Origin of the sequence: Fictibacillus sp. UD, from assembly GCF_043558025.1 — a bacterium.
GTDB lineage: Bacteria > Bacillota > Bacilli > Bacillales > Fictibacillaceae > Fictibacillus.
Window position 1 is genome coordinate 57,430 of sequence record NZ_JARUHH010000002.1, and the last position, 114,392, is coordinate 171,821.

The 114,392-nt window shown below is 39.8% G+C and carries 125 protein-coding genes, 1 pseudogene, 1 riboswitch and 1 other annotated feature (2 of these 128 only partly in view); of the genes and pseudogenes, 45 read left to right on the top strand and 81 right to left on the bottom strand.

Going from position 1 to position 114,392, the window contains the following annotated elements; all coding sequences use genetic code 11:
• Positions 1 to 825, top strand: partial view of an ABC transporter ATP-binding protein gene (locus P8610_RS03810; protein ID WP_394603147.1) — the 3' portion only. The gene continues 144 nt to the left of window position 1, outside the view; the window shows 825 of its 969 coding nt (coding positions 145-969); its start codon lies off the left edge, out of view; its stop codon occupies positions 823 to 825.
• Positions 826 to 910: 85 nt separating this feature from the next.
• On the opposite strand, the gene P8610_RS03815 is transcribed toward P8610_RS03810, so the two are convergent.
• From P8610_RS03815 to P8610_RS03835, 5 genes are all read right to left on the bottom strand, one after another.
• Entirely contained in the window at positions 911 to 1,033 is a 123-nt protein-coding gene (locus P8610_RS03815) for a hypothetical protein (RefSeq protein WP_289496055.1), read from the bottom strand.
• A gap of 176 nt (positions 1,034 to 1,209) precedes the next feature.
• Positions 1,210 to 2,067: a patatin-like phospholipase family protein gene (locus tag P8610_RS03820; RefSeq protein WP_394603148.1), complete on the bottom strand. Its 858-nt coding sequence runs from the start codon at positions 2,065 to 2,067 to the stop codon at positions 1,210 to 1,212.
• 305 nt (positions 2,068 to 2,372) lie between these two features.
• Entirely contained in the window at positions 2,373 to 3,974 is a 1,602-nt protein-coding gene (locus P8610_RS03825; RefSeq protein WP_394603149.1) for an SH3 domain-containing protein, read from the bottom strand.
• Between the two features lie 289 nt (positions 3,975 to 4,263).
• Positions 4,264 to 5,040, bottom strand: coding sequence for a Cof-type HAD-IIB family hydrolase (locus P8610_RS03830; RefSeq protein ID WP_394603150.1), 777 nt, complete (start codon positions 5,038 to 5,040; stop codon positions 4,264 to 4,266).
• 73 nt (positions 5,041 to 5,113) lie between these two features.
• The gene (locus P8610_RS03835; protein ID WP_394603151.1) at positions 5,114 to 6,052 is read right to left on the bottom strand and encodes an EamA family transporter; all 939 of its coding nucleotides are present in this window, start codon (positions 6,050 to 6,052) and stop codon (positions 5,114 to 5,116) included.
• A 336-nt stretch (positions 6,053 to 6,388) separates the two neighbouring features.
• On the opposite strand from P8610_RS03835, the gene P8610_RS03840 reads away from it, so the two are divergent.
• Positions 6,389 to 6,592, top strand: a complete 204-nt coding sequence (locus tag P8610_RS03840; RefSeq protein WP_289496060.1) for an alpha/beta-type small acid-soluble spore protein — start codon at positions 6,389 to 6,391, stop codon at positions 6,590 to 6,592.
• Between the two features lie 235 nt (positions 6,593 to 6,827).
• Here the strand turns inward: P8610_RS03840 and P8610_RS03845 are convergent, their stop codons facing one another.
• Both P8610_RS03845 and P8610_RS03850 read right to left on the bottom strand, forming a co-directional pair.
• Positions 6,828 to 9,254, bottom strand: a complete 2,427-nt coding sequence (locus tag P8610_RS03845) for a DUF6359 domain-containing protein (RefSeq protein WP_394603152.1) — start codon at positions 9,252 to 9,254, stop codon at positions 6,828 to 6,830.
• Positions 9,255 to 9,469: 215 nt separating this feature from the next.
• Entirely contained in the window at positions 9,470 to 10,108 is a 639-nt protein-coding gene (locus P8610_RS03850; RefSeq protein ID WP_394603153.1) for an SOS response-associated peptidase, read from the bottom strand.
• Between the two features lie 72 nt (positions 10,109 to 10,180).
• Here P8610_RS03850 and P8610_RS03855 point away from each other — a divergent pair, with 72 nt between their 5' ends.
• Positions 10,181 to 10,411 (top strand): hypothetical protein, encoded by a 231-nt coding sequence (locus P8610_RS03855; RefSeq protein ID WP_394603154.1) that lies wholly within the window; start codon positions 10,181 to 10,183, stop codon positions 10,409 to 10,411.
• On the opposite strand, the gene P8610_RS03860 is transcribed toward P8610_RS03855, so the two are convergent.
• From P8610_RS03860 to P8610_RS03885, 6 genes are all read right to left on the bottom strand, one after another.
• The gene (locus tag P8610_RS03860; RefSeq protein ID WP_394603155.1) at positions 10,371 to 11,504 is read right to left on the bottom strand and encodes a GerAB/ArcD/ProY family transporter; all 1,134 of its coding nucleotides are present in this window, start codon (positions 11,502 to 11,504) and stop codon (positions 10,371 to 10,373) included. The genes P8610_RS03855 and P8610_RS03860 overlap by 41 nt on opposite strands.
• Positions 11,501 to 12,721 (bottom strand): Ger(x)C family spore germination protein, encoded by a 1,221-nt coding sequence (locus P8610_RS03865; protein WP_394603156.1) that lies wholly within the window; start codon positions 12,719 to 12,721, stop codon positions 11,501 to 11,503. Before P8610_RS03865 ends, P8610_RS03860 begins: the two co-directional genes overlap by 4 nt.
• On the bottom strand, positions 12,718 to 14,364 hold the full coding sequence (locus tag P8610_RS03870; RefSeq protein ID WP_394603157.1) for a spore germination protein: 1,647 nt from the start codon (positions 14,362 to 14,364) through the stop codon (positions 12,718 to 12,720). Before P8610_RS03870 ends, P8610_RS03865 begins: the two co-directional genes overlap by 4 nt.
• A 383-nt stretch (positions 14,365 to 14,747) precedes the next feature.
• Positions 14,748 to 15,266, bottom strand: a complete 519-nt coding sequence (locus tag P8610_RS03875; RefSeq protein ID WP_289496069.1) for an acyl-CoA thioesterase — start codon at positions 15,264 to 15,266, stop codon at positions 14,748 to 14,750.
• Positions 15,267 to 15,377: 111 nt separating this feature from the next.
• A complete protein-coding gene (gnd, locus tag P8610_RS03880) occupies positions 15,378 to 16,274 on the bottom strand; it encodes a phosphogluconate dehydrogenase (NAD(+)-dependent, decarboxylating) (RefSeq protein ID WP_066236997.1) in 897 nt (298 codons plus the stop codon).
• A gap of 309 nt (positions 16,275 to 16,583) precedes the next feature.
• Positions 16,584 to 17,426: a DegV family protein gene (locus P8610_RS03885; protein WP_394603158.1), complete on the bottom strand. Its 843-nt coding sequence runs from the start codon at positions 17,424 to 17,426 to the stop codon at positions 16,584 to 16,586.
• Positions 17,427 to 17,651: 225 nt separating this feature from the next.
• Between P8610_RS03885 and P8610_RS03890 the strand changes: the two genes are divergently transcribed.
• From P8610_RS03890 to P8610_RS03905, 4 genes are all read left to right on the top strand, one after another.
• A complete protein-coding gene (locus P8610_RS03890; RefSeq protein WP_394603159.1) occupies positions 17,652 to 18,095 on the top strand; it encodes a MarR family winged helix-turn-helix transcriptional regulator in 444 nt (147 codons plus the stop codon).
• A gap of 500 nt (positions 18,096 to 18,595) precedes the next feature.
• A complete protein-coding gene (locus P8610_RS03895; protein WP_394603160.1) occupies positions 18,596 to 19,549 on the top strand; it encodes a helix-turn-helix transcriptional regulator in 954 nt (317 codons plus the stop codon).
• A 63-nt stretch (positions 19,550 to 19,612) separates the two neighbouring features.
• The gene (locus P8610_RS03900; protein ID WP_394603597.1) at positions 19,613 to 19,804 is read left to right on the top strand and encodes a cold-shock protein; all 192 of its coding nucleotides are present in this window, start codon (positions 19,613 to 19,615) and stop codon (positions 19,802 to 19,804) included.
• Positions 19,805 to 19,952: 148 nt separating this feature from the next.
• Complete coding sequence (locus P8610_RS03905) at positions 19,953 to 20,540, top strand: YtxH domain-containing protein (protein WP_394603161.1); 588 nt, start codon at positions 19,953 to 19,955, stop codon at positions 20,538 to 20,540.
• Between the two features lie 48 nt (positions 20,541 to 20,588).
• Here the strand turns inward: P8610_RS03905 and P8610_RS03910 are convergent, their stop codons facing one another.
• From P8610_RS03910 to P8610_RS03920, 3 genes are all read right to left on the bottom strand, one after another.
• Positions 20,589 to 22,460 (bottom strand): heavy metal translocating P-type ATPase, encoded by a 1,872-nt coding sequence (locus tag P8610_RS03910; protein ID WP_394603162.1) that lies wholly within the window; start codon positions 22,458 to 22,460, stop codon positions 20,589 to 20,591.
• A 202-nt stretch (positions 22,461 to 22,662) separates the two neighbouring features.
• The gene (locus P8610_RS03915; RefSeq protein WP_289496078.1) at positions 22,663 to 23,469 is read right to left on the bottom strand and encodes an ABC transporter permease; all 807 of its coding nucleotides are present in this window, start codon (positions 23,467 to 23,469) and stop codon (positions 22,663 to 22,665) included.
• Positions 23,466 to 24,353, bottom strand: a complete 888-nt coding sequence (locus P8610_RS03920) for an ABC transporter ATP-binding protein (RefSeq protein ID WP_394603163.1) — start codon at positions 24,351 to 24,353, stop codon at positions 23,466 to 23,468. Before P8610_RS03920 ends, P8610_RS03915 begins: the two co-directional genes overlap by 4 nt.
• A 144-nt stretch (positions 24,354 to 24,497) precedes the next feature.
• Between P8610_RS03920 and P8610_RS03925 the strand changes: the two genes are divergently transcribed.
• The 4 genes from P8610_RS03925 (at position 24,498) to P8610_RS03940 (ending at position 27,515) form a co-directional block, all read left to right on the top strand.
• A complete protein-coding gene (locus P8610_RS03925; RefSeq protein WP_394603164.1) occupies positions 24,498 to 25,082 on the top strand; it encodes a TetR/AcrR family transcriptional regulator in 585 nt (194 codons plus the stop codon).
• Between the two features lie 44 nt (positions 25,083 to 25,126).
• Positions 25,127 to 25,573 carry an NUDIX hydrolase gene (locus tag P8610_RS03930; RefSeq protein WP_394603165.1) on the top strand — a complete coding sequence of 149 codons (447 nt, stop codon included), beginning with the start codon at positions 25,127 to 25,129 and terminating at the stop codon, positions 25,571 to 25,573.
• Positions 25,574 to 25,886: 313 nt separating this feature from the next.
• Positions 25,887 to 26,504, top strand: coding sequence for a DUF47 domain-containing protein (locus tag P8610_RS03935; protein WP_394603166.1), 618 nt, complete (start codon positions 25,887 to 25,889; stop codon positions 26,502 to 26,504).
• A 12-nt stretch (positions 26,505 to 26,516) separates the two neighbouring features.
• Positions 26,517 to 27,515: an inorganic phosphate transporter gene (locus P8610_RS03940; protein ID WP_394603167.1), complete on the top strand. Its 999-nt coding sequence runs from the start codon at positions 26,517 to 26,519 to the stop codon at positions 27,513 to 27,515.
• Positions 27,516 to 27,655: 140 nt separating this feature from the next.
• On the opposite strand, the gene P8610_RS03945 is transcribed toward P8610_RS03940, so the two are convergent.
• Both P8610_RS03945 and proS read right to left on the bottom strand, forming a co-directional pair.
• Complete coding sequence (locus P8610_RS03945; protein WP_394603168.1) at positions 27,656 to 28,909, bottom strand: dicarboxylate/amino acid:cation symporter; 1,254 nt, start codon at positions 28,907 to 28,909, stop codon at positions 27,656 to 27,658.
• 122 nt (positions 28,910 to 29,031) lie between these two features.
• On the bottom strand, positions 29,032 to 30,462 hold the full coding sequence (proS, locus tag P8610_RS03950) for a proline--tRNA ligase (protein WP_394603169.1): 1,431 nt from the start codon (positions 30,460 to 30,462) through the stop codon (positions 29,032 to 29,034).
• A gap of 47 nt (positions 30,463 to 30,509) precedes the next feature.
• Positions 30,510 to 30,723 (bottom strand) — a binding site (T-box leader).
• Positions 30,724 to 30,935: 212 nt separating this feature from the next.
• On the opposite strand from proS, the gene P8610_RS03955 reads away from it, so the two are divergent.
• Positions 30,936 to 32,339 (top strand): LysM peptidoglycan-binding domain-containing protein, encoded by a 1,404-nt coding sequence (locus tag P8610_RS03955; protein WP_394603170.1) that lies wholly within the window; start codon positions 30,936 to 30,938, stop codon positions 32,337 to 32,339.
• Between the two features lie 133 nt (positions 32,340 to 32,472).
• Here P8610_RS03955 and P8610_RS03960 read toward each other — a convergent pair whose 3' ends face one another.
• The 5 genes from P8610_RS03960 to P8610_RS03980 form a co-directional block, all read right to left on the bottom strand.
• Entirely contained in the window at positions 32,473 to 33,441 is a 969-nt protein-coding gene (locus P8610_RS03960) for a sugar phosphate isomerase/epimerase family protein (protein WP_394603171.1), read from the bottom strand.
• A gap of 1 nt (position 33,442) precedes the next feature.
• Positions 33,443 to 34,498 carry a Gfo/Idh/MocA family protein gene (locus P8610_RS03965; RefSeq protein WP_394603172.1) on the bottom strand — a complete coding sequence of 352 codons (1,056 nt, stop codon included), beginning with the start codon at positions 34,496 to 34,498 and terminating at the stop codon, positions 33,443 to 33,445.
• Positions 34,495 to 35,529 (bottom strand): Gfo/Idh/MocA family protein, encoded by a 1,035-nt coding sequence (locus tag P8610_RS03970; RefSeq protein WP_394603173.1) that lies wholly within the window; start codon positions 35,527 to 35,529, stop codon positions 34,495 to 34,497. Before P8610_RS03970 ends, P8610_RS03965 begins: the two co-directional genes overlap by 4 nt.
• 339 nt (positions 35,530 to 35,868) lie before the next feature.
• The gene (locus P8610_RS03975; RefSeq protein WP_394603174.1) at positions 35,869 to 36,591 is read right to left on the bottom strand and encodes a ThuA domain-containing protein; all 723 of its coding nucleotides are present in this window, start codon (positions 36,589 to 36,591) and stop codon (positions 35,869 to 35,871) included.
• Positions 36,592 to 36,681: 90 nt separating this feature from the next.
• Positions 36,682 to 37,698, bottom strand: a complete 1,017-nt coding sequence (locus P8610_RS03980) for a LacI family DNA-binding transcriptional regulator (RefSeq protein ID WP_394603175.1) — start codon at positions 37,696 to 37,698, stop codon at positions 36,682 to 36,684.
• A 154-nt stretch (positions 37,699 to 37,852) separates the two neighbouring features.
• Between P8610_RS03980 and P8610_RS03985 the strand changes: the two genes are divergently transcribed.
• Both P8610_RS03985 and P8610_RS03990 read left to right on the top strand, forming a co-directional pair.
• Positions 37,853 to 38,941, top strand: a complete 1,089-nt coding sequence (locus tag P8610_RS03985) for an AI-2E family transporter (RefSeq protein WP_394603176.1) — start codon at positions 37,853 to 37,855, stop codon at positions 38,939 to 38,941.
• A gap of 19 nt (positions 38,942 to 38,960) precedes the next feature.
• Positions 38,961 to 39,815, top strand: a complete 855-nt coding sequence (locus P8610_RS03990) for a DUF1206 domain-containing protein (protein WP_394603177.1) — start codon at positions 38,961 to 38,963, stop codon at positions 39,813 to 39,815.
• Between the two features lie 119 nt (positions 39,816 to 39,934).
• On the opposite strand, the gene P8610_RS03995 is transcribed toward P8610_RS03990, so the two are convergent.
• The 9 genes from P8610_RS03995 to thiD all read right to left on the bottom strand — a co-directional run bounded on the left by P8610_RS03995 (position 39,935) and on the right by thiD (position 46,219).
• Positions 39,935 to 41,173: an MFS transporter gene (locus P8610_RS03995; RefSeq protein ID WP_394603178.1), complete on the bottom strand. Its 1,239-nt coding sequence runs from the start codon at positions 41,171 to 41,173 to the stop codon at positions 39,935 to 39,937.
• A gap of 261 nt (positions 41,174 to 41,434) precedes the next feature.
• Positions 41,435 to 42,016: an ATP-dependent Clp endopeptidase proteolytic subunit ClpP gene (clpP, locus tag P8610_RS04000; protein WP_394603179.1), complete on the bottom strand. Its 582-nt coding sequence runs from the start codon at positions 42,014 to 42,016 to the stop codon at positions 41,435 to 41,437.
• A 16-nt stretch (positions 42,017 to 42,032) separates the two neighbouring features.
• On the bottom strand, positions 42,033 to 42,245 hold the full coding sequence (locus P8610_RS04005) for a hypothetical protein (RefSeq protein ID WP_394603180.1): 213 nt from the start codon (positions 42,243 to 42,245) through the stop codon (positions 42,033 to 42,035).
• Entirely contained in the window at positions 42,242 to 42,826 is a 585-nt protein-coding gene (locus P8610_RS04010; protein ID WP_394603181.1) for a winged helix-turn-helix domain-containing protein, read from the bottom strand. The genes P8610_RS04005 and P8610_RS04010 overlap by 4 nt, the downstream gene beginning before the upstream one ends.
• 189 nt (positions 42,827 to 43,015) lie before the next feature.
• Entirely contained in the window at positions 43,016 to 43,258 is a 243-nt protein-coding gene (locus P8610_RS04015; RefSeq protein WP_394603182.1) for a hypothetical protein, read from the bottom strand.
• A gap of 69 nt (positions 43,259 to 43,327) precedes the next feature.
• Positions 43,328 to 43,840 (bottom strand): energy coupling factor transporter S component ThiW, encoded by a 513-nt coding sequence (thiW, locus tag P8610_RS04020; RefSeq protein WP_394603598.1) that lies wholly within the window; start codon positions 43,838 to 43,840, stop codon positions 43,328 to 43,330.
• A gap of 6 nt (positions 43,841 to 43,846) precedes the next feature.
• On the bottom strand, positions 43,847 to 44,521 hold the full coding sequence (gene thiE, locus P8610_RS04025; protein WP_394603183.1) for a thiamine phosphate synthase: 675 nt from the start codon (positions 44,519 to 44,521) through the stop codon (positions 43,847 to 43,849).
• The gene (thiM, locus tag P8610_RS04030) at positions 44,518 to 45,420 is read right to left on the bottom strand and encodes a hydroxyethylthiazole kinase (protein ID WP_394603184.1); all 903 of its coding nucleotides are present in this window, start codon (positions 45,418 to 45,420) and stop codon (positions 44,518 to 44,520) included. Before thiM ends, thiE begins: the two co-directional genes overlap by 4 nt.
• Positions 45,407 to 46,219, bottom strand: a complete 813-nt coding sequence (gene thiD / locus P8610_RS04035) for a bifunctional hydroxymethylpyrimidine kinase/phosphomethylpyrimidine kinase (RefSeq protein ID WP_394603600.1) — start codon at positions 46,217 to 46,219, stop codon at positions 45,407 to 45,409. The genes thiM and thiD overlap by 14 nt, the downstream gene beginning before the upstream one ends.
• Before the next feature lie 108 nt (positions 46,220 to 46,327).
• A riboswitch (TPP riboswitch) is annotated at positions 46,328 to 46,435 on the bottom strand.
• A gap of 372 nt (positions 46,436 to 46,807) precedes the next feature.
• On the opposite strand from thiD, the gene P8610_RS04040 reads away from it, so the two are divergent.
• Positions 46,808 to 47,038: an IDEAL domain-containing protein gene (locus tag P8610_RS04040; RefSeq protein WP_289496102.1), complete on the top strand. Its 231-nt coding sequence runs from the start codon at positions 46,808 to 46,810 to the stop codon at positions 47,036 to 47,038.
• 138 nt (positions 47,039 to 47,176) lie between these two features.
• Here the strand turns inward: P8610_RS04040 and P8610_RS04045 are convergent, their stop codons facing one another.
• The gene (locus tag P8610_RS04045; RefSeq protein WP_394603185.1) at positions 47,177 to 48,091 is read right to left on the bottom strand and encodes a DUF4349 domain-containing protein; all 915 of its coding nucleotides are present in this window, start codon (positions 48,089 to 48,091) and stop codon (positions 47,177 to 47,179) included.
• Positions 48,092 to 48,285: 194 nt separating this feature from the next.
• On the opposite strand from P8610_RS04045, the gene P8610_RS04050 reads away from it, so the two are divergent.
• Together P8610_RS04050 and P8610_RS04055 are read left to right on the top strand one after the other, a co-directional pair.
• A complete protein-coding gene (locus P8610_RS04050; protein ID WP_394603186.1) occupies positions 48,286 to 49,323 on the top strand; it encodes a YecA family protein in 1,038 nt (345 codons plus the stop codon).
• 134 nt (positions 49,324 to 49,457) lie between these two features.
• The gene (locus P8610_RS04055) at positions 49,458 to 50,456 is read left to right on the top strand and encodes an alpha/beta hydrolase family protein (protein WP_394603187.1); all 999 of its coding nucleotides are present in this window, start codon (positions 49,458 to 49,460) and stop codon (positions 50,454 to 50,456) included.
• A gap of 50 nt (positions 50,457 to 50,506) precedes the next feature.
• Here P8610_RS04055 and P8610_RS04060 read toward each other — a convergent pair whose 3' ends face one another.
• The 7 genes from P8610_RS04060 to P8610_RS04090 all read right to left on the bottom strand — a co-directional run bounded on the left by P8610_RS04060 (position 50,507) and on the right by P8610_RS04090 (position 56,651).
• Positions 50,507 to 51,826 (bottom strand): APC family permease, encoded by a 1,320-nt coding sequence (locus tag P8610_RS04060; RefSeq protein WP_394603188.1) that lies wholly within the window; start codon positions 51,824 to 51,826, stop codon positions 50,507 to 50,509.
• 238 nt (positions 51,827 to 52,064) lie between these two features.
• A complete protein-coding gene (locus P8610_RS04065; protein ID WP_394603189.1) occupies positions 52,065 to 52,199 on the bottom strand; it encodes a hypothetical protein in 135 nt (44 codons plus the stop codon).
• Positions 52,200 to 52,406: 207 nt separating this feature from the next.
• Entirely contained in the window at positions 52,407 to 53,195 is a 789-nt protein-coding gene (locus P8610_RS04070) for a DeoR/GlpR family DNA-binding transcription regulator (RefSeq protein WP_394603190.1), read from the bottom strand.
• Positions 53,196 to 53,550: 355 nt separating this feature from the next.
• Complete coding sequence (locus P8610_RS04075; RefSeq protein WP_289496109.1) at positions 53,551 to 53,874, bottom strand: nucleoside triphosphate pyrophosphohydrolase; 324 nt, start codon at positions 53,872 to 53,874, stop codon at positions 53,551 to 53,553.
• 66 nt (positions 53,875 to 53,940) lie between these two features.
• Positions 53,941 to 54,975: a YkvI family membrane protein gene (locus P8610_RS04080; protein WP_394603191.1), complete on the bottom strand. Its 1,035-nt coding sequence runs from the start codon at positions 54,973 to 54,975 to the stop codon at positions 53,941 to 53,943.
• Positions 54,976 to 55,079: 104 nt separating this feature from the next.
• Positions 55,080 to 56,189 (bottom strand): GGDEF domain-containing protein, encoded by a 1,110-nt coding sequence (locus P8610_RS04085; protein ID WP_394603192.1) that lies wholly within the window; start codon positions 56,187 to 56,189, stop codon positions 55,080 to 55,082.
• 180 nt (positions 56,190 to 56,369) lie between these two features.
• Complete coding sequence (locus P8610_RS04090; protein ID WP_289496112.1) at positions 56,370 to 56,651, bottom strand: hypothetical protein; 282 nt, start codon at positions 56,649 to 56,651, stop codon at positions 56,370 to 56,372.
• A gap of 206 nt (positions 56,652 to 56,857) precedes the next feature.
• On the opposite strand from P8610_RS04090, the gene P8610_RS04095 reads away from it, so the two are divergent.
• Positions 56,858 to 57,268, top strand: coding sequence for a phage holin family protein (locus P8610_RS04095; protein ID WP_394603193.1), 411 nt, complete (start codon positions 56,858 to 56,860; stop codon positions 57,266 to 57,268).
• Positions 57,269 to 57,274: 6 nt separating this feature from the next.
• On the opposite strand, the gene P8610_RS04100 is transcribed toward P8610_RS04095, so the two are convergent.
• Both P8610_RS04100 and P8610_RS04105 read right to left on the bottom strand, forming a co-directional pair.
• Positions 57,275 to 57,532, bottom strand: a complete 258-nt coding sequence (locus P8610_RS04100; protein ID WP_289496114.1) for a flagellar biosynthesis anti-sigma factor FlgM — start codon at positions 57,530 to 57,532, stop codon at positions 57,275 to 57,277.
• Positions 57,529 to 57,786: a hypothetical protein gene (locus P8610_RS04105; protein ID WP_289496116.1), complete on the bottom strand. Its 258-nt coding sequence runs from the start codon at positions 57,784 to 57,786 to the stop codon at positions 57,529 to 57,531. Before P8610_RS04105 ends, P8610_RS04100 begins: the two co-directional genes overlap by 4 nt.
• 563 nt (positions 57,787 to 58,349) lie before the next feature.
• On the opposite strand from P8610_RS04105, the gene P8610_RS04110 reads away from it, so the two are divergent.
• Positions 58,350 to 59,639, top strand: coding sequence for a purine/pyrimidine permease (locus tag P8610_RS04110; RefSeq protein WP_394603194.1), 1,290 nt, complete (start codon positions 58,350 to 58,352; stop codon positions 59,637 to 59,639).
• Between the two features lie 42 nt (positions 59,640 to 59,681).
• Here the strand turns inward: P8610_RS04110 and P8610_RS04115 are convergent, their stop codons facing one another.
• Both P8610_RS04115 and P8610_RS04120 read right to left on the bottom strand, forming a co-directional pair.
• Positions 59,682 to 60,563, bottom strand: coding sequence for an alpha/beta fold hydrolase (locus P8610_RS04115; RefSeq protein ID WP_394603195.1), 882 nt, complete (start codon positions 60,561 to 60,563; stop codon positions 59,682 to 59,684).
• Positions 60,564 to 60,959: a hypothetical protein gene (locus P8610_RS04120; RefSeq protein WP_394603196.1), complete on the bottom strand. Its 396-nt coding sequence runs from the start codon at positions 60,957 to 60,959 to the stop codon at positions 60,564 to 60,566.
• A gap of 115 nt (positions 60,960 to 61,074) precedes the next feature.
• Between P8610_RS04120 and P8610_RS04125 the strand changes: the two genes are divergently transcribed.
• Positions 61,075 to 61,623, top strand: coding sequence for a DUF402 domain-containing protein (locus P8610_RS04125; RefSeq protein ID WP_394603197.1), 549 nt, complete (start codon positions 61,075 to 61,077; stop codon positions 61,621 to 61,623).
• A 330-nt stretch (positions 61,624 to 61,953) separates the two neighbouring features.
• Here the strand turns inward: P8610_RS04125 and P8610_RS04130 are convergent, their stop codons facing one another.
• From P8610_RS04130 to P8610_RS04140, 3 genes are all read right to left on the bottom strand, one after another.
• Positions 61,954 to 62,469: a GrpB family protein gene (locus P8610_RS04130; RefSeq protein ID WP_394603198.1), complete on the bottom strand. Its 516-nt coding sequence runs from the start codon at positions 62,467 to 62,469 to the stop codon at positions 61,954 to 61,956.
• Between the two features lie 375 nt (positions 62,470 to 62,844).
• The gene (locus P8610_RS04135) at positions 62,845 to 63,078 is read right to left on the bottom strand and encodes a hypothetical protein (RefSeq protein ID WP_394603199.1); all 234 of its coding nucleotides are present in this window, start codon (positions 63,076 to 63,078) and stop codon (positions 62,845 to 62,847) included.
• Positions 63,079 to 63,195: 117 nt separating this feature from the next.
• Complete coding sequence (locus tag P8610_RS04140; RefSeq protein ID WP_394603200.1) at positions 63,196 to 63,771, bottom strand: isochorismatase family protein; 576 nt, start codon at positions 63,769 to 63,771, stop codon at positions 63,196 to 63,198.
• A gap of 144 nt (positions 63,772 to 63,915) precedes the next feature.
• Here P8610_RS04140 and P8610_RS04145 point away from each other — a divergent pair, with 144 nt between their 5' ends.
• On the top strand, positions 63,916 to 64,545 hold the full coding sequence (locus tag P8610_RS04145; RefSeq protein WP_394603201.1) for a LysE family transporter: 630 nt from the start codon (positions 63,916 to 63,918) through the stop codon (positions 64,543 to 64,545).
• Positions 64,546 to 64,598: 53 nt separating this feature from the next.
• Here the strand turns inward: P8610_RS04145 and P8610_RS04150 are convergent, their stop codons facing one another.
• Entirely contained in the window at positions 64,599 to 65,327 is a 729-nt protein-coding gene (locus P8610_RS04150) for a TraR/DksA C4-type zinc finger protein (protein WP_394603202.1), read from the bottom strand.
• A gap of 333 nt (positions 65,328 to 65,660) precedes the next feature.
• On the opposite strand from P8610_RS04150, the gene P8610_RS04155 reads away from it, so the two are divergent.
• From P8610_RS04155 to P8610_RS04165, 3 genes are all read left to right on the top strand, one after another.
• A complete protein-coding gene (locus tag P8610_RS04155; protein ID WP_394603203.1) occupies positions 65,661 to 67,157 on the top strand; it encodes an HD domain-containing phosphohydrolase in 1,497 nt (498 codons plus the stop codon).
• 15 nt (positions 67,158 to 67,172) lie between these two features.
• Positions 67,173 to 67,733, top strand: coding sequence for a GNAT family N-acetyltransferase (locus P8610_RS04160; protein WP_289496132.1), 561 nt, complete (start codon positions 67,173 to 67,175; stop codon positions 67,731 to 67,733).
• 407 nt (positions 67,734 to 68,140) lie between these two features.
• Positions 68,141 to 68,503 (top strand): hypothetical protein, encoded by a 363-nt coding sequence (locus P8610_RS04165; protein ID WP_289496134.1) that lies wholly within the window; start codon positions 68,141 to 68,143, stop codon positions 68,501 to 68,503.
• Positions 68,504 to 68,540: 37 nt separating this feature from the next.
• Here the strand turns inward: P8610_RS04165 and P8610_RS04170 are convergent, their stop codons facing one another.
• Complete coding sequence (locus P8610_RS04170; RefSeq protein ID WP_394603204.1) at positions 68,541 to 68,957, bottom strand: hypothetical protein; 417 nt, start codon at positions 68,955 to 68,957, stop codon at positions 68,541 to 68,543.
• A gap of 196 nt (positions 68,958 to 69,153) precedes the next feature.
• On the opposite strand from P8610_RS04170, the pseudogene P8610_RS04175 reads away from it, so the two are divergent.
• From P8610_RS04175 to P8610_RS04185, 3 genes and pseudogenes are all read left to right on the top strand, one after another.
• Positions 69,154 to 69,697, top strand: a pseudogene (locus P8610_RS04175) (site-2 protease family protein); the annotation flags it as partial.
• Positions 69,698 to 70,597: 900 nt separating this feature from the next.
• Positions 70,598 to 71,617, top strand: coding sequence for an NlpC/P60 family protein (locus P8610_RS04180; protein ID WP_394603205.1), 1,020 nt, complete (start codon positions 70,598 to 70,600; stop codon positions 71,615 to 71,617).
• A 109-nt stretch (positions 71,618 to 71,726) separates the two neighbouring features.
• Positions 71,727 to 71,969 (top strand): hypothetical protein, encoded by a 243-nt coding sequence (locus P8610_RS04185; protein WP_394603206.1) that lies wholly within the window; start codon positions 71,727 to 71,729, stop codon positions 71,967 to 71,969.
• Here the strand turns inward: P8610_RS04185 and P8610_RS04190 are convergent.
• Positions 71,877 to 73,556: a hypothetical protein gene (locus tag P8610_RS04190; RefSeq protein ID WP_394603207.1), complete on the bottom strand. Its 1,680-nt coding sequence runs from the start codon at positions 73,554 to 73,556 to the stop codon at positions 71,877 to 71,879. The two genes, P8610_RS04185 and P8610_RS04190, sit on opposite strands and share 93 nt — an antisense overlap.
• A 357-nt stretch (positions 73,557 to 73,913) precedes the next feature.
• Here P8610_RS04190 and P8610_RS04195 point away from each other — a divergent pair, with 357 nt between their 5' ends.
• Complete coding sequence (locus P8610_RS04195; protein ID WP_394603208.1) at positions 73,914 to 74,171, top strand: hypothetical protein; 258 nt, start codon at positions 73,914 to 73,916, stop codon at positions 74,169 to 74,171.
• A gap of 5 nt (positions 74,172 to 74,176) precedes the next feature.
• Positions 74,177 to 74,602, top strand: coding sequence for a PH domain-containing protein (locus P8610_RS04200; protein ID WP_394603209.1), 426 nt, complete (start codon positions 74,177 to 74,179; stop codon positions 74,600 to 74,602).
• Between the two features lie 42 nt (positions 74,603 to 74,644).
• Here P8610_RS04200 and P8610_RS04205 read toward each other — a convergent pair whose 3' ends face one another.
• The 4 genes from P8610_RS04205 to P8610_RS04220 form a co-directional block, all read right to left on the bottom strand.
• A complete protein-coding gene (locus P8610_RS04205; RefSeq protein WP_394603210.1) occupies positions 74,645 to 75,553 on the bottom strand; it encodes a YitT family protein in 909 nt (302 codons plus the stop codon).
• 27 nt (positions 75,554 to 75,580) lie between these two features.
• Positions 75,581 to 76,141, bottom strand: a complete 561-nt coding sequence (locus P8610_RS04210) for a tyrosine-type recombinase/integrase (protein WP_394603211.1) — start codon at positions 76,139 to 76,141, stop codon at positions 75,581 to 75,583.
• A 476-nt stretch (positions 76,142 to 76,617) separates the two neighbouring features.
• Positions 76,618 to 77,379, bottom strand: a complete 762-nt coding sequence (locus P8610_RS04215) for a Nif3-like dinuclear metal center hexameric protein (protein WP_394603212.1) — start codon at positions 77,377 to 77,379, stop codon at positions 76,618 to 76,620.
• A 101-nt stretch (positions 77,380 to 77,480) separates the two neighbouring features.
• Positions 77,481 to 77,717 carry a hypothetical protein gene (locus P8610_RS04220; protein ID WP_289496144.1) on the bottom strand — a complete coding sequence of 79 codons (237 nt, stop codon included), beginning with the start codon at positions 77,715 to 77,717 and terminating at the stop codon, positions 77,481 to 77,483.
• Between the two features lie 155 nt (positions 77,718 to 77,872).
• Between P8610_RS04220 and P8610_RS04225 the strand changes: the two genes are divergently transcribed.
• Positions 77,873 to 78,022, top strand: coding sequence for a hypothetical protein (locus tag P8610_RS04225; RefSeq protein WP_289496145.1), 150 nt, complete (start codon positions 77,873 to 77,875; stop codon positions 78,020 to 78,022).
• Positions 78,023 to 78,035: 13 nt separating this feature from the next.
• Positions 78,036 to 78,389, top strand: a complete 354-nt coding sequence (locus P8610_RS04230; protein ID WP_289496146.1) for a DUF2512 family protein — start codon at positions 78,036 to 78,038, stop codon at positions 78,387 to 78,389.
• Between the two features lie 46 nt (positions 78,390 to 78,435).
• Here the strand turns inward: P8610_RS04230 and P8610_RS04235 are convergent, their stop codons facing one another.
• Positions 78,436 to 78,984 (bottom strand): class I SAM-dependent methyltransferase, encoded by a 549-nt coding sequence (locus P8610_RS04235; protein WP_394603213.1) that lies wholly within the window; start codon positions 78,982 to 78,984, stop codon positions 78,436 to 78,438.
• A gap of 306 nt (positions 78,985 to 79,290) precedes the next feature.
• On the opposite strand from P8610_RS04235, the gene P8610_RS04240 reads away from it, so the two are divergent.
• Positions 79,291 to 80,697: an alanine/glycine:cation symporter family protein gene (locus P8610_RS04240; protein WP_394603214.1), complete on the top strand. Its 1,407-nt coding sequence runs from the start codon at positions 79,291 to 79,293 to the stop codon at positions 80,695 to 80,697.
• A 503-nt stretch (positions 80,698 to 81,200) separates the two neighbouring features.
• Here the strand turns inward: P8610_RS04240 and P8610_RS04245 are convergent.
• On the bottom strand, positions 81,201 to 81,365 hold the full coding sequence (locus tag P8610_RS04245) for a Fur-regulated basic protein FbpA (RefSeq protein ID WP_231868358.1): 165 nt from the start codon (positions 81,363 to 81,365) through the stop codon (positions 81,201 to 81,203).
• Positions 81,366 to 81,614: 249 nt separating this feature from the next.
• On the opposite strand from P8610_RS04245, the gene P8610_RS04250 reads away from it, so the two are divergent.
• Positions 81,615 to 83,105: a potassium/proton antiporter gene (locus tag P8610_RS04250; RefSeq protein WP_394603215.1), complete on the top strand. Its 1,491-nt coding sequence runs from the start codon at positions 81,615 to 81,617 to the stop codon at positions 83,103 to 83,105.
• Positions 83,106 to 83,438: 333 nt separating this feature from the next.
• Here the strand turns inward: P8610_RS04250 and P8610_RS04255 are convergent, their stop codons facing one another.
• From P8610_RS04255 to P8610_RS04300, 10 genes are all read right to left on the bottom strand, one after another.
• Positions 83,439 to 84,284 carry a mechanosensitive ion channel family protein gene (locus P8610_RS04255; RefSeq protein ID WP_394603216.1) on the bottom strand — a complete coding sequence of 282 codons (846 nt, stop codon included), beginning with the start codon at positions 84,282 to 84,284 and terminating at the stop codon, positions 83,439 to 83,441.
• Between the two features lie 81 nt (positions 84,285 to 84,365).
• The gene (gene bioB, locus P8610_RS04260; RefSeq protein ID WP_394603217.1) at positions 84,366 to 85,352 is read right to left on the bottom strand and encodes a biotin synthase BioB; all 987 of its coding nucleotides are present in this window, start codon (positions 85,350 to 85,352) and stop codon (positions 84,366 to 84,368) included.
• Positions 85,353 to 85,367: 15 nt separating this feature from the next.
• The gene (locus P8610_RS04265) at positions 85,368 to 85,970 is read right to left on the bottom strand and encodes a biotin transporter BioY (RefSeq protein WP_289496153.1); all 603 of its coding nucleotides are present in this window, start codon (positions 85,968 to 85,970) and stop codon (positions 85,368 to 85,370) included.
• A gap of 319 nt (positions 85,971 to 86,289) precedes the next feature.
• Positions 86,290 to 87,114 carry a carbohydrate ABC transporter permease gene (locus P8610_RS04270; protein WP_394603218.1) on the bottom strand — a complete coding sequence of 275 codons (825 nt, stop codon included), beginning with the start codon at positions 87,112 to 87,114 and terminating at the stop codon, positions 86,290 to 86,292.
• Between the two features lie 12 nt (positions 87,115 to 87,126).
• Positions 87,127 to 88,017, bottom strand: a complete 891-nt coding sequence (locus tag P8610_RS04275; protein ID WP_289497657.1) for a carbohydrate ABC transporter permease — start codon at positions 88,015 to 88,017, stop codon at positions 87,127 to 87,129.
• 29 nt (positions 88,018 to 88,046) lie between these two features.
• Positions 88,047 to 89,300, bottom strand: a complete 1,254-nt coding sequence (locus P8610_RS04280) for an ABC transporter substrate-binding protein (protein WP_394603219.1) — start codon at positions 89,298 to 89,300, stop codon at positions 88,047 to 88,049.
• Between the two features lie 43 nt (positions 89,301 to 89,343).
• Positions 89,344 to 91,434 carry an amylo-alpha-1,6-glucosidase gene (locus tag P8610_RS04285; RefSeq protein ID WP_394603220.1) on the bottom strand — a complete coding sequence of 697 codons (2,091 nt, stop codon included), beginning with the start codon at positions 91,432 to 91,434 and terminating at the stop codon, positions 89,344 to 89,346.
• 83 nt (positions 91,435 to 91,517) lie between these two features.
• Positions 91,518 to 92,534, bottom strand: a complete 1,017-nt coding sequence (locus P8610_RS04290) for a LacI family DNA-binding transcriptional regulator (RefSeq protein ID WP_394603221.1) — start codon at positions 92,532 to 92,534, stop codon at positions 91,518 to 91,520.
• A 295-nt stretch (positions 92,535 to 92,829) separates the two neighbouring features.
• Positions 92,830 to 94,842 carry an HYR domain-containing protein gene (locus P8610_RS04295; RefSeq protein WP_394603222.1) on the bottom strand — a complete coding sequence of 671 codons (2,013 nt, stop codon included), beginning with the start codon at positions 94,840 to 94,842 and terminating at the stop codon, positions 92,830 to 92,832.
• Between the two features lie 158 nt (positions 94,843 to 95,000).
• Positions 95,001 to 95,339 carry a LapA family protein gene (locus tag P8610_RS04300; RefSeq protein WP_394603223.1) on the bottom strand — a complete coding sequence of 113 codons (339 nt, stop codon included), beginning with the start codon at positions 95,337 to 95,339 and terminating at the stop codon, positions 95,001 to 95,003.
• Positions 95,340 to 95,465: 126 nt separating this feature from the next.
• On the opposite strand from P8610_RS04300, the gene P8610_RS04305 reads away from it, so the two are divergent.
• Positions 95,466 to 96,146 carry a haloacid dehalogenase type II gene (locus P8610_RS04305; RefSeq protein ID WP_394603224.1) on the top strand — a complete coding sequence of 227 codons (681 nt, stop codon included), beginning with the start codon at positions 95,466 to 95,468 and terminating at the stop codon, positions 96,144 to 96,146.
• A 9-nt stretch (positions 96,147 to 96,155) separates the two neighbouring features.
• Here P8610_RS04305 and P8610_RS04310 read toward each other — a convergent pair whose 3' ends face one another.
• The 3 genes from P8610_RS04310 to P8610_RS04320 are packed head-to-tail and all read right to left on the bottom strand — an operon-like array spanning position 96,156 to position 97,555.
• Complete coding sequence (locus tag P8610_RS04310; protein ID WP_394603225.1) at positions 96,156 to 96,341, bottom strand: hypothetical protein; 186 nt, start codon at positions 96,339 to 96,341, stop codon at positions 96,156 to 96,158.
• Between the two features lie 29 nt (positions 96,342 to 96,370).
• On the bottom strand, positions 96,371 to 96,934 hold the full coding sequence (locus P8610_RS04315; RefSeq protein WP_394603226.1) for a hypothetical protein: 564 nt from the start codon (positions 96,932 to 96,934) through the stop codon (positions 96,371 to 96,373).
• A gap of 9 nt (positions 96,935 to 96,943) precedes the next feature.
• Complete coding sequence (locus P8610_RS04320; protein WP_394603227.1) at positions 96,944 to 97,555, bottom strand: hypothetical protein; 612 nt, start codon at positions 97,553 to 97,555, stop codon at positions 96,944 to 96,946.
• A gap of 88 nt (positions 97,556 to 97,643) precedes the next feature.
• Between P8610_RS04320 and P8610_RS04325 the strand changes: the two genes are divergently transcribed.
• Complete coding sequence (locus P8610_RS04325; RefSeq protein ID WP_394603228.1) at positions 97,644 to 98,066, top strand: hypothetical protein; 423 nt, start codon at positions 97,644 to 97,646, stop codon at positions 98,064 to 98,066.
• 267 nt (positions 98,067 to 98,333) lie between these two features.
• Here P8610_RS04325 and P8610_RS04330 read toward each other — a convergent pair whose 3' ends face one another.
• Both P8610_RS04330 and P8610_RS04335 read right to left on the bottom strand, forming a co-directional pair.
• A complete protein-coding gene (locus P8610_RS04330) occupies positions 98,334 to 99,254 on the bottom strand; it encodes a CobW family GTP-binding protein (RefSeq protein WP_394603229.1) in 921 nt (306 codons plus the stop codon).
• A gap of 63 nt (positions 99,255 to 99,317) precedes the next feature.
• Positions 99,318 to 99,893: a thioredoxin family protein gene (locus P8610_RS04335; RefSeq protein ID WP_289496167.1), complete on the bottom strand. Its 576-nt coding sequence runs from the start codon at positions 99,891 to 99,893 to the stop codon at positions 99,318 to 99,320.
• A 418-nt stretch (positions 99,894 to 100,311) separates the two neighbouring features.
• Here P8610_RS04335 and P8610_RS04340 point away from each other — a divergent pair, with 418 nt between their 5' ends.
• A complete protein-coding gene (locus tag P8610_RS04340) occupies positions 100,312 to 100,824 on the top strand; it encodes a cupin domain-containing protein (protein ID WP_394603230.1) in 513 nt (170 codons plus the stop codon).
• Positions 100,825 to 100,869: 45 nt separating this feature from the next.
• On the opposite strand, the gene P8610_RS04345 is transcribed toward P8610_RS04340, so the two are convergent.
• From P8610_RS04345 to P8610_RS04360, 4 genes are all read right to left on the bottom strand, one after another.
• Complete coding sequence (locus P8610_RS04345) at positions 100,870 to 101,982, bottom strand: MBL fold metallo-hydrolase (RefSeq protein WP_394603231.1); 1,113 nt, start codon at positions 101,980 to 101,982, stop codon at positions 100,870 to 100,872.
• A 310-nt stretch (positions 101,983 to 102,292) separates the two neighbouring features.
• Positions 102,293 to 102,463 (bottom strand): hypothetical protein, encoded by a 171-nt coding sequence (locus tag P8610_RS04350; protein WP_289496169.1) that lies wholly within the window; start codon positions 102,461 to 102,463, stop codon positions 102,293 to 102,295.
• A 40-nt stretch (positions 102,464 to 102,503) separates the two neighbouring features.
• Entirely contained in the window at positions 102,504 to 103,505 is a 1,002-nt protein-coding gene (locus tag P8610_RS04355; protein WP_394603232.1) for a S8 family peptidase, read from the bottom strand.
• 365 nt (positions 103,506 to 103,870) lie between these two features.
• A complete protein-coding gene (locus P8610_RS04360) occupies positions 103,871 to 105,031 on the bottom strand; it encodes a S8 family peptidase (RefSeq protein ID WP_394603233.1) in 1,161 nt (386 codons plus the stop codon).
• A 306-nt stretch (positions 105,032 to 105,337) separates the two neighbouring features.
• On the opposite strand from P8610_RS04360, the gene P8610_RS04365 reads away from it, so the two are divergent.
• A complete protein-coding gene (locus P8610_RS04365; RefSeq protein WP_289496173.1) occupies positions 105,338 to 105,832 on the top strand; it encodes a peroxiredoxin family protein in 495 nt (164 codons plus the stop codon).
• A 148-nt stretch (positions 105,833 to 105,980) separates the two neighbouring features.
• Here P8610_RS04365 and P8610_RS04370 read toward each other — a convergent pair whose 3' ends face one another.
• Positions 105,981 to 106,430 (bottom strand): PaaI family thioesterase, encoded by a 450-nt coding sequence (locus P8610_RS04370; protein WP_394603234.1) that lies wholly within the window; start codon positions 106,428 to 106,430, stop codon positions 105,981 to 105,983.
• A gap of 144 nt (positions 106,431 to 106,574) precedes the next feature.
• Between P8610_RS04370 and P8610_RS04375 the strand changes: the two genes are divergently transcribed.
• Positions 106,575 to 107,006 carry a DUF4395 domain-containing protein gene (locus P8610_RS04375; RefSeq protein WP_394603235.1) on the top strand — a complete coding sequence of 144 codons (432 nt, stop codon included), beginning with the start codon at positions 106,575 to 106,577 and terminating at the stop codon, positions 107,004 to 107,006.
• A 55-nt stretch (positions 107,007 to 107,061) separates the two neighbouring features.
• Here the strand turns inward: P8610_RS04375 and P8610_RS04380 are convergent, their stop codons facing one another.
• Both P8610_RS04380 and P8610_RS04385 read right to left on the bottom strand, forming a co-directional pair.
• A complete protein-coding gene (locus P8610_RS04380) occupies positions 107,062 to 107,931 on the bottom strand; it encodes an STAS domain-containing protein (protein WP_394603236.1) in 870 nt (289 codons plus the stop codon).
• Positions 107,932 to 108,041: 110 nt separating this feature from the next.
• Positions 108,042 to 108,806 (bottom strand): class I SAM-dependent methyltransferase, encoded by a 765-nt coding sequence (locus tag P8610_RS04385; protein WP_394603237.1) that lies wholly within the window; start codon positions 108,804 to 108,806, stop codon positions 108,042 to 108,044.
• A gap of 262 nt (positions 108,807 to 109,068) precedes the next feature.
• Here P8610_RS04385 and P8610_RS04390 point away from each other — a divergent pair, with 262 nt between their 5' ends.
• The 5 genes from P8610_RS04390 to P8610_RS04410 all read left to right on the top strand — a co-directional run bounded on the left by P8610_RS04390 (position 109,069) and on the right by P8610_RS04410 (position 112,692).
• Positions 109,069 to 109,512: a universal stress protein gene (locus tag P8610_RS04390; RefSeq protein WP_394603238.1), complete on the top strand. Its 444-nt coding sequence runs from the start codon at positions 109,069 to 109,071 to the stop codon at positions 109,510 to 109,512.
• Positions 109,513 to 109,551: 39 nt separating this feature from the next.
• The gene (locus P8610_RS04395) at positions 109,552 to 110,058 is read left to right on the top strand and encodes a DoxX family protein (protein ID WP_394603239.1); all 507 of its coding nucleotides are present in this window, start codon (positions 109,552 to 109,554) and stop codon (positions 110,056 to 110,058) included.
• A 151-nt stretch (positions 110,059 to 110,209) separates the two neighbouring features.
• Positions 110,210 to 110,938, top strand: coding sequence for an ABC transporter ATP-binding protein (locus tag P8610_RS04400; RefSeq protein ID WP_394603240.1), 729 nt, complete (start codon positions 110,210 to 110,212; stop codon positions 110,936 to 110,938).
• Positions 110,928 to 111,965: an ABC transporter permease gene (locus tag P8610_RS04405; RefSeq protein WP_394603241.1), complete on the top strand. Its 1,038-nt coding sequence runs from the start codon at positions 110,928 to 110,930 to the stop codon at positions 111,963 to 111,965. The genes P8610_RS04400 and P8610_RS04405 overlap by 11 nt, the downstream gene beginning before the upstream one ends.
• A gap of 70 nt (positions 111,966 to 112,035) precedes the next feature.
• Positions 112,036 to 112,692: a TetR/AcrR family transcriptional regulator gene (locus P8610_RS04410; protein ID WP_394603242.1), complete on the top strand. Its 657-nt coding sequence runs from the start codon at positions 112,036 to 112,038 to the stop codon at positions 112,690 to 112,692.
• A gap of 39 nt (positions 112,693 to 112,731) precedes the next feature.
• Here P8610_RS04410 and P8610_RS04415 read toward each other — a convergent pair whose 3' ends face one another.
• Entirely contained in the window at positions 112,732 to 112,872 is a 141-nt protein-coding gene (locus P8610_RS04415) for a hypothetical protein (RefSeq protein WP_394603243.1), read from the bottom strand.
• Positions 112,873 to 112,976: 104 nt separating this feature from the next.
• Here P8610_RS04415 and P8610_RS04420 point away from each other — a divergent pair, with 104 nt between their 5' ends.
• Positions 112,977 to 113,108 carry a hypothetical protein gene (locus tag P8610_RS04420; RefSeq protein WP_394603244.1) on the top strand — a complete coding sequence of 44 codons (132 nt, stop codon included), beginning with the start codon at positions 112,977 to 112,979 and terminating at the stop codon, positions 113,106 to 113,108.
• 93 nt (positions 113,109 to 113,201) lie between these two features.
• On the opposite strand, the gene P8610_RS04425 is transcribed toward P8610_RS04420, so the two are convergent.
• Positions 113,202 to 113,489, bottom strand: coding sequence for a hypothetical protein (locus P8610_RS04425; RefSeq protein WP_289496185.1), 288 nt, complete (start codon positions 113,487 to 113,489; stop codon positions 113,202 to 113,204).
• Positions 113,486 to 113,917, bottom strand: coding sequence for a VOC family protein (locus P8610_RS04430; RefSeq protein ID WP_394603245.1), 432 nt, complete (start codon positions 113,915 to 113,917; stop codon positions 113,486 to 113,488). The genes P8610_RS04425 and P8610_RS04430 overlap by 4 nt, the downstream gene beginning before the upstream one ends.
• A gap of 141 nt (positions 113,918 to 114,058) precedes the next feature.
• Here P8610_RS04430 and P8610_RS04435 point away from each other — a divergent pair, with 141 nt between their 5' ends.
• A protein-coding gene (locus P8610_RS04435) for a glyoxalase superfamily protein (RefSeq protein ID WP_394603246.1) crosses the window boundary here: on the top strand, positions 114,059 to 114,392 show its 5' portion. It continues 59 nt past the right edge of the window; only the first 334 of its 393 coding nucleotides appear in the window; it begins with the start codon at positions 114,059 to 114,061; its stop codon lies off the right edge, out of view.

Consider the following 114,392-nt stretch of genomic DNA (forward strand, 5'->3'; position numbering starts at 1 on the left):
GAATTTGTGGGCTATATCGGTCCTAACGGTGCGGGAAAATCTACTACGATTAAGATGCTATCTGGCATCCTTCACCCTACTAGCGGAGAAATTAAAGTCGGTGGTCTGAGCCCGCAAAAAAGAAGAAAAGAAGTTGCCAAGAAAATAGGGATCGTCTTTGGCCAGCGTACACAGCTTTGGTGGGACCTTCCTTTAAGGGACTCTTTTGATATTTTAAAAGAAATGTACAAAGTACCTGACGGAAAGTATGAGCAGTTTTTAAAATTATACGATGATATGCTTCAAATCGGAAAGTTCATGGATACTCCAGTTCGCAAGCTTTCTTTAGGTCAGCGGATGCGCGGTGATCTTGCAGCGGCGATGATACATGACCCAGATATACTTTTTTTAGATGAGCCTACGATCGGTCTCGATGTAAACGCCAAAACAAGTATTCGAGCTTTCTTGAAAGAACTGAACCAAAATGAGAAAAAAACAATCCTGTTAACGACGCATGATATGGATGATATTGAACAGCTGTGCAGCAGGGTGATCGTGATTAACCACGGACAAATTGTTCTTGATGGAACATTAGAAGACCTGCGAAAAAATATTGGATTGCCAAGTGTAATGGAGATCCAATATCGTGTTAAGCCAAATATTAAGGAAATATCGTTAAACGGCATTGAAAAAATGAAGTGGGAAGAAGAAAAGTTAGTGATTGATTATGACCGCTCGATCCTCTCCTCCCCTCTTCTGCTTCGAAACGTAACAAAATGGGGAGAACCAGTCGATATCCAGATGAAAGAGCCGGATATCGAGGAAGTGATTCAAAAGATTTACTAGCTTAAGAAAGCTTGCTGCAACTGACCCATTTGTACGAGTCGGTTGCGGCAAGCTTTTAATATGGCAGTTTTCGTAAACTTTGTAATTATTGAAAGTGGTTGATTTCCGTTCCAGGTGCTCGCTTTCCGCGGGGCAGGCGGTGAGCCACATTTGTACGTTTCACGTATAAGTGTCTCACCTGCCCGCCTGTCCCGCAGGAGTCTCCCACCTTGCACTCCAATCAACGGTCACAGTAGAAAATAATAATGAAGTTGAAAGCAACACCCTTTTTGAAAATTATTCTGCAGATAATCTGTCCGTTTCAATAGATAATCTGTCGGATTGATTCATTAATCTGTCCGATTGAAAAGATAATCTGTCCAATCTAGTCCGTTCATTAAAACTTTAGTTTGCTAGCCAGTTTTTTAGTTGTTCAAGCTGGTTTAGTGCATCTAGTCTGCCTTGTTCATAAAGGACTCCGAGTCGTTTTGGGTCCCGCTCCACTCGTTTTACTTTCATCTTCTCTAGCGGACGCAGCACGAATAGGTTCCCTTTTTCCTCTTCATCCTCTATAAAATCCAGAGTTTCATTATATTTTAAATAACGGCCTCGTAAGCTTTCATCAAGTCCTGTATAGTCAGGGTAAAACCGTTTTGTCACCCAAGTCATTTTCGGCTTTTTCTTACGATATCCATGGTTTTGCGTAAGTACGACTACTCCTTTTTTCACCCCGTCATCTAAAGCTTTATGAACAGGGATGGGATCGGCTATGCCGCCGTCCATCATATGCCCACCCGCAAGTTCAACCACTGGAGCAATAAAAGGGATCGATGACGAAGCACGCAAAACTTTAGAGATATCCATTTCTTCATAATCTTCCCTGCTTAAATATACAGGTTTTCCTGTTCTAACGTCTGTAACAACCACAACAAAACGCTCTTCTGACTGCTTAAACGCTTGATAATCAAAAGGCACCAACCGGTTAGGAAGCTCATCAAAAATAAAATCCATACCGAACAATCCTTTTTTCTTAAACAGCCAATTTTTATATGAAATGTATTCTGGGTGTGAGCTGAATTCCAGGTTAACCGTTCGATTTCTTCCATGTTGTCTGGAAAGATAAGAGACAGCATTACAGGCTCCTGCAGAAGCTCCTATTACATATGGAAAGTAAAGATTGTTCTCCATGAAAACATCAAGTACACCCGCGGTATAAACACCGCGCATTCCTCCACCTTCAAGAATAAGTCCAGAGTTCTCCAAATTTGTCACCACCTATTGTTAACTAACTTTACTATTTATGATTTTAATTATATGTAAAAAGCGGGTAGGAAATCCAGTAAAGTGTTTTTGTTGCAGAGACCGCCAATACAGCTAACGTGAAATTAATCTAATTAACGTGAATATATGACGATTAACGTGAAATTATTATTAGCAGTACGCATCATAAGGACAGATTCTACTTTTGTACTCTCTAATAAAACAACTAATAACAGCAGTATATCGGTTTCCGCAAAAAAGCGGTATTTCAAAAGTTCATCGCTTTTGAAAACACCGCCACTGCTTCATTATTGAAAATATTTAGCCAGTCCGCTCGTAATTCCTGCAGCTGCTTTTGATTGAAAGGAATTGGTCTTGATCGTCATTTCGTCGGATGGATTTGATAAAAAGCCTAATTCCACCAAAACGGCAGGCTGTTTGTTCTCACGAAGAACGTGAAAATTTCCAAATCGTACATTTCCGCCTTTAAGTCCTGTGTTCGCTTGAAGCAATCCTGTGTGAACAGAGTCTGCTAATTTAATATCTTTTTGGCCGTAATAAAAGGTTAAAAGGCCTGTTGCTGATTTATCAGCAGCCGAATTATAATGCAAACTTACAAATGCATCTGCAAAATGATAATGGCTAATCTCTACACGTTTGTTTAATGAGATATAGCTGCTGTCACTGCGTGTCAGTATTACGACGGCACCTGCCTTGCTTAGCTCTGTTGCTAACAATCTCGCACTCATCAGTGTAAGATCAGCTTCTAATGTTTTAGACGATTTTCCGACAGCTCCAGGATCATACCCGCCATGACCGGGATCAATAACAATCCTTTTTCCTTTTAATCCTCCAATGGAAGGTTTAGGTACGGGATTTTGATTAGGAGAAGAGGATGTTTGCTGAACAGCTACTAACCATCCAGCAACCCAGGCACTATTACCGTTTGGCAGCTTTAACTGTACCCAATCATTCTTAGATTGAATATAAGCAAATTCGTCCCCTTGATTAACTTTACCAACAATTAAATATGACGTTGAAGGTCCTTGCCTGATATTCACACCATCCGCCATAACAACCACCTTTTTCAAAACAGATGCTGGAGGTGCTGCTGGTGGTTTTGGTTTTGGACTCGATACTACCGGTGAGCTTCCGCTATTAATTGATATATATTGACTCGATACCCATCCTTTTTTTCCGTCAGATGTTTGAATGGACATCCAGCTGCCAGATTCGGATATGATTCGAACAGTTGTGCCATTCTTTAAAGAACCAATAATAGGAGCGTTCAAATTTCCTGAGGTACGGAAATTTAAATATGTAGCGGTAACCGTTCCTGATTTTCCTGTATTCACTGGTTTTGGATCTGCAGGTTTTGGATTTTGAACTGCTGGTGCTTGTCCTGATTGAATCAACAGATAAGCGTTACTAACCCACCCTTTTAAAGAACCATATGTAATGTTCGACCACTTACCCTCTTCTTTAACAACGGTGACAATGGTTCCGTTTTTAAGTGAACCTAGCGCTTTATATTGTGTACCAGCCCCACTTCGAACATATAAGGAAGTCGCAGTTACTTTTGCTTTCTTTGATAAACTTGTTCCGTTTTGAGATTGAGTATTTCGTGATGGAACATTACTTATGTTCAAAAACTCAGCACTTACCCAAGCTCTCCCACCATTGAACGCAATGTTTGCCCACCCTTTTTCAGTCTTAAATACCTTAACAGCAGCACCTTTTTTTAATGAGCCGATTTGTTTGGCAGATGTAGAAGGTTCTGAGCGAACATTTAAGCTTGTCGCATTCACTGTAGCGGTTTTCGTTTCTGCAGATGCAGGACTAACGTGATACGTAGCCATCATGAGGATCGCAATAAGAAATATCTGATAAAACTTCTGATTTACTTTCACCCGTTTCAACTCCTGTTAGAACGTTCTTTACTTGCTGTAAATCTTATATCGTCAATCCTCTAACTTTCATAAACCTTTTTCGCTATAACAAAGCAAATCCCTTCCACATTTCCCTATTTTTATTACTTTTTCAACATTTTCCCTTAAAATCAGACAAACAAAAAACCCTAAGCCAATGGCTAGGGTAATTTAACTTTAAATTATGCTTGCTACAAAATGCCCCGCGGAAAGCGAGTATCTGTAACGGAGATCAACTTTTTTCAAAAACAGCAAGAAATACTAGATCGTTTTAAATTAATCCAAAATGCTTCAATCCGTGATAGATCCCGTCCTCATCAACTGACTTTGTAACATAATCGGCTGCTTCTTTTGCTTCTTTCATACCGTTACCCATCGCGATTCCGGTTCCTGCTGCCGTTAACATCTCAATATCGTTCAACGCATCACCAAACGCATATACATTCTCAGGTTTCATGTTCATTTGCTTCATGAAAGCCTCAATTCCTTTAGCTTTTGAACCGCCTGTTGGCAGGATATCTAATGCATTTTCGTGCCAGCGGATAAAATCAAACGTTCCTTTGTATCCGTCACGGTATACGTGTTCGTGTTGTTCCTGGCAGAATAATAATACTTGATAGACTTCATTTTCTTTATAAAAACCAGGATGATAAACAGGATAGCTTGGCATTAGATTGAACGTACAGTTCTTAATAATCTCATGATTATCCGCATTACTCGTGGCTCTTTCATGATCCAAATAAACAAGTGGATGACCCGCATGTTCTGCTTCTGCTTCAATCTTTAGTATCGATTCTCTTGATAGAGGCGTTTTATGAATCACTTCATCTTTAAATACTACGTAAGATCCGTTAAAACTTACAAATGAATCTACTTCTAATTCTTCACGAATTGGTTCAAACATAAATGGTCCGCGGCCTGTCGCAATGGCAACATGCACTCCATTCTTCTTTAGCTGTCTGATACTCTCTTTCGTGCTGTCAGGAATTTTCTTCTCATCGTTAACAAGCGTTCCATCTATATCAAAAAACACTATTTTGTCATTCATTTCGCATCGTCTCCTGTTGTAAGTTCTACCCTACAATAGTGGTACGATTCCGTATAAATGTCAAATCATGCGTTTACTTATTAACAGTTCCGCCAATTTTCAATATTCCTTTTTCAGGCATGGAGAGTAAGAAGACGGTTAGAATGATCAGCATGCCTCCTGCTGTTTGAAAGTTTCCAAAAGCCGTTCCCAACCAAACGACCGAAACAATGGTTGCCACTAATGGTTCTGCACTTCCAAGCAAACTCGTCTCTGTTGAAGTAATGTATTTTAAGCTGTCTAAGTATAGATAAAACGGCAAAAGGGTTCCGAATACCACAACAAATGAAAGCATCCAAAATAAAGACAATGACCAATCAATAAAACCTGCCTGCCACGGCTGCGTAAAAATTGAAACAGTCAATCCTCCCAATAGCATCGCCCACCCTACGATGGTTGCAGACGCGTATCTCTTTAACAGCCGAACAGGATAAACGGTATAAACAGCAACGGAAACCCCTGACAACACACCCCAGAAGATCGCTTCTTTGGAAACCGTGATCTCGTCTAAACTTCCGTTTGTTAACAGCAAAAAGGTTCCTGAAAGTGCCATGAGTACGGCAATCCATTCTTTTCGTTTTGGCCATTTTAAAAATTTTAAAGCAAAATAGATTGTGATGAACACTGGCCCTAGAAATTGAAGAAGAGTTGCTGTCGGTGCGTTACCTGCCTCGATACTTAAAAAGAACGTAAGCTGAGCGCCTAACATTCCTGTTAATGAAAAAATAATCAAATCGATTCTGTCTCTTTTGTTTCTCCAAACTTCAAAAACATTATGATGAAGTGAAACAAGGATTAAAAGAAGTGCACCTGCCATCATCATTCGAACAGACACTAGCCATGTCGCTGTTACGGCTGAATGGGAGAAGATCCATTCTGCTGCGTTACCGGAGAAACCCCAAAGCGAAGCACCGGCTAATGCCAGTCCTATTCCTTTCCATCGGGAAAAATCTTTATTTTCTTGATTTCCCATTACACCACCCGCTCTCTTATGTGCATGCATATTCTCTTTTTTCTATAAAAGTCCTTCTTCATTATAAAACGAAATTCAGCAATTCCTATATCTTTTATGTATCCGCTAGTTTAAAGCCTTTACATAAGAAAAGCACTGAACTGGAATCCAGCTCAATGCTTTTCTCGAAAATAAAAATAGGGGGATGATTTATCATACGGCATGGCAGTGTTTTTGTGTCGGTTTATTAAAAAATATGCGAATACCTACTATTTCTCTCATCTATAAAAATATTTTTCTGCACTCGCATAATTTTGTAAAAGATATCCAAACTAGTAATACAAGGAGGTGATACATATGGCACGTAACAATTCTAATGAATTATCAGTAGCTGGAGCACAAGCAGCTTTGGATCAAATGAAGTATGAAATCGCTTCTGAGTTTGGTGTACAACTAGGACCTGACACAACATCCCGTGCGAATGGATCTGTTGGTGGTGAAATCACTAAACGTCTTGTCCAAATGGCAGAACAGCAACTAGGTGGCGGATACCGTCGCTAATAACAGGAATTCTTTATATGTGGGCTGAACTCTTAGGAGTCAGCCCTTTTCATATTTTAGGATATTTACGGTACGTGAACTTTTTACACGTTCACCAGTTAGCCTGCAATTTACACCGATAAACAAGCTGCTTTCAATTAAAAACAGCTTAATTGTAACGATAAGCCTTAATATAGAGAAAGCTGGCTTAGTTATGTGCTAATCACATAACCTACAAGCCAGCTTTCTTGTATATTTATCTTACTTTATCTAGCTTCACTTGAATCAAAACAGGATCATGGTCGCTCGCACGTCCGTGCTCTTCCATGAACTGTGAGTTGATATGAACGATATCTACCTTAGTTTTCTTAGCCATGTTGTTCGTTACTAAAATATGATCAAGTACTTGGGCGTTACCTTGATAAGAGTATGTGAAACGCTCATTAAACGGTACTTTCTCAATCATGTTTGTCAGTTCTTCACCTTTTAATATTTCAAGTGATTTGGTGAATTCAAAATCGTTGAAGTCCCCAAGAAGAACTACTTTTGCGTTCTTATCTTCTTCTTTAACGTCTTTTACAAATCCATTTACGATTTTAGAGATTTGAAGTCGCTGCTCTTCACTTCCCAAGAATGGAGGCTGGTTCTTACCGAATAACGGTTGATCCCCGCCTTTAGAGTTAAAGTGGTTCGCAACAACTATTACACTCTCTCCATTAAAATCGAATTGTGCTGCTACCGGCTTACGGCTGTCTTCAAAAGCAGGATTCATTGGATCAATGCGGCCTGGGTTAAGAGTTAGTTTGCCGTCTTTGTAATCTACAGCTTCTGTTGAAGTCCCTTTTGTACCTTCCGCAAGTGAAACGCGTTCAGGATTGTAGATGAATCCTACACGGATGTTACCGCCTGGCTGTCCGCCGTCTTGATTGTTTTCAGGTGCAATATCTGTGTAAACATATTCAGGTCCGCCTTGAGCCGTAATTTCAGCAATTAAACGGTCAGCGCTTTCTTTTGCATCAGTAGTCCCATCATTTGTAGACCCATTCCCATCTTGCATCTCTACAAGTCCTACAATATCAGGAGACTTTAGGTTGTGAACAATCGAGTCTGCAATTCTGCTAACTTTTTCATCTGAAGTTCCCTTTTCATTTGCTGTAAAATTCTCAACGTTGAAGCTCGCAATTGTCAGCTCTTTATGTTTTTCATGAATGCGTGTTACTTCCGGTTTTGTATTACCTTCAACGAACGCTGGAAGGTCTTCCACATCCGTTAATACTTTATAGTTGCTAAAGCCATAGCTTACAACACCAGTAATAGCACCTTCAAAATAGTCACCTGATTTAGCAACGAAATCTTCATCACCCATATCTACGAAAATACGTTCAGGGTTGTAATCAAATTCAGTAATGTTTAATCCCCCAGCAGAATTAAGTCTGCTGTATTCTCCGCGATCTGGAAGAACAACGAGTTCACCATATTTTTGAGGTGCAATCACAGCAGGGTTATTAATTTCTACAAGCATACCTTCTAGGCTTTCATAAAAGTCGATGCCATCTTCTTGAGGATCAAATTCTTTGAAGTTATCGTTATCGATTACTTTTGTAGGCTGTTGCAGGCCGAACATTCCGATTACTAAAGCACTTGGAAGTACATGGTGTTCTTCTAAAATTGAGATACTTCCGTTTTGAGCATTAATTTCAGTCATTGCTAGATCAGTTTTCAATTTATCTGAGTAACCTTCTAAAACCCATTCTTTAACTTGGCCATTTACAGAAACGACATTGCCTACCGTTTGTCCATGATCTGGCTTATATACAAGGATTCCTTCAGATGTATTAGAATCGTTATCTGGTTCTAAATCTTGCATGTAGAAATTTCTGTCATCAACTACTTTTGTTACGATACCTTCTACACCTTCAACTGCTTTATCTGCAACAGGTGAATTGTGACCAGCACCTTGGATATCATGAATGCGAAGTCCTGAAAGTGCTACTTGATATTTAAACTCAGCAATACTGCTGTTCTTAAGACCTTCTTTTACAGCAATCGCTTTGATTGTTACGTCATCATTAATTACAATTGGTGCCGTGAAAAGAGTGCTATCTGTAGTTGGGTTTGATCCATCTACTGTGTAATAAATTGCTGCATCAGGTGTTGCAGTTGAAAGAGAAACACTAGTTCCTTTTGAAACAATTACCCCTGTAAGTGAAGAAGTTACATCTTCTACTTGTGGTTCAGTAGGTGTTCCGTCTACAAATGTAAAATATTTAGCGTTCTTATGTCCAGGTACAGAGAAGTATTCTAATAAGTCACCTGTTATTTGAACTTTTTTCCCCAGGTTATCCGGGTTACTTTTAAGATTTAACGCTGTTCTTAAAGCTGTGGGCAATTGAACAGGCATAATCTTTGCCTTATCTGTTTCATTAGGAGAATCTGCAATTACTAAATTAGTCTCTTGTGTAAAAGGACCTGTAAATTGATAAGAAATGGATGTGCCACTTCCACCTTTTACAGTACCAACAATATAACCCTCAACAGTCTGATCAGTTTGTTTCTGATTAGCAATCGCCTCACCAACCGTAAGAACGTCAGCTGCCGAAGCGGTTTGCTGCAGTGGTAAAATCATGCTAAGTACCATCGCTAACATGATACCTATATTTGTGAATTTTTTCGTCATTTTCATGAACACATCGGTCCACCTACCTAACTTTTAGTATGTAAAACTTCGTCAATTCATGAAAAATATAACACAATTCTGTCGAGGTTAATGTTAGTTTTATGTTAAAACAGTTAGAAAGACTTACAATAAATTTACAAACTAGTTCTGATTTACCACTTACATTATAAAAAAATAGCCAACATCCTCTCGTGGATCGTCAACCATTGAAAAGAGTCGGCTTATCTTGTATTCAGATTTAATTCTGATGAAACTTGTTCGACAAATAGCTCAGGATTATTATAATGCAAAATGGATAGCAACTTACCTTTTTCCGTGTAACGATCTAGCCACACATCTCCTTCATCAGCCTCAAGAATAACGGGCATACGATGGTGGTATTTCTCCATAGAAGAATTGGACGATTTAGTTAGAATGGAACACGTAATCCTTTCCTCTTCTTTTCCATCTACCTCACCAGCCCACCTTGACCATATACCAGCAAAAGCAAAGGGCTTTTTTTGCACTAATGAAAACTGATAAGGCTGTTTTTTATTTCCTTCTTTTACCCATTCGTAAAACCCGCTTGCTGGTATCAAGCATCTTCTTTTGTAAAAAGATTCTTTAAAGCTTGGTTTCTCATCAACCGTTTCACTTCTAGCATTGATAAGTTTATACCCGATTTTCGGGTCATCTGCCCATTTCGGCACAAGTCCCCATTTCATGTAGCCTGCCCGGTTGCCATTACTTGCTTTTACGATCGTAAGGATATTTTGGCTAGGCGCAATATTGTAGCGTTCATCATAATCAAATTCATTCATTAAGTTAAAAGCATCAATAATCACATCTTTGTCGTAATAGAGCATATATCTACCGCACAAAACCCAGCACCTCATTTCATGATTGGATAAGGAAAGCAATCCAGTGAAAACTAAATACAGGAGGCGATATTTTTGAAAAATCCTGTAATCATTTACATTATACTGCTTTTCAGCATGATCTCATTAACGTTAAGCATCGACTGGTATATGGGCATGACACCGATCAACGTGCTCAGAACTTCTATTTTTTCATTCTTTCGCTATGTAGATAAAGTGGAATACACCCTTGTTGTGATACTTATTATTTTGCCAATCTTAACCTTTATTTTGTCGAAGTGGATGGAGAAGAAGCAAAATGCTTAAGCTTCTTCCGTCTCATCAAAAAAACAAGTATGAAAAGAGCTGGTAAAACAACTTGAAAAGGTACATGTATATAATGCGGGACTACTTTTAACCCTTCTGTAATATGTTCCACATAATTTGCTGCAATAATGATGGAAGAAAGAATGAGAACGATTCCAATGGGTCCGATTAGCTTTTTTTCATCCTTCACATCAAATACATCCTGTGCGGCCTTAACTGCTACATAAAAAAAGACGGATATCTTAAAAAATCCTCCAATAATTAAGGTGAACACGACCAATGCATCTAACCTCTGAATAAACTCTCCTAGATTGATTTTCGCTACAGCTGCAAGTAACGGGAAATAGACATGAGTTGCAACATGTCCGCCGAGGATCGCAATGTCCATCGCAACTGTCGCACTTAAGATAACTCCGCTTATCGCCATGGCCACTAGGCCTACCGTTAATGCCTTGCTTTTCTTAGTTGTTTTCAAATATGGAAACAGCATCGTAAAAACAACCATTTCTCCAAAAGGAAACGTAGGTGTTACAGGGAATGCGGCCTTTAAGACAGGCATAAAACCTTTTCCTAGAAAGGGAAGCAAGTAATTGTACTCCATCAAATCTGCTGATAATACAAGGATTGCCAATGTAGCTCCTAGAAGGACCACAAGAGAAAAAATAATTTCCCCTGTTCTTACAAGTACCTCAAAGCCTAATTTCAAAACGTAAACGATTGTTGCAATCATTAAAGTATTTACAACAATTATTGGTGTCTGGACAAACACCGCAGATAATAGCAGACTCCCAAAGTCACGCAGTACCCTTGAAGCCAAGTACATAAAATACATCAAATAACAGAAGCCAAATATTTTTCCTACATGCTTTCCAAATAAGACTTGAAGATACTGCGTTAATGACATTTCTGGAAATTGATTGTACAAAAAGAAATAACCTAAGAAGAGAACCATCCCGCACAGCATGCCGAGCAGGATGGCAAACCAGGCATCTCTTCCTGCATCCATTCCGAGACCTACAAGGATGGCACTGCCTAGTTCAAACAAAACGATGATGATAAAATATTGCTGAATATCTATCTTATACGTTTTCATTTTGGATCCTCTTTCTTTTCTTCAAATAAAAACGGTGATGTTCGTATTCCAGATCTTCTTATACGCGAGTCAACATGTACGTTTACTTTTAACTCCGGAAAAATTCGTCGGTACTCTTTTTTATAAACATTACGCCATTTCTTTGGATTTTCTCGATATAATAATTCTCCAAACCCTAGTACATCGCTGTTAAAGCTTTGGGCAGCTTCAATCGTTTTCTTAATTTCTTTTTCGATAGCAGCGTTAAAGTTTTTCTCGATTTTAAGTATCTCAGATGGCTTCTCTAGATTCACTGCACAATTCGCCTCAGCGATGTTTGCTTCTGGATAAACAGTTATGTTTATGGAAGGTTCGTTACTTTTCGTATTTGCTGACAGCTCCGTGTTAGAGCGTACAACCTCGATTGAATATCCCACTTTATTCCCCTTACACGGGACCGTAATAGCAGAACTGGTAAGCTTCCCTCTAACCCAGAGAATACCTCTTGCTTCAGGACCGTCAATCCATCCCTTTAACTTACCGTCCTTAAATACTCCCATTCCTGATAACTGAATTCGGGCCGGATCTCCCACCTCATAGTTTTGTGCGGTTACCGCCAATTCTTTATCACCGTTTAGCCGAATTCCATTAATAAGAGGCTCTCCGCCTTCATTAATAATCGATTGAAGTACTTCGTTAATATCTTGCTGCAAATTTTCTCCCCAGTTTTTTTCTGAAATTTGAAGAATCGTTGCTACCTCGTCAGACGTTACTTTGTCGATCGCAGTAAAAGTACGCAGAATTTTTGACGGTGTTGTGCCTCTGGCTATCAGAACTTGAATCGTAGACCGTACTTCGGGATCACGTGAGATCATATCCAGCGCTTGATAAATACTGTCTTTTGCTAGTTTTTCGCTAAACACAAGCATCCTTGCATGCGCAAAAAACAAGCGTCTTGAAGTTTGCTTTGAAGCTTTTCTTGTTGCTTCCATCAAGTTACGGCCTTTTGCTTCATATACCGTAAAAACAGGCTGTTTCCCTCCTCCTGCTCCCGTAATCCCAGGGGCTACTTCTGTAGGATTCACTACTTGATACGAAACGATGAGATCACCTTTTTTATCAATATTAATTCCGATGCCCATAACGATTGAGAGTTCGTCCAGCTCATTTTGGTCCCAGCACCCTGTTAAAAAAAGAAGACAGATTATTAGAGAAAGACTGCATTTAAGATAATTCATCTTGTTGTCTCCTCTTCTCTTTTTTTCTTTACTTGGTAAGTCTGGGTACGTGTTTGATTTTTCTTTGACAGCTTTTCTGGCCGTTTAAACAGCTTTGTACCTGGAAAGCGAAAGAGGCTGTCTTTAAGGTCCTCTGTTTGTATGGGTGCAAACGGGCTTAAATAAGGATAACCAAAAGATCTTAAGCTTGTTAAATGAGCGATAATAACGATTAAAGCAAGTGTAAGTCCATAAAAACCAAATACAGATGAAATAATCATTAATGGAAATCGCAATAACCTGGCAGAAGTTGCAACTGCAAAGGAAGGAATGGCAAAACTGGCCACTGCAGTAATTCCTACTACAATTACCATTGCAGGGGACACAAGCCCTGCCTGCACGGCTGCTTGTCCTAAAACGAGAGCTCCTACAATTGATACAGCTACACCAACAGCACGCGGCATCCTAATTCCAGCCTCACGCAATATTTCAAACGTGATTTCCATGACTAATGCCTCTGCGATCGCTGGAAACGGTACACCTTCACGCTGAGCAGCAATACCAAAAAGAAGGGTGGACGGAATCATCGCTTGATGGAATGTTGTCAGCGCAATGTAGATAGATGGTGCGATCAGCGAAATGATGAATACCAAAAATCTTAATAAACGCAGAAAGGTACTGATGTCATATCTCATGTAATAGTCTTCGGATGACTGAAAGAATTGAATGAATTGAGTGGGTGCTATTAATGAAAATGGTGTCCCATTCACCATGATTCCTACACGGCCTTCAAGTAGATTACCGATGACCACATCAGGTCTTTCCGTATTCATAAACTGAGGAAAGACGGTCACGGTCTCGTCTTGTATGAATTCTTCCAGCTGGCCAGATTCTAGCAATCCATCTGTTTTTACCTCTTTAATTCTTTCTTTTATCTCTTTAATTAACTTTGGGTTCACGATGTTATCCAAATAAACTATCGCTACATCCGTATGTGTCACATCACCGATTCTGTATTTATCCACCCTTAAATCTGGGGATCGGACTCTTCTTCTGATTAAAGAAATGTTTGTTTTTAGAGATTCCGTAAACGAATCTTTGGGCCCGCGAATCACAACCTCTGATGTAGGCTCTTCAATCCCTCTTACCTGGCCGCCGTTCGTGCCCATCTTGAGACCTTTTGTATTTCCTTCTACTAAAAGAACACTTAAACCAGAAAGAAGTGCGTCCAATATTTCCTCTTCTGTCTCTACATCCAAAACTCTTCCTAGTGCAACCGCATTTTGTTTGATATAGTGCAGTGCATGACCAACGGGTACTGGAGAGGATTGCTTTTCAGAAGTTAAGGACATTAAAGGAGCTAGTATAAATTCGTTTAAGAGCTGAGAGTCATTCATCTCTTCTAAGAACAAGAGAGTAGCTGTAATTTTTCGTTCGAGTTCAAACTCAAACTCTCTTACGATTAAATCCATCGGGTTACCCAGACGCCTTTTTACGCTGTCAACCGTAACGTGTAAGATCGGACTCAGCTTTCCTTCTTTTAATTCTTGTTTTTGGTCCTGGGGCTGAATTCCTTCTGAACTAGTTTTTGATTGGAGAGAAGATGCTTCGCCAAGCTTTTTTTCAGCAATCATATCTGATAATTTCTTATATGTTTTAATCATTGGGCGTTTTCTTCTGTTCCGCATAACCAACCGCCTTTTTACCATTCTTTTCATAGCATTTACGGAACTCCCAATGGTTATGTAATAAACATAAGGAAACTTGGCTGACGTCTAGTCCTTTCGCGTAAGTAATAGTTGTGCTTGGATGAATGGCTCGAACTGGCTGCAACGTCGAAAATCCACGTGCTTATACTTTCTAAAAAAATGCAAAAAAGCCCCAAAATCGTTTTCATCGATCAAAACGATTTGGAGCTCTAACAAATAACAGTTTAATTGCCAGGGTTCTGTATCCCTGGCTGGAAAAAGGTTATATTTATTATAGCATCTTATTTTCAAAATGCGAATCTTAACATCTGTAATTTTTTAAAAATAAATCTTTATACTCACATCGGATCCCAAGGCTTTTTGACACCAAACTCTTTTGCTAATTTTTTGCTTTCTTCACGCCTTTTTTTTCTTGCAACTGCACGTTCAGGAGCATGTTCGTTAAGCCATTTTTCTTCTGGTGTTTCCGGGATTGCTTTTGGCACGGGTGATGGCTTTCCTTCCTCATCTAATGCAACAAATGTTAAGAAGGATACCGCACATACTTTGCGTTCACCAGACAATAAATTTTCTGCAATTACCTTAACGAACACTTCCATTGAGGTGGTTTTTGTCCACGTCACAAACGACTCCAAACAAACGGAATGCCCCTCTTTAATCGGCTGTAAAAAGTCAACAGAATCAGTTGATGCGGTCACGACATTTTTCCGAGCATGACGAATAGCTGAAATGGCTGCGACATCATCAATGTATGCCATCAGTTTCCCGCCAAACAGCGTTCCATGATTATTTGTATCCGGTGGAAGCACGACAGACGATTTTACGGTTCGAGATTCTCGAACATACTTTTGTTCCATAATGATAGCTCCTATCCGTATCTCTTTTTTCTAGTATATGTTGGAACACAATAAAATAATGAAAGACCTCCGCTTAGGAATGCAAGCAAAGAGGTCTTAATGAGCCAGCTATTATTTTTTCACTACTGCGTGTCCGCCAAATTCGTTACGAAGTGCCGCAACTACTTTTCCGTGGAACGTATCGTCTTCTAAAGAACGGAAACGCATGAATTGGGATAGTGCGATAACTGGTGCTGACGCTTGGTAATCAAGTGCTGCTTCAACGGTCCAGATTCCTTCTCCTGAAGAGTTCATTACACCGCGGATATCTTCAAGTTTAGGCTGTTTGCTGAATGCATTTTCCATAAGTTCAATCAGCCAGCTACGGATAACGGATCCGTTGTTCCATACTCTTGAAACAGCCTCATAGTCATAATCGAAATCACTTTTATCAAGAATCTCGAATCCTTCACCGATCGCTTGCATCATACCGTACTCAATTCCGTTATGAACCATCTTCAAGAAGTGACCAGATCCAGCACGGCCTGTGATTAGGAATCCTTTTTCCACACAAATCTTTTCGTATAGAGGAGCAAGGTAATTTACTGCATCATCATCTCCACCCATCATCGCACAAAGACCGTAGCGAGCACCGTCTGTACCGCCGCTCGTACCTACATCTACAAAGTGAATGCCTGAAGCTTTAAGCTCTTCGTAGCGGCGAAGTGTATGCTTGTACATAGAGTTACCAGCATCTACGATAATATCGCCTTCTGTTAGATGCGGTTTCAGTTCATTGATAACTCCATCAACAATTTCACCAGCTGGTACTAAAAGAATTACTGCTTTTCTTCCTGAGAATGAATTTGCTAGCTCTTCTACTGATTGTACGCCTTTAACGCCTTGTTCAGAGATCTCTTTAACTGTGTCTTTGTTAACATCTGTAGCGAAAACTGTATATCCTTTGTCATTCATGTTTAGCGCCATATTAAAGCCCATTTTACCAAGGCCTATTAAACCGATTTCCATTGCTCATATCACTCCATTTTATGTATTTATATCTGTTTTGTATTATTCCACAAAATAAAGGCTCTTAACCTCTACTTGTTACACTGACTATTACCTTATCTAAAAATGAACAAAAAAACAATTATTTCAGTTCAGTTTTTAACTTAATAGCACATAAAAATTCTTAAACCGTAAACATCTGATGAGTGGATTGGTGGAAAATGCATGATTAGGCAAAAGTGTATGGAAGCAGAAGAGCTTGAAAGCAGCAAAAATGTCCATTTGAAATGGACATTTTTGCTGCTTTTGTATTTGTGTGGGGTCAGACCCCTATTCTTCAAACCAAAGAATGCCTAGCGTTCCTGCTCCTACATGCACACCGACTGCCGGGCTCAGCTGTCCTAAGTTGAATGTGATGTTTGGATATTTTTCTTTTAATAGATGAAGCCAGTCTTCTGCCTTCTCAGAAGATCCGCTGTATACCACACTTACTCCATAAGCACCTTTTTGTTCAGCAGCTTCTTCAAACAGAGCGAGTACACGTGACTCTGCTCTCTTAAGTGTCCTGATCTTTTCAAAAGGAACGAGTGAACCATCGTCAAATGTAAGGATTGGTTTGATCTGAAGAAGATTTCCCACTAGGAAACTTGTTCCTGATAACCTTCCTCCCTTTCTTAACTGTTCAAGACTTCCAATACATACATAGCCTTTGACGTGATTGGCTGTTTCTCGAAGCACTGAAGCTATTTCTTCTGGTTCCAAACCTTCTTCCTCAAGCTTCATCCCTTTTAATAGAAGCTGTTTCATTGATTCCGATATTATTTTAGAGTCCACAATGTGTACTGGAAAATCGGCCATTTCCGCACCAAGTCTAGAGCCGTTGATTGTTCCGCTAAATTTCTCGGAAACGTGTATGGCTATTGCGCAATCATAATCTTGTTTAAGAACTTCGTAAAAATCGGAGAACTCCCCCACCGTAGGCTGGCTTGTTTTAGGCAATTCTGTGACGGTTTCTAATTTTGAATAAAACTCATCCGGTGTGATATCTACACCATCTTTGTAAATTTTGTTCTCCATAATAATTGAAACCGGGATAATATGAATACCTAACTTCTTAGCTTCTTCTTGGGTAATACAGCTTGTACTATCTGTAACCCATGCAATACGTGCCATCTTGCATCCCCCTTTATCTCTCTATTTTTTATTAGATAGAAAGAAAAGAAATTCCTCTTTTCTCTAGAAAAAATATTTTTATTTCTAAATTAAATCTATATTTCAATAGTTTAAATACTAGCACAGGGGTACACATTAAAAACTAGATACTTTATACTACATTTAATGGAACTTATCGGAAATTTATATTAAAATAGGAGTAATGTAAGCTAAGGAGGCAGTACTGTGAAAGTGGTAGCAGATAGTAGAAATGTATTAATGGATGTAGAGCGCATCGAGAAAGCATTTGTAGAAATCATGGATGTGTTAAAACCTGAGATTTGGGAAGAAGAAGAGATTACCTCCACTCAATTCCAAATACTAAAGACACTTTCCGCCCGCGAGAAATGGACGGTTTCTGAGATTGCTGATGCTATGAAAGTACGCGCAAGTGCTACTACCGTTATCATTGACCGTCTGGTAAAACGGGGATTAGTGGATCGTTATCGCTCAGATCTGGATCGAAGAATTGTATATGTGCAGCTAAATGAAATCGGTTTAGTAGCATTTACTGCGATTCAGGAAAAAAGAAACGGAGTACTATTGAAGTACATGTCACAGCTGACTCAAAAGCAGCTTGATGATATGGTTCATTGTATTGAACACCTTTCTTCAATCGTTAAGAACTAAATTAAAAATCCCTCTAAAACAATATACGCAGCTTAGTTTTACTACCTTTCATACTTAAGAATTAACACGTATTCTATTTAGAATAACGTGTTTTTTTATTTGATTACATTGAAATAAGCTATTTAATAGAGTTCATTCCTGCTACATGACTCGTTTTCCGCAGGAGGTGCGGTGTCCTTATTCACCGCTTGCGTTATAAGAGAAATGGATGTGAAAAGCGCCCATGGCCTTCTTGAATCATTTTAGTTTATGAACGATAGGACTAATTCCTTGATAACCCACCTTTTACTGCCGCTCTGCGCACACCCCGGAGGAATGTAAGCATCCTGAAGGGAGAAATCAACTGATCCCCTCTTCTTTTTTTAAATAAGAGTAACCTTTCAAGAAAAGCAATATTTTTTTTGACTTTATTTGGATAAACCTTAACATTTCAGTAAAAATGTACGATATAACAGACAAGACTAGTACTAAAGTTTGAATACAAAAAATAGGGGTCAAACATGTCAAAGATAAAAAGGTTGGAAAGACTTTTACTTTCCATAAACTCAAAGAAGCATTTCACATTAAAAGAATTAGCTGAAGAGTTCCAAGTATCCACGAGAACCATACAGCGTGATCTATTAAACCTTATTGAAATGGGATTGCCCATCGTTTCAGAATTTGGACCGCATGGCGGTTATCGGATTGAAAACGATCGGATCCTTCCACCAATTGGATTTACTGAATTGGAGGCATCAGCCATCCTCTACAGCTTACAAGCATACAAACAGACAGCATTTCCGTTTCAGCTGCAAAGTAAATCCATTGAAAATAAATTAAATCACTATTTGCCCGACGATGCAAAGGAAAACTGGGAGCAGATTCATAAGCGACTTTCCATTCAACTTCCATTGCCTCCTCAAAATTCACTTGCACCCATTTTATTAGAAGCAGCTGTTAAACAAAAAATCGTTACGATACTCTATAAGATGAACGACCAAAAGATGTATTGCAACATTCAGCTGATTGGTATTTATAGCGAAAATGGTGAATGGTATTGTCCTGCTTATTGTTACTCACTAATGGATTTTCATATTTTCAAACTTATAGACATTCAAAACGCTGTAATTAACTATGAGCCTATGGAAGTAAAAGACTTCTCAAATGTGACGATTCACAACTGGGCTTCCGCAATTTCACCAAGAAGCTATTTAAAACTAGAAGCTGAAATTGCTCCAGGTGGGTTACCTTACTGCAAGTCTCACACTATTTTGAATCAATTTTTAAATAAGATTAATGAAAACACTGAAGGTCTTACCGGGAATATTTTAGTCACATACATAGAAAAAATTGCTGAATATTTGTGGCCTTTAAAAACGAATATCATCATTCACTCCCCTAAGGAAATTAAAGAACTTCATGCACAGTGGGCGAAAGAAATTCATGCTCAAAATAAAGCTATTTTAAATATGTAATCAAAATGATACATATTTTTCCTCTTTTAGGCGTATACTATAAGTAGAACAGAAAAGGGGGATATCTATGGCTTTTTTTCAAAACAACCTGCAGAGCCGATTCCAGACGTAGAAACAAAGGTATGGGCATGTACGAGTGACGGTTGCTCATGCTGGATGCGCGCTGACTATTCTTTGCAAAAAGAACCGCAATGCCCCATTTGTCAATCAGCAATGAATGAGGAAATTCGTATGCTTCCTGAACTCAAAAGCTAATGAAATAAATAGAAATCAGCCGGGTGTAATTTGCCCGGCTTTTTCTATGTTTATACTTGCAAATGCTATACCTGCTAACAATAAAGGGTTTAGTTCTTCTTCCATCCGGGTACGATTTGTATACAGACTAAAAGGAGGATTTGATACTATGCGTAACGATACAACGACAACAACGACTACAGCGGAGCCCGTTTTCACACACTCGGATTTCCAAACACGTGACAATTACGATACAAACGTTAGCAAGAAAGGGAATTCTTCTGGATTTACTACAGGACTTGTAGTTGGGAGTCTAGTTGGAGCGGCTGCAGCACTTTTATATGCTCCTAAAAAAGGAAATGAATTTAGAAACGACCTGCGTGATTCATCTATTAAGCTAAAGGAACGCACTCAGCAATTAAGAGATGAAACAAAGCTTAAAGCACAACTTGGAAAGATGGACGCAAAAGACACGGTTGCATCCATTAAAGAAAAATCCGGAAACCTCTCTTTTTCTGCACGTCAAAAATTGCAAGAAGCGAAGAGTACGGTAAGCGAAGCGAAAAGTGAAACAAAATCTGCAATTGATGAGGCAAAAAGAGAAGCGGAAAAAGACAGTTTCCAAACTAATTCACAAACACAAACAAAAGCTGTCGTAACTCCAAGCACGATGAATTCAACCGATACTCAGCAAAAAACAGGAACGGATTCGACTTACGAAAAGAAACAAAGTGATGTTAACCGAAACTCATTTTAAATAAATTAACAAGCAAAAAAAAGCCGCGACATGATGTCCGGCTTTTTTTTATCCCTTTAATAACCTCAAGCCATTTAAAATGACTAAAATTGTACTTCCTTCATGTCCGATCACTCCAAACGGCAGGGTAAGAAATTCTAGATAGTTGGCACAAAGCAGTACGAAAATGACACCGATCGAAAATGCAATATTTTGCTTAATAATTTTAGATAGTCGTTCTGATAGTTTCATTGCATAAAGAAGTTTGCTAAGATCGTTTTTCATTAACACCACATCTGCCGTTTCAATGGCTGCATCACTTCCCATGCCCATCGCTACACCAACATCAGCGACAGCAAGTGCTGGAGCATCATTTACCCCATCACCGATCATCGCTACAATGTTTTGGCGTTCTTTCCAATTTTTCACGGTATTAACTTTATCTTCAGGCATACAAGAATAACCGACTTGATCTACCTTTGCCAGTCTGCCAATTGCTTCTGCCCCCCGTTTTGAATCTCCTGTCAGCATAAGGGTTAAAATCTGTTTCTCCTGAAGAGCTTGTATGGCTTCCACTGTTTCTTCCCTTATTGTGTCTCCAATTAAAAAATAGGCTGCAAGCTCATCGTCTGCAGTAACATATACAACTGTATGACCCGCTTCCCCTTCCTCCTCTACTACTTCAGACAAAAGTTTGCATTCTTGTTTTTCAGAGATCCCGGTCCAGCTCCGACTGCCAATTCTCCAAGTGACTCTCTCAATTACAGCACTTACACCATTCCCGGGAAAATCTTCGAAAAGAGACAATTCCTGTGGAGACCTTTTTGTCTCTGATTGAAGATTTTCCATAATTGCCTTTGCAAGCGGATGCGTACTATTTTTCTCGATGGCATATATGATAGAAATCAAGTCTTCTCTTTCATATGCATCGTGCACATATTCAGCTAGTTTTACAGAAGGACAGCCTTTTGTTAATGTCCCGGTCTTGTCAAAGGCGACCACGTTAACAAGGCTTAACTTTTCTAGAAAAACGCCACTTTTAAAAAGAATTCCGTGCTTAGCCGCATTTGATAAAGAGGCAAGAAGTGCAGGCATGGTGGACGCGACTAGTGCACAAGGAGACGCAACAACTAAAAGAACACACGCTCGGTATAACGATTCCGAATAACTCCATATCCCAGTTGATCCAGGCACTAAAACGGTTAGCGCAGCAGCTAACAGTACAAAAAGAACATATTTCGTTTCAAATTCTTCTATTTTTCTTTGAACAGGAGGCGCTTCACTTTGCGCCTTATTCACAAGATCTATCATTCTTTGAAATATAGAATCTTTCATGTGCTTTGTAACCTGGACCTCCAGAAGACCCGATTGATTAAGAGTTCCCGCAAGAACTGCTGATGATATTCCAACCTCTTTTGGTATCGGTTCTCCTGTCAGAGCTGATTCATTAACAAATGAGCTGCCTTTTAAAACAATGCCATCTGCAGCTATGCGTTCACCAGGCTTAACCTTTATCATATTGCCTGGTTCTAAGGATGAAGCATTCACCCTAAATTCTTTATCACCAGAAATGAGCCAAGCTTCTTCAGGCTGTAGGGAAATAAGTGCTCTAATCTCTCTGTCACTTTTTTGCAAAGTGTACATCTCTAACGCTCCAGAATAGGCAAAAATAAGAATAAGGACAGCTCCTTCACCCCAATAACCAATTGCAGCCGAACCGATCGCAGCAAACATCATCAAAAGCTCTACATTTAACTGCTTTTTCTTGAGACTTGCCTGTATTCCCTCCACCGCTTTTGCGTACCCGCCAACAACAAAAGCTAACAGATAAAAAAGAACATAAAAAGGGGAGTCTGTATACTTTTCCATCATCCAGGCCGAAAGTATGAATACCCCAGCTGTCGTTGCCATAATAAGTTGAGTCCGTGCAGAGAGTTCCACTGAACATCCCTCCCGTGTATTTGATAATAACTATCATCCTCAAGTACCCTTAAAAAGCAGAAATGCTGCCGTCTTTTACGACAGCAGCCTGAAAACTATCCAATATTCGGTTCCTAGCTCTAACAGTGTATGTTTAACTTTTTTTAATGTGACAGGATTTAATTACTTTATTATACACGGAACCTCACGAATTTAGAATCACTTACAACGGCAGATTTCTTCGCTTGAATAAAATGATGCTTATTGCAAACAAAAGAAGCGTTGTTACGGTAAGGATGGAACCCGTCAGTAAAGCATCTGTTTCGTTGTTAATCATTTTAATGGGATCATACAACTTAAAGATTGAAAAGTTTAACAGCCATTCTGTTTTCTCACTTAACTTGCCCGCCATGTTAAACATGTAGAAAACAAGTGTGATACCTGCTGATATTCCGAGCGCCCTCTTTTCATCGTTACATACAGATGAAATAAGGAAGCAATAAGCTGCAATGCAGGAAAAAATGAGGAAGGTTAACACATTTAGTTTAATGAATGACGCAACGTCCAGTTCATAACCGCTGATCAGCCACTCGCTGGCTGCAATGCCGCTTAAAGTAGTAAAAGCCACGATTAAGCCAAGTCCCGTAATCATGACAGCCGCTTGTGTTACAGCAATCTTAAGCCTTGAATTTGGCGTTGCGAGTAAATACGCCATAGATCCTTGATCTACAAGGCGTGCCATTAATCGGGTGGAAGTTAAAATCACATATACCATCAAAATGATCAAGAACAACATGCCGTAAAATTCACCCGCTATATAGTCAGACAACGAGTTAATGCCATTCTCCATTCCGATCAGCTTTCGCATTCCCTCTGGCAATGCGGCAATCATGTCGTTAAATCCCTTCATATCTGCGATGGATGGATAGATCCATATAATTAGTACGATATAAGCTACGGCACCATATATAAAACCACCAAGCATCTTCAGATGGCTCTTCATCATAGAAAGGTATAGAGGCCAGCTCATCTTGCCACTTCCCTTCTGTCATAATAATGCATAAAGATATCTTCTAAATCCTGTGGCCTTGTATCCAAATGTTGCACTTCACATTGACTTAACAATTGGATAAATTCCTGGTCATTTCCCTGTACGGTGATGTGGACGGTTCTGTTCCCTCTTACTTCCGTTAAAAGTGAGGATTGAACCATTTTTTCTATATCCTCATCGGTTTTAACTTTCACTTCAAACACTCTCCGTTGAACGGTTCTTAGCGAATGCATGTCTTCTAACGCAACTAATTTGCCATCCTTTATAATTCCTGCCGAATCACATGTACGTTCAATTTCCTGAAAACTATGTGATGACATGAGAATGGTTTTGTCTTTCTTTTTTTCTTCCAAAATCAAATCAATGAATACACGCTGCATTAGAGGGTCAAGTCCTGAAGTAGGTTCATCAAGTATGAGCACTTCAGGCTCATGCATGAATGCAGCGATAATTCCTACCTTTTGCTTCATCCCTTTAGACATCTTACGGATAGGAGTTTTTACATCCAACTGAAACCGTTCAATCAGTTCATCTCTTCTTTTTGTTTCTTTCGACTTTCTCATTTGTTGAATAAGAGTCAGAAAGCCCAAACCTGTCATTCCTTCTAAGAACACAATCTCTCCGGGAAGGTAGCCTGTTTGCTCCTGTATACGGGCAGAGTCCTTCCAGCAGTCCATCCCATGGATTGAAGCATGACCGCTATCTGGTTTCATAAACCCCATCAAGTGACGAATTGTTGTTGATTTCCCAGCACCGTTCGGTCCAATATATCCAAAAACTTCACCTTTTTTTACTTCAAAATGCAGATCAAACAATCCTTTTTCTGGTGTGAATGCCTTTGTAAGTCCCTCTACTTTAATCATTGTCCCACCCTCTTTTTGAAATATTTTTACGATTATATTTCAAAATCATCATATCTCTTTTCTCTTTTCATAGCAATACTTTTTGAAATATCTTATTTGTTATTTTTCAAAATATGTTTTATTCTAATAAAGAGGTGAAGGAAATTGAACGGATATGAACGTCGCAAAGAACAAAAGAAAGCAGATATCAAACAAGCTGCTTTTTCCCTCTTCCAGCAACTAGGCTTTAAAGATATAAAAATCGAAGACATCGCTAAGCAAGCCGGTGTATCACAGGTGACCATCTATAATCACTTCGGAAGCAAGGAAACGTTGTTTCGGGAAGTTGTTAAAGACTTTACTGAACAGCAATATGAGTTCCATAAGAATCTATTTAATAAAGACCTTTCCTTTCAAGAAAAAATGAAAGCAAGCATTCTTCATAAAACAAACGAGGTGCTGAACATCCATCCTGAAGTAATTCAAGAGATGATGTTAAACGATGAAGAGTTAAGAACTTACCTGTCTGAATTTCAAGCCAAATATGCCATTCCGTTAATTATAGGGTTAATAAAAGAAGCGCAGCAGAACGGAGAGATCAATCCGAAATTGTCTGAGCAGTCGATTATGCTTTATATTCAGCTTTTCAATAACGATATGCTGATTTCAATGATCACGGGCGAAAACGGTAAAAAGCTGGCCACTGATATTTTTCAAATGTTTTTCTATGGATTGTCTATGCCAAAATGATTAAAGAAACAACCATATAAACAAGCATGTTAAGGAGATGAATCATGTTTATTGTTAATGTAGAAGCCGCAGTTTACAAAGAGGATAAATGGTTAATCATTCAACGCAGTTTAAAAGAAGAACATGCCGCTGGTGCACTTTCTCTAGTAGGCGGTCAAGTCGAGGATGAAGGAAACTCTTCTGATATCCTAGAGCGAACAGCCATTCGAGAAGTATATGAAGAAGTAGGTGTCACAATATATAAACCTCTTCACTACGTCCATAGTACTTCCTTTATCTCGGATTCAGGTAAGAAAGTTGTAGATATCGTCATGCTGGCTAAATACGAATCAGGTGAAGCTCACCCCAAAAGTAAAGATGAGGTCGAGAATATACTTTGGCTGACAACTGAAGAAATTCTTACTCACCCATCTACCGGACCGATCGTAAGGGAAAGCATTACACGAGCACAAATGGTTAAAGACCGCTTAATTACGTCAACTGCATATTGAGGACTTAAGAACGGGTCATTAATTTCCGTTCTTTTTTCCTGGCTGGATAGATTCTGGATTGTTGAACGAATGAGGAAGCAGTTTAAAGCCACCTTTTCAATAGGAATATCCAAACAAAATTAGCAATACCCCTTTTGTAAATTGTTTGTAAATTTTTGATTACAAAACCTACAAATTCGACAAAAACTATCAATTTTTTTCGACTTTATATATAATGTTTTGGATGGGTAAAAAGCTTACATAGAGAAAAGCTGCCATTATAAAAAAGAGAAACAAAGAAAAAGGATTAAAGACATTTCTTTTGGAGGGTACTATGTTTACAAAGAAAAAGGATAAGTTCATGGTCATGCTAACGGATATTGCCAGCAACTTAAAAGAATCTGCTGGTTACTTCCACGACTTCAAAATCAAGAACAGTGATGACTTGCGTGAGTTTGCAGATCATCTGAAACAACTTGAATCAAAAGGTGACTCTTACGTTCATACGGTAATCATGGAACTGAACAAAGTATTTATTACACCTATTGAGAGAGAAGATATCTTGTCACTTGCAATGAGCATGGATGATATTTTAGATGGAATTGAGCAATCATCTGCTTTGTTTGACATTTATGCGATCACAAACCCTGATCAATACATGGTTAAGTTTGTTGAGTACATCCAGCTAAGCGCTGATGAAATTCTACTGACAGTTAACCTTTTATCCGAGAAAAAACTTCTTGAAATGCGTGAACATGCTATTAAAATTAAAGATTACGAATCAAAATGTGACGATTTATATCGTGAAGCACAGCGTGAATTGTTTGCAACTCAAACAGATCCAATTAAAGTGATTAAGTACAAAGAAATGTATGAAGTGCTTGAAGGCATTGCCGACAGCTGCCAGAACGTTGCGAATACAATCGAATCTATCATTATGAAAAACGCGTAACGGGTGGCTGGTATGGATACAGTATTACTCATTACCATTCTTGTTGTAATCGGTGCGCTTACCTTTGATTTTATCAATGGGTTTCATGATACAGCGAATGCGATTGCAACATCCGTTTCAACAAAAGCTTTAACACCTAGAAGAGCCATTATACTGGCTGCTGTCATGAACTTTGTCGGAGCCATGACGTTTACTGGTGTTGCCAAAACAATCACAAAAGATATCGTGGATCCCTTTACACTTCAAAACGGGTCAGTGGTTATACTAGCAGCTCTTATTGCAGCAATTGCCTGGAACTTAATTACGTGGTACTACGGTATTCCAAGTTCCTCATCACATGCCATTATTGGATCCATCGCAGGTGCTGCGATCGCAGCTGCAGGATTTGGGGCTTTGCATTATTCTGGATTTCTTAAAATTATTTACGGTTTACTACTTTCACCGATTTTAGCATTTGCAGTTGGATTTATCTTTTATAATATTATTAAGATGTTGTTTAAAAATAGTAACTTAACGAAAACAAACAATGGTTTCCGTAAAGTTCAAGTTGTTACAGCTGCATTCCAAGCCTATTCACATGGAACAAACGATGCGCAAAAAGCGATGGGAATCATCACGATGGCTTTAATCGCAAACGGCTACACAGACAGTACGGACATTCAATTATGGGTACAAGTTTCCTGTGCGCTTGCAATGGGGCTTGGAACATCCGTAGGTGGATGGAAGATTATTAAAACAGTTGGCGGGAAGATAATGAAGATTCGTCCTGTTAACGGTGTTTCTGCGGATTTAACAGGTGCTTCTGTCATACTTGGAGCGTCTGTTTTAGGAATCCCTGTTAGTACAACACACGTAATTACATCTTCTATTTTAGGTGTAGGTGCATCTCACCGCTTAAAAGGTGTTAAATGGGGTACTGCAAAAACAATGTTGATCACGTGGTGTATTACATTGCCAATCTCTGCTTTATTAGCCGCTTTATCTTATTTTGTTTTAAATTTATTCCTTTAATGTACAAAGCCTGGGCTTATCCCGGGCTTTTTTTATGTTATACGTAAAACTTCTAAATATGTTTCAACATATTTATGTAACGAGTATCATTGATCAAAAAAACTCCCTAACTATAGTGTAAGTTAGAGAGTCTTCCATTTTTATGCACCTTTTTGCTGAGTTAATGGAGCTGTCTTTTTTAGGAGCCAGTTCTTCCCTTCAACTAAACGTGCTGTCATCATACTTGCTACATTATCCCCTGTTGCGTTCAGCAATGTGGCCGGCGGGTCAATGATAGCTGAGATCGCAGCAATGATTGGAAGAGCTTCTGGAGGAAAACCAAACAGGGACAAAATCAGCATTTCTGCGATTAAACCACCTTGAGGAATTGCTCCCATAACCATCCCTACTAAAAGAGCAACACCACCAACAAGCAGATACGTGTTGAGGCCTGAGAAATCCATACCGAAAATCCCAAAAAGGAACGTGATTTTTAGAACTCCACCGATAACCGAACCATCTTTGTGAAGTGTTGCACCAAGCGGGATTGTCGTTTCGCTGATATCATCTGGCACTCCCATTTTCTTTGTTGCTTCTAAGTTAACAGGGATGCTTGCAGCTGAACTGCATGTTGCAAGACTTGTAACAGATGGCGAAAGCATGTTTTTCCAGAATGTACGAATCCCAAGCTTTCCATGAGCCATAAACGCATAAAGCGTAAAGAAACCAAAGAAATACAGAATAGAGAAAGGATAGTAGAACAATACCGCTTTAAAATAAGAACCAAGCAGTGTTGGACCAAACTCTCCAACTAATGCTGCGAAATAAGCACCTAACCCTATTGGTGCATAGTACATGACGTACTTCACCATCTGCAGAGTAACTTCGCTTCCCGCAGATAAAAAGTTTGCGAGTGGTTTTGCTTTCTCTCCGACTTTTGACGTTGCCAGTCCTAGTAAAACGGAAAAAAGAATAAGTGCTAACATATTTGCACGGCTTAAAAGGTCGACGAAGTCTGGTACCGTTACCGTACTTACAAGTTGATCACCGATTGATACTTGTTCGCTTGATGAATCAGGTTTTACAAGGTCGATTTTAACTCCTTCTGAAGGCGGAAAAATCTTAATTCCAGCCATACTGATGATTGCTGCAACCGTACCTGTAAACAAAAAGACGATCAGCATAGAGCTAATGATTTTACCAAATCGTTTTGCTCCAGCCATGTTCGCCACACTCGATGAAATGGAAAAGAAAACGAGTGGAACAACAATCATGAACATAACGTTTAGAAATAAATCCCCAAACGGCTTTAGAACCGCTGCATCCTTGCCCATTGTTGAACCGACAATGCTTCCGACAATAATAGCCAAAAGTAAAATAATAGGCGAGCGGTACGCTTTCCACGTATTTTTCATATTACATTCTCTCCTTAAATAGATTCATAGCCACTTTATCTATTTTATACGGAAAAAATATTTTTCATAGAGTTTAATCAAAAAAAGATTGGGGACAGACCCCGGGTCTGTCCCCAAACAATTTAATAAGCTTTAGCCCAATAAACGAGGTGCTTACCTTCTTGTTCACAACATACACACTTTTCTGAGACCTTCTCTTGTTCAAATGGCATACATCTCGATGTTGCGCCTGTTTCATCTTTAATATAGTTTTCACACGCTTCATCTCCGCACCACATGGCTTTAATGAATCCGCCTTTATGGGCAAGACTATCTTTAAAATCATCAAATGATGTCACTGTAGTTGTTTGATTTTCTCTATGTGTTTTTGCTTTTTCAAACAAACTATTTTGAATATCGTTAAGAATCTGCTGAACTTGAGTTTCTAGATCTTGCAGCAAAACGGTCTGTTTTTCTCCCGTATCACGGCGAACTAAAATAACCTGCTGCTGTTCAATGTCCCGTGGTCCAACTTCTAAACGAAGAGGAATCCCTTTCATTTCATATTCGTTAAATTTCCAGCCAGGTTTCTTATCGCTGACATCGATTCCTGTTCGGAAGTTTTTTGAAAGCTTATCTTTTAGGTCGTAAGCAAAATCGAGGACGCCTTCTTTATGCTGAGCAATTGGTACAATCATAAGTTGAGTTGGAGCAATTTTCGGAGGAACGACCAGTCCTCTGTCATCACCATGAACCATGATCATTGCCCCGATAATTCTAGTCGTAAAGCCCCAAGATGTCTGCTGCACAGTTTGGAGTTTGCCTTCTCTGTTCGTAAATTCAATGCCAAAAGCTTTTGCAAACCCGTCTCCCAAATGATGTGAAGTTCCAGACTGTAAGGCTTTTCCGTCATGCATGAGACTTTCAATCGTGTAGGTATATTTTGCTCCAGCAAACTTTTCTTTTTCTGTCTTCTGACCTTTAATGACCGGAATGGCGAGATATTCTTCACATAGTTCAGCGTATACGTTAAGCATGCGTACCGTTTCTTCATGTGCCTCTTCATCTGTTTCGTGGCACGTATGACCTTCTTGCCAGAGAAATTCGAGTGTTCGAAGGAAAGGTCTTGTTGTCTTTTCCCACCTCACAACGTTTGACCACTGGTTGTATAGCTTTGGAAGATCACGATACGAATGGATAATGTTTTTAAAATGCTCCGCAAAAAGGACTTCTGATGTCGGGCGGACACATAAGCGTTCTGTCAGCTTTTCTTCCCCGCCATGCGTTACCCAAGCAACTTCAGGTGCAAACCCTTCTATATGATCTTTTTCCTTTTGAAGCAGGCTTTCTGGTATAAATAGCGGCATGTATACATTCTCATGGCCTGTTTGTTTGATTTGACTGTCGAGCTCCTTTTGGATGTTTTCCCAGATCGCATAGCCGTAAGGTCTGAGAATCATGGATCCGCGAACACTTGAGTAATCAATAAGTTCAGCTTTTGTTACAACATCGGTATACCACTGTGCAAAATCGTCTTTCATGCTGGTTACGTCTTTTACAAAATCCTTTGTCATTGTTTATGCTCCTTCCTATTTTAGGAAACAAAAAAGCCATACTTATCGTTAGGGACCAAAGATTTGGCGGTACCACCCTAATTCAAAGCATAGCTTTACACTCTTTCATGATAACGGTTTCAAACCGCTGCTATCTTAATCGCGTTTAAGATCCAGAACTCTGAGGCAGGTTCGATTGGATGTCAGTAGGAACTTTTCACCATTCAGTTCCCTCTCTTTAAAAGACAAAATCAATGTACTAATCCTCTTCCATGTTTCACTGTTGATATGTTTTTTTGAAATTATATGTGATATTGGCATGAACTGTCAAATATTATTTTTTAGGTTATTAATATGGGGGATCGTTGGTGCTTTTTCACTGTATAACGTTGATGTAGAATGGGGGTCAGACCCGGGTCTGACCCCCATTCTATTTTTCATATTTCACTTTAAGATTAAATACATTAGTTACAGAGCATAAGGAGGCGAATTTTATGGATATTCATGTGGTTCAACGAGGTGATTCTCTTTGGAAGATTTCTCAGCGCTATGGCGTTTCAATAACAACAATAGTAAGAACAAATGCTATTGAAAATCAAAATGTGCTTGTCATTGGCCAGGCACTCGTAATTCCTAACGAATTTCCTACTTATAGAATTCAATCAGGTGATACTCTCTTTGATATAGCTAGTCGCTACGGAACATCTGTTGAAAGTTTAATAGGTTGGAACAACATCCCTCTTGCTTCTGTTATTTATGTAGGTCAAGTGATAGATATTCCGATCCATGTTGTCAAACAAGGCGAGTCACTATATATGATTGCTAATCGATACGGAACATCTGTTGCTGATCTGCAAAAAGAAAATCGCATTGCAAACCCGAACCTCGTCTACGTGGGTACAAGACTTTCCATACCTTACATTCGGCCTGTAAAAGAAGTAAATTCCTATGTGACTAACATGGGAGAGGCAAATCAGACAGAAGTTAGAAATGTAGGTTCATATTTAACCTACATCACACCGTTCAGCTATTCTGTTACACGAACGGGCGGATTAACATCTCTGCAGGATGAAGGAATTATCTCTGCAGCCAGAGTCAACAGAGTTGCCCCTCTTATGGGGGTTTCTAATATAGAAGGAGATATGTTTAACTCCGATTTAATTAAAACCATTTTAGACAGTGATTCACTTCAGGAAACCGTACTTAACAACATATTGAATACGATGCGAGCAAAAGGTTATCGAGGAGTTAACTTTGATTTCGAATATGTTTATCCTGAAAATAAAGAAGACTATAATAACTTTTTACGCCGTGCGGTAGCAAAATACAAACCACTAGGCTATTCCGTGTCTTCTGCTTTGGCACCCAAATACAAAGAAGATCAGCCTGGTTTATTGTATGAAGCTCATGACTATAAAGCACATGGTGAGATTGTTGATTTTGTGGTTGTCATGACGTATGAGTGGGGATGGTCAGGCGGCCGTGCGATGGCGATCGCACCACTTGATGAAGTGAAAAAAGTATTGGATTATACGGTTACGGTAATCCCTCGCGAAAAAATCATGATGGGTGTACCAACGTACGGACGTGACTGGACCCTTCCTTTTGTTCAAGGAACACAAGCCAAAACATTAAGTCCTGTTGCAGCTGTTAATCTAGCAGCGAAAATGAATGCCTCCATTGAGTTCGATGAAGGTGATGCTTCCCCTTGGTTTAAATACCGTGACGATCAAGGCAAAGAACATGAAGTATGGTTTGAAGACGCAAGAAGTATGCAGGCGAAGTATCAAACAGCGATTGATTATAACCTGCGGGGAGTAAGCTTTTGGGTGCTCGGTATTCCCTTCCCTCAAAACTGGCCGGTAATACGAGATAGCATGCGGGTAAGAAAGATTTAGCTTTCGTTTTTAACAAAAAAGCCAGAAATCTGCTAATCAGATTTCTGGTTTTCTTTAATCAAAGGGGTGTGCACCCCACAAATACAAATCAAGGTGAATTGTATTTGTTTGGGGTCAGACCCCTACTTTTGTACTACACCCACCACATTTCGGCAGGCTGTTCCGCGATTAGAATCGACTGCAGGTTCTTCACCGCACGCGCGAAACCTTCTTCGATCGACATGATCGGATCTTCATGCTCGATACTAACAACGTAGTCGTAGCCATACGTACGAAGGGCGCTCATCATGTCAGACCAGTCTTGAACGGAGTGTCCGCATCCAACAGAACGGAAGCTCCATGCACGGTTTTGAACAGCGCCGTATGGCTGCATGTCTGTTAAGCCGTGCATGTTGATGTTATCTTGATCTAAATACGTGTCTTTTGCGTGGAAGTGGTGGATTGCTCCAGCTTTCCCTAAGATTTTGATTGCAGCTACAGGATCGATTCCTTGCCACCATAAGTGAGAAGGATCAAGGTTGGCACCGATCGCATCACATGTTTCTTCACGCAGTTTTAACAACGTGTATGGAGTGTGAACCAAGAAACCGCCGTGAAGTTCTAAACCAATCTTCACGCCATGCTCTTTTGCAAATTGCCCCCACGTGCGCCAATATGGAATCAGCTTCTCTTCCCATTGCCACTTCAGGACATCGCTGTATTCGTTCGGCCAAGGCGAAACTGGCCAGTTCGGATACTTAGCATTTTCGGAATCTCCTGGAACACCTGAAAAACAGTTCACAACAGGTACATTCATTAATCCAGCAAGTTCTACTGTTTTTACAAACGTTTCATGTGATTCTTTAGCAAAAGCTTCATCAGGAGATAATGGATTCCCATGACAGCTGAACGCTGAGATCGTTAATCCGCGCTTCTCCACTTCATGAAGATACGCTGCACGCTTTTCTTCACTCTCAAGCAGTTCGTCAAGTGGACAGTGCGCGTTTCCAGGATAGTTTCCTGTGCCGATCTCGACTGCTTGAACACCAGCTTCTTTTACATAGTCGAGCATTTCTGTAAATGATTTTTGTGAAAAGAGAACGGTAAATACTCCTAGTTTCATGCTACTTCACTCCTTTTTCATTCTGCAGCTGAACACCTTTACCCATTAAGCTGCTTGCATAGATCGCTTCAATTACACGAGATGTGTTCATCGCTTCTTCAGCCTTCACAAGAGGCTCTGCTTTTCCTAAACAACTATCCACAAAATTCTGAGCTTGTGGCAGACCTGGGTCATCTTCCCCTTGAATCCAGTCAGCTTTTGTTGTTGTCATCATTCCGTTAACTGCTTTATTCACCGCAAACGGGAAAACATCAAGGCCCCCTTTGTCGCCTGAGATACGAAGCAATTCTGCATCATCAGGAATGTTTGCAGCCCAAGATGTTTCAAACAGAATGGTTCCGCCGTTTGCTAAGCGAATGTAAGCCGTCACATGATCATCAACCTCAAACGTTTCGGCATCAAATGAACCCCATTGGTTCACTTGTTCTGCTTCACGGCTAACCGTGTTATACGTTTGACCTGTTACTTCACTTACAGCAGGGTTATCCAACAGCCAAAGTGTCAAATCTAGCAAATGACAGCCATAGTCTATTAAACTCCCGCCGCCTTGCAGCTCTTTGTTTGTGAACACACCCCAGCCGGGCACTTTGCGTCTTCTCAATGCTTGGACACGAACGACAAGCGATTTACCCACTTCGCCCGCTTCCATCACACGCTTTGCTGCTTGAGCTTCCTTCATGTAGCGGTAATGATAAGCAATTGAGAGCACTTTACCAGAACGCTTTTGGGCTTCTACCATCTCATCGCATTCTTCAACCGTCATTGCCATCGGTTTTTCACAAAGAACGTGCTTGCCTGCATCTAGTGCTGCAACTGTTATCTCTTTATGAAACTTGTTTGGCGTACAAATGACAACTGCATCTACATGCGGCCACATCTCTGTATAGCTTGTAAAATGGTTCGGTACGTGAAATTTTTCCGCAGCCATTTTTGCGACATCTACGTTAACATCGCTAATGGCTGTTACTTCTGCTGTATCACCTAATTTTTGAAAAGCGGGGATATGACGGCCTTGTGCAATACCGCCAGCCCCGATGATCCCAACTCTTAGTTTCATGCGTGAACTCCTGTTTTAACTTTTTCGATCGTTTTCTTATCGTTAGACTCTAGTGCAGCTAGAATGACAGCTAATGAGCGCTTGCCTTCTTCTCCTGTAATAAGCGGTGCTTTACCAGATTCAACTGCTTCAATAAAGTGGTCAACCACATGTGAATTGGACTGATTCTCGTTTGTTTGAATCGCACCAAGTTCAAAGCGAACGATCGAGCCATTCGTATATTGTGCGACAAGTGAATATTGTGGATCATCTTCTAAACGAAGAATTCCTTTTTCACCATAAATGATCGTAGAGTTGTCTTCTTTTGCCGTATATGACCAGCTTGCTGCTAGTGTTCCAATGATGCCGCTCTCTGTTTTCAGCACACAAACCGCTGTATCATCAACAGATGCAAACTCCTTTGCGCTCGTTTCTACAAAAGCACCAACTTCTGCAATCTCTTCACCTAAAATGTATCGGATCAAGTCTGTTTTATGAACGCCGAGGTCACCCATCGCGCCGATAAACGCTTCATCTTTTTTGAAGAACCAGCTGCTCGCACCGTCAACACTCCAGCCTTCAGGTCCTGGATGTCCAAATGCTGTACGGAAGCTGTATACTTTTCCTAGCTCACCCGCAGCAATGATCTCACGCGCTTTTTGGTGAGCTGGAACGAAACGCTGATTATGACCGATCATTAGTGTTTTGCCGCTTTTCTCCGCTGCTGCAATCATCTCTTCTGCTTCTTGTAGAGATGTTGCCATTGGTTTTTCACATAAAACGTGTTTCCCTGCATTCAGAGCAGCGATTGAAATCGGTGCGTGCAGGTAGTTTGGAGTACATACACTCACAGCTTCTACTTCTTCAAGTGCAAGCAGTTCATTGTAATCCGTAAAAATCTTTCCTCCATACACCGCTTGTGCGGCCTCAGCACGTTCTTGAACAACGTCACAAACGGCTACAATTTCAACATCCTGATTTGAAGCATATTCTGGCAAGTGGCGGTGCTGTGCAATACTTCCGCATCCAATAATTCCAACTTTAACTGTCATGTTTAGTTCCTCCTCGGAATGAATCATTTTTTATTTTGGCTCTCTACTAATAGGCTGCTATTGTTGCTACTAAAGAATTACTAATAATGCACCTTGGCTTGTTGATTGTAGCGCAAGGTGCGTGCCTACCACCTGAGAAACTTCTCGCAAGGCATGCGACGAGGAAGCTTACTACGGTAGCAAAAACATGTAGACGCAGGAGCAAGATTACTTCCTTGAAGCGGTCAGGTGAGACCCTTAATGGCGCATAGCGGCAAGGGGCTCACCGCCTGCCCCGCGGAAAGCGAGCACCTGGAGCGTAAATCAACCTCTCTCAAGGACATCATGGTTCAGTTAATATTATTTAGCCCCAATCGCTTCAAGAGGCTTTGCGTTCCCATACTTTGGCGCTTCGCTGCCAGATGGCGCTAAGAATGAAACAGCATTCGTGATCACTTTTTGTACGCCTTCGTTGTAATACGTTGGATACGTTTCATGTCCTGGACGGAAATAGAAGACCTTCCCTTTTCCACGGTTGTAAGCTGCTCCAGATCGGAACACTTCCCCGCCTTCAAACCAGCTCACAAACACTAAATCGTCTGGAGCTGGGATATCAAAGTGCTCGCCATACATTTCTTCTTTTTCAAGTTCGATGTATTCACCAAGTCCGTTTGCTACTGGGTGGCTCGGATTTACGATCCAGATGCGTTCTTTTTCATCGGCTTCACGCCATTTCAGGTCACATGAAGTACCCATCAGCTTTTTAAAGATTTTAGAGAAGTGGCCAGAGTGCAATACAAGCAATCCCATTCCGTCAAGTACACGCTGATACACTTTATTAACGATTTCATCTTCCACTTCGTCGTGTGCTAAGTGGCCCCACCAAACAAGAACATCCGTGTTGTTTAATACTTCTTCTGTTAAGCCGTGTTCTGCCTCATCTAACGTCGCTGTATTTACATCATGACCTGCGTTTTCCAAGAACTCTTGGATCGCACCATGAATTCCCTTTGGATAAATTTCTTTAACGACTGGATTTTTTTGCTCGTGACGATTCTCATTCCAAACTGTAACTTTAACCATTTATGATTTCCTCCTATATATGTGTAAGCGTTTTACGTAAACGTTTACGTATTTCTTAAATAAAAATGAAGCTTTCGGATAACCCGTTTTTTACTTGTCATTTAAATCACTGACGGATTGCCTTTCGATTATTGAAAAAGGCATGTAACGGCTTTCTGCTTCTTTTTGTTCACCTTTAATCAAATTGACTAATATTTCTCCTGCTGTCTGCCCCATGTCTTTTAGCGGCTGAGATACCGTTGTTAATGCAGGATAACACATCTCACCGATCTTCAAATTATCGTATCCGATGATCGATAATTCTTCAGGCACCTTAATTCCCAGCTCATGAGCAGCTGACATAGCGCCAATCGCCATCTCATCACTCGCTGCAAACAACGCGGTCATTTTGGGAAGTTTTTTTAGCAGAAACGGTAATGATTCTTTTCCGTTCTGAAAACGATATCCTTCATTCGTTGTCACATGATTCTCTGAAAAAGGAAGACCATGCTTTTGAAGGGCTTCTTTAAATCCTTGCATTCTCGGAACTCCCGCGATCGGGTCGTGATGACTACCGCCGATCATTCCAATCTCCGTATGCCCTTTTTGAATTAAATACTCTGTGGCTTCATAAGCACCTTCATAATCGTTAACTCGAACGAAAGGCAGCTTATAATGAGTTGATGCCGTTGAAACAAGTACGACGGGCACCTGCATCTCTTGAAAGATTTTATAATACTCTTCCTTCACATCTTCTGAAGCGAATATGATGCCATCTACCCTTTTTTCCTGAAGAAGCCTGAGGTATTTCACGGTTCGCTTTCCGCTTGAAGTCGTATTGCACACGATGACGCTGAATCCTCCGTCATGCGCGGCGTTCTCGACACCTTCAAGAACTTCTGAGGAAAGCATTCCAGACACCTCGGGAAACAACACGCCGATCGTTTGTGTGCGCTTGTTTATAAGTCCGCGTGCTATCGCGTTAGGCTGATAGCCAAGTACCTCAATAGATTGCTGCACTTTCTTCTTCGTTTCCTCCGAATAGCCTGGCAGCCCGTTTACAATCCGAGAAACAGTTGCAATTGAAACGTTGGCATGTTTGGCCACATCTTTAATTGTCGGATTCAAAACATCTACCTGCTTTCTTGTTACGTAAACGTTTACATTTACACTTACAATCTATCAGCGCTCCGCAAAAAAGTCAATTATTTATTCATAAAAAAAGATTACAGTTTTTTAAAAAGGGAAAAGACTACTATTAAGAAATGGAGGTCACTTTTTTATGTGGTATCAGCACTCATTCTTCAAGTACGCCGCAGGATCCGTACTATTGCTTACTATTCTTTTTTTGCTAGGAAAAATCGATTACCTGCTTGACTTCCTTTATCTCGTCATTTCAAGTGTCTTCTTTCCAGTATTTATTGCGAGTCTGCTTTATTATTTGTTAAGACCCCTGATCCGATATTTAATTAAGAAAAAGGTTCCAAAGTTTGTTGCTATCTTAGCTGTTCTTCTTGGATTGATTTTATCGATTTCGGGTATTGCAACGGTTGCTGTTCCTATTATTGCCGATCAGCTAACGAACATAACGGACGATTTCCCTAAAAAAATCGGAGAAGCTACTGAAAAAACAGGAACGATGATCACAGGGTCCAAGAAATCTTTTATCGACAGTACGCAAGTCGCAAAGTTAGCCACACAGCGCCTTGAAAAGTTCACAAGTTCTGTTTCAAAAGATGTTATTGCACTCGTCACGACGCTGACAAATATTGCCTTGGTGCTTTTAGTAGTGCCTTTTATCCTATTTTACCTATTGCTTGATGATAAAAAGTTCTTTAACTACTTCTTGAGACTTGTGCCGCATCATATGGAACATGATGTGGCAGCAATATTAAGAGATATCGACTCTACGCTGTCATCATACATTAAGGGACAAGTACTCGTGGCTTTTTTTGTAGGTATTTTCATGTATGCCGGTTACTTGTTGATCGGACTTAAGTTCGCGCTTGTTCTTGCTCTGTTTGCCGTACTAACAAATGTTATACCGTTTTTAGGACCATTTATCGGCGTGTTCCCTGCGCTTCTGGTCGGGTTGATTCAGGACCCTTTCATGGCCATAAAAGTCGCGCTTGTTACCCTTGTTGTTCAACAAGTGGAGGGTAACATTTTATCACCGCAGATTATGGGAAAACAGCTTCGCATCCATCCGCTTACAATCATCTTAGTCGTGCTCATGGCTGGTGCAGCGTTCGGTTTTATCGGCTTGCTTTTAGCAATCCCGGCTTATGCCGTTACAAAAACAATTATCAGCAATCTATACCGCATTTATCTGTTATACAATCCACCAGAGTCGAGAAGCAATCTGCTCTGAAAGGAGAAGCGTGTTCACCGTGAAACAGCCATTTGTTAAGGAAATTACGTTAAAAGATAAGATATGGAATCGTTTTGAATCATGCCGGCCATGGGTGCACCGTTTTGCTCGTGTCGGTTATCTTTCCAAAGGAATCGTTTATGTCATCATCGGTATTCTTGCTTTGATTATGTCCACTGGAAAACATCCGAATGAAGCAAGTTCAAATGGAGCTCTTTATACAATCGCTCAGCAGCCTTTCGGACCCGTATTATTAATTGTGCTCTCTATCGGCTTAAGTGCGTATGCGTTTTGGCAGCTCGTTAAAGCTGTTTTTGATCCAGAGTGTGTCAATCACAGCTGGAAGAGATGGTTTAGCCGCTTAAGTTATTTAATTATTGCTGGTGTATATATCGCGATGTGCATCAGTTCACTACGAATCTTATTTCGTGCCAGAGCTGAGTCTTCAGATAAAACATACCAAACTCTCTCTGCAGAGATGCTTTCGCAGCCATTCGGACAGTTATTAATCGCTATTGGAGGGCTCGTATTCGGGATCATTGGAGTTGTATTTTTACACCGTGCCTTTTCCCACCGTTTCAAGCGTGATTTGAAAAAAAATGAGATGAACAAAAAAGAATGGAAATGGAGCGGATATATAGGGACGTTTGGAATGGCCGCACGAGGGATTGTATTTATGATTATTGCGTTCTTTCTTATCCGAACCGCTGTACTGGCAGACCCTGAAGAGACACGCGGTTTGGACGGAGCGCTGCTTGAACTTTCAGCCCAGCCGTTCGGTCCTGTACTGCTCGCTATAGTCTCTCTTGGCTTTGTTTCATACGGAGTTTTTATGTTTGCAAGTGCCAGGTATAGGCGATTAAATAGTGGTTAAATGGCGGTTAAGCAGTGGTATAGAAAAATCCTTGTCTCTGAATAGAGACAAGGATTTTTTGTGTTTCTGACAAATACAAATTTAATGAATTTGTATTTGTATGGGGTCAGACCCCTTTTTTATTCTTTCGACCACTTCTCAAGCGTCTTATCTGTTGGCAGCATGACCGTTAACAGCCCTAACAACGGCAAGAAGCTGATTAAGAGCATCGTGTTAGAGATACTAGTAAGGTCCGCGATTTTACCGAGTACAACAGAACCGAGTGCACCCATACCAAAAGCTAGTCCTACAATTAACCCTGACACCATCCCGATTCTTCCTGGCACGAGTTCTTGAGCATAAACGACGGTAACCGAAAAGCTCGTATTTAAGATAAAGCCGATGACGAAGAACAAAGGTATGACAGCCCATAAACCTACGTGCGGCAAAAGAAGTGCCAGTGGTGCTGTTCCGACCATCGACCAGAAGATCATGTTTCGTTTTCCTAATCGGTCAGCAATCGGTCCGCCAAAGAATGTTCCAAGCACGCCTGACGCCATAAAAACGAATAAATAAACTTGAGCTTGCCGTATTGATAAGCCGTAATCCTGAATCAAGTAAAACTGATAATAGTTGCCGATTCCCGAAAAATACCACGACCTTGCAAACACTAAAAAGACGAGGAGTGCCATCGCTCCGATCACTTGATTCTTTCTTTTCTTATCAATCGCCTTTTTCTCTCCCGTCTGTTTCTTTACACGGGGAAAATGAACAAGCTGCTTCGCGTACCAGCCTGAAACATAAAACAACACGAAAATGGCGATCGCCGCTAATGAGGTAAACCACACAGCCCCAAACTGACCGAGCGGAACAAAAACAAGTGCAGTCATAACAGGTGCGAGTGAACTCCCTGTATTTCCTCCTACTTGATAAATCGATTGTGCTAATCCTCGGCGGTTGCCTGCTGCCATATATGCCACACGCGACCCTTCTGGATGGAAAACAGCACTTCCCAGTCCAATACCGATCACGGAGATAATAATAAGGTAAAACGAATCCGCAAGTGCAATGCCAAGCATACCTATCAAGCTAGCCATCATTCCAAATGGCAGCAAATAAGGTGATGTCGTACGATCAGTATACCAGCCGATAACAGGCTGCATGATAGACGAGGTGATGTTTAGTGTAAATGCAATCCAGCCTAGCTGAGTAAATGTTAAGTTCATGGATTTCTCTAAAATAGGAAAAATGGCTGGAATTACTGCCTGCATTGAATCATTTAACAGATGGACAAAACTGATGGCAAAGAGGATTGAATAAATGGTTTTCTGCTGTGAAGACGCTAAGCTTGGCGTCTTTTCTTCTGATGGTACTGCCATGCTGCATTCCTTCTTTCTATATGCTTACTGGTTAAGTAACTACAAATCTATGTAACTTACAATAGATTACCATAATCAACGCGCACAATACTAAAATACAGGATTTCGACACGTATAATGGAGCAAACACCCTAGCACAAATCCATAAAATCGCGTGGGAAATAAATTGTTTGGGGACTGCCCCCCCAAACCTAAACAAGAAGCCAGCCCTGAAAATAATGGGCTGGCTTCTATCCTTGCATTATACATTTATCCCTCGGTTTAGACCTTCTCGATCACCTTGTCAATGATTCCATATTTTAATGCTTCTTCTGCTGACATGAAATAATCGCGGTCCGTGTCCTTTTCTACTTTTTCGATCGGCTGACCAGAGCGATCGGAGATAATTTTATTTAACAACTCGCGCGTCTGCAGGATGCGCTTCGCGTGGATCGCCATATCAGACGCCTGGCCTTGCGTTCCGCCTAGTGGCTGGTGGATCATTACTTCTGCGTTCGGAAGTGCATAACGTTTTCCCTTAGCGCCAGCTACCATTAAGACTGCTCCCATTGAAGCTGCCATACCGATACAGATGGTTGACACATCAGGCTTTATAAACTGCATCGTGTCATAGATTGCTAGACCCGCAGTAACGGATCCACCGGGAGAGTTGATGTAGATGGAAATATCTTTATCAGGATCTTCTGCTGCTAAGAATAAAAGCTGCGCAACGATAGAATTTGCCACGTTATCATCAATTGCACTTCCCAGCATGATGATGCGATCTTTCAAAAGTCTCGAATATATATCGTAAGACCGCTCTCCGCGGTTAGTCGATTCAACAACCATAGGTATTAAGTTCATTATTATTTCCTCCTTGTTATGCCGCGACTGCCATCGGGCTTGTGTTTGATGTATGTGGTACATGTATTTTTCCAAATCCTGATGTGATAAAGATGATTTTAGCCGGCTCTTGCTGATTTTCTGCCCCTTCCACCTGTACTTCCGTTTTCACAGGCAATACATTCGACTCATCACTAGCTGTTTCATCTCGTTTAATCGGTGTAACCGTCTTTTTGTTGTCCTTCTTCACGTTGTCCCGCCTCCTTCAGGTTTTGGATACATGGCCATTGAAACATGATACGTTTTAGCATTTTCTTGAATAGGTCTGTGATGCTTTTGAATCAGAGCAGTCAGCATGTCTGTATAGTCTTGCAGAAAAGCATTCCGATTTTTAACACCTGAAAGTGAGAGCTCCATCTCCATTACAGCACTTGGGATTTCTTCTTCGTCCACCTGCTCCATAAGAGAAACTGCATCCCTTTTTATTTTTTCTGTAAGTGATAATACGTGAGCGAGAGCGGTTTGGTCTTGAAGCTTCTTGATTGTTTCTGAAGAAAGTCCTAATGAATCTGATAATAAAAATGACCTTCCGGCACTTACATATAGAACTTCTACAAGATTTCTTACATTCCTTGTACCCGCACGAACAACAAGCCCTACTTTTTCCAAAGCCTTAAGATGATAGTTCACTTTTTGAGCGGAATCGTTCATTTTCTTTGATAGCTCTGTCGCAGATTGCGGATTCTTCAACAAGCTTATGATTTCTGATCGGACTGGATGCAGAAGGGCAGCCGCTTGTTCGGGCTCTGTGACGATAAAAGTTTCAGGCATGCTTTGATTCCTCTTCACTTTCATCACCTCACTTTAACCATATTATTCTTACATAAAAATTATTCTTTACGTAAAATCATTTTATTACGTCACCCTTCATTATGTCAAAGAATTTAGCAAAATATACGTTTGCCTATTAAGGACATAAAAAAACAGACTGTCCTGTAACTTCCAGCCTGCTTTTCTTCGCTATAAAAGCGGTATTGCACCTAGTATCAAGAAGATTACCGCCATTCCTGCATTTAACCAAAATTCAGTTTTTTGATTAAATATCTTTCGTTCTACCGCACGAAATAAAAAGATAACCGTTAAGATCGAAAACAATACGGTGGGGCTCTCCCACGTTTTTCCGTTATAGATGGCGAGCAGCAGTCCAAGGAACATGAGCACCATCTCCGTATACACCCAGTGTTTTGGTCGTTTTTTCATCAAACAAAAGGCCCCCTTTCACCGGTTGATAATACACAGTGTACGGTGCAGAGGCCTATTCGGTGCTTATCTTTATACAGGTTTTCCTTGTTTTTCCTTTACCCAGTTCCCTGATGGTGTATTTTTATGAAGGACACGCAGTATGATCCATCCTAGCAGTCCGCCAATTACAGAACTCAAAAGGAAAGGTGCTACAAAAAAGAACGCTCCTGTTTTGGAACCTAATAAGTATGTAGCAACAGGCACTGCCACTAGAGCTCCAATTATGCCCGTCCCTATCCATTCTCCGATTGCAGCAAAAAAATATCTTCTTCCCTTCATATAAAAATACCCCGCTGCTAACGCTCCGATCATGCCCCCTGGAAAGGCAAGCAATGAACCGACACCAAACAAATTGCGCAGTAAACCTATGCTAAACGCGACCACCATAGCTGGAAACGATCCGAGTGTTACACCAGCAATAACATTAATCGCATGCTGAACTGGAAAAGCTTTTGCAACACCAGCAGGAATCCAAAAAACATGAGAAGACAATGTACCGATCGCTACCAGCATCGCCATAAGAGTAAGTTTCTGAACAGATATCTTCACTTACTCACCTCTCTTCGCTGACTGAATAACATCAATCATTTTCCTTGATGCTTCTTCAGGGTTATCCATACCGCTTATTGCCGAAATAACTGCGGCACCATCAGCACCAGCCTGAATCACCTCATTTGCATTGTCAATCGTGATGCCACCAATTCCAACAAGAGGCAGGTTGATATTATTCATGAGAAGTTCCTTGATTAGTTCTACACCTACAGGTTCTTCAGCATCCTCTTTTGAAGCAGTTTGATAGATTGGACCAACCCCAAGATAATCTGCACCATGTGAAACGGCATCTTCCGCTTCTGCCAGTGTATGAGCAGAAACACCAAGAATTTTACCTTTTGTTTCATGCCGTATTGTCTTTAAGTCTCCGTCTTTCTGTCCCACATGAAGTCCATCAGCATCGACGGTTTTCATTAACTCCAAATCGTCATTTACGATAAAAAGCACTCCGTGTTCTCTGCAAACCTTTTTTGCACGAATAGCTATTTCAAAACGCTTTTCACCACTTAAACAGTTCGCTCCTTTTTCCCTAAACTGAAATGCAGTAATACCACCTCGAATCGCTTGTAAAAGAATGCGTTCAAAAGCTGCCGGCGAATTACAGTTCATCGTTCCAGCCACAAAATAAAGGGAAAGCTGCTGTTTTACCTCTGCATTTAAAGAAGTCCTCATATTCTTGCTTCCTCCGTTAAAGTGTGATCTCTCCAGTTGATTGAACCTTGCCAGATTTCGGGCGTGCTCTCTAATACAAACAGCTGATCAATAAGGTTCTGCTGAAAGCTCCCCGGTCCCTTTGCTGTCTTTACTGCTTCCTCAGCTGCTTTTGTGAGCATGAGAATCGCTAAAGCTGTCCGATCCAGAATGGAAAGTGTCTGGGTCCGTGCCTCTTTTCGATTCGCCTGATATAAAGCCACAATGGAGGTTGCAAAGCAGCCTGTACCTGTAACAAAAGCTAGCATGGGATCACCATGAGAAAGTATTATTGATTTCTCACCATCAGAAATGACATCCTTCTCTCCGGTCATCGCGATGAGACACCCCGTTTGTTTTGCAGCCGCCGAAGCAAGTTTAATCAAGTCTTCTTCAGAGCTTCCTAGTCCACCGATTTCGCCATCAACGCCCTTGCCTGTCCAGTCTCCTTTAGCAAGAAATTGTATCTCTGCAGCGTTTCCGCAAATTGTCAGAATTGTTTGGGGCCAGACCCCCTTCAATTGTGAATATTCTGATAATATCTCATTAACCACTTCTTGGCGGAAAGCGGACAGTCCAATTCCTACTGGATCGAGTACGACTGGTACACCCCTCTGCATCGCTTTTCTACAAGCTAGAATCATAGACTTGGCAGTTGGTTCATCGAGCGTCCCGATGTTCAACACTAATGCGTCTGCAACCCCTACAGCTTCTTCTACTTCACGTGCGTCATGAACCATCATTGGGCTTCCTCCAGCAGCAAGTACACCATTTGCAAGGAAATTCATTGTAACGTTATTGGTAATGTGATGTACAAGCGGCTTTTCTTTTCTAACGTCAGCTACAAACGCCTTCCATTCTTGAACTCTAGTATTGTTCATGTGCAATCCTCCTATAAGCAAAATGATTAACTGGTCCATGACCTGAACCGACTTCTATCCCATGTGCTATTGCGTTTTGAATAAACTTCTTCGCATGCTCAATTGCACTCTCAGCTTTCTTCCCGTAAGCCAGCTCTGCTGTAATGGCTGCAGAGAAGGTACATCCTGTTCCGTGTGTATTTTTCGTGTTAACACGCTTTTCTACAAGTTCAACCCTCTCAACACCGTTATACAGAAGATCAGAAACATACTCCCCGCTGTCGAAGTGACCGCCTTTTATTACGACATAATCAGCACCACCATCAAACAGCACTTTTGCCGCTTCTGCTCTTGCTTCCTCACAATCTATCTTGATCCCTGTTAAGGCTTCTGCTTCAGGAATGTTAGGGGTGATGACTTTTGCAATCGGCAGCATATACGTTTTCATCGCATGAATTGCTTCCTCTCCTAAGAGAGTGGCACCGCCTTTTGCGATCATGACCGGATCGACAACCACGTTGTTCCATCCAAATTTTTCAATATAATAAACTGTTCTTTCGATGTACTCTCCGGAAAACAACATGCCTGTCTTTACAGCATGAGGTTTCAAATCACTTCCAATCGAACGCAGCTGAGCCTCCAGTCCCTCTAACGAAACAGGAAACACCCCTTGAACGCCAACCGTGTTCTGAGCCGTTACTGCTGTAATAACAGACATTCCATAAACTCCAAACTCTTGGAACGTTTTCAGATCTGCTTGAATACCTGCTCCTCCACCGCTGTCTGATCCTGCAATGGTCAGTGCTTTACTTACTTTTATCAGCTGTGCCACAATATCGCCTCCTTATTACATACAAAAAGCCACCCGCAAGATTATTAGCGGGTGGCCATTACAGATTCATTAGCATTTGCATGAAAGAGAAGCTTGTAATCATCCACACCGCTTCCCTACGCCAGTATGATCTGGATCAGGTTCAAAGGGTCGAAGGCTACAACCTTCTCTCAGCTTTTTATAAAAGCACCCCTAGCGGAAATGACTATATTGAATTAATTCCATCCTACCCACACAGAGTTCTAAATGTCAACGTTTTTTTCACTTAAGTGTTTCAAGTGTGTTTAAGCACCTTCAATTACGGGGAAATAGTAATTAACACACAATAACAACATAAAAAACACAGAACAAAAACATTTGTAACAAAATGGAGAATTAACAGAAATAAACATGACAAACCATTAACAAATTTACCAAAAGGTGGTGAAAAAGCGGTACATTGGAATGATTCTTAAAATTTTTTCAGAATTTTCAAATAAAATGGTTGTCATCGAGCACCTTGCTCAGTATACTAGTAGAAACCTAGAAACATAAAAGGTTAATTGGATAGGGAGATAATATAAGGAGGGAAACAGGATGAAAGACAAAAACACTTCTTTTAACAAAAACCAAAATGAGATGGTGCAGTACAAGCAACAAAAAAGAGACCCATTTGCCTTCAGCCTTATTGCTCAAATGGTATTGGATGAGGCCCTTCACAATTATTACAAAGAGTATTATGAAAGAGAAATCGACAATGCCTTAGATACAAAAGATAAAGAACGCTTTATGAAACTAACCTCAGAATACAAAGCGTTTCTCGGTTAAGGCTTCTTAAACGGTACACCTTTTATCAAAAGGTGCCGTGAAAGCCAAAACACCCTTTCAGCTAACGGATCGATATCCGCGCTGCAGAGGGTGTTTCTGACGTGCCCGTTAACTGACACTTATTAAAAACTCAATCAATCAATTCAACGTTGTCGGGGATTCCGGCTTTTTCTTTTGTGCTTTTTTCCTTTTCCACCATACCCAGTATAGGACCGCGATTACAATTAGCCATATAGGAGCTAGACCAACCAACGCAACGACTACAAAGGAGACCGCTGAAACCAAAAAATTCACAGTTTCCATAAACAGCATCTTCGTTTTTGCCCACGTATTCAATTCTTCTGTCTGAAGCTTTTCTGCTTTTAAATTTTTCACTTCAAACTGTATCGTTACTGTAGAGTAATCACTTTGATTTTTCAAGAAGTTTAATCGTCCTTCAATCTGTTCGATCTCTTCCTGAACGGAAGCAAGGTCAGCTGATATTTTTAATAAGTCTTCTGTTCTCTGTGCATCCTTCATGAATGATTCCAATCGGTCTCTGACTTGCTGTTTTGCTTTTAAGCGGGAAGAAAGATCTACATACTCTTCTGTAACATCTTCTCCCCTTACATTTTCGTGTGGTGTTCCTTTACTTAATTTTCGAACCTCACCTAAAAACGTTCGAAAACCATCCATTGGAACCCGGACAACCATCGTGCCAGATTCATACCCCTTCTCACCTGCACTTGTATTCGATTCCACGATATAGCCGCCCTTATTCTCAACCATATTGCGAACCATTTCCATCGTATTCTGCAATTTATCAACTGAAATCTGCATGTCTGCGTTATAGATGACTTTTCTTTGATCTTTAATCTGTTGCTTTTTATCTCCACTAGTATCCGAATCAGCTTTCGACTTTCCTTCTTCTGAAGCATTTTCCATCTTTGCATCTGAACTGCCACCGGCAAAATCTTGATCGCTAGCCATCTTGCTTTCAGACTTATCATTGCTGCTGCACGCGCTCAAGAGGAGCACGACGATAAATACCCACACTTTCCATTTTTTCCACATATCGTATTTCCCCCTTTTCACCTTAGACGCTTTAAAAGAAAAAAAGGTTTCAACCCCCATAAAACCTACCTATTTAATGTTTTTTTCTCATCTCGTTTTATGATAAAATGTTGTCTGATGATATGGAAGTATGAAAAAAAGCCGATTTATGCTAGTATGTACAGGATAAGTAAGTGGTTTACTGGAGGAATAGCATGTCAATGATAGGAAGAAACGATCCGTGCTATTGTGGCAGCGGAAAAAAATATAAAAAATGTTGCTTACATAAAGAAGAGCAAACACGCGAAGTATCCTTCCACCAAGAAGGACTCATTAAATTCGCGCTTGAGAACTTTCAACAGGACTTAGCAGCACGCACATCACAATATGTTAAAAAGTATCCTGTTGCCAAAGACCAAGAACAAACATACGCAAATATCGCGGTATGCTGGGAAATATTCTGCTCAAAAATTCAGGATGGAAAGACGCCTGTTGAACTTTATGTCGAACAAGTAAAGAGCACGGTTAAACCGGAAGTTGCAGAAATTCTGGCTGGTTGGATAACAGCAGCACCTTCTCTTTATAAAGTTTTGGAGCAAAAAACAGGGTTCATCTTTACGGTTCAGGATATTTGGTCAGAGAAAGTATTCGATGTAACCATCAATGCTGCTGAAAAACCAAAACAAGAGAGTGCACTACTCGGAACACTCGTTTCAAACGGCATCAACCACGAATTCTATGTCGGTTATGTAGAAATGCCAATGTCCGAACTGCCGCCTTTAAAAGCAGCCGTGGAAAAACTTCAGCCTCTAGCTGATGCTAAAGAAATTTTCCAAAAAGAGTTCCCAGCTGTTCTTCAGCTCTCTTTAATTGATATTTCTGAAGGTGTTCCTCAACCTAAAGAGGATAAGCCTGCTGATGAAGAGAAAAAATCGGCTGTTAACGAGAACGAAAAAACAGTTGAAGTTTCCGATCAACAGGAAGAAAAATACACAGCTGTAACGGACCTTGTCAAAGCGAATGCTGAAACAGAAGTAATTGAAGAAGCTGAAAAACTTTGGAGTGAATATATCACAGAGTCCAAGCCAGCGATACGAAAAGAAGAGATCTATGCAGCAGCACTAGATTATCTTGTATCAAAAGATATTAGGGGAATCGCTTCTACTCAAGCTGAAACAGCTAAAAAGTACGGCGTTTCACCTGCCAGCCTTTCATCACGTTATCGCGAAATGAAAGAACTATTAAGCGTATAAGCCATCATACTTTTTATTACCCGTCAGTAATTCCTGGCGGGTTTTTTTATTTTAATGGATTATTGATATTTCCTATTTTTGTAATAGAATGAATATACAGGACTATTTTACCAATAAAGATGGGAGACTTAATAATGATCAGAACATTAACTGAAAAAGAAATCGAAATCTCTGGAGAAAAGAAGATTTACGGTACTCTTGCACGGCCTGCTTCAGCATATACGGATGAAAAATTCCCTGCAGTATTAATGATCTCTGGTTCTGGTCCTCTCGATCGAAATGGTAATGGACCTAAGGGGAAGTATCAACTAAACGTATATAAAGAGCTGGCTGAATACATAACGAAATTAGGCTTTATCACTTTTCGCTATGACAAAAGGGGAACCGGAAAAAGTGAAGGAGATTGGATATCAACTGGGATGTGGGATTTAGTAGATGACGCAGAACTTGCATTTAAATTCCTGCAAAACCATCCACAAGTTGACCGAGATAAAATTATCGTTGCAGGACACAGTGAAGGAACGATCATAGGAACAGCATTATCTGAAAGACAGGAGCTGAATGGATTGATGCTGCTTTCAGGTGGTGTCGGAAATTTACATGAATTTACTACCTATCAAAGAATGTTAACGTATCAAGAATTAAAGAATTCAAAAGGTATAAAAGGACTTCTCATGAGGTTGCTTATAAATGAAGAAAAAGCTGAAACGAAAACTCAAAAACAAACAAAAAAGATAATAGAATCTAACAAAGATGTTTACAAAATTTTATTCTTTTTCAAACAGCCTGCAAAATGGATTCGAGAGCATTTTGCCTATAATCCAAGAGTAGGCTTAAAAAAGGTAACATATCCGGTAATAGCGATTCATGGTGATAAAGATGGACTTGTTGATCCCTCTCTTTTAGAAGAACTTTCATCACTCGTCAAAGGACCATCAGAGACACATATCATCAAAGATATGGAACATGGTTTCAGGTTTCAGTACGAACAAAAATCCATGGTTAACGTAAAAAAGATGCTTAAAGTCCTCCCTTCCCGTCCATTAAATCCTGACAGTTTAGGTGTAATCGAGAGTTGGCTCACAAAGTATTTTAAAGCTGATGTTTCTAGTGATATCAAAGAGAACGCGTAAAAAAAGACCCCTATTTTTTTAGGGTCTTTTTCCATTTTCATTTTCATTTTTTAGATTGAATCCTGATTATTTCGCTGCAGCCAATAATACACCGGTAAACCTGCAACTGTAATGAAGATCGCCGTTAAGCTGTCGAACGGATCGTTCAAAATCGTTGCTCCAACAATGTATACAGAGCCTAAAATCGCAAAAATCGGGACAATAGGGAATAACGGCACACTGTACACTCTTTTTTGGTCTTTATGGCGTTTACGCAGTTTGAACACCGCATAAAACGCGAAGATGTAAAAGATATAAACAGCGAAGATCGCCATCTCTGAAAGATAATCAGGATCTGTGAGCAGCATCATTATGATTGCAATAACCACTTGTAAATAAGTAGCAGCAATCGGAGTACCGTACTTATCGCTTACTTTGCTGAAAACATGCGACAGTGGAAGCTGATTACGCTCAGCCATCGCAAACGGCACTCGCGGAATCGTTAAAATTTTTCCGTTTAAGCATCCGAAGATGGATACGGCAATACCAACAGCGATTAATTTTCCACCTAATGGACCGAAAAGAATGGTTGCTGCTGATGCTGCTGAGTTCTCGCCAAGCCTCACTATCTCTGAAGCTGGCAAAATGTGAAGCAATGCAATGTTAACGAGCAAGTATGCTGCCATTACGATTAATATGCCGCCGATGATTGCTTTCGGCAACGTTTTACCAGGATCCTTCATCTCTCCTGCAACAAAACCTACCATCAGCCACCCATCATACGCAAAAAGAGTAGCTAAAATGGCAGCACCCATAGAGATTTCTACTACTGCTCCGCTTGATGCATCTAAAATTTGTTCATTTCCTTGCCAAATACCGAAGACAATTATTAAAGCAATCGGGACTAGTTTTCCTAACGTAAACAGATTTTGGACAAAACCTCCGTACTTTGTACCAAAGTTATTTACGATCGTAAGAAAAAGAACCGTTCCAATACCGATCCACGGTCCAAGCGACTTTTCCCATGAAAATAAATTAACCATCAATGAACCGAAGTATAACCCAAGAGCACCAATGACTGCAGGTCCATAAATAACCGTCTGCACCCAGCCGCTAAGATAGCCCCAAAGCTTGCCGTATACTTCTTCCATATACACATAAAGTCCGCCCGTCTTAGGAATTTGTGTTGCCACTTCAGCAATCGTTAATCCGCCTGCTAATGTGATCAATCCCCCTAGTGCCCAAGCTAAAAGAGCAAGGTTTGAGTTACCTGTGTACTCAAGAACACTTCCTGGCTTCATGAAAATACCCGAACCAATTACCGTTCCTATAACGATGGACATGGCTACTGAAAGCCCAATGTCTTTTTTCAATGCTGCTTCTTGATTCATGCTGTGTCCACTCCTTAAAGAAAACCTGGCTGAGGCTTAGTATGGCGTAGCCTTCATTGCCCTAAACTTGCTGATGCGATGAAAATTATAGTTAACTTTCAGATGCGATAAGAAACGTTTGTCCATCTGAAAAAGACTATTGTCACTTTAACATAAACAAGCTGAAAATGTCACTACCTACCAAAATAGACAGCCAATTCAGTTTTTTGCAAAGGTTTTCTTTAAGGAGCTTAAAGGTTTAAAGCTCTTTCCGCCTCAGCAGCTGCTTTTTTATAAAAGCTTTTTCAATCATGCTGTTAAGCTGCCTTTCGAAATCTTTTCTTGCTAGCGAGTCTGATTCATTTCTGATTTTGTTTTTCAGTTCACGAATCATAAGTTTTTCTTCTGATGTAAAATGAGAAGAATGAAGTATTATAATCACCTCATTTCCTTATTCACTTGCGAAAATGCCTTTTTACAAATAATAATGAAAACAAACGGGTTCAGCATGATGTTTGTGAGTAAATCTGACACTCTTTTTGATGAGGACAAGAAAAAGACCTCTTGGGTTGAGGTCTTTGTTTAGAAGAGTATGAAATTTTTATTCTGCTTCTGATTGTCTTTCTTGATCTGAACTGGCAATAATGATCTTAACCCCTTGCTGTTCGATAGCAGAAAGGTGATCTCTTGGTGCTTCATCATCCGTAATGATCAAATCGAGGTTAGACGCAGGTCCAACATTCGCAAAAGCATTAACACCAATCTTGTAATGCGGAAAAACACCGATTCGCTTGCGTGACACTTTCCCAACCGCGCTCATAAAAGCAGCAACTTCTGGGTTTGCCGTGCTGATTCCGCGATCCGAAATACCTCCGCCTGTAGCGAACGACAAATCAAATGAATATTGACTGATAAGGCTGGTAACTAAAGCGTCAGTCATGTTTCCTGATTTCTTCACTTTTCCTCCAACTACGTAAAGATCAATATTCTCTTTTTCCCGGAGTACATCGGCTGTTACGAGTGAGTTTGTCACAATCGTTAGTCGGCAGTCTGGCAAACTCTTTAAAATCTCATGGTGCATCCCGCCGCCACTGAGAAAAATCGTGTCATTTTCATGAATGTATTTTACCGCTTCTCTAGCTATTGCTCTCTCATACTTTGATCCTTCACCAAAGCGAACCTCGTTGGACGCAGGTCCTCTTTTTACTTCAGTTACAGGAATCGCGCCGCCATGGGTTCTTTTTAAAAGTCCATTGTCTTCCAATGATGACAGGTCACGGCGGATGGAATCGATTGAGACTTGGAGGGCATCTGATAACTCTTTTGCAAGCACACGGCCTTCATTTTTAAGTAATTCTAAGATCTTTTCTCTTCTTTCTTCAGAAAACATAATAAATTTCCTCCATTACCTCTTATTTCCACGTGGTACATTCATCATATGCGGTATTATGCTTGTTTGCCAAATATGTTTTGCATGTTTTTTCCTGTTTTGTATATAAACAAGCAGAAACAAGCATGTTGATCACGCTTGTTTTTGCTTGTTTAAAAGATTCATAAAGGTTGAAATGAACAATCACATAATTTTCAACAATAATCACATAAAAAATGAACATAATCACATAAAAAAATGAAGCAATCACATAAAAACAACTTACCTTCACATATTTTTTCAAAATACTGCATTATGTCTTTCTGACAAATACAAATTTATCAATTTGTATTTGTCTGGGGTCAGACCCCCCGCATTAGTCCTCCACCTTAATCAAGAACAAACGCTCGTGGAAGCGGCCTTGCTTTCTTGCTTTTTCCTGCCGAATCTCATCTAGTTCGCGTAATGTGAGGTCATGCACTTTCGTTAGCGCAATCAAGATCTCAAACAGCTCTGCCAGCTCTTCAGCTGCATCCACTTCATTACCAGCCTCACGATACTCCTTCACGCCTTCTGCAAGCTTTTTCTTCAATTCACTCTCAAACTCTTGATTTCCCAGAATTCGAAAGGTGCCTTTCTTCCCCGCCTGTTCGAGCAGTTCAGGTATTTTATCACGAACTAATTTATTGTAATACACCATTGGCTCTTTTCCCTTCCAACAATTTCACAGCAAACGGTAGAACATACATCCTATAGAAAACTATATTCAGTCCTTTAGTTTTTTAGCCGAAATTACTACTAAAAATAAAAGAGCGATCATTCCAAACACAGGATATAAATAATGAAGAAGCTCTGAATAGCCTACTTGACTCAAAAGATAGCTGCCAGCCATTAAAACAAGGATGATGACTTGATTGGATAACCTTACATTTTTACGCAGAGTTCCAGCCAGTCCGAATATGTTTCCTATTAAAGTGGAGAAAATCTCACCATAGATCACAAAAACAAAAATGTAATGTACTGCTATTCCAAGACCGCCAACGATTTCGGCGATCGGTATTTCATAACTTAAAACACGTGGAACTGAATACAGCACGTATTGGCTGTTTAATAGAATGAACGTTAAGCCTAAACCGCCTAAGAAACCTCCCCACTTGATTACCGATTCGTCTTTCGCCTCTCGGGATAACGGGACAAGAACAGCTTGGGCCAACGTTAAATTAAAGGCAGCATAAGCAAAGGGACTAACAACCCACTTCCAATGATCAACAAAATCACTTGCAACGAAAAGCTGTCTCCCACCTGAAAAATCAATCATCGAAACAGAAAGAACTACGGAAAACAAGATCATTACGGGCACGATCAATGAATTTGTCCAAAGAATACCCTCTATTCCCCGCTTCATCACCAAATACGTTATACATAAAGTCATTATAATTCCTGCTTGAAATGGCAAGTGCAGCTGTTCCCAAAACAGCGCTCCAGCACCTGATAACATGACACCTGTTACACCAAAAAGCATAATGAGCATCAATACATTTACGACTTTAGATACAGTTGGTCCGAATAGATAGAGATTCATCTCATCAAAAGACGATGCGCCGAGACGTTTCGCCATGATCATTAACTTTGTACCGATGAAAATAAATAGGAAACCGCTTATTAGAATACCTGCAAACCCTGCTGAGCCATGTATCGTAAAAAATTCTACGATCTCTCTGCCCGTAGCAAATCCAGCACCTACCACCGTGCCGATGTAAGTGGCGGCAATCTGTAATATTTGTTTCATCCGTCCACTCATACCCTCACCTCCATGGCCATATCTTTACAAACATATGCATGGACAAGGATTTTAGAAGAAAAGAAAAAACAGCAAGGACCATCCCCTGCTGCTCTACATTTTTATTAAATTTGCATCGCTCCGTTGCATTCCTGTATGATAACCCGATTCTTCCCCTGTCTTTTCGCTACGTACAGACTGTTATCTGCTCCTTCAAAGAAAGCCTGTTTGTGCATACCCGCTCTGTAAGTTTGCAGTCCTACACTGATCGTCACATGTTTTTCTTCGATTTCAGGATGCGCAAGGTTCTGTACAACTTGCCTTACTTTTTCTAACAACGCGAACGCTTCCTCTTCATGGATATCATTTAATATGACAACAAACTCTTCACCGCCGTAACGTGCGGTAAAATCGTCGGTTGTAACATTATCTTTAATTGCCGCGGCAATCCGCTTTAGTACGATATCACCGATGCCGTGTCCATACGTATCATTGATCTTTTTAAAATTATCTATATCCATCACGGCTAAGTGCACAGGATAATGGTAGGTTTCAGCCTGAAGCAACAAGACATCCATATATTCATAAAATGCCATGTGATTGTAGAGACCAGTCAGCGCATCCGTTTTTACTTGCTTTTCCATAATGGTTGATTTCACCATAAGATCTTGATGATCGGCTTGTGCTTTGTTCAAATATTTTGCAATTTCGTAGCCTCTGCTCATAATACCGATGCAAATCGCAGTAGACGTAATCAAAATGCATATCATAGAAAGCTGATCCATTAGATCATTCAATTCCTTTGAAACAGGGTGAAATGTTGAAATGACAAGATAGATCATCGAGCTGAACACGAAAGACAGCCATACTTTTTTCTTTTCAAAATAAATCGTTGAAATCAGCATTGGAAAGAACAAACTCGTGTACATCACATACATTTCAGAATGAACACTGATTAATATGGCAGAAAACATACTTGCTGCACCGATGATGATGTAATCTACATATTTAGTCTGTTTTCTGAAACTCCATTCCGCAATTAAAGTTGTAAGTATTAAAAGCACGGTCGGCAGAACAATATAGGATATTAAAAATTCCCTAATCGGTCTTAATGTTAAAAAACTATTGATAACCTCTACACACACAGACACAAAGATAACAACCCAAAATACATTTAATATTTTCCGGTTCCACGCGATGTGATTTAAGTGTGCAGGCAGGTGTGGTTTACCCAATTCATTCACCCCATCTACACGTTTACAACTTTTATTATAACATTATTTTCCTGACCCAAGAGTTTTTATTACTTTGACTTATATTTAAAAACAATGGCTCTTTCCCCTCCAAATTATCGATATATACATTGAAAACGCACAGCAGGAATGAACCAGCTGTGCGATTATTATCAATTTTTATTATTTTATTTTTACACGTTTTTTCTTTGGTAACTTATCCAAGAGCCAGCCTCTGCCTACTTCACAAAAACGAATTGGCATTTCAAGGGTTGCCAGTATCTTATCCTTTCCGTGGATGGTGAGTAGTCCTGTTTCTTCGTTAACATGGTCGACTACCGCATTCTCCGTTCCAGAGAGCGGGAACGCCCATTTGTTGTTACCAGAGTCTTTGATTTTGATCATTCTTCCGTCACAAGATACTTTGTGGCAATGTGGAGGCAAGCCTAACGTAATTTTGTTCATTGCATTTCTTTCCTCCCTTTCCGGATTTGTTTCATTGTAACAGATATAGTGCGTGTCTGACTGCTTATTTTTTAAATTTTTTGACTATTTAACACATTTGAAATAAACCTTCAAATAATTAGGAGGACAAGCTAGGGCATTTGCCATTTCGGGCTTTATTGTACAAGCATATACTACATTAATGAAGAGTAAGGGGGGATTTTTCAGTGGTTAAATGGACTTTGTTTTATCACTCGAGCGCCATTTCAATTGGAGCTATTTTCAGTTATTTATTCGGAACGCCGAATATGCTGTTTAAAACACTTGTTCTTTTTGTAGTATTAGACTATTTAACAGGTATAGCTGCATCTGCATATGAAGGAAAGCTGAATAGCAAAGTTGGCTTTAAAGGTATTCTTAAAAAAATTATGATCTTCGCGATTGTCGCAATCGCCCATTCGCTCGACCAATTACTAGGCGGTTACTTTATTCAGTCCGCTACCATCTTTTTTTATTTATCCAATGAATTGTTGTCTATGATTGAAAATGCAGGCAGGTTGAATGTTCCAATACCGCCGTTCATAAAAAATGCCGTTTCTCTGTTAAAACAGAAAAGCGGCACTAATAACAAAAAATAATTAAAATTAATTGGAATAAAACTGTGAGATCTTTTTAGCAATCTCTTGTGCATTGATCTGGTACTCCCCAGCGTCAATGCGCTTTTTTATATCTAAAAGTTTCTTTTCTCTTATGTTTAACTGAGCATTTTCATGCAGCACTTTAGCTTCATTAGATATGTATAGTTCGTCTTTAGCAAATGATGGTGGCTTAACAGAAGGCTGCTGATAAGGCTTATTCACATCATATTTTCGTTGAACGGGTTGCTGTCCATCAATTCTCATGATTTCACCTCTTCTGCAAAATTAATCGTACCGAGCCATTTCCATTGATCATCATAATCCAGGTTGTCCAACAATCTGCAAAACAATTCCTGGCCAGATGTATCCCATTTTACTTCGAACTCATTTCCGTTTTCTTTATCCTTACAAAAAGAATGAATCCACTGTGAAGTAAACAAGTAAGGCGTAAACTGTTCAAAGTCTAATAGATGTTTCTCTAACCATTGAATGACATCATCATTTGTAAGTTTCTGCATCAATAGAATCGTCCTTTGTTTGTGGTCGTCTTTACCTGTGCCTATATATTTCGGACCTTCCCTATTCTTTATGGGTATAGTCGAAAAATATTTCACAGAAAATTCTTACCTCTTAATATTTTATGAATTACATAGGTGCTGTTTAGTCAATCTATGTAGCTCTTGAAAGGGTTGATTTACGTTTCAGATGCTCGCTTTCCGCGGGGCAGGCGGTGAGCCACATTCTTAACGTTTCACTCTTAAGTGTCTCACCTGCCCGCCTGTCCCGCAGGAGTCTCGCATCTTACACTCCAACCAACTTGTCAGTGAAGGGGATAAAAAAAATTATATAAAACAATACATGTAAAAAGAGAAAAAGAACTTTCAAAACACAGGTGTTGTTTCACTAGTGGCTCACTGGAGTTGCACTTCAATCCACTCACCAAAAAAGTGTTTTATAGTAATAAAGAAGCCGATATAGAAATCTTCCCTATCAACTCTCCCTTTTAAACATCTTTCCTTCCTTAGAATCTTGTATAATGTCTATAATAGAATATAAGAAATTCTTAACAGTAGGTGTTTTCATGAAAATAACGTTTTCCTCGCTTCAGTGGATGGTGTTTATACTTGCAGGTAGTTTAGTTGCCCCGATTGCCATTGGAGATGCTTTTGGAATGACACAGGCAGAAACTGCGGATTTGCTGCAGCGCTCTTTTTTAATTATTGGTGTGTCTGCTATTCTACAAGTCTTGTTTGGCCACAAATTACCAATTAACGAAGGACCAGCAGGGTTATGGTGGGGAGTATTTACTGTTTATGCAGGTATTGTGGCATCCGGAGCATTAACTGCTTCAGACGGTTTACAGCAGTTGACTGCCGGCATGCTGATCAGCGGCATTCTGTTCTTTTTACTCGGTGCGTTTCGCATCATTAACTCAATTAGAGCTCTTTTCACTCCTTTAGTTACTGGAACTTACTTAATATTGCTTGTCTCTCAGCTCAGTGGTTCTTTTATTAAAGGGATGCTAGGAATCGGCTATCTTCAGGAAAACGCGGATGCCAAAGTGGCCATTGCCTCTTTATTTATCTTAGTATTGTCTATCGTTCTAGGAAAATCACGTGTGAAATGGCTTAGAAGTTATTCTATTCTTATTTCATTAATACTTGGATGGGGACTTTTCAAACTATTAAACTTAACAAAGGAAACCATGCATTCTAACGAAATTTTTGCATTACCTGAATTATTAGCATGGGGAATGCCTCAGTTATCAGCAGGAACGGTTCTGACTTCACTTTTCGTAGGAATGCTCTTACTTACGAACATGGTGGCAAGTATTAATGTTGTTGAGAAGGCGTATGAATCAGAAAATCAAGATTACAAACACATCAATTACAACCGTTCATCTATCATGATGGGTCTTAACACATGGATAGCAGGCTTGTTTTCAGCTGTAGCAAGTGTACCGATCTCGGGTGCATCCGGATTTATATTAACGACTAAAATGTTCAGCCGATTGGCATTTATTATGGGAAATGCACTCATTATTTTAATCAGCTTTTTTCCCCCGCTCACTTTTTTCTTTGCTGGTATTCCGGCTCCAGTGGGATACGCAACGATATTTCTACCCTTTTCCAGCATGATCGGGTTAGCGTTTAAAGAATACAAGAACGCATTAAAGTCAGAAACAAATTTATTTATTATCAGTACTTCACTGATGGTTGGAATCGGAAGTCTTTTCATTCCAGCTGCTGCCTTAAAAGAATGGCCTAATATAGTCGTCACTCTTTTAAGCAATGGTCTGATCATGGGTATGCTTACATGTATGGCACTCGAACAATTTTTCAAAAGAAAAAAATTACGTCCAAATCAATAAAAGAAATAAGGGCCCCTTATCTAATTAAAGGGCCCTTATCTATTACCTGCTGCTTTTCTGTGAAACCGGAAGTTCAGCGTAAAATTTTCGGATGGCTAGTGCTAATTCTTTTCCATGATCATACATCATTAAATGAGTCGTATTAGGAATCAGAACCGTTTTGCTGTAAGGCAATCCTTTAGACGCTTTCTCAATAAAACGCATCGACTTTTCTAGATGATTTTCTTTTTCAGCCGGTAAAAATAAGACTGGGCATTCTGTTTTTTCGTACCAAGTTAAGAAATCAACATAGTAAATTTCAGAAATGATATTCTTGATCGTTTTCTCTGTTGTAATCCCACCAACTGTACCGTTTTCTTTTACACGCGGTTCAAAATGGTTTACATAATTAGCCCTTTCCTCATTCCAAGGCTCCCAGTTGTCACGGTAATATTGCTTAAAAGCATCTACCGATTCATAATCAGGATCAAACTGACCTTCAAATTTAGCGAGATGTTCTTCCAGTGACTCTTCGTAAAGTCCATCTTCACCTGTATCATTAATCATGGCGCCATCTATATTTACCAGTGATATCACTCGTACTCTGCGCATAGCTGCATAATACAAACCAACCATACAGCCATACGAACTTCCAACAAGATGAACTTTATCCAATCTATAATGATTGATAACACTTTCTAAATCGTTTGCTGTGTCTTCAAATGTGTAGCCTTTATCTGGTTGGCCAGATTGCCCATGCCCCCTCAAATCATACGTCAGCACCCTATATTTATCTGTAAAGTACTTGATAACAGGTTCCCACGCCTGTGCGATACCTCCTAAATAATGAACAAATACGATTGTTTCACCACTTCCACCGTGATCATAAGCTGTAATTTTTGTTCCGTCTTGTGAGGTTAACACGTGTTTTTCAGCCTTAAACACCTACCTTACCTCCTCTTTCATGCGCCTCTGCAAATTTGGTTTATCACGTTTGTCGATTTCCGCCAATTTGTTTCTTATATCTTTCTCCATGTCTCGTTCAAAAAAAGTAGCAAATTTACTCAAATAAGCAATGCTATCTGCAATCTCTTTTCCAATATCTTCTGCAATCTCATGTTTAGCTCTTACAAATGCTTCTTCTTTCTCCACGCCGTCCTCTACCAATGAATAAACGGTGTTCAACATTTTTCTAAGTTCTTCAGCAATTTCAGCGATTTCGGTCGTTAAGAGCATATGATTCAGCAAAAGAGATTCTCTGCTTTTGTCTGCACATTCCTGACTGATCTCCCAGCCCTTTCTCAATTGAAACTTCTCTAACTCTTTCTGGATGTTTATCATAAATTAGTTTCCTCCGTTTTACAGCATCACTTCTACAAAATTCTACTCTATTTTCTGATATCCTTTCTATTTGCATAAGAAACTGGTATACTTTTTACAAAATCTGGAGGTGCGTATGGAACACAAAACAGCTGACCGACCGAACTGGAAAAGAGTCACAGATCGTCATTTCGAAGTTACACATAAAGAGAATTCTTGTTTCAAAGGAAAAGTAACAGTCATTCATCTTAAACAAGTTTCTGAACCGCTCGTTGTTCATTACAAAGATCATGATGTTTGTATTGCCGATAATGGATACACTTGGCTTCAACATTTTCCTGAAGGTGAAAAATATACAATCACAACCGTCCTGGATTCCTACGGTAAAGTTGTACAATTTTACATTGACATGTGCATGGATCATGGAGTGAATGAAGATGGAATACCGTGGTTTGATGATCTTTACCTGGATATTGTGATCCTTCCTGACAAAGAGCTCTTTTTACTTGATGACAATGAATTGATGGAAGCTTTCGACAAAGGCGATATCAATAACAAGGACATGAAACTAGCGCATGAAACAGCACAAAAAATCATCTCAAAGTATAAAAATGGAGAGTTCGAACACCTCGAAACATGCATAGAGCACGCTGAGGAATGGTATCGCGAGAAGAGGTTTGTTTAGTATGTAGGGTTGTTAGAAGTTGATGGTGTGTAAGGAAGTTTTCTATACAAGCTAAATACATCCCAGCCTTAAGCAGACTGACTATACACTTCCAAGAGCTATAAAGCTTAAGAAAAATCTTATAAAAAGTTTGTTGATTTGCTCATCATTAACAAGTTGATTGGAACGGGAGGATGCGAGACTCCGGCGAGACAGGCCGTCAGGTGAGACTCAGTATCCTCTAGTTTTTTAATATTTGTTGCTCTTGAAAGTGGTTGATTTCCGCTCCAGGATTCTCGCTTTCCACGGGGCAGTTGGAGAGTCCTTTGCCGCTATGCGCCTATAAGAATTTTAGTTTGCATTCCAATCGACGGCATTCTTAATTAATTCATCTACAAACTTCTCTTTAATTTCTTGATATTTATGCGTATCATCAGGAAACTGTTTTGCCAATACTTTTTTTAGATCTCCGTATTTTTTTGCATCCTCTGGATTATTGTTTAAATAATCTTTAAATGATAGATGTGCATCAATGTTTTTATTTCCAATTTGAAAGATATGAATGTGATGAGACCTTTTAAGTTTACCTTTTGTAAAATATCTTCTTCCTGTTATTCCGTGTTCATTCCTTGGTTCATATCCTAAACACAACATTTCATCATTGAACAAATTTACTTTTTCAATATCATTTACAACGATTAAGATATCTATTATTGGTTTTGCATAGCCTACTGAAGGTATTGATGTACTACCTATATGATAAATCTCAATCAGTTCATCTTTAAAAATTGCTTTGAGTTTATTTTCTTCTTCCAAATACATTTTTCCCCATTTTTCTGTCCATGGAAGTATTTCTGTCTTTCTCATCAGCACTTACTCCTCCCGCAAGTATTTTTATCTCTTTAAAACAAGTAATCTATTCAACAATCTTGCTTCGTTTGTTGAATAAGGGTAGCACATTTTATACCTTTTTATTTATTCGTTTAACCGTCCTTTAATCCTTTTTCAACAAAATGGGTAAGTCTTTTAAAAAGTGAATCCGCATGCGTGACAATAACTATTGTCATCTTGCAAAACCTATGCGAATTGGGGTGCTACAACGGACTGAAAATCCAATAAACTTGATGAAAGAACAAAAATAAGCAAGCTAATTCATATGCGAATTAGCTTGCTATTTACATTGCTTTTTTCTGTTTTGTACTCCAAAGAGAATTCGTTAGATACTCCCTCTAGTTTTATTATTTACTTAACAGGTTGATTCTTTTCTAAGAAACGCAGTGCATCTTCAACTTCGTCTAGAACTTGCGACCCTATAATTCCTTCTTCCTCATCTAAATAAGTAACCTGGAAATATCCACTTTCACCTTGTGGTACATATCTCATTCTAACCATTTCACGCTGCTGATCTTCTTCTCTCCAAAACTCTAATTCTTGTTCAGGATTGTTCATCAATTTTTCTATCTGATCATTATTCATCTGTAAGACACCTCTAGCTTACGCTGTTTAATTTTGTATATTCATTTTTACCCTAAAATAAAACCTATAAACCATTTGCAGTTTCCGACATTTCCTGGGGAATATTGTCTATGAATGTTATTGCATATATTGAGAGGTACTGACCCATTTTGTCAAAACGTCTTCTGTACTCAATATTTCTGCAAATTCATTATGAAGATGTGAAATGGCAGATTCATGGACGTCTTGAGCCGAAAATTTACGCCCATTATAAGAAACGGTCGAAAAAGCAGCTGTTGCGTCATGTATAAAAGAAACACCAAATCCATAGTTCGCTGCCATTCTTGCCGTAGTAGAAACACAATGATTGGTTGTCAAACCTACAATAATCACTTGTTCAATTTCTTTTTTCTTTAATTCTTCTTTTAAATCTGTTCCAATAAAAGCGCTGTTCACACTTTTTATAAAAAGTGGTTCGTTCTCTTTTGGCTCAAAACCTGTTTTCAGCTGATAACCTAATTTTGTTGGATGAAGTGGAGAAGTCTCGTTTTGCGATTGGTGCTGCACATGAATGACAGGTAGTTTCGCATTCCTGAATGCATCTAGTAAAATTAGCATATTTCCTTCTGCAGTAAGATTATTGCGCTCTCCCCAAAAATCAGCATCATCAAATCCCTTTTGAACATCAATGATAAGCAAGCACGCTTTTTTCACGGTACAGACTCCTTTAATCAATATAGGCTTTCTTACTAAATTACTTTTTCGATGAAGTTTTTATTTTTCCTTCCGTAATATTGAAGAATTGGTTTTCATATTTTGGAAGTAGTATAGACGAGCCATCCGAATGGAGGGGGCCTTTTGAGTGATTTTATGTTGTCAATTATACATTTCATCGTACTTGGCATCAGTCTGGCAGTGCCTATCGGACCCATAAAACTCGAGATGATCAGACGGGGATTATATGGGGGCTTCTGGCCGTCATGGCTTGTTGGGCTAGGAGCAGTTAGTGCTGATTTTATATTCATGTTAGTAGTCTTTTTGGGCCTTTCTCCATTTCTGCAATATAAAGCGGTTCAGCTGACTATGCTTTCTATAGGCATTGTTATGCTTAGTTATCTCGGCACCACTACCATGAAAAACGCTTTTTCAGCAAAAGTCTTGCCTCATATCAATAACAATATTAGTAACAAAAATCCTTTTTGGACAGGGTTCATAATCGCTCTTATGAATCCTTATAATTTTATGTTTTGGTTTGGTGTGTATGGTGGCGCACTTCAAAGCATCCCTTCTTCATCAGGAAAATTGGTAAAGATAGGACTAAGTTTCTGTATATTAGCAGGCATCATCCTATGGAACCTAAACGTTGCTTTTACCGTGCACTTCTTCCGCTCCCTTGTCAATGAAAACACAATAAAATGGGTTACATGTGTTGCTGGCGCAGGTTTAATCGGGTTTTCAGGTTTCCTCATATATAAATTACTTTCTTAGACATAACAAAAGGCGCTAACATCCTAGAGTCAGCGCCTTTTAAAGAAATCGTCTTATTTATCGTATTTGTCTTTGTCTAACTGTCTTTCTTCTTCACGGTCCAACTCTTCTTCATATTCTTCGTGATTTCGGTTGTGGATGACACTTCTTTCATTTCCAGTAATGTCTGTAGCCACAAAGCTTTCATACTCTTCTACATAACCGTCATCATCATCTGAGTCTTCATACATTTCGTTGTAATCCCTTTTATCAGGATCTGTAAAATCTGATGGTGTTTCACTTGTTCCATACTTGGCAACAGCTTGCCATGTATCTTCTGCATCAAAGAAAGTAGCGTCTTTACCGTCATTGCTTCTTCTTTTATAATCAGGTCCAGAAACAGCTTCTTCTACAGGTCGATCATCTGATGAGTTTTGACCAGGACTGTGCTCTTTACAATAAAGTGTGGAAGGAACGGCTTCTAAACGTTCTTTAATAATGTCTTGTCCACAAGTTTTACAAACTCCGTAATCCCCTTCATCGATGCTCTTTAACGCCGCATCGATGTCTTCCAATTCTTTTTCATGCAGATCATTTAAAGCGATATCTTTTTCTTTTTCAAATAACTCAGTTCCTAAATCTCCTGGGTGGTTATCGTAATTAGACAGTTCACCAGTCGATTCTTTCGGAAATTCTGTATCGTTTCCAAAAGAGTCGTTTCTTTCTCGCATTTCTTTTATTTCATCTTTTCGTGATAATAAAATTTGTTTAAAATGGTCCATTTCTTGTGTAGTTAATGACATGTTTTAAGCTCCCTTCCTACATCCGTATACCATTTCATACCCGTTTTTCTTAATAATTATCCATCCCGTGTATTTTGCACCATTCCTACTCATGCTATACTGAGAAACAGACATAAACTCTCCCGTTTAAAACCCTCATTCATAAACCTCATAAAGTCTTTTTCTTTTCTAAAATGATATGGAATAACTTTTAAAAAGCCACCTCTTGATCCTTTCTACCTAGTTTTCAGCAAAAAATGTAAAAAAGTGTTGAAAAATTGCTTTTTTTCCAAGTTTTTGTAAGGTATGCTATTAGTATGTTTTTAAAAGTAATAGTAAGAAAGGCGGGTGAACATGAAAATTTGTGATCATTTTGAAAGACGTTTATTAAAGAACTACATAGTCGGATCAACCGCTGCCGTTCTAGGTGTTGGAGGCGTCTTTCTATTTACTACTCTCCGTTTTTCAACGTATGAATTTTTTATCTTATGCGGAATACTTGTTTCTTCAAGCATCGTTATGTTCTCGTTGGAATATGTATTTTTCCGAAGACACATTGCCGTTTTCCGAAATTATTTTTCTAAAAAACATCCGGGGTTGCAACTTGCTGAGAAAGCATATTTTCATGCTCATCATTTTCCTATAAGAACGGTTAAACGCATACTTGGACCGCACTTATTCGGATTATCTGTTCCTGCTATCTGCCTAACAGCTTTAGCCATTTATTTTGATTACTTATCGCTTCCCTACTATTACATATATCTCGCTTCACTCGGAGCCATTTTAATAGCAGGCATGCACGCTATTATTGAATTCTTTTTAACAACAAAAGCTGTTCAGCCTGTTTTGCGGAACATTCAAGAGCGAACACTGAAAGATCATGGAAAGATCCTTTCTTTAGCAACTTCCAGACACATATCTATTCAGCGCAAGATTCAATGGAGTACGCTGTTTATTGGAACATTCCCGCTTCTATTGTTTGCACTTGCCAATCAGGTTCGTTTGTATAATCAAACTGCTCCTATAAATGAATCGTATTGGACTTGGGCTTTCTTTGTTTTATTAATTGGTATTTCCTTTGCGATCTATGGGGCTTATCTCTTATTTAAAGATATTCAGCAGCCTATGAACGAACTTCAAGCTGGAATGTATGAAGTCCGAACAGGAAATTCAAATGCAAAAGTTGCCGACCTGTATTCGGATGAATTTTCAAGGCTTATCAAAGGATTCAACCATATGGCACAAGCGATTCAATCACGTGAATACGAAAATAAACAGCTATTAGAAAGCTTTTTTGCTACAATGGCAGCAACCCTCGACGCCCGCGATCCTTATACAGCAGGTCATAGCCTTCGTGTTGCTGATTATGCGATGAAAATCGGCCAGATGGCTGGACTGCCATTTCAGCAGTTAATACAGCTGCGAAAAGCAGCACTGCTTCACGATATCGGAAAGATTGGCATCCCAGACGTAGTATTGTTAAAAGAGGAAACATTAACACCAGAAGAATTCGAACACATTAAAAAACACCCTGTAATAGGCGCAGATATTCTTGCTCAAGTTCAGCCATATGAGGCGATGCAGCCATTATTACCAGGGGTGCGGTACCATCATGAACGCTATGATGGCAAAGGCTATCCTGAACAATTAAGCGGAGAAGACATTCCAATCTTCGGACGGATTATTGCGGTTGCAGATGCTTATGATGCAATGACTTCTGATAGACCTTACCGCAAAGGAATGACTCATGAAAAAGCGTTAGCCATTTTGGAAGATGGAAAAGGAACGCAATGGGATCCTTATTTAACACATCTCTTTGTAGAAGACATGAAGCTAAAATCTATTTCTTAGCCAGGAGGTTTTATCTTGAATTCATACGATCATTTCCCCCTCATTGAAACAGAAAGACTTCGGCTCAGACCTGTTCTTGAGTCTGATGCGAAGGAAATCTTTGAAACGTTCTCCGATGGGGATGCCCTTCAATACTATGGTATGGAACCATTAAAGACTGAAGATGAAGCACTTGAGCTGATTGCAGCATTTGAAAAGGGATTTACAACGGGCAGCGCGATTCGTTGGGGTATTGTAAGGAAAGAAGAAGACAAACTGATTGGCACATGCGGTTTTCATAATTGGAGCAAGTCTGACCGCCGAACAGAACTAGGATATGAACTGGGCCGCAAGTATTGGCACAATGGCTTTATGAATGAAGCGTTAAAGGCCATTCTGCATTACGGCTTTAATGGGATGGAATTTAACAGAATTGCAGCTGTTATCAGACCAGAAAATTCATCTTCCCGCGCACTTGTAAAAAAGCTCGGATTCCATGAAGAAGCGCTTTTAAAAGAGCACCAAAGAGCGGGCGATCAATTTTATGATATGTACATCTATTCATTGTTAAAGAAGAACGCTCAACTATCTAACTGAACATTTTAACGAGAACTGGATCCTTTAAGATTCAGTACTTGTTTGTATGTTGAAACATATTAAAATTTTCTGTTGTGCCACATTGCTATAGAACGCTTTAGGCAAACCATACTCCCCCCGGCAAGCGAGCATCCTTAAACGGAAAATTCCACTTTCGCATGCGTATATAGAGTGATTTTCTTTAGAAAGGCTCCCATGCTAGATGATAGGAGTGCAAGGTGCGAGACTCCTGGGGGATCAGCGGGACAGGTGAGACACCTAACAGCGCAGAGCGCTAGGTGGCTCACCGCACGCCCCCCGGAAAGCGAGCATCCTGAAACGGAGATCACCACTTTCACATACAAAGTAATCTTCATGTTTCAAAATACTTTTCTAGAGGAATGAAAAGGAAAAAGGAGGTATTTCACATGGAACAAAAAGAAACGTTCTTTGTAACAGCAAAAGGCGACATTCAGCCCCTGCCTACTGATGATCACGTTCACTATTTTGAAATACAAGCAACCTATGACGAAAAGCAGCAGCTGGAGCATTTGTTTACACAGATGCATGCAAACAATAAACAGGAAGGCTTGGATATCTTCTCACCAAAACGGCATTTTTCCGAGTCCCATGCTGAATACCATCGTGGAAAGGACAGCAAACTTGTATATGAATTATTCAGATACATCTACTTGTTAGGTACAGAAAAAACGAAGCGAGATGTTGAAGAGATGAATGTTTTACCTGAATTATATGAAGCAAGTCACTCAACAATTGAAAAAGTAAAATAGCACCGGATTTCTTCTCCGGTGCTTTTCCTATTTTAACTTATTCCCACTCTATCGATCCATCCACCTTCACCCAAAACCGTACAATACCTAAATCGTCTAACGCGTGCTTAATTTTTTCTGCTTTTTCACGGTATAACGGCGTATCTGGGTTTGCGAGCACCAATGTTTTGGCGGGATTTTTCTCGTGACTGCTCAGCAGGTTTATAAACTGAGAACAAAAATCATCTCTATTTTCACTTTTCGAAACTTCTTCTAACTCTGATAAGTTGCCTTGTGCTGCAATTAACAGTGTATGATATTCATTTGCTGCCGCTAAATCTACGCCTGGTATGTCCCCCATTCTTCCTGTTTCATATCCCTCACGTTTTAAATAAGCTTTTACTGCCGTTATCACTTCTGATTTATTCATAACAAATGCCTCTGCACTTATAAATGGATGGTTTTGCAAAGCCAAAATCATCACTCCTTTTCATCTATACAACTTTCGAATCCATTTAATACCGATAGAGGGGTACTAAATGTCGTTTACCCGTATTTTTTATACAAAAAACCGCTCTACAAGGAAAATTCTGCAAAAGAGAAACTTCTTTCCCCTTTAAACGTATTTCATTTAATATATAGATAAGAAACTTTACTTGGGGGATTCACACATGGCTCAAAAAGCAGAAAAACAAAATCAATCCCGAATATGGACCATTTTAGCGGGTGTTGGGTTGTTTTTAATGAGTAAATTAAAATGGGTGTTCGGTCTACTAAAGTTAGGCAAGTTCGCAACACTCATTTCTATGTTTATATCACTAGGTGCCTATGCGGCTTTTTATGGCTGGAAATTTGCAGTTGCCATCGTTTATTTAATTTTTGTTCATGAGATGGGCCATTTAGTCGCCGCTAAGCAAAAAGGGATAAAAACATCACCTGCGATATTTATACCGTTTATGGGTGCGGCAATCGGCATGAAAGAAATGCCTAAAAATGCTAAAGATGAAGCCTATATCGCTTATGCCGGACCATTATTCGGACTTCTATCGTTCTTGCCAGCGGTATTTCTTTATGAAACCACAGAACAGCCGTTCTGGGGACTTGTTATCTTTTTAGGGGCGTTAATCAATTTATTTAACTTATTCCCTGTTTCACCACTAGATGGAGGGCGAATTGTCGGTGTGTTATCAACGAAGATATGGTTTATTGGTCTTCTAATCGTTATACCGTATTTATTCATCTCACCTGATCCGATTATTTTCTTAATTTTCTTGTTCGGCATTTTGACATGGTGGAAACGGGTTCGTGAAGACTTCGAGCAAAGTAAGACAAAAGACATGCTCGTATTATTTGAAGCTGAACAAAGAAAGCTTGCGGACATTCAAAAAGAGATGGATGAATATCGTGAAATGCCTAACTTCGGGTATATTATCGGTACTTACCTGGAAGATGTACGCGTGGCAAAAGACAGATTAAAACGAAATATCCCATCCGGATATGCGTTCCCTGTTTTACAAGATAAGAAAAAGATTAAAAAGCACAGTACATTAGTAGAGATTGAAATGTTGAACAATCGTGAGCGTTTCTTACAAACGTTGCAAGAGGAATATGAAAGCAATCGCCGCCAGAGAGATCATGTGTTAGAAACATATCGTGAAGCAGACCCTGAAGGTGTTGCCAGCATTCCTGAACTTCCATTGTTCAGCCACACTGCTTATTTTGAAGCTTATGAAAAAAGCTTGCTAGAGGAAAAAGCAAAAACAGAAAAGCTCTTTGATCAAAGAAAAAATTATTATGTATCTACTACAAAAACGAAGATCGTCGTGCTGATCATGTATTTATTATTGGCTGGTGTGTTATCCGCATTTGTTGTCTACGGAAACCACCTTATGGATGCCAACAGATTTTTAATAAGCTAACACCTTAACACCTCGCACTTGAGGTGTTTTTCTTATGCCCTCCTTTTGACCTGTGCTCTGTTCTTTTTTAGTTCATTGGATAGAGAGCCGCCTTTTTCATGAGTGATATTTGGCTTATCTTTAAGACGTTTAACAGGAAACTGTAAAAAATGCACGAATTGTGAAGAAAAATAGAAAATAAGGAGCGACTAAAGAAATGGGAAATGTATTAAAAATCCTCTTTTCACTTGCGATGTTACTTGGAATGTTCACAAACACCGCTGCTGCTGAAGAAGGAACGAACGCTAATGTTGTTGGACAAGATTTGTATGTGGATGTTGCTGCTGCAACACTCTGGGTAGGGCCAAATGCTGCAAGACCTTTAGATGAGCCATCCCTATCAAACCCTGTAGATCTAAGAAGCTGGACGACGGGAATGTCTTATGAGGAAAAACTATGGTTAGTCGGTGAGCTGGAAACACAAGCACTTTACGGACAAAAAGTACGTGTATTAGAACAGCAAGACGATTGGGTAAAAGTAGCGGTCTATGGCCAGCCAACACCGCGAAACACACTTGGTTATCCAGGTTGGATGCCCCTTGCACAATTAACAGTTTCTGATCGATTCGAACATGCAGAAGGAAAACCTTTTGCCCTAATCACAAGTCCTACAGCTTGGCTTTCAAAAGCACCTTTCGGACATAAGAATGACCTTGAGATAAGCTATAATACGAGACTTCCTGTTTTAAAAGAACTTTCCAACACGATAGCTGTTTTAACACCTCAAGGAAAAGTTCGCTGGCTTGATGCGAAAGACGCAAAAGTGTATACAAGTGATAGTGATATTCCTGTTCCGACTGGTGAAGCACTTGTAGAAGAAGCGAAAAAGTTCCTCGGCCTTCCGTATCTTTGGGCGGGCGCAGCTGGATTTGGTTTTGATTGCTCCGGATTTACGCATACCGTTCATAAAGCGAACGGCATCACGATTCCGAGAGACTCAGGTCCACAGTCGAGAGATGGATTGATTGTGGATAAAGATAAGCTTCAGCCAGGGGATTTAATGTTCTTTGCGTATAACGAAGGAAAAGGCAGCGTTCACCATGTAGCGATGTATGCTGGAAACGGAATGATGATTCATTCGCCAAACACTGCCTCAACCGTACGTTTGGATCCTATTTCTACACCTGCTTATGCAGTTGAGTTCTCAGGCGCAAGACGTTACGTGCCACAGAAATAGTTAAAAGCAAAAAGCAGAGCACAAGAATTTGTGCCCTGCTTTTTTGCTCTCTTAAAGGCTTTCATACCTTATTTTTATTTTCTTCTGTGTCAGTTGATTGGAGTGCAAGGTGCGAGACTCCTGCGGGACAGGCGGGCAGGTGAGACACTTAAGAGTGAAACGTATAAATGTGGCTCACCGCCTGCCCCGCGGAAAGCGAGCGCCTGGAACGGAAATCAACCACTTCCAATTACAACAATGTATACGAAAACAGCATTGTTTACTGCAATCCTTCAATTGTCATTTCTGTTACTTGAAGGAATGCTTCACCTGTATTTTGGTAGGTTACGCTCACTTTATCCTCTTCTTTTAAATAGATTGCAAGTGGATTGCTTTCAGACGAAACGATATAGCTATGGCGATTATCCAATAGAAACGATACTGTTGTGTAATCTCCTAACTTTTCTTTATACACTCGAAGTACTGTGCCGGTAACTTTCTTTTCTTCAGCTTCAGAAGTTCCATCCACTGAACCGCCACCTCTTTGCAATGCAGTTTTGTACTGTTTTAAAGCAGCATTAGGTGTATTTCCGTAGACTGATATTTCAGGATTTGCAGCTGATACAATAAAATAGTTTTGTAGAAATCCGTTTGAATCCAGCACTGGAGTTAACCAGCTTGCTTCACCATAAAAGTTGTAGAGAATCGGCATTTCACCGTTCCATTTCTTTTCAATAAACTTTTTCTCAATGATTTCTAGCGCACCTTCTGAATCCATGTATGATTCTTCAAGATTACCAGTGTAATATGTCGCTTTCCCGCTTCTTGCATTGGTCAATGAGTAACCAAGCATAGAATCTACTCCCTCTTTCGGGCTTGTAAAATCAGTAAAGTAATACATATCACCATTTTCATCAAAAATTGGACTTACGTTCGCTTCTGTTCCTTCATCAGAAGGCAGTTTCACATCTTTTTTGCCAAAAATACTGTTTAGAAACCCGTGTACGTAATTACCAAAGTAACTGTTCTTCAGACTTACGGTTTCAGGTGATACGGCTCCATCAATAAATGCAGGAATGTCTTTTAAACGATAGTCTTGAGTCTTTCCGTTTTGCGGGTCTGTTACAACGATTCCTTCAACTTTAAACCCGTTACGAGCAGAAATAAATTCTCCGTATGAACGAATGTAAAAAGGTTTTCCTTCATCATCGATCTCAAGCTGTGGATCTCCATAGAAAATGTATTTCGGGAAGCTTGAGCGCATGTGACGTTCAATGTTTTTATTGAAGTACGAAGAAGGTGTATAGGCCATTTCTGATTTTATGAACTTCGGATTTGCTGTTGAATCGGTGGCACTTAAAGTGAAATAGCCAGGCGTCACATCACCGTTCCACCATTTAAAAAGTCCTGAGAACTCAACTGGTGCAATATACACATATTCCCCGTTTACTTTCTGAATTTGAAGGTTACCTAGTTCATAGAAGCTTGTGTTTGGTACTTGGCCAAACGACTTCCTCATTTTGTTTCGTGCAAACTTAGGCGGTACGCTTGCAGGCGTCTCTTTTTCATCAAAAGATTCAATCTCTGTCTTTTGTGCCATTGTTGACGACTGATATTTTTCTTCAGCATTAAACAAACCAGCTGATAAAAAATAAATACCAATCATTAAACTTAATACAAAGAGCCCCGCTTTAATCAACTGCTCTTTACCCTTGGCAATGAAAGCACCCAGCGCAGTGATGATAATTGCCAAAATCCAAATCGAAGAAAAATTTCGGTCTAGATTCGTAATATAATAGAAAACAAATACAGCGGGAACTGTACAGATGATGATCCCAATCATCGCCGCAGACATATTGTTTTTCTTTTCTTTTTTAGATGGCTTCGCGGTATTTGAAATCGGAAGGATCACCAGTGCAGCCGCAAGTCCCACTATGATGGAAAACAACAAGATGTTCATAATCTATCCCCTTTTTTATCGTTTACTTCCCTACCCTATTAAGCAATACGATTGAATATGTAAAAAGTTCCTAGGCTTTTTTGTTGAGCATGAGTCTCGCTTGCGATCTGGAAATGCCGAAAACCTTTTGAAAATTTGCTAACGTGAATGTATTGAAAATAACGTGAAATTATTCAAATTATCGTGAATATAAATGATAAGCGGCTATGAGTATCCACCTAACTCACACATTTTCTTCTTTTGTATTTCTCCAACACACATACAGTGCGATGATAGAATTTCTCCATCAATTCAGTCTCCACATTCTTCTCTTTGTTATATAATGGAATAAAGTTACCACAAAGGGACGTGAAATGATTGATTCAAAGATGGACCGGCTACACATTGCTCGTTATTGTACTCTTTCCTTTTTTACTTCCTGCACTTGTTCGCAGCTACCTCCCCGAACAAACTCATTTCGTGATCCTCTTTAGCTTAAACATCCTTACACTATCAATCGTGATCTATCTTTTTAAATATGCTTATAAAAGAAAAAATGCTGCAATCGTAACGATGTGCCTATTTTTACTTCTTCAACTATTCGTAGTGACGATTAATCTAATAATAGGGAGTTAATTCACATGAAATATCCATCGAAAAAAGATGTATGGCTCGGCATAATTCTTTGGGGTTCAATCGGTTATGGGGTATACATTAGCACTATGGCACTATTTGCGGAGAATGCAAGTGTAAGTGGAATGATCATTACGGTGGTTATCAATCTGCTATTAATTCTTTTCATCGGCTGGGTTTGGTTTACGACTTATTACATACTGGCTGAAAAGGAGTTAGTCATTCGTTGCGGGCCAATCAACAAAAGAATCCCTTACCATGAAATATCCTCTGCTCATAAGACGTGCAATCCGTTATCAAGTCCAGCGTTATCCTTAAAGCGAATCAACATTACGTATCAGTTCGGCATGGCTCTTATCTCACCCAAAAATAGAGATCAGTTTTTAAGAGAGCTTAGTGAGCGTTGTCCGAATGCAAATATAAAATATGACTAATTCAAAATAAAACTCCCCTGATGATCAGGGGAGTTTATCCATTTAATGAATGCCTCTCTTTTTGAACCTTCCGCCTTTAACTTCCGCAATATCAGCAATTGCCAGAAATGCACTTGAATCAAATTCATCTACAATATCTTTGAGTTTTGCTTCTTCTAACCGCGTGATTACACAGAACACAACGCCTTTTTCGTCACCCGTATAAGCGCCTTCTCCTTTTAAATAAGTAACACCTCGACCGAGTCTATGAAGGATTGCATCTCCTATATCTTTATGGTTTTCACTGATAATCCAGGCTGATTTGGATTCTTCAAGTCCTGTAATGGTAAGGTCGATTGTTTTGTACGCAATAAAATAGGCGATTAAAGAGTACATCGCTCTGTCCCATGTAAATACAAAACCTGCCGCTCCAAGAATAAAAATGTTAAAGAACATAATAATTTCACCAACAGAGAACGGGAGCTTGCTGTTTGAAAGAATCGCCAAAATCTCTGTACCATCAAGAGACCCACCGCTTCTAATCACCATACCGATTCCGACACCGATAAAGATTCCGCCAAATACGGTAGCTAAAAGTAGATCATCTGTAAACGGTGGTACGGGATGTAATAATGTGGTTGCGATAGAAAGAATAATAATTCCGTATAACGTGGAAAAGGCAAATGTCTTTCCGATCTGCTTATACCCAATAAAAATAAATGGTAAGTTTAATGCGAATAGAAAGATCCCCAGTTTAAAGCCTGTTATGTGGGATAGCATGATCGAAATCCCTGCAATTCCCCCATCAATAACACGGTTCGGTACTAGGAAAATCTCCAGTCCAACAGCCATTAGAATGGCTCCGAATGTAATAAGGATAGCGCGGGCAGCGAGCTTTCCTTTTGTAAGTTTACGATGCTGCTTTTTTAATTGCTCAGCGATTTGAGTGTCCGTCAATGCTTCTTCTGTCATAAAATGTCCTCCCATAATACTGCTTCCTTATAGTCTTACATCAATCTCTGTTCTAATGGGGTCATCTTTAGAAATCCCAAGATATTTTAGTGTTTCAGAAGGACTTGAGTGGTTGAAGTGTCTTTGTAAAAGAGATATGGCAACTCCACGTTTGTATGCATGAAATCCAAAAGTTTTGCGCATGGAATTTGTACCGATCTTTCCGGTTATACCAACAGTCTCAGCAGCTTGATGAATGACTCGATAAGCCTGCTGACGCGTGATCGGCAGCTTTGTTTTTTTGGATAAAAACAAGTAATCCGTACTCTGAAGATTCGTGCAGTGTATATATTGAAACAAAACCTTCTTTACAGAATCATTCAAAAAAACTTCCTTAAATCCTTCTTTTGCGGGCAGTGAATAATAATCGTTCACCACTACACGATCAGATATAAGATCGCCTACTTTTATAGAAAGCAATTCTGTCACTTTCAACCCTGTGTTAATACCTAATACAAAAAGAACGTAATCACGTTCAGAGTTTTTCTTTAGGTATCGCTTAATCGCGTTAATCTCTTTAATATCTCTTAAAGCTTCAACATATTCCATCTGAAAGTCCACCTTATATGATGTTACTTAATACTATTGTATCAGACGATTATGTAACATTAAAAAGAATATGCTCGTAAATAGACCTTTATTAATATGTACACATTTTCAAAAATAAAAAAACCTCCCATTGGAAGGAGGAATCACGAAAATATTATTTAAAGGATTGTTTGAGTAATCTTTGTTGTCTTGAAAGTGGTTGATTTCCGTTACAGGATGCTCGCTTTCCGCGGGGCAGGCGGTGAGCCACATTCTTACGTTTCACGTATAAGTGTCTCACCTGCCCGCTAAGAAGAAGTATTCTTGCTCCTGCGTCTACAAGTAAATGCTAGAACAGTGAGCTTCCTCGTCGCATGCCTTGCGAGAAGCTTCTCAGGTGGTAGGCACGCACCTTTCACTTCAATCAACTGTCAAAGAAGACAACAACAGAAATAAAAACAGCAACATTCTTTTAGAAAACCGCTTTTAGAAAGCATTTAAAAAGATTCAATATGATCTTCTTTTATCATGATTAAATCTACTTCTGGATATGCTTCTTGTACCTTCTTAGCCAGGTTTTCCACACCAAATATTTCAGTATATGTATGACTTCCTACGTATAAATGAATGCCTGCAAATTTTGCATATTGAACAGAGTAAAGTGTTCGTTCCCCTGTAATAAACGCGTCACAGCCTTGTTCATTAGCGTATCGAATCAGCGCGGAGTTGTTGCCCGCTCCAGTCAGAATTGCTACTTTTTTTACAGGATGGTCGTGATTTTCCCATGCTTTAACAGGTTCATCCAGAATAACTTCAAGTCGCTTATGAAGTTCAGTAAATGAAAGACCTGAGTGAAAGATACCGATACCCGGGTATTCTATATCATTCTTAAATGTTGAAAGATTTGTAATCTCATCAATTTTAAGCTTTTCAAATAATGCCGTACTCGTACCAAACTCTACAAAATCAAGGGGTGAGTGGGTGAAATAGTGTGAGATCTGATGTTGCTTTAATTTCGCCACGCACACTTCTCTCATACCAAACACAAAATCCCAGGCATCATGATGCGTAATTAATAGATCCGCACTACTTTTAGCAGCTTTTTCAACGGTTTCAGGCGTTAGATTGGTCGCATATGCAACCTTCTCAATTTCTTTTTCTGCTATATATGTAAAACCATATTCCCCATCATCTTCAAATTCCTTTTGCCATTCCCCAAATAGTTCCGGCATCAGTTTCTCAAAATCACTCGTCTTCATACTGTTTCTCCTATCTCTGTATTTCAACCATTATTACACATTTTTCCATAACTGACCATAAGAAAAGGTCCGGTGTTTATCACCAGACCATCAATAAAAATCTATTTCACTTCATTCTGCAATGAATTTTCAAGGTGCTTCATTAAGTCATAATAATCATCGGGTCTTTGAAACTGATCAACCGACCAATGCTCTTTAATCCACTGAGCTACTTCACTCGCACTGTTGAACACTTCACCTGTTGTGTCGCTATCCCTGACTGTAAAGACCATGTTGTCATAATCGACAGTAACGTCACATGGAAACTTTCCGTCTTTCTTATACAGCGAATATTCCACCTCGCCCGCCTCCTTAAAATACTTTCTTACAGAAGTAATACCCTCTTCTCTTCCTTTTTATGACACTTCGAGCGAGAACTTTTTATAAAAGGTATAAAACGCTTGTCCTACGTTCATTCTGATAAATGAATGAATTTCTTAAGGAGTGATTTTGGATGAGTAAAGATAAACAACGTGAAAAGAAAACTGCATCTGCTCTAGAGAACAAGGTGCGCGGAGAATCAGTGGATAAACATCAAACACTTGAAAACGCTAATCTCTACTTAAACGAAGGCGAAATCAGCCAGCAGAACAATAATCTATAAGGAGTGAGTAAATATGCAAAGTTTGATGATCAAAATATTAGGTATACCTTTAGCTCTTATTCTAGCTAATTTTCTTTTTAAAAGCGTTGATTTTCAATTCGTTCAGCCCTTTATTTGGATTACAGCCATATTGGCACCTATAGGTGTGTTGCTGGAATATATCATGGTCCCGCGAATTTCTTATAATAAACAACTAGCCGTTGATTTTGCATCAACTTTTGTTCTTGTATACCTCTTAGGTCTAATCTTGCCTGGAGTTAGTATTTCTTTATGGGGCGCATTGCTGGTTGCTATTATAATCACTCTAATGGAAGCGATGGTTCATAAACATTTAATCTCGGACCACCTTGACCATTCTTACCGCTAAAAAACGTGATTATCTCGAATCTCGAGATAATCACGTTTTTCTTATCTTATTTTTCGCAAATATACACAAAAGCTGGCGGGAAATTTTTTGGCACAAATGAAATGTCTACCGTTTTAAAATAGTGCTGAAAAGTCTTTTTCATTTGAGTCGTATACTGAAATGCTATTAACACTCCCCCAGGTCTGAGAGATCGATACACTTCATCAACAATCTCAAGGCGCATATTGCTAGTAAAATTAGCGAAAGGCAGACCTGAGAAAACAGCGTCAAGTGTTCCTTCGCTCTTATTGATACTTCTTAGAATGTCACGAGCGTCTTCGTATACGGAGATTTCAGGAAGATGGCTGTGGAGCTTTCTTCTCATCTCTTCGTCTTTTTCGAATACGTGAAGTTTTGTTCCAGGTTGCATAGATCGAATGATTTCCTTAGTGATCACTCCTGTACCAGCACCGAGTTCAGCCGCTTCATTTATATTTTCCCAGCTTAAAGAGTCAGTCATTTTTTTTGCTAAGGCAACAGAGCTTGGAAAAAGGCTTCCGATCTGCATGGGAGACTGTATAAATTTTTGTATAAAAAGGGACGTTCCGCCTTCCATTCTCAACACCTACTTTAATTCCGATTATTTCAATCGACTTTATCTATAATATTCAAAAAATGAATTGTGGTGAGTTGGTTTTTGGCGAACAGACCGCCTATTTATGGTAAAAATTTCGTTTATATGGCACTTCAAATGGGAATATTCATAATTGGAATTAAAAGTAATATATGAGACCTTGGAGTTTACCACCTGCACAGTACATTTTTTTGGTAAAAAATTTTAATTGAAAACCATGTAAGGTTTTGTTACATTTAAAAACGGTGTACAGCTGAGATAGACATTAGATTAAATGAGGTGTATGAAATGGATTGGATTAGCAATCTTATAGGAAATGTGAATAATTACTTATGGTCGTATATTCTGATTGTTATGCTAATAGGATTAGGACTTTATTTTACGGTTCGAACAAAATTCGTTCAATTCCGTATGTTTGGCGAAATGATACGCCTGTTGGGAGAAGGTGCAAAAGCGGATAAAAAGGGTGTTTCTTCGTTCCAGGCTTTTTGTATCAGTACTGCTTCTCGTGTTGGGACAGGAAACTTAGCAGGTGTGGCTCTAGCTATCACTGCAGGAGGGCCTGGAGCTGTGTTCTGGATGTGGCTGATTGCTTTAATTGGTTCTGCATCAGCGTTTGTAGAAAGTACGCTAGCTCAAATCTACAAAGTGCGAGATGGAGTTGCCTTCCGAGGCGGTCCTGCGTACTACATGGAAAAAGCATTAAACGCACGCTGGATGGGTGTTATTTTCGCAGTCTTAATCTCTATTACGTTCGGGCTTGCATTTAACTCTGTTCAATCCAATACGATTGCCAGTGCATTTGGACAGTCTTTTGATATTAAGCCTTTATACGTGAGTCTTTTCTTAGCGATTGTAACAGCAATCATTATTTTCGGCGGCATCAAGCGAATCGCTAAAGTTTCTGAAGTTATCGTACCGATCATGGCTGGACTTTATATTTTAATCGCATTGTTTGTTGTGATCACAAATATTACTGAACTGCCAGCTGTAATCAGCATGATTTTCAAAAGTGCATTTGGAGTAGAAGAAGTAGCAGGTGGTGCTTTAGGTGCTGCTATGATGAACGGAATTAAACGCGGACTCTTCTCGAATGAAGCCGGTATGGGTAGTGCGCCGAACGCTGCAGCAACAGCAGATGTCAGCCACCCTGTTAAACAAGGACTGATTCAATCACTTGGTGTTTTTGTTGATACACTTTTGATCTGTTCTTCTACAGCTTTTATCATCCTATTATCAGGTATGTATGATTCTAAAGAAGCGGACGGAATCATTCTAACTCAAGAAGCCTTAAACACGGTGTTAGGTTCATGGGCTGGTCCGTTTCTTGCGATTATCGTATTGCTGTTTGCCTTTAGTTCTGTAGTTGGGAACTATTATTATGGTGAGTCCAACATTGAGTTTATCAGCACGAATAAGGTATGGTTACAACTTTATCGCGTAGCAGTTGTGTTAATGGTTGGTTATGGTGCCATCGCCTCTCTGGACTTCGTTTGGAGTTTAGCCGATTTGTTTATGGGTCTGATGGCCATCATTAACTTAATTGCCATTTCACTACTCGGAAAAATTGCTTTTGACGCACTTGGTGATTACCTGAAGCAAAAGAAAGAAGGAAAAGATCCTATCTTCCGCCCGTCCAGCATCGGACTAACTAATACGGAAGTATGGGGAGAAAATACAGGCGAAAACAAATAAGCATGAAAAAGAAGACTCAACTCTGGAGTCTTCTTTTTTTGAAACTTTTTTTAATATTTGCCGTATAGGTTTACTAGGGATACATTTAACGCACAAGCTTTCCTGTTTCCATAGTCGCTTTTTTTAGTGCTGTTTGTGTAATTATGGTACTTGTTCTTTTATTTGTTACACGTTTGCGCAGCACCCTTTCATTTACGCTCAGTCGAATGAAGTTTACGCGCAGATGAGCTTTAGTTCCACGCATAAACGAATGATTCGCGCGCACATCCTGCCAATTTCCACGCACCACTAAACAATAAAGGCAGTTTTCGGGATCAAAAAGGCTTCTACACATGTCAGTAGGGATATACCTGTTTTAAATTCCATAGATTTTAAGTTTTAGTCCGAAATTTCAGCACAAAATGATGTGAACATCCGAATAACTTCGATTTTCATCTCTTTATAAAATACTAAACAAAAAAACCGGCTTTTTCAGCCAGTTTGTGTTGGATTACATACATAAATTAAGTTGCTTCTTCTTGTGCAGGCGGAGAAAGTAAATCCTTGAATTGTTGTTCAAGATCCTGCAAAGAAAGCTCGTATAGATGACGTCCATCTGCTGTCTTATATATGTTATGTAGCAATAGATCAGCTATTAAATTTTCTCTTTTTTGATGGTCCGCTGACACGTTCAATCCCTCCTGTAAATCTCTTCAACATTCTACTTACCCGTAAATGATGGAGAAAAAACTTTTCAATAATAGTTTATGTTCTAAAGTGTGTAAGGTGATGTAAATAACTAACTTTTATCTCACGTCAACATTACCCGCTTTTGGTTAAAATGTCAATTGTTTCAAGACATAATTTGTCGTCGATACTGTAGTGGAAATTGACAGTAAAAGATGACCGGATTCATTACAAAGTAAAGGAGAGCTGATATGTTCGAAGGTGGTCTTAACGTAGATTATTTCATTTTATTACTCGCGATCCTTCTGATTTTAGGTGTCATTACCACGAAGTTCTCTTCTCGGTTTGGCCTGCCTGCGCTTGTTTTATTCATTGGTATCGGAATGCTTGTCGGAAGTGATGGTCTTAATTTTATTTATTTTGATGATCCGCACCTTACCCAGCTGGTCGGTGTTATTGCACTTATTATTATTTTGTTTGAAGGTGGTTTACAGACGAAATGGAGCAATGTTAAACCCATTTTGTACCCTTCCCTTTCTCTTGCCACGTTCGGTGTATTTCTGACTACAGCTGTTGTAGCGGTAGCAGTTAAATTTCTGCTGAATGTGAACTGGCTAGAAGCGTTTCTTTTCGGATCTATCGTAGGTTCAACTGACGCAGCAGCCGTATTCTCTGTTTTAACCGGAAAGAATGTTAAAGAAAAACTCGCTACAACTCTTGAAGCTGAATCTGGCTCCAATGACCCGATGGCCGTATTTTTAACGATTACGTTCATTGAATTACTGACAAAAGATACAACTTCAGTCGCAGGTCTTATCTTCTCTTTCTTTTGGCAGATGGGGATGGGAATTGTTTTTGGTTATCTTTTCGGCAAACTGGCTGTATATGCAATCAATCGGATCCAGCTTGAGTCAAGCGGACTTTACCCGGTATTCGCCTTATCTTTTGCCATCCTTGCATACGGTGTGACAATGCTTGCAGGTGCAAGTGGATTGCTGGCAGTCTATGTAGCTGCAGTTCTAATGGGAAACAACCATTTAACTTATCGGAACTCTATCGTACGATTTAACGAGGGCTTCGCGTGGATGATGCAGATTCTGATGTTTGCCATCCTAGGTCTTCTTGTTTTCCCTAGTGAATTGTTCCATGTCGGCATTATGGTAAAAGGCTTGATCATATCCATCGTTCTAATTGTTATCGCGCGACCGATCGGTGTGTTTTTAAGTATGTATTTCTCTTCTTTTACAACAAAAGAAAAGCTCTTTATCTCTTGGTCAGGACTGCGTGGAGCGGTTCCGATCGTACTTGCAACGTTCCCTTTAATCGCCGGTGTTGAGAACAGTCAATTATTGTTTAATCTTGTGTTTTTCGTGGTTCTTACTTCTGCCCTGATCCAAGGCTCTACCATCCCATGGGTAGCTCAAAAGTTAAAATTAACAGAAAAAGAAAAACCAACTTCACCGCATGTCTTGGAGCTTGTTTCTATAGGTAAAGCCAATGCGGAGATCGTGGAATTCTTCGTTCCAGAAAACGCAAAGATTATTGGACAGACGCTTGAAGAGATTACATTTCCAAAAGAATCTATTATTAGTGCGATGATTAGAGGGGATGAACTTATTACACCAACTGGTAAAACAATGATCCATGCTCACGATATCCTGTATATCATGGCAAACAAAAACAAGGTGAAGAAGCTAACTGATTATTTATCAGAGCAAAACATTGAAAAAAGCTCGATGTGATAGTTATGTGCTTGAAAGAGTTGATTTCCGTTTCAGGTGCTCGCTTTCCGCGGGGCAAGCGGTGAGCCACATTCGAACGTTTCACTCTTAAGTGTCTCACCTGCCCGCCTGTCCCGCAGGACAAGGAAGGCTACGGCAGCGAAACATCGCACGAAGAAAATTTGAAGTTTAATTTTCGAGGAGTCTCACACCTTACACTCCAATCAACAGTCAATGAAGAAGATGAAGAAATGACAGGGATGCAAAACGATTGATTGTAGTTCAGAAGATACCTTAACTTATTACTTAATCTACATAAAAAGCCGGGGACAACAATCCCCGGCTCTTTCTTCATTATGCACCTTTTTCGACTTGTACTTGGTGCGGATATGGAATCTCTATACCGTTTGCATCGAGCGCTTCTTTTAGCGCTTTTCGTAGTTCACGCTCAACCGCCCACTGTTCGCCGTTAATTGTCTTTGAAATAATGCGGATCACAACCTCTGATGAACCGAGCGTTTGAACACCAAGAACATTTGGTCCTTCCATAATGCTTGGGTTCTTTTCTTTTACTTTGTCACAAGCGTCTTGTAGTATGACAATCGCTTTATCAATGTTTTCTTCGTAAGCAATGCCAATATCTACGAGTGCACGCATGTTGCCCCTAGTATGGTTGGCAATCGTACTGATCTCTCGGTTTGGCATGTAATTCAGTGTACCGTCAAACGCACGGATGTGAGTCGTTCTTAAACCTACTTCCTCTACAATTCCGTCCACGCCGCCAATGGTTACATAATCTCCAACTTCCATCTGTTTTTCAAGAAGAATAAAGAATCCTGTTACGACATCACTCACTAGTCCTTGTGCTCCAAAGCCAATCGCTAGGCCAACTACCCCCGCACCTGCGATCAATGTTCCAATCTCTAAACCGAACTGCTTAAACAGGATACCTGCAAAGACAAAGATCAGAACGTAAGAGAATAGGTTTACGACAAGCTTTTGAAGCGTGATAATACGGCCTGTAGACATTTTCCGGTGTGCTGCAGCTTTATCAAACATGCGGTTGATTACACGTCTGCCGATGGATCGAATAACTAAGAACATGACGATAATCAATAAGAACTTCGCAGCCCACAATCCTACTGATAGCATCAGCTCAGCCCAATTTATTTTTTCTAACCATTTTCCCCATTTATCCAAAAAAAACCACTCCCACTATGTACAATAGAATAGTATCTATTGTACAAAGCTTGGAGCGTGTTTTCAATCTTTAACGAAAAATTATGGTGCGATAACAGGTGCGCGGTCGATTTTAAAGCCCATATCTTCCAGCATCTTATGGTCTTGTGTTGATTCTTGACCAGCAGTCGTAAGATAATCTCCTACAAAAATAGAGTTTGCGGCATAAAGGCCAAGCGGCTGCAGACTTCTCAAGTTCACTTCACGTCCTCCTGAAATACGAATCTCTTTAGAAGGATTAATATAACGGAATAATGCCAGAACCTTAAGGCAGTAGCGAGGATCCAGCTCGTCTGTACCCTCGAGAGGCGTTCCATCGATCGCGTGCAAAAAGTTCACCGGAATCGAATCCGCGTCTAGCACCTTAAGACTTCTTGCCATATCAATGACATCTTGCTTAGTCTCTTTCATGCCGACAATTACACCTGAACATGGAGAGATACCGCTTTCTTTTACAACGTTAACGGTGTTCACTCGATCGTCGTATGTATGTGATGTCGTAATATTTTCGTGATTTCGGGCAGAAGTGTTTAAATTATGATTGTAGCGATCAACACCTGCTTCTTTTAAACGAGCTGCCTGCTCTGGCTTCAAGATGCCGAGGCATGCACAAACTTTTAAACCATATGTATCTTTGATTTCTTTGACAGCCTCTACTACTTTATCGACATCGCGGTTTGTTGGTCCGCGCCCGCTTGCTACGATACAATAGGTCCCTACGTTTAGGTTGTAAGCTGTTTCAGCTCCTTTAACCATCTCGTCTTTATCCATCATTTTATACGTCTCGATAGGAGCGGTTGAAACGATAGATTGCGAGCAATATCCACAGTTTTCTGGACATGCACCTGATTTTGTATTGATAATCATATTGAGCTTTACTAGATTTCCGTAATAATGTTTTCGAATTTGATAGGCGCCGTGGAGCAACAAGAGCAAATCTTCATCTGGACATTCTAAAATTGAAAGAGCCTCTTCGTTTGAGAGCTCCTCCCCATTCAATACTTTTTCAGCAAGTACATTCCAAATCATCGCGTGTCCTCCTTATTATGAAGCGTGTTTTGTGTGATGTGACATCGACTTCTTACGCGCAATGTTAATACGTGGAGCAAGCAGGCCAGCACAAACTCCAAGAATGATATCCTTTGGCAGCGGAACCATCATCCACGCCCAAGCCATAGAGTATGTGAAACCCTCTGGTGCATCTGCCCACATTTTATACGCCATGAACATTAAGTTTGTCCCCACTACATAGTTAATGGCAGTTCCTACAAGAGTTGCGACTACATAAGACACCTTGCCGCCATTCTTTTCAATGATTAATCCAGTTACATAGGCTACTAGAATAAAAGATAATAAAAATCCGAATGTCGGGCTTACTATTGTCGCAAACCCACCTTTAAATTGAGCGAATACTGGTGCTCCGACCAAACCAACCACTACGTAGACACTCATCGCGATCGCACCTAGTCTGCTTCCTAAAAGTGCACCAGCAAGGATACAGAAGAAAGTTTGCAAAGTTATCGGTACTCCTCCAACGACCATGAATGGAAAGATGGTCGTGATGTTTGCACCAATTGCCATTAAGGCAACAAACATTCCAATCAGTGTAATGTCAATCGTCTTTAACCCATTTCTTCGTGATGTCATTGTTATGAACCTCCATATGTATGAACTGTACTCGTTTTTAGAATAACGGACGTTCGCAAATGAGTCAACTTAATATATTTTTTGGTTAACATAAAATTTTGATCAAAAATTAAGGCATCTATGGATGTATAAACTGTCGATTTTTAGCGAAAATCGTTTAAATACATTTATACGCGGAATTATTTCGATTTACCGTGGATAAAATGCTGATTACCGCGGATATAAATTGGATTACCGTGGAATAATTCATTTCAGGCGCAAAAAAACTGGCTTTAGGAGTGTGTAACCCCCTCTCAAAAGCCAGTTTTTCACAATATATTTACTTATCTCCTGTGAACTTGATTCCTTTTACAAAATAACGATTAAAGAAAGCGTAAAGGACGAGAATCGGGAGTGTAAAGACCATGGATGCTGCCATGATGTAATTCCAAAACGAGATGAATTGTCCTTTGAACGAGTTCAAACCAAGCGGAAGCGTGAACATGTCTTGATCTGACAAGATGATTAACGGTCTCATGAAATCGTTCCAGAACGCCATGAACACAAAGATGGTTTGAGCAGCAAGCGCAGGTTTTGCAAGCGGCAATACGATGCGGAAAAAAGTTCCGAAACGGCCTAGTCCATCGATGGCAGCGGCTTCTTCCACTTCTTTCGGGAAATTAATAAAGAACTGTCTCATCATAAAGATGAATGTCGCGTTAACCGCACCTGGAATGATCATTCCTTGATAAGAGTTCAACCATCCGAGCTCTTTTAAAATTAAGAAGTTCGGAATGAGCGTTACTTGAAAAGGAATCATCAATACTGCCAAAATCATTAAGAATATACTCTTTTTTCCCGGAAAGCTAAGCCTTGCGAGCGCGTACCCCGCCATGGAGTTAAAAAGTAAATTCAGCAGTGTTCCAATCGTTGCAATGAACAAACTATTAAACAGCCATCTTCCGAATAAAGGTTCTCTCGTAAAGATTTGTTTATAGTTATCAAGCGTAAAGTCTTTCGGTATAAAATTGATCGATCCGCTTACGATTTCACCTAGTGTTTTAAAAGAAGAGGACAGAGCCCATAAAAACGGAATAACGGTGATGATCGCGTATACAATCAATATGGCATATAAAGCTTTTCTTCCAGCCGATCGTTTTTTCATGGTATCCCCTCCTTAATAAAGTGATTCTTCTTTTGAAAATTTGCGCTGTAAAAGTGTAGCGACAAGGATAATAATCGCTAGCATGAATGCGATCGCTGTTGCATAGCCCATCGTACCAAGTGTCTTGAACGCATACTGATAGATTAAGAGAACAACCGTCAGGGTCGAGTTGTTTGGGCCACCCGATCCGCCTGAGAATATATACGATTGGTCGAATAGCTGGAATGTTCCTATCAGTCCCATGATGACAACGAATGATGTTACGGGCCGTAAGTTTGGTACCGTTATATGCAGAAACTTTTGAATCGGACCAGCCCCATCCAGTTCTGCTGCTTCGTAATGACTGTCTGGAATGTCTTGAAGAGCTGCCAGATAAATAACCATAAAAAACGGCGCAGTTGCCCAGATGTTCATAATCATGATGGCAATCAGAGCGACATCAGGGTCACCGATCCAGTTATACGTCGGCAAGTTCAAGAACTTTAACACATAGTTGATCAAACCGTTCTGATTGTACATCCACATAAAGATCAGCGTAAGTACAGCGGATGATGTTAGTGTCGGCAAAAAGTAAACGATACGGAAAAACTTTTGACCCTTTAGCCCAGCGTTCAGGGATGATGCCAGAACTAGCGCCAGGAACGTCTGTGTCGGCACAACGATAGCCACATAAATAGCTGTATTCTTCAGTGCAATAATTGCCCTGTCATCGAATGTTACTTTCATAAAGTTATCTAATCCTCGAAATTCATAGCTCGCCCCGCCGATCAGCTCCACTTTATGAAACGAAAGGAAGACCGCATAAAGGATTGGGGCTATGACGAAGACACCTAACACGAGTAGTGCAGGAAGCAGGAATAGATAGCCTTGCCCCGCTTCTCTTCTCTCTTTTTTGGAAAACATCTTCACGTTGTTCACCTCTTTCCTTTGCTTTATTCTGTAACCTTTATTTCTCTGTTCGCTTGTTTTTCAGCATCTTTTAACGCTTCCTTTAAGGGGCGGTCACCCAAGTATGCACTTAGAAACTGATTGTTAAAGTTGTTCATAACGATCGGAAGCGTCGGTCCATCCTGCCAAACGGTTGCATATTCTGCGCCGCTGACGAGTGGTCCGCGAAGTTCGTCCTGATCATATCCTAACTCTGCCGCAACTGACTTTCTCGTTGGAAGAGCAAAACCCTTACTTGTCCATTTTTTCATGCCTTCTTTTCCAGTCAGATATTGTATCAGTTCCCAAGACTCTTTTTTGTGTTCAGACTCTGCATTCATCGCGTAGCCTACCGTAAAGGACATCGTGCCTTTTTCTCCATTTACAGTCGGCAGTTCAGCTGTTCCATAGTCTAAATCAGGGAATGTATCTTCTAGGAAAGGAATGTTCCAGTTTCCTTCCATGACCATTGCAGCATTTCCTCGGCCGAACATCTCACCAGCGGATTGTCCAGCACCAACTTCTGATGGTGAAGCTGCCGTCTTGTCCTTCACGTGCATATCCACAACGGGCTGAATAGCGTCGACCACTTTATCGTCTGCAAACGTTGCACGTCCATCTGTGATCACTTCGCCACCACGTGACTCAGCCATATAATACATTCGCTCGATCTGCGGAAGCATACCAAGTCCGTACACTTGTTTTTCATGGTCTGTCAGCTTTTTTGCGACGTCCTCCATCTCTTCCCACGTTTTTGGAGGCTCTGTGATTCCTGCTTCCTTAAACATTTTTTTATTATAAAAAAGGGCTAAAGTCGAATAATCCTTTGGCAAACCATAAAGTTCTTCGTCATCTTTAAACGCATCAAGCATCGGTTTTTCAAAATCATCAAGATCAAAATCTTCTGTCACATATTTATTAAGTGGTTCAACAGCCCCCGTTTCGATTAAGGCAGGAGCTTCAAATGCATCCAGATAAAATACATCAGCTGCCGTGCCTCCAATCAACCGAGTCTTTAAAACATCCATGTATTGATCACTGATCGTATTTAACTTTACGTCGATATGGGGATGCTCTTTTTCAAAATCAGCTAGCACTTCATTCAATAGCTTTTGCTCTGTCGGATTTCCTCCCCATCCACTTAGAACGATTTCGGTTTTACCTGAATTACTTTTCTCTTCATTTCCACAACCGGAAAGAATCGTTGTTAAAAGCAGTGAAGATATTCCAAATGCAGACAGCCACTTTTTACATCTCATTTTTTTAGCTCCCTTCTTCAACGAATGTGAATGAGGCTCTCCATTATTGAACAACTTCATATCCCGTAGTATTTTCCAAAATGGTCACCACTGTTTTTAATCCATCTTTTTGAACATCCACTGAAAGATAACCTTCACCGATTTTGATACGCTCAACTTTAAGGACATTCATGTTTTCCAGCAGCTGAGGAGAAAGTTTAATCACTTTGTTTAAACTATCAGGAAACAATCCGAGAATCGTTTGAACAAATACGAGCGGAGTTCCTGCAGCCCAAGCTTGTGGTGAACACGCTACAGGATATTTTACAGCTCGTCCGATCGTAGAATCGTATCCGCAGAAAAGCTCTGGCAGTCTGTCATATTCGAAATGACTTGCCGCTTCAATCAACCCGTTAATTACTGTGTTAGCTTCTTGCTGGTGATCTAGCTTACTCATCCCAAGCAGAATCATACTGTTATCATGCGGCCAGATGCTTCCATCGTGATAACTCATCGGATTGTATCCTGCTTCTCCTTCTGCCATCGTACGCATTCCATATCCTGAGAAGAAGACTGGGCCCACAAGCTTTTCTATCACTTTTTCCGCTCTATCTTCTTCAAGCATCTCGGCAAACAGGACGTGTCCAGGGTTAGTCGTTAACGTACCGACTTGTTTTTTATCTTTATCTAACGCAATCGCATGGAACTGTTGATCCTCCATCCAAAATTGCTCGTCATACAGATTCTTCAATTTCTCTGCTTGTTCACGAAGTTTGTTAGCTTCCTCTCTTTTTCCTTGTGCCTCAAAAATCGCTGCAACACCAATTTTTGCCTGATAGACATAGCCTTGAACTTCTGAAAGTGCGATTGGTGTTTCAGCATAATCACCGTTTCGGTGTACGATCGAATCACCTGAGTCCTTCCAGCCTTGGTTGGCGATTCCCTTGCTCGATTCTTGGTGATACTCCACAAATCCATCACCATCACGGTCTCCATACTCGTCGATCCAGTTCAGTGCAGCTTCTATATTTGGCAGCAGCTGTTCTGCAAGCGTTAAGTCACCTGTCCACTTTGTGTATTCAGATAAAAGAACCAAAAATAGCGGTGTTGCATCAATGGTTCCGTAATAAGGAGTAAACGGAATCTGGTTCGTCGCCGCGAGTTCACCGTAACGAATTTCATGCATGATTTTCCCTGGCTGTTCATCACGCCAAGGATCTACTTTTGTACCTTGCTGTGATGCCATCGTTAACAATGTCCCTTTTGCAATCTCAGGATTAAAAGCAAGCATTTGAAGCGCTGCAATCAAACTGTCTCTGCCAAACGGAACGCCAAACCAAGGCAGACCTGCAACAGGGAATGAGCCATGACCGATATCTGTTAAAAGAACACGAAGGTCCATGATTCCACGGTCTATCAAGCGTTGAAGAGGCTTGTAATCCGTCTCCACTTTTGTAGTTTCTGCTTCCCACTTTTCGTATGAAGCATGCAAGTTTTGAAGCGCTTTTTCCGGATTGATTACAACACCTGATTCTCCGTTGATCTCAGGAGAAACAGAGAATGTTACAGACTGTGCTTCCCCATGATCCAGATGGAACTGAAAAGCAATGTTTCCTTCTTTCTTTACCGATTCAGCTTCACGATTCCATTGAATCTTCGTTGCGCGTTCAACATCATCTGATCCTTTATAAAAATAATCTAAAGATGTGTTAGTTACTTTTTCCCCTGTACGCTTTCCAACTTCACCTGTTTGAAAACCTCGTACGATAAACATATCTGTAAAATCAGCGTCAACATGAACACTTACCTCAAAATCTACTGGTTTTGGGTAATAGTTTTTCACTTGAAGGGTTTCATACAATACGCCGTCGTAAATTAAGCGCTTTCTTTCAATCTCGACTGATTCCCTCCATAAAATCAGTTCACCCTCTTCTTCCATATGAGGATTTGTCAGCAAAATCTTCGCCATATAGTTTTCATCCGCAGAAGAAGATAAAAGAATAGGGTCCTGACCATTGATCTTGACATCGAACTTGCTTAAAAAACGAGTGTCTTTCGTATATAAACCCAATCCATAGTCATTTTCTTTTGGGATATTGCCTTTATCGTCTGTTAAGAAAAATAAATCGTTCTCTTTAATCACGCGGTAATTCATCGTTTGTTTCCCCCTGCTCTCTCCATTTTTTCAAGTATAATGATTTTCCAAAACGTTTTCGGTAAAGACTTAATGAAAAACCACTAACTGTGGTTTTCTGTAGTTGATTCTCTTTTTATAAAATCCGTATGAAGCACTTTACTTTTTTTCGCTAGGTTTCCTTCCAGCATATTTGTTAAAAGGATAGTTGCTTCAACACCTAACTGATAACGATCTTGTGCGACTGTTGATAGTGAGGGTGTACAGTAAGCAGATAGGATGATGTTATCAAACCCAACGATGGATAGATCATCGGGAAGGGTTTTCCCCATCTTTTTCGCTGCACGTATAGCTCCCATTGCCATTAAATCACTTGCACAAAATAGCGCTGTGATCTCAGGATGTTCTTGGAGAAGATCGGTTGTTACTTGTTCTGCTGTTTCTTCTAAGAAAGCACCGTCCACTACATAATTTCCGTTGAACACCAAGCCGTTTTTTTCTAGCGCCTGTTGGTATCCCTCTAATCGTTCCTGACTGACAAAAGCCTGGCTATGTCCGTTGACCATCCCTATGTTGCGGTGTCCGAGTTTTGTCAGATGCTCTACTGCGGTTTGAGCCCCCATTTTATTATCAGTTGTCACGTACCCTACCGATTCACTTTCCATCGGAATATCAATTAAGATACATGGGATATCACTTTTTAAAACTTCGTCTAAGTACGGATCATCTGTTTTGATTCCTTGCAGGATAACACCTTCAACTTTTCTTTCTTTGCAAAGCTGGTTGTATGTTTTTTCCTGCTGTTTTTTTGAATCGGTACTGATTAAAACGAGCTCATATCCAAGATCTCCCGCACAATCATTAACACCGCACAGCACTTCAAAGGTAAAGTTATCTTTGCTGCCTTCAATACGAAGCCCAGACACGAGCAGTCCAATAGTTTTTGTCTTTTTCATCACCAGGCTTCGCGCCAATAAGTTGGGACTGTAGCTCAGTTCTCGTGCAATCTGCTTAATACGTTCTCTAGTTTTTTCATTTACATCCGAGTAGCCGTTCAACGCTCTAGAAACCGTTGTAACCGATACACCTGCTTTTTTTGCGACATCTCTAATCGTTGCCATTTTAAATCCTCCAAAACGTTTCGGATTGATTAGTTGTTATCTTAACGTGTTTTGTACACGCTTTCAAGTACAATTTAAATATTTCAGAAAAAGGTTTTCACAATTAGTCAATAAAAGAAAAAAACCTGATGAACACCAGTCAATGGTTTCTTCAGGGTAAATTTACTCTTACCTGGAACAAAATAAGTTTATCATTTTTAGAAATGGAGGCAGTTACTCAATAGGTTGTTCAGCCTAAAGCATTAAGATATTTCTATAAATCTATAAAACTCATGTAGCTCTTTTTAATGTTTTGTTAGTCATTCTCATCAGTTTTTATCCGAATCTGTTGGTTTTGAAGTAATTTTAGTCTTAGATCTAAAACCATTTTGGATGAAAGTATGAATCTTTGTTCTACTACCGTTACTGTAAACGAACAGGTAGCTATATTTCCTGCAGCGTCCGTTGCTGTACAAGTTACAGTTGTTGTTCCGAATGGAAATAAGGAACCAGGAGGCGGAGAACAAACTGCTCCAGCACCAGGACAATTATCAGAAACAAGAGCATTGGGATAATTTACAATGGCTCCACCAAGGTCAGGGTCGCCAATTACTGTGATGTCAGGTGAACAGACAATGATCGGCGGCTCGGTATCATTCACTGTTACATTAAACGTGCAGGAGGCTATATTTCCAGAAGTATCTGTAGCTGTACAAGTAACTGGAGTTGTTCCAACCGGAAAAAAAGATCCAGATAGTGGCGAACATGATGTTGTAACAGCACAGTTATCCGAAACATTAGGTTCTGAATAGTTTACAACTGCTCCACATTGGCCAGGATCATTATCTTGGATGATGTTAGTTGGACAGATAATGGTTGGGGGTTCCAAATCAATGACTGTCACGTTAAACGTACACACAGCTGTATTGCCAGATGCATCGGTCGCTGTACAGGTTACCGTGGTTGTGCCTACTGGGAAGAATGACCCCGATGGAGGTGTACAAGAAATCGTGTAATCAGGGCAATTATCGAAAACGGTTGGATCTCCATAATTTACAACAGCACCACATTCTCCTGGAGTATTAGGCACCGTTATATTAGGAGAACAGATAATGGTTGGGGGTTCGTCATCATTTACTGTTATCGTAAACGAGCAAGAAGCTGAATTTCCAGAGGTATCGATCGCGGTACAATTAACTGTCGTTGTTCCAACAGGAAAGAATCCGGGTCCTGGTGTACAAAAAAATGTAGGATCAGGGCAATTATCAGAAACGGTTGGATCTGGGTAGTTAACAAATGCACCACATTGGCCAGGATCGTTTGATACCACAATGTTATCAGAACAGGTGATAGTCGGCGGTTCTTCATCATTTACGGTTATCGTAAACGAGCACGTAGATAAATTTCCAGAAGCATCGGTCGCTGTACAGGTTACCGGGGTTGTGCCTACTGGGAAGAATGATCCAGATGGAGTTGTACAAGAAATCGTGTAACCAGGGCAATTATCGATAACGTTTGGATTTCCGTAATTTACAACAGCACCGCACTCACCTGGATCATTCGTTACAGTTATGTCATCAGGACACGTAATTGTTGGTGGTTCAGTATCATTCACTGTTACGGTAAACGTGCACTCTGCAACCAAATTACCAGTGGCAGCGGTCGCTGTACAAGTTACAGTTGTCGTTCCCACAGAAAAGAATGTTCCAGACGGGGGACTGCAGGTTACCGTTAAATCTGGACAGCCGACCGTTGGATCTGGATATTCAACTACAGCACCACATTGACCAGGATCATTGGATACTGTGATATCTGGCGGACAGGTAATGGGTTGCTCAGCTGTCTCCAAATTGATTGCGTCAAGACCCATAAAAGAGTCAACTGCAGCACGTCCAACATTAGTTATACGAGCCTCTAATGTATACGTTCCTGAAGTTAAAAATGTATAAGTCCAGTTGCTCCAGCCAGTATCCCCTGTTGAGTTAACAGAAGCAAAGTAAGGGGTAGCCACTAAAGTAGCTCCTGATAAGATTCGTACTTCTGCAAAATCGTTAAACTGAGTCGGCGGCACTTCGGGCGACTGAAAAAAAGCCCATCCTGAAATTTGATCACCAGCACATGCAAAAAATGTTTGCGAAACACTTGTGAAATTACCAGAGCCGTCAGTTTTAAGTACGGCAAAGAAATTACCTTGAACTGGAGAGAAAGTAACAACTGGAGCGAATGGGGTAGTAAATGAAGTAACAACAGTTGCTGACCCTCCTGTAGGCACATTAACATTCCAGCCTGTGAAGTCCCCTGTTTCAAAGCTAGGGTTAATAATAGGCATTGTTACACCTCCTTTGTTTTTTAGCTTAAGGGGTTATTAGACCCTGTTTCATAATATGAAATGTTTGGACGAGCTGCCTGTGCCTTTGGTGCAGGTTATTTGCTTATCTTTTTCAATAAAAAAACGCTCCCTATTTAGGAGCGCTTCTTTACTCATATTTACCTGTCTTCTGCTCGTTCATGAGGAATTTCTTGTGCGGGTTCCACTTTTTCTTCTTCTACAATCTCTCTTTTTTGATCAGCATTCCAAGTTTCTTTTTCATTTTGAATCTGATGAAGCTTTTTTACTTGTCTCTGCAGCTGTATGACCTTTATTAAACCGAAAAGTCCTACAGATAGACCACCAATTACGGCTGAACCAAGAATGACAAGCACTAGAGGCCAGTTAGCCGTTCCAAACAGATAGTTGATTTCAACATCACCAACGTTAATAACCGCGAATGTTGCAATGATCAGTGCAAAAATAAAACCAAATAACAGATACAATTGCATTTTCATTATTATCACCTCATTGTTATCTATTCCCGTAATTACAGGAAATTCACTTGAATGAAAGAATTTTTTTATTGAACGATTTGAGCGATCGCGATTTCGGGTATCCTTCTTTATAAGGTGGTGCTTCATTTGACGATTAAAGCGTATGTTTATGATGCGTATGGAACACTGTTTGATGTGCATTCCGTTACTGAAAAAGCAGAATCTCTTTTCAAAAGTTACGGGAAAGAGATCAGTGAAGAATGGCGTAAAAAACAGGTGGAGTATTTTATGCTGCACCAACTCACTCAGCGTTATTTCCCCTTTTCCGAAATAACGCGCAACGCTCTTTTATTTACTTTAAAAAAATTAACACTTCATTGCAAAGAAGATGCCCTGAATCAGTTAATGGGGGCTTATTTAGAACTTGAAACATACGCTGAAGTTCAAGAAACACTGGAAAAACTTTACCAGAGAGAAGTTAAGCAAATTATATTCTCAAACGGAACGAACGAGATGCTTAAACCATTGGTAAAGAACCGTAAACTAGATAGATTTTTGGATGTATTATCTGTTGATGAGGTTAAACATTATAAACCCGCTCCTGCTGCATACAAGTATGCTCACGAAATGCTCGGTGTAAACCGTGATGAAATTCTATTTATGAGCTCTAACTTTTGGGACATAACTGGTGCAGCATCATATGGTTTTAAAACGGCTTGGATTAATCGCGCAAAACTGCCAATGGATTTACTTGGTATAAAACCTGACTTTGAATTTAGCAATCTATCCGAACTTTTAAAGCATGAAACAAAGCGGCCTTCTAGATGAAGACCGCTCTTATTTATTCTCTGTTTTATTATTAGAGGTAATGAAATAATCTGGTATGATCAGCGTGCCTATAAAGAACAAACCACCTCCAAAAATACGGATATACCTTTCATAATCTGTTTCTATGGTTAATGACCCAATCATAATTAGTGCACCAAGTACAACTAATGTAATGCCAAGGTAACGATTTCTCACGATTAACACTCCCAGAATGTTTTTACTTACTAATTAAAGAGTTTCGTAATAAATGACTTCTTCTCTTCCAACTCTCTTTCTTGTTTCTCTGAGGTTGGAACCTGCTCCCCTTCAATTCCTTGTATCAAAGGTTCTGCCATTGTTTCAGAAAACTGAATGTGAGGGACTACCCATCCGATATCTTCTTTTTTCACCCTTACCCAGACATCTTTTTGGCACTCTGCACAGGTTTTTAAGCCCGTATAGTGTAATTTATAAACATACTCGTTGCGGCTTATCTTCCATTGAAACATATCCATATTTTCAAAAGAGTAGACAGGCTGTTCGTCCTTATTCGTCTCAGATACTACATCAACGTATTTACCCTTTTCTGAGTCTGATAACAAACGATATTTCATAGGTTCATTATTTTGTAATTCTGCCTCTCCCCATTCACTAGCCGTTATTTGGGCTTCTATCTTTGAATCAGATCCCACAAATAGTAAAAAAAGTGAACTTATAATCAATCCTACAAAAATGGCGATTAATAAAAATGAAAAACCTCTATTTTCCTCTTTCATTTCAAGTTTAAACTTCACTTTGTCTTTGCTCATGATAAGCTCCTAATTATGAATTTCTACACTCACAACCGTTTTCCACGTTGCTGGTTTATGGCACATCATTGCAGGTGTTAAATAGATTTCTCTGTAACTTTTATCTAGTTTATAACCCTCTTGTTCTGCAAAATCAAAAATTTCTTTTAACGTTTCGTTAGTGTCACGATAATGGCCAATATGCAGCTTTTGCACACATAGTACCGACTCCGATGTTATGAGTTCCATTCGAGGCAGTTCACTTTTCAAGTTTTTCGCTACATGAAGTTGTGCTTCCTCAAACATCTCTTCTGTAATACAATCCGGTACTTGCATCATCTGTGCTGCAAGTGATCTTTCATCATTTTTTTCATGCCAAAGAATTTCATGTGGCATTAACGTAAATTTATAATCCAAGTTGTTTTTTGTTATGTTTTTTAGCTGGTTCACAACTTTCCAAACCAACCAAGCTTCATCAATAGGCTCAGGCCGACCTGCCCAATCCATACGATAAGCTGTATTCATCTCTTGTGTAATATAACTCATTGCTGGTATTTTACGAACAGAAACAGGACCAGGTTTCATTCTATAAATATCAGAATGAATTTTACGGTGATCATGAGTCATTATTTTTGTTTTCACATAAACACCTCTTCTTCTAAAATTGGAAAATTATGATAATATTAGGTTAACATAAATCATTTAACTTGGGTCACTAGGAGGGATTTTTTTGAAGAAAAAGCTGTTTTATGGATGCGGTTTGTTTGTCCTTTCCTTTCTTGCAACATTTTTAATTCTGCATTCCTATGTGAAGATCACCACTCCGAATGAACATGAAGAATGGATTCAAAAAAAAGGCTGGAATATCGCTTTTTATATACCGAAAAAAGAAAAATTCACAGTACCTGAGTATCCAGAGGCCCTTCGAACCTACAGTCTTGCCAACGTACACTTTAATGGTTATAAAGATAAAAAAATTACACAATACCGTTACCGGTTAAAGGAAAGTTGTAATAAAGAGTATCTAGAGGCTGTCATTCTAACTGTTGAAGAGAAAATGCTTGGAAGTTATATAGATGTGTCTGATAGTAAACCAGGAGTAACTGAAATGGTGGATAAAGACATGTATATGAATGAGGTTTGTTTATATTAAAGAATTCTGTGTCAACAAGGAGTTGCTACCGATGTACCTTTTGAGAACCTTCTTAGAAATTAGGCACCAAGCTTCCATTCCAAGCAACATGGCGGCGATTATCTTCTTAACAAATTCCATCTCGTAGAAAAATAAAAATAAACTATAAAAAGACACTTGATAGCGATCTTCTCAAGTGTCTTAACAGTCCAGAAATCGTTCGTATAACCTTGGAATCGCTCATAAACCTCTGGAACCGCTCATAATCTCCAGAAATTCTTATAATTCTTACTTACTCATTCTTTCAACTTCCTGCAATCCTTCTGTTAATTTCTCCACGTCTAAATCTTCACCGATAAAAACAAGTCTAAGCGGCATCTTCATTAGCTCTTTTTCGTAAGATGGCAATCCGTAGGAATATTGAAAAAGATAGATTTGCTGGTCCTCGTTTTTGATATAGCCTTTTATACGATAAATAGAAGACGGTGCCTCGCGCAGCCAGTTCTCAAAAACGTCTTTCTTAACAGATGCTTGAAAAGAATAAATCCACGTTTTCACCTTTAATTTTTCAGCTGTTACGGGGTGATGCTCTGACCGTTTTTTTACCGTTAGTGAAAAAAACTGTGACAATTCCACTTTGGCATAGTCTGTTAACATGTATGGCGTACCTTCGTTCAATCGTTTTGCATCGCTTTCCAGCTGCCTCTTTTGCGTCTCAGACAAACTAACTGTTTTGTTCCAAATAATAAAATCCGCATGTTTTATTTGTTCGAGCATCAGCATTTTCGCTTGAACATTCATCTTGTCTCGATCTAACCATCTCGGTGCATCCATTATAGAAATAATACCTGATACATGTAAGTCATCTAACAAATACGGTGACAAACAAGCATCTAGAACATCAATCGGATGAGCCGCACCAGTTGCTTCAATGATTAATGTATCTAGCTCGTTTTCTTTACATAGTGACCAAAGCTGTTTTTCCAGCTGATCCGATAAAGAACAACAGATGCATCCATTTAACAATTCTTTTAAAGGCACATCGCCGGGAACCGCATCGGAATCAATCGACACCGTACCTAGTTCATTCATCAATACAGCGGTTTTATGATTGTGCTCTTTTTCATACTCCAGCAGCTGCTTTAGCAACGTTGTTTTTCCACTGCCTAGGAAACCGGCTAGTATAATTACATTTGTTCTCTTTTTCATCGTACACCTCAAGCTCAATAGGAATTATCTGTTTTATTTTATCACAAAGCAAAAAACAGCCCATTACAGGCTGTTTACGTTTAACTTAACTAAAAGTTTCTTTATAATATCCAAACTTACCTCTTCCCAAAGAGCATGGTCAGTCGTAAATAAGCTGGAGATTTTCTCTGCAAAATGCTTAAATGCTTTTTCGTATCGCGGATCATCTTTGGATGGTATTTTTCTCTTTCGTTCTTCAACAATCTGTTGGAGTTTTGGTGCACGCGGTCCCCATTTCACGATCTCTTTTCCATTTTCATCGATAAATATGATGATTGGAATTGATTTCGCTTTGCCTGTTAAGTACCGATCCATTAGTTCTGGATGCTGGTCGCGCAAGATAAAACGAACATCAATAAGGGCTTCATCAGCCATGCGCATAAAAACAGGGAGATTCAGCATCGCATCACCACACCAGTCTTCGGTAATCACAATGGCTCGCAGCCGGCTTTTTTGCATACCTTGCAACGCATCTTTCATGGGATCTGGGAGTACGAATGAGTTGTAGATTGTAAGCAGGTTTTCCTTGTGTGTTTTCATAGAGTTTATATATGCATAGCGAGTCATGCCTTTATCGAACCATGTATTGAGGTCTGTCATCCTGTGTTCCTCCCTGTTTATCATGTATTCTTATTTTAACCAAACAAGGGGGAGTTGTGGCAATGAAAACGTCTTAAATTTATTTTTTTGGTTCTTTTAACCTGCTCTAAGTTTTTTCTGGAGTTGGGAAACAGCGAATAAAAGCAGGTATCTCTCATTCGGCGTTAACCGGAGCCAGTCCTTCGCTTTGTACTTCATACTGATTTCCACCTTTCGCTAACATTTTAACTATGTATTCTCTTATTACCTCTTTTCACACAAAAGAAAACTTTTTTGAACACATAAGTTTTCGTCATTTATTGAGCTATTTCGCAGTTTTGCTTTTGTTTTCTTTTCTCTTTGTTAATTATTCAGGAAATTGAAAGGTTTCTTTTCATAAAAATAAGGGAAATGTTACGAAAAACGGGGGAGGAGTCTTATGGATATGAAAATACTTAGCGAAGATGTGAAAACGCTATTTTTTACAGACGATGGCATGATCCCGAATCATCCTTCATGGCCTGTTTTGTTGTATGTCGGTCAACTAAAAGAACCACAGGATGCTTTGCATGTATTTGAGAAGAACGGCTGGACCAACGGCTGGAAAAATGGTGTGTATGATTATCACCATTATCACAGCAATACACATGAAGTTCTTGGCGTGATGAGCGGTGAGGCTGTGCTGCAGCTTGGCGGTGAAGATGGAGTTTCGGTCACAGTTTCTAGAGGGGACGTAATCGTTCTTCCTGCTGGAACGGGACACAAATTAATTGGTTCAAGTACTGATTTTAAAGTAGCAGGCGCTTATCCTGACGGCATGGATCATGACTTAAAAAAAGGTGAACCTGATGATAGACCAAAAGTGTTAGATGATATCATGCTCGTTCCCCTTCCTGATACAGATCCTCTTTTCGGAAGTGATGGTCCTTTGTTGGATTTATGGAAAAATTAATGGAGAAAACAGCGAAGAGCGACCTCAGCGTAAGGTCACTCTTTTTTACGTGTTCTTTTGAAATTGTTTTCTCCACCACTTTCGTTTTGGCAGATTATCTGAATGGACGGCTACTGTCTCTCCGATCATTGGTGTACATACCTCTACACCTTGTTTATCTGCGGCTTTTAAAGCTCGTTCAACTGGATCGACCCAATCATGCAGTGATAAGGTAAAAGCACCCCAATGAATCGGAAACATTATCTTACCTCTCACATCAATGTGTGCCTGCACTGTTTCTTCAGGCATCATGTGGATTGCAGCCCACTTTTCATGATACTGACCGCATTCCATTAACGTTAGATCAAACGGACCGTATTTTTCTCCGATCTCTCTAAAGTGTGGGCCATATCCGCTGTCACCGCTAAAGTAGATTTTTGAATCTTTTCCTTTTAAAACCCACGAACACCAAAGTGTAGAATTTCGGTCTGTTAGGCTTCTTCCTGAAAAGTGTCTGGCAGGCGTACAAACGAGACCGATTCCCGCCATTTCTACCTCATCCCACCAGTTGCACTCTTTGATTCGTTTTCTTTCAACACCCCATCTTTTTAGATGTCCGGCAACCCCAAGAGGTACTACAAACTGTTTCACTTTGTGTTTTAATTTTTTAATCGATTCGTAATCTAGATGATCATAATGATCATGCGAAAACACAACAAGATCGATTTCTGGCAAATCCTCAACGCGAAAAGGCAATTCTTTGCTGTAGCGTTTGTTTCCAAACCACGGTACGGGTGATGGTGCCTTGCCAAACATCGGATCTAAAAGAACACGCTTTCCATCGATTTCTATTAAAAAAGCAGAATGACCGAACCACGTAACCTTAGTGGCTTTATTATTGTTCTGTGCAGAAAATTGAGACGGTTTGACAGGAATGGCTTGTTTGGGCTGTCTATTTGGATTGCCGCGTAAAAATTCTTTTAAAACAGGCAGCATAGAACGGAAATCTGTCGCCATTTCAGTTGGAATTATATTACTGAATGTGCCGTTATGATAATGATCGATTGTATTGTAATGTTGTATTGTTTTCTTTGACGGCTTTTGTCCAAACGCGGGATGTAAACTGATAAATAAAATGACTGCTAGTATTACAGCAATTAAGATACTTAGAACGAGCATAGTTATGACCCTCTCTTATGTAACATGGTGTAAATATACTACTCCTTCTGTTTGCTTGTTCGCAACTTTTTAGGTTGAGATCTCTTTAAGTGTGGCTTTTGATTGCATGCTCGAAATTTGAAACATTGTGTCGACTCGTGGATAAATCCTCAAAATTTCTGGATTGATAGCCAAATCTCGTGGATTGAAGGTAAAAACTTGTGGATTTAATTACACAAAAGCCCCTCGCCTGTTAAACCGACAGCAAAAAAACTGATCTGTTCAGACATTCTCTCGTCCAAACAGATCAGCTTTCATTCTTCTTATTCATTTAAGCACTTTCCTTTACCTTTTTCTTTGCTGTTTTCTTACGCTTTCGCTTCTTTTTCTTTTCTAGCTCTGCTTTTTTTGCTTGGTTTTTCGCACGCCTTCTCATCTCTTCATAAATCCTGACACACAGGGTTGCAAAGCTGATCAGAAGGGCAATAATTTTATACGCCATCCCCCAACACGCCCTTTCTTCCTAAGAAACGGGGCTAAATTTATGATTCAGGCTCTTCAGCTGCAGCCGTTTCAATAGGAGTTCTCATTACTCGTAATGTCTCCTTATCACACACTGCTTTTTCTTGTGCATTCAGAACTAGCAATCCGTTACCTTCTGCTTTTTTCGTCAATCCGATGCTTAACGTATTTTTCACTAATTGTGCATACACCTCTGCTTCACAAAGCTCACGGCCAAACAATTTCTCCTCGCGTTCAATAAGCAATGCCGCTGCACCTGAAACGTGCGGAGTGGCCATTGATGTTCCAGACAGCTTGGCGTATTTATTTCCAGGGTATGTTGAAACCACATCAACTCCTGGGGCCACAAGATCAATTTCATCATTTGTGTTTGAAAATGGAGCAAGTTTCATTTTTGAATCAACCGCACCAACTTGTACCACTTCTTTATACGCTCCAGGATAAGCATGCTCGTTCGTATCTTCTTTGTCGTCACCCTCATTTCCAGCTGCACAGACGACAAGTACATCATTTAGTACCGCTCGTTGAACCGCCTCGTGAAGTTCAGGTACATCAGTTGGGCCACCTAGCGACATGGAGATGACACGCACTCGTTCACCGTTCTCTCCCCGCCAATTTACGGAATAATCAATGGCATCAATGATACCTTGATACGTTCCTCCTCCATCCTTACCAAGAACCCGGCAGATCAAGAGCTTCACATCTGGTGCTACGCCTGCTACTCCAGCGTTATTTAAAGTGGCAGCGATCGTACCTGCAACATGTGTTCCGTGATAATGCGCATCACGATAATCATCTTCATCTCCGTCTACAAAATTGCGACCTCCAGCAATGCGGTTCACTAACTCAGGGTGGCTCGTGTCACATCCCGTATCGAGTACAGCGACAACAACACTTTGGCCTTTTTCTCCTTCACGCCAAAAAGCTGGTGCGTTAATCATCTCGACTCCGTATGGAATTTCCTCTTTTGATTCTTCAATTACTTCTTCCAGTACAAAGGGAATTAAACAAATTTCACTCATGATTCTTACCTCCTTTTAGTTAAAAGAATAGGGTTCATCATTTTGAGCTTTGTGTGGATTTTCGTGTGGCTATATGAAAAATGAACCTCCTTTCTTATCACTTGAGTTTCATAAGAAATAAAGATTCTAGATGGGGGTTATAATACTATTCTACCAAACTGTTAAAAGTTGCCACAAGTCCTGACTTTAAATATGAGCTTTTATGTCTACATCGACATTTTACGCAGTACGAACATATGTCCTTATTCTTACCTTTCGTCATAATTCGACGCTTTTTTCTAGTCTTTTAACACTAGTTAATAAAGAAACTCCCAAGACTGGACATATGCCCATCCTTGAGAGTTGTTTTGTTTGGAATTTATAGATTAATAACGTACAGCGTCTGCTGCATTAACGCGGCCTTTAGAGTAGTAAGAACCTGTTCCTGGCACATAATCAGCTGTGTTCTCAATTGCAGCACGGATGTTTGCTCCGCTGCGGCCTTGTGAAGCTAGTAATCCTGCAATTCCTGCAACAAGAGGACAAGCCATAGATGTTCCAGACATGTAAGCATATCCGCCGTTACGTACAGTTGAAGCAATGTCTACGCCAGGAGCGGCAACATCAACCCATGATCCGTAGTTCGAGAAAGAAGCTCTGTTATCATTACGGTCAGTCGCAGCTACAGCGATAGCGTTCGAGTAGTATGCAGGGTAGCTTGGTGAAGAAGTATTTTCGTTACCAGCAGCTACTACTACTACTGCACCATTAGATACTGCATAGTTTACAGCGTTTTGCAGTGCCGTAGATCCGCTTGGTCCCCCAAGGCTAAGTGAAACTACTTTTGCACCGTTATCTACAGCATGGTAGATTCCATTTGCAATGTTGCTCAAAGATCCACTTCCGTTTTGGTCAAGAACTCGAACAGCGTAAATCGATACGTTTGGTGCCATACCTGCAATACCTGATGAGTTGTTCGTTTGTGCTGCAGCGATACCTGCTGCGTGTGTTCCATGGTCATGACGGTCCATCGGATCCCAATCACGGTCCACATAGTCATATCCTTTAATTACTTTTCCTGCTAAGTCTGGATGGTTATAATCAACCCCCGTATCTAAAATAGCAATTTTTGTAGAAGATGATCCGCGTGTGATATCCCAAGCCGATTGTGCGCTTACTTTTTGCGGAGCGTATTGTACGCCGTTATTGAAATAATAATCGTTTGGCGTCCAAGAAGCATGGTATGTATAGTTCGGTTCTGCATACTCTACATTTCCACTAGCTTCATATTCAGCGATTGCAGCATCCACATCTCCATCTTTCACTTTAATAACGTGAAACTTAGGAGTTTTTTCTTTTACTTCATCATTCGATTTTACTGCGAATGACTTTGCTTTTGATTCTGAAACGCTATCTTTAAATTTTACGATAATTTCTTGTGGCGTTACGTTCGCCTTTACCTCTGTACTTTTTGCTGCTGCAGCTGGTGATGCAAGAGAGACTACTAATGGTAAAACCGCTGCCATAGTGGCAATCTTCTTAATCATTTGCTTCACTCCTCTAATTTAGTGTCGAACTACAATTTCTAATATAGAGAGGAATTAACAGAAAATAAAGAAAAATTTTACTATTCTAGCAAAAACAAATAGATACTACTAATTTTTAAAAGTTTTAACTTAAAATAGGGAAAAAGTCATGAATGGACTTTCATTTTTATTGAATCTTTCTTCATCTGGACCCAGACCTGTCCTATTACGAACAGTGATTTTTTAGCAGTCAAAAAGGTAACGTGTTTAAAATTCACAACAAGAGGTATACCTAATGAAGAAACCTATTATTGGAGGGATGTTCAAATGTTAAAAACAGGCGACACAGCACCAGACTTCACACTTAAATCAGAAACTGGCGAGTCTTTCTCTTTCCACAACCACTTAGATAACGATGATCGCTTTCACTTGCTTGTCTTTTTTAGAGGCGAATGGTGTCCAGTCTGTAATGATCAGTTAAAAGAGTTTGAACAAAATATTGACACCTTTAACGAATTAAACACTCATATACTGGCCATCTCAACAGATGAAGAACAGAATCTTACCAAAATGAAGGAGAAACATTCGCTTTCATTCCCAGTGTTTAGTGATCCAGAGCGCACGGCTGGGGAACCGTATGGTGTTCAATATCACAACGGGAAGCTGTATGATGATCATGGGGAGCACGGTGAACCTGCACTATTTTTAGTGGATGATCAGAAACGAGTGGTCTATTTTGATATTCAAACTGGACCATTTGGCAGACCCACTGCAGAAGATTTAAGAAAGACGATTAAGTACATTAAGAAAACGCTGCGATAAAACGAAAAACGGAGCAATGGCTGGAAGTAGCCGTGCTCCGTTTTTTATATGATTATCCCCATTTTTTATGTGATGAAGGCCGATTTTTATGTGATGTGATCTAATTTTTATGTGATGAGAACTGCTTTTTATGTGATTATGTCCGCTGCTACTCATCCCCGCCTACAAAATAGTCATTTTTACGATACGATAAAGCACTTACATGAGCAACCAGCTCTTTTTCATTCTCCACTCTCACCTCATACCAGGAAGTACGGTGATTGCGCTTAATTTCCGAAGCGATTGCTGTAATTTTGTCTCCTTTTTGACAAGCTGCTAAATATCCAACATTCACCGAAAGTCCGACAGACGTTTTTCCATACGAATTGCATACTACTGCAAAAACGAAGTCAGCAATAGCGAATAAAGCTGCTCCATGTGCTGTCCCGTGTGCATTCAGCATGTTCTCCGTAATGGTCATTTCGGCGACCGCTGTTCCAGGTCCGATCTCCATTAATTCGATGCCAAGCCACTGAGCAAATGTGTCACTCTTCAGCTTTTCCTGAATCTCTTCTGCATATTGAAAGTGAACATCTGTATCTTCTCGTTTTGTCTTCATGTTTAATCACCTCGCTATAAAACATTCTTTTTTAGCAGATTAATCCCTTCCCCTTCCGTAAATTTACTATGCTTAACACTTCACTTTTAATGAGAATACAATTACAATATAATAACTAAACCTATAAGAAAGGTCGGATTTAAAATGTCACAAACCGTCTCTTCAATTCCTAGACCTTTAGTTCGTACGAATCAATGGTTCATCTTTTTAGCAGTCGCAGCCACATGGATCTCTGGTCAAGCTTGGATTTTATTACTCCCTCTTATTGCTGGACTTCTGGGGATGTTTTTTGATTACAACCCTGTGATGAAGGTTGCGAAACGATTCTTACAAAAGAATCATTCAGCTTATATCCCTGAAGATAAAGAGCAACAGAATTTTAACCAGTTGATCGCTGTCTCACTGCTTACTCTCGGGTTTGTCGGGTACATGTTAAATTGGAACGCGCTTGCCTTAACAGCTACAATAATGGTTGCAACTGCTTCTTTCGTTGCCATCTTAGGCTTTTGTGTTGGCTGTTTCATCCGCTTCAGATGGCAGCAATACCGCTACCATAAAGCACACAATCAAAATTAACCACAAAAAAAGAACCATTTGCGTACAATTAGCGAATGGTTCTTTCACTATTATTCTATAACGATATCTTTTCGATAATAATTCTATTGTTTTTCAACGCTTGTTTGAGAGTGCTTTGCGTTGGAATTTGACTAAAATCAATCCCTAGCTGTACACTCGTCTGAGCAACTTCAGGACGAATCCCGCTGATGATAGACTGCACACCGATTAACTTCAGTGTGTTTACCAGTTGAAAAATTTCGTTAGCGACCATCGTATCAATAATAACGACTCCTGATAAATCAATAAAGAGCTGCGTTATATTGGTGTCCGTACATTGCTGAAGCGTCGATTCCATAATCCACTTTGCTCGATGTGTATCAATTTCTCCAACGAGCGGCAAGATTCCGACAAAGTCAGATAAAGGAATAACAGGTGAACTCAGCTGATAGATCATATCTTGTTGAGCCTCTATACGCCTTGAAGTAAAAAAATTGTATTCTTCAGCAAATCTCTCAATAACGGTATCAAAAGTAGAGTGCAGCATATTGCTCCATGTTAAAATATCTTTCTGATTTACATCGTTTAAAGGGTCCTCAATAAATTTACTAATTTTATTCCAGAAAATGTTTCTGAATCTCTTAAACTGCTGTATCGTCTCATGAATGGGAGTATTTGATCCCGCTCGATCCTCAGCCACTCTTTTTGTCCATGCATCAATATCTTCTAAAAGTTCATTTTTTTCATTAAATATGGATGCAATCATTTTAATAAAGAACTGGTTTTGTTCACGAAGTCTTTTTTCAACCTCTGCACCCATTCTTTTTGAATAAATTCCATGGCCGTCTACATCTCTAGAAGCAAGCCAGGAATCTGTCATATCAGAAGAATGCTGGATAATAAATTCATAAAGAGCTATGCTTCGGTCTTGCGTTAAATTGACCATTTCTTCTCCCCTATTTTTTAGAATTATATGTGCGTATGAACATATTTAAACTATACTGGACACACCTGATTTACACAATATAAAACAAGACCATTTGCATGAAACTTTAACTATTTTTTAGCTTCAAACACAAAGCTTTGTCTTGCGTGAGCAGGCTTCTTTCCAAATTCAAAGTCAGCGCTCACAGTCACTTCTTTAAAGCCCACACTTTCCATAATGAGCTTTAGTTCTTCAATACCATACCAGCGGATGGCAAAGCGCTGAAGTTCTGTTTGAATCAAATTTCCTTCGCGCCATTTTTCATATTTCAGATAGGAAACTTTGTATTGTTCTAAGAAGTTTACCTCTACTAGCTTATCTTCCATCGTGATGATGTCTCCATCTGGACAATTTACCGTTAACGTTCGGATTACCTTGCCTGCTTCAAAGTTATCTGTTGGTAAAAAGATATCTAAAATCAACCTTCCGCCTTTCTCTAGTTGGTTAAAAATTTGCTTTAGCGCCTCCTTGGACTCTTCTCTTTTTTCAATCAATAAGAAAGAACCGCCTGGTATGATAATATTTTCATATTTCTGAGGCAGGGACATATTTTGCAGATCACTTTGAAAAAGCTTTGCAACTAAGCCTTTTTCATTCAGCCTTTCTTGACAAGAAGCCAGCATCTCACCTGAATAGTCCATCCCATCTACGTCTAAACCAGCTTCCAAAAGCGGAATAATCACACGGCCAGATCCGACCATGGCTTCCAAAGTACGTCCGCCGTTCTGCTTCAGCCTGCCTGTGTAATATTCGATATCGCCGCCAAATGATTGTCCAACCTTTTTGGTAAGATCATAAACTTCCGTGCAAAGTGGTCCATAATTTTTAAAAGACATTCTGTTATTCCCCCATTAGTTTTGTATACACGGAGGGTTTAATATATTTAACCCTTCCGCACCATCATTATTTGAACTTGCAGTTTATTGTTTTTTGACATCTTTAATCCCTCATTTCAATTGATTTAGAATAATTATGATTTTTTCTGAAATATTCGTCAATATTATTTCAACATCTTGTGATAAACATCACATACATCCCCCTTTAAACGTCCTATGCTTAAATCAGTTCCATAATATAAAAAGTGTAGGAGGATTTATGATGAATACTAACATTCAAACCATCCTTGTTGCTTATGATGGATCACAAGAAAGCCAAAAAGCATTAGATTTTGCAGTGGATTTTGCAAACGAAAGAAAAGACGTTGAACTGCACCTTGTCACTGTTTACCAGCCTGTCTATACGATGGCATACACGTATGCGAATTATCCCGTTGAACAAGCGTCGTACGAATTAAAAGAAAAAAACGAAGCAATTATTCAAAATGTTAAAACAGAAATCAGTTTAAAAACAGACCATCCAATCGTTGCAAAGGCTATTGAAGGACATCCAGGCAACGTACTTACTCACTATGCCTCTTTAAATGGAATGGATCTAATTGTTATCGGCAGCCGCGGATTAAGCGGCGTAAAAGAACTGTTCCTAGGAAGTGTCAGCCATTACGTCGTTCAAAAAGCGGAATGCCCCGTGCTTGTCATTAAGTAATGATTGATTTACAGCCTAAATTAGAAGGTGGTGTGTAAGATGTTTGTTAAATTCATTCGGGAGAAAAAGTCTGCATCAATAATCCTTACCATTTTCCGTCTATATTTAGGCTATACCTGGACTATTGCAGGCTATGAAAAAGTAACAGGATCATTTGATGCTACTGGTTTTTTACATGGAGCTTTAAGTAAAGCGACGGGTGAACACCCAGCGGTACAAACATGGTGGGCAGATTTCCTTACACATGTAGCGATACCGAATGCAGAATTCTTTAACTTCATCGTTTCCTGGGGAGAACTACTAGTAGGTCTTGCCCTTATATTAGGGATCTTCACTACCTTTTCTGCATTAATGGGTGCAATTATGAATTTTGCTTTTCTCTTTTCAGGTACAGTTAGCACTAACCCACAAATGCTTTTACTTACTATCTTCATACTCGTTGCTGGGCGAAACGCATCTCGGTGGATCGGACTTGACCGCTGGTTTTTACCGAAAATACTCAACCACAAAAGTACGACTAACAATAACGAATACCCCCTCAATTAATCTTTACAGGTCCCCATCTTTCTGGGGATCTTTTTTTAAATAAAGGGAATGAGTGAGTACTCACTTGACACATTTTCGTTATCCGTCATATTCTATAAACATACAAGTGAGTGATTACTCACTTTAAGTCATATTATCAAGGAGGTTCTCTATGAATACCGTGATACAGGTTTCAAATGTTTCTAAGAACTTTGGAACTCACCTTGTTTTAGAAGACATTTCATTACAGGTTGAAAAAGCTGAGATTTATGGATTACTCGGTCCATCGGGTGCCGGAAAAACAACTCTCATTAAAATGATTGCGGGAATTGAAACACCTACAAATGGCACCATTAAGGTCCTAGATACTCTCATGCCCAACCTTCATAACATGACTCATATCGGTTTCATGGCTCAATCTGATGCTCTTTATGGAGAATTAAGCGGCAAAGAAAACCTTGAATTCTTTGCTTCGATTTACGGTTTAAAAGGACAGAAACAAAAAGAGCGCATCGAGCACGCCGCTTCGCTTGTCAATCTGACTGAATACTTAAAAAAACCCGTCCACCAATACTCAGGTGGTATGAAAAGACGTCTGTCGTTAGCAGCTGCTATTCTGCACGAACCACAAATTCTCATTCTGGATGAACCTACTGTCGGCATCGATCCTGTTCTTCGCCAATCCATCTGGAGTGAGCTTTACAAGTTAAGCGAAAACGGAACAACAATCCTTGTCACCACACACGTTATGGATGAAGCAGAAAAATGCGGCCAGCTCGGTATGCTTCGGGATGGAAGATTAATAGCTTCAGGCTCTCCAAGACAGCTTAAAGAAAGCACTTCCAGCGAAACGATTGAAGATGCTTTTCTTTATTATGGAGGTGTTCGTCATGAGAATTAGAGCTCTTGTAAAACGAATCATCAGGCAATTCATTCGTGACAAACGAACACTTGCTATGATGTTTATTGCTCCACTTCTTATTCTTACGCTCGTGAATCTCGTTTTTTCTAACAACGATTATGAGCCTAAAATAGCAGTCGTCAGTGATCAGACGATGATTATTAAAAAATTTGAAACCGCAGACAAGGCATTTACCGGATACAACAGCAGAGAAGCAGCTATTGATGATCTTAAAGAGGAAAAATTAGATGCTTACATTGAAATTAATTCACCAACAACCAAGATCACACTTGAAGGCAGTAACCCAACAGCAAACAAAGCTTCTATGCAAACCGTTGAAAAAGCATTAAAAGCATTGAATACGAATTCAAGCGAACAGTCATCTATAAAACCAGAAATCAACTATTTGCACGGTTCACCTGACATGGAAACGTTTGATTACATCGGACCATTTTTAATCGGATTCTTTATCTTCTTTTTCGTATTCTTAATTGCTGGGGTTTCATTCTTACGAGAACGAACGACTGGAACACTTGAAAGATTGCTGGCAACCCCCTTGCGCCGATGGGAAATGGTAGCTGGTTATGTGTTAGGTTTCGGGATATTTACCGTCATCCAATCAGCGATAATCGTTGCGTTCGCCATATACGTTCTAGACATCATGATGGCTGGCTCCATTTGGTTTGTGATACTCATTACCCTAATGCTTGCAGTTACCGCCCTTTCACTCGGAACGTTGCTTTCGGCTTTTGCGAAAAACGAATTGCAGATGATTCAGTTCATTCCAATTGTCGTTGTTCCGCAAGTATTTTTCTCTGGTCTTTTCAACATCGAAACGATGGCTGACTGGCTGAAGCCATTTAGCTATATCATGCCATTGACTTACGGCGGTGAAGCGATTCGCGATGTGATGATACAAGGCGGCGGCTGGGGACACATTTATGATGAAGTCCTAGTTCTGGCAGGTTTCTCACTATTATTTATGACCTTAAATGTGCTCGCTTTAAAAAAGCACCGAAAACTGTAAGGTGTTTGTCCGCCATATAAATTGTGACTATAATAAAGAAAATGCACGTTTTATTAAAGGAGAAACACTCATGTCTGATACAGAATGGATTACCGAATTAATTAACGATACAGATCACGCAACCATGAGCGATAAACAGCGTAAAATCCTAGAAGCTGCCATAAATACCTTTTCTGAAAAAGGGTATTCTGGCTCATCAACAAGTGAGATCGCAAAAAAAGCAGGCGTAGCTGAAGGTACGATCTTCCGGCACTATAAAACGAAAAAAGAACTATTGCTCGCCATTGTCACGCCAACGGTGGCAAAGTTTGTAGCTCCCTTCTTTATAAAAACTTTTGCAAAAGAAGTATTTGAAAATGAGTATGAACGGTATGAAGATTTTTTAAGAGTGGTCGCAAAAAACCGACTGGAGTTCGTCCGAAAACAGTTTCCTGTCTTAAAAATCTTTATCCAGGAGATCGCTTTTCACGATGAGCTACGCGAACCCTTTCAACAGCTTTTTGCTGATCATGTTTATGAAAAGTTCAAAAAAATAATTGAGCATTTTCAAGAAAAAGGGGAAATTATTGCGCTGCCTCCCCAAACGATCATGCGAATGACTGCATCCAGCATCATTGGCTACATCCTTCCTCGCTTCCTTCTTTTTTCGGATATGGAGTGGGATGATGAAAAGGAAATCGACCAAATCGTGGAGTTTATTATGTATGGACTAAGCGGTAGAAAATAAGGTAACAAACCCGCCTATGTTATAAGGCGGGTTTCATGTTTATTCACTAAGTTGAGGACTGACTGGAGTATAGTGAGATAGATTAACTAGGGAATCAGACGTTGTGGGTGACAGTGCGATTGAGGAAGGGCCAAGCATTAAATAGCCGCAAATGATCACCAATATGAGCCCTTTTTTCATACACTCACCTCCCAAGGGATGTTTTTTGATAAAGATCTTTTCTAACGGAATGTTGCTAATAGAGATTTTGAGGTTCTTCATTGAGAAGTTGATTGGAGTGGAAGGTGCGAGACTCCTGCGGGACAGGCTGGCAGGTGAGACACTTATACGTAATACGTACGAATGTGGCTCACCGCCTGCCCCGCGGAAAGCGAGCGCTTGAAACGGAAATCAACCACTTCCAAGAACAACAATGAAATGCGAAAACACCCTTCGATAAAGAAAAACCAAAGAGAGAATCTCAATGGCCTTATCTCGTTATGCTATGAATTTCCCGCTCTTACTTAAACTCAAGCAGGATTTTTTCTGTGAATCGGTTTTAATGTGCTTTTTTCTTTTAGTAAAATGACAAATAAACACACTGCCAACAGCAGAAAAATGGTTCCAGTTCCTAAAAAGCCGTTTGCATAGGACTGGATATCGGCAGTCGCTACTTTCTCGTTTATCTCCATTCCTAAGAAATAAACGCCAATACCATTACCATCAACTTCTTCTAAACTCATTGAACGTAAATGAAGACCTTGTGTTAATAAGAGGACACCTAACACTGAAAAGAGGATGCCCGTTACCCATCTCATTTCTTTACCTCAGCAACAGGTGCCATCATTTTTTTGTAATTGGGACTTAATTCACTCCACACGTCAAATTGATTACCGTCAGGGTCAGAGAACACAAAATTCTCACCTGTGTGACCACGGTCCTCGATATCCCCTGTCAGAATGCCAAGCTCTCTAAACTCTTGATGCAATTTATAAAGATTTCCCAATCCTTCCACTTCAAATGTTAAAGAGAACCGTTTTTCCCCTGTAAAATCTGTGAAATTGGCATTCTCACATTCTCGTGATCTTACAAGGAAAAAGCTTTGGTTGGCTAGATCAAGAATCGCTTTATCATCATCTTGATAGTTAAGGGTTGCACCTAGTTTTTCAGTGTACCATTTTGCTGAAGCATCAACATGCTGAACAGGTATATAAGTTGTACCTACACGAACTAGTTTTTCGTTCAAGGTTAATTCCCCCTCTATTAATTTGACTTATTTTATATAAATATTCGTTTTCGGGAAGAAAAAATCCTCCAGCAAAACAAAGGAACTGCTAGTTTTAAAGAGAACCATTAATTGAACATATACGCAGGAGAGTGAGAGCAAATGAATCGATATCATGTCAAAAGCACGGTCCCGATCCTTCGCATATTTGATGTAGAAAAGGCAAAGGAGTTTTATCTTCACTTTTTAGGGTTCTCGTTAGATTGGGAACATCGATATGAAGAGGATTATCCCTTATATATGCAGGTTTCACTCGGTGAATGCTGTTTGCACCTTTCAGAACATCACGGCGATTCGAGTCCTGGCGTACAATTGAGGATACATATAGAAGGAATAGAGACATACCATCATTTTTTATCAGAAAAAAAGTATAAATTTGCAAGACCTGGACTGGAAGAGGCTCATGGCTTTAAAGAAGTGAGAGTTGGCGACCCAT

Excerpts from the sequence above, each read along its gene's own strand:
- P8610_RS04050 (WP_394603186.1), top strand. The coding sequence starts at position 48,286 with ATGTCAATGATAGGAAGAAACGATCCGTGCTATTGTGGCAGCGGAAAA.
- P8610_RS04375 (WP_394603235.1), top strand. The coding sequence starts at position 106,575 with ATGTCACAAACCGTCTCTTCAATTCCTAGACCTTTAGTTCGTACGAAT.
- P8610_RS04125 (WP_394603197.1), top strand. The coding sequence starts at position 61,075 with ATGGAACACAAAACAGCTGACCGACCGAACTGGAAAAGAGTCACAGAT.
- P8610_RS03920 (WP_394603163.1), bottom strand. The coding sequence starts at position 24,353 with ATGATTAAAGTAGAGGGACTTACAAAGGCATTCACACCAGAAAAAGGA.
- P8610_RS03965 (WP_394603172.1), bottom strand. The coding sequence starts at position 34,498 with ATGAAACTAAGAGTTGGGATCATCGGGGCTGGCGGTATTGCACAAGGC.
- P8610_RS04070 (WP_394603190.1), bottom strand. The coding sequence starts at position 53,195 with ATGTTTTCTGAAGAAAGAAGAGAAAAGATCTTAGAATTACTTAAAAAT.
- P8610_RS03945 (WP_394603168.1), bottom strand. The coding sequence starts at position 28,909 with ATGAAAAATACGTGGAAAGCGTACCGCTCGCCTATTATTTTACTTTTG.
- P8610_RS04215 (WP_394603212.1), bottom strand. The coding sequence starts at position 77,379 with ATGAAGACGAGTGATTTTGAGAAACTGATGCCGGAACTATTTGGGGAA.
- P8610_RS04045 (WP_394603185.1), bottom strand. The coding sequence starts at position 48,091 with ATGTGGAAAAAATGGAAAGTGTGGGTATTTATCGTCGTGCTCCTCTTG.
- P8610_RS03875 (WP_289496069.1), bottom strand. The coding sequence starts at position 15,266 with ATGGAACAAAAGTATGTTCGAGAATCTCGAACCGTAAAATCGTCTGTC.
- P8610_RS03835 (WP_394603151.1), bottom strand. The coding sequence starts at position 6,052 with ATGGGAAATCAAGAAAATAAAGATTTTTCCCGATGGAAAGGAATAGGA.
- thiM (WP_394603184.1), bottom strand. The coding sequence starts at position 45,420 with ATGAACAATACTAGAGTTCAAGAATGGAAGGCGTTTGTAGCTGACGTT.
- P8610_RS04335 (WP_289496167.1), bottom strand. The coding sequence starts at position 99,893 with ATGACAGACCTCAATACATGGTTCGATAAAGGCATGACTCGCTATGCA.
- P8610_RS04275 (WP_289497657.1), bottom strand. The coding sequence starts at position 88,017 with ATGTTTTCCAAAAAAGAGAGAAGAGAAGCGGGGCAAGGCTATCTATTC.
- P8610_RS04380 (WP_394603236.1), bottom strand. The coding sequence starts at position 107,931 with ATGGTCAATTTAACGCAAGACCGAAGCATAGCTCTTTATGAATTTATT.
- P8610_RS03970 (WP_394603173.1), bottom strand. The coding sequence starts at position 35,529 with ATGACAGTTAAAGTTGGAATTATTGGATGCGGAAGTATTGCACAGCAC.
- P8610_RS03995 (WP_394603178.1), bottom strand. The coding sequence starts at position 41,173 with ATGGCAGTACCATCAGAAGAAAAGACGCCAAGCTTAGCGTCTTCACAG.
- P8610_RS03915 (WP_289496078.1), bottom strand. The coding sequence starts at position 23,469 with ATGAGCTGGCCTCTATACCTTTCTATGATGAAGAGCCATCTGAAGATG.
- P8610_RS04105 (WP_289496116.1), bottom strand. The coding sequence starts at position 57,786 with ATGCAGAAACTTACAAATGATGATGTCATTCAATGGTTAGAGAAACAT.
- P8610_RS04210 (WP_394603211.1), bottom strand. The coding sequence starts at position 76,141 with ATGGAATATGTTGAAGCTTTAAGAGATATTAAAGAGATTAACGCGATT.
- P8610_RS03860 (WP_394603155.1), bottom strand. The coding sequence starts at position 11,504 with ATGAAAACGTATAAGATAGATATTCAGCAATATTTTATCATCATCGTT.
- P8610_RS04390 (WP_394603238.1), top strand. The coding sequence starts at position 109,069 with ATGAATACTAACATTCAAACCATCCTTGTTGCTTATGATGGATCACAA.
- P8610_RS04075 (WP_289496109.1), bottom strand. The coding sequence starts at position 53,874 with ATGGTGTATTACAATAAATTAGTTCGTGATAAAATACCTGAACTGCTC.
- P8610_RS04315 (WP_394603226.1), bottom strand. The coding sequence starts at position 96,934 with ATGAGCAAAGACAAAGTGAAGTTTAAACTTGAAATGAAAGAGGAAAAT.
- P8610_RS03865 (WP_394603156.1), bottom strand. The coding sequence starts at position 12,721 with ATGAATTATCTTAAATGCAGTCTTTCTCTAATAATCTGTCTTCTTTTT.
- thiE (WP_394603183.1), bottom strand. The coding sequence starts at position 44,521 with ATGAGGACTTCTTTAAATGCAGAGGTAAAACAGCAGCTTTCCCTTTAT.
- P8610_RS03940 (WP_394603167.1), top strand. The coding sequence starts at position 26,517 with ATGGATACAGTATTACTCATTACCATTCTTGTTGTAATCGGTGCGCTT.
- P8610_RS03935 (WP_394603166.1), top strand. The coding sequence starts at position 25,887 with ATGTTTACAAAGAAAAAGGATAAGTTCATGGTCATGCTAACGGATATT.
- P8610_RS04165 (WP_289496134.1), top strand. The coding sequence starts at position 68,141 with ATGGAACAAAAAGAAACGTTCTTTGTAACAGCAAAAGGCGACATTCAG.
- bioB (WP_394603217.1), bottom strand. The coding sequence starts at position 85,352 with ATGATTTGGAATGTACTTGCTGAAAAAGTATTGAATGGGGAGGAGCTC.
- P8610_RS04280 (WP_394603219.1), bottom strand. The coding sequence starts at position 89,300 with ATGAGATGTAAAAAGTGGCTGTCTGCATTTGGAATATCTTCACTGCTT.
- P8610_RS03895 (WP_394603160.1), top strand. The coding sequence starts at position 18,596 with ATGTCAAAGATAAAAAGGTTGGAAAGACTTTTACTTTCCATAAACTCA.
- P8610_RS04360 (WP_394603233.1), bottom strand. The coding sequence starts at position 105,031 with ATGATTAAGAAGATTGCCACTATGGCAGCGGTTTTACCATTAGTAGTC.
- P8610_RS04395 (WP_394603239.1), top strand. The coding sequence starts at position 109,552 with ATGTTTGTTAAATTCATTCGGGAGAAAAAGTCTGCATCAATAATCCTT.
- P8610_RS04285 (WP_394603220.1), bottom strand. The coding sequence starts at position 91,434 with ATGAATTACCGCGTGATTAAAGAGAACGATTTATTTTTCTTAACAGAC.
- P8610_RS04120 (WP_394603196.1), bottom strand. The coding sequence starts at position 60,959 with ATGATAAACATCCAGAAAGAGTTAGAGAAGTTTCAATTGAGAAAGGGC.
- P8610_RS03930 (WP_394603165.1), top strand. The coding sequence starts at position 25,127 with ATGTTTATTGTTAATGTAGAAGCCGCAGTTTACAAAGAGGATAAATGG.
- P8610_RS04385 (WP_394603237.1), bottom strand. The coding sequence starts at position 108,806 with ATGTCTTTTAAAAATTATGGACCACTTTGCACGGAAGTTTATGATCTT.
- P8610_RS03960 (WP_394603171.1), bottom strand. The coding sequence starts at position 33,441 with ATGAAACTAGGAGTATTTACCGTTCTCTTTTCACAAAAATCATTTACA.
- P8610_RS04235 (WP_394603213.1), bottom strand. The coding sequence starts at position 78,984 with ATGGAAGGCGGAACGTCCCTTTTTATACAAAAATTTATACAGTCTCCC.
- P8610_RS04065 (WP_394603189.1), bottom strand. The coding sequence starts at position 52,199 with ATGATTCGTGAACTGAAAAACAAAATCAGAAATGAATCAGACTCGCTA.
- P8610_RS04200 (WP_394603209.1), top strand. The coding sequence starts at position 74,177 with ATGAAATATCCATCGAAAAAAGATGTATGGCTCGGCATAATTCTTTGG.
- P8610_RS04240 (WP_394603214.1), top strand. The coding sequence starts at position 79,291 with ATGGATTGGATTAGCAATCTTATAGGAAATGTGAATAATTACTTATGG.
- P8610_RS04410 (WP_394603242.1), top strand. The coding sequence starts at position 112,036 with ATGTCTGATACAGAATGGATTACCGAATTAATTAACGATACAGATCAC.
- P8610_RS03830 (WP_394603150.1), bottom strand. The coding sequence starts at position 5,040 with ATGAATGACAAAATAGTGTTTTTTGATATAGATGGAACGCTTGTTAAC.
- P8610_RS04190 (WP_394603207.1), bottom strand. The coding sequence starts at position 73,556 with ATGAACATCTTGTTGTTTTCCATCATAGTGGGACTTGCGGCTGCACTG.
- P8610_RS04340 (WP_394603230.1), top strand. The coding sequence starts at position 100,312 with ATGGATATGAAAATACTTAGCGAAGATGTGAAAACGCTATTTTTTACA.
- P8610_RS04290 (WP_394603221.1), bottom strand. The coding sequence starts at position 92,534 with ATGGCAACGATTAGAGATGTCGCAAAAAAAGCAGGTGTATCGGTTACA.
- P8610_RS04350 (WP_289496169.1), bottom strand. The coding sequence starts at position 102,463 with ATGGCGTATAAAATTATTGCCCTTCTGATCAGCTTTGCAACCCTGTGT.
- P8610_RS04080 (WP_394603191.1), bottom strand. The coding sequence starts at position 54,975 with ATGAGTGGACGGATGAAACAAATATTACAGATTGCCGCCACTTACATC.
- P8610_RS04205 (WP_394603210.1), bottom strand. The coding sequence starts at position 75,553 with ATGACAGAAGAAGCATTGACGGACACTCAAATCGCTGAGCAATTAAAA.
- P8610_RS04405 (WP_394603241.1), top strand. The coding sequence starts at position 110,928 with ATGAGAATTAGAGCTCTTGTAAAACGAATCATCAGGCAATTCATTCGT.
- P8610_RS04010 (WP_394603181.1), bottom strand. The coding sequence starts at position 42,826 with ATGCCTGAAACTTTTATCGTCACAGAGCCCGAACAAGCGGCTGCCCTT.
- P8610_RS04365 (WP_289496173.1), top strand. The coding sequence starts at position 105,338 with ATGTTAAAAACAGGCGACACAGCACCAGACTTCACACTTAAATCAGAA.
- P8610_RS04135 (WP_394603199.1), bottom strand. The coding sequence starts at position 63,078 with ATGAATAATGATCAGATAGAAAAATTGATGAACAATCCTGAACAAGAA.
- P8610_RS04040 (WP_289496102.1), top strand. The coding sequence starts at position 46,808 with ATGAAAGACAAAAACACTTCTTTTAACAAAAACCAAAATGAGATGGTG.
- P8610_RS03905 (WP_394603161.1), top strand. The coding sequence starts at position 19,953 with ATGCGTAACGATACAACGACAACAACGACTACAGCGGAGCCCGTTTTC.
- P8610_RS03975 (WP_394603174.1), bottom strand. The coding sequence starts at position 36,591 with ATGGTTAAAGTTACAGTTTGGAATGAGAATCGTCACGAGCAAAAAAAT.
- P8610_RS04265 (WP_289496153.1), bottom strand. The coding sequence starts at position 85,970 with ATGACATCACGAAGAAATGGGTTAAAGACGATTGACATTACACTGATT.
- P8610_RS04415 (WP_394603243.1), bottom strand. The coding sequence starts at position 112,872 with ATGAAAAAAGGGCTCATATTGGTGATCATTTGCGGCTATTTAATGCTT.
- proS (WP_394603169.1), bottom strand. The coding sequence starts at position 30,462 with ATGACAAAGGATTTTGTAAAAGACGTAACCAGCATGAAAGACGATTTT.
- P8610_RS04330 (WP_394603229.1), bottom strand. The coding sequence starts at position 99,254 with ATGAAAAAGAGAACAAATGTAATTATACTAGCCGGTTTCCTAGGCAGT.
- P8610_RS04230 (WP_289496146.1), top strand. The coding sequence starts at position 78,036 with ATGCAAAGTTTGATGATCAAAATATTAGGTATACCTTTAGCTCTTATT.
- P8610_RS03955 (WP_394603170.1), top strand. The coding sequence starts at position 30,936 with ATGGATATTCATGTGGTTCAACGAGGTGATTCTCTTTGGAAGATTTCT.
- P8610_RS04370 (WP_394603234.1), bottom strand. The coding sequence starts at position 106,430 with ATGAAGACAAAACGAGAAGATACAGATGTTCACTTTCAATATGCAGAA.
- P8610_RS04180 (WP_394603205.1), top strand. The coding sequence starts at position 70,598 with ATGGGAAATGTATTAAAAATCCTCTTTTCACTTGCGATGTTACTTGGA.
- P8610_RS04155 (WP_394603203.1), top strand. The coding sequence starts at position 65,661 with ATGAAAATTTGTGATCATTTTGAAAGACGTTTATTAAAGAACTACATA.
- P8610_RS04130 (WP_394603198.1), bottom strand. The coding sequence starts at position 62,469 with ATGAGAAAGACAGAAATACTTCCATGGACAGAAAAATGGGGAAAAATG.
- P8610_RS04425 (WP_289496185.1), bottom strand. The coding sequence starts at position 113,489 with ATGAGATGGGTAACGGGCATCCTCTTTTCAGTGTTAGGTGTCCTCTTA.
- P8610_RS04300 (WP_394603223.1), bottom strand. The coding sequence starts at position 95,339 with ATGAAAATGCAATTGTATCTGTTATTTGGTTTTATTTTTGCACTGATC.
- P8610_RS04270 (WP_394603218.1), bottom strand. The coding sequence starts at position 87,114 with ATGAAAAAACGATCGGCTGGAAGAAAAGCTTTATATGCCATATTGATT.
- P8610_RS04400 (WP_394603240.1), top strand. The coding sequence starts at position 110,210 with ATGAATACCGTGATACAGGTTTCAAATGTTTCTAAGAACTTTGGAACT.
- P8610_RS03845 (WP_394603152.1), bottom strand. The coding sequence starts at position 9,254 with ATGAAAATGACGAAAAAATTCACAAATATAGGTATCATGTTAGCGATG.
- P8610_RS03985 (WP_394603176.1), top strand. The coding sequence starts at position 37,853 with ATGTGGTATCAGCACTCATTCTTCAAGTACGCCGCAGGATCCGTACTA.
- P8610_RS04055 (WP_394603187.1), top strand. The coding sequence starts at position 49,458 with ATGATCAGAACATTAACTGAAAAAGAAATCGAAATCTCTGGAGAAAAG.
- P8610_RS04345 (WP_394603231.1), bottom strand. The coding sequence starts at position 101,982 with ATGCTCGTTCTAAGTATCTTAATTGCTGTAATACTAGCAGTCATTTTA.
- P8610_RS03885 (WP_394603158.1), bottom strand. The coding sequence starts at position 17,426 with ATGGCACGTATTGCATGGGTTACAGATAGTACAAGCTGTATTACCCAA.
- P8610_RS04295 (WP_394603222.1), bottom strand. The coding sequence starts at position 94,842 with ATGCCTATTATTAACCCTAGCTTTGAAACAGGGGACTTCACAGGCTGG.
- P8610_RS04090 (WP_289496112.1), bottom strand. The coding sequence starts at position 56,651 with ATGAACAAAATTACGTTAGGCTTGCCTCCACATTGCCACAAAGTATCT.
- P8610_RS04355 (WP_394603232.1), bottom strand. The coding sequence starts at position 103,505 with ATGAGTGAAATTTGTTTAATTCCCTTTGTACTGGAAGAAGTAATTGAA.
- P8610_RS04060 (WP_394603188.1), bottom strand. The coding sequence starts at position 51,826 with ATGAATCAAGAAGCAGCATTGAAAAAAGACATTGGGCTTTCAGTAGCC.
- P8610_RS04100 (WP_289496114.1), bottom strand. The coding sequence starts at position 57,532 with ATGAGAATTGATGGACAGCAACCCGTTCAACGAAAATATGATGTGAAT.
- P8610_RS03870 (WP_394603157.1), bottom strand. The coding sequence starts at position 14,364 with ATGATTAAAACATATAAGAAATTATCAGATATGATTGCTGAAAAAAAG.
- P8610_RS04110 (WP_394603194.1), top strand. The coding sequence starts at position 58,350 with ATGAAAATAACGTTTTCCTCGCTTCAGTGGATGGTGTTTATACTTGCA.
- gnd (WP_066236997.1), bottom strand. The coding sequence starts at position 16,274 with ATGGAAATCGGTTTAATAGGCCTTGGTAAAATGGGCTTTAATATGGCG.
- P8610_RS04150 (WP_394603202.1), bottom strand. The coding sequence starts at position 65,327 with ATGTCATTAACTACACAAGAAATGGACCATTTTAAACAAATTTTATTA.
- P8610_RS03840 (WP_289496060.1), top strand. The coding sequence starts at position 6,389 with ATGGCACGTAACAATTCTAATGAATTATCAGTAGCTGGAGCACAAGCA.
- P8610_RS04250 (WP_394603215.1), top strand. The coding sequence starts at position 81,615 with ATGTTCGAAGGTGGTCTTAACGTAGATTATTTCATTTTATTACTCGCG.
- clpP (WP_394603179.1), bottom strand. The coding sequence starts at position 42,016 with ATGAACTTAATACCTATGGTTGTTGAATCGACTAACCGCGGAGAGCGG.
- P8610_RS04225 (WP_289496145.1), top strand. The coding sequence starts at position 77,873 with ATGAGTAAAGATAAACAACGTGAAAAGAAAACTGCATCTGCTCTAGAG.